Genomic DNA, 112,492 nt, shown 5'->3' on the forward strand with positions numbered 1-112,492 from the left:
TTTATTTTGAAGACATACAATAAAGCTGGATCAAGGGAATCATTTAGAAGAGAGGCAATAAATCCTTTTGTTGAATATGGGATAATTGAAAAAAATCCAGATAATCCGTATTTATCTAAAAATAGTCCAGCTACTCATTATGCTATTTCCTACCTTACATTGAACACAATCAAAAAATATAAAACAGCAGAATGGAGTGTCGCACTAGAGAACTTTATTCGTTATAATGATAGTTATAGTAAAATAAAAGAATCTCCTTCTATCTTAATTAAAACTCTTCAAATTAATAGCTATAAATCAATTGTTAATGACACAATTGAGTTAGGTAGGTTCAATGTTTTTATTGGTATTAATGGTTGTGGAAAAACGAATATTTTAGAAGCATTAGCGACGGTAGGAGCAGAACGTGGTAGTGATCTAAATTTTGATGGACTTTATAGTAGAGGAGTACGTATTGCTAGGCCTGATTTAATTCTTAGCTCATTTTTTGATAGCAAGCAAAAAAGTAGTATTGATGTTAATTTATCTTTTGAAAGTAATGGCATTCACGATGAGTATAGATGTTCTCTATCTCCAACAAATCTAAATGATATTTATACCAAATGGATAAACTTGGCTGAAGAAGAACTTTATCCAGAAGTGATGCTTAACTATTTCACTAGAATTACAAAAGATTATCCTGGTATTTCTGGTGATGAATTACTCAACAAAGCAAATGAAATTATCGAAAAAAATGGATTACGTAAAAGCTATAATTTTGATAATTTACTTTCAGATTTTGCTATTTTTGATTTAAACACAAAATCTTTAAGAGGAATAACTCAATCTGAGAGTAAAAAAACGCCAGTAGGAATTAATGGAGAGGGACTTGATTTACTAATAGCTAATTTTAGTAAATCTGAACTTGAACAATTAAAAAAATGCTTTACATTCTTCGATTGGTTAAAAGAAATTATTACTGATAAAGAAGATAAATACAAATTGCTTGGACTTAAACCCGGGAGAAGTTTGTCGACATTATACTTTAAAGATAAGTATATGCAAGGAAAAAATAATATGTTTTCGGCGGAAAATTCAAATGAAGGAATTCTCCATGTTTTATTTTATTTGGCATTATTTATTAGTAATAGAACTCCGAAGCTATTTGCTATTGATAATATTGAAACGGCTTTAAACCCAAGATTATGTCAAGTGTTAATTTCTGAATTAACTAAATTATCAGAGAATAATGGAAAACAAGTTCTTATAACTACACACAATCCAGCAATTTTAGATGGGCTTAATTTGTTTGATGATAATCAAAGATTGTTTGAGGTTTATCGAGATGGCGAAGGTAAAACAAAAACGAGAAGAATAAAGTTCAAACAAGATTTGAGTGATAAAAAATTCAAATTATCAGAAATGTGGCTAAAAGGCCTACTTGGAGCTGTTCCTAAAAATTTTTAGAATGAGAATAGGAGTAATATCAGAAGGACATGCAGATAGAGCAGTCATTTCAAATATATTGATGGGCTTAACAGACATAGAAGCAAGTGATATAATAGCTTTACGACCTATTTACAATTACGATGAAACAGACAAAGCAGCTCTGCAGCCAGAAAACTTTAGTAGTTGGTCAATAATAAAAGAAGAATGTGAGTCTAAAGAGTTGATTGAGGGGTTTTTAGCTTTCGAAGATCAATCTTTCGTAGCAATTCACATTGATTCTGCGGAAGCATCCGAATATGGAATAAATAGGCCAAGTATAAAAAAATCAGACATATATTGCATGCAACTAAGAGAACTCATCATTAATAAGATTGGTGAGTGGTTCAATGATGAACAATTACATAATCAAATACTTCATGCAATAGCAGTTGAGGAAATAGATGCTTGGGTAATGACAATTTACGATGCTAATAAATCTTGTTCTTCAGCCTCCCCCAAAGAGAAATTAAGTAGACTCTTACGAAAGAGAGGAATAAAATCTACTTCTAATTACGATAATTACCTAGCGTTAAGCAAACCATTTTCAAAGGCTAAGCAACTTCGAAAGGGAAATTTTTTGTCATATAATTGCAGCCTAAAAGCATTTAGTGAAGAAATTGTAAATAAAGTATTACCAAAATTAATTTAATAAAGTATGAAACGTCAGCCAACACCGCAGCATCTAACTTGGTTTTTAGATATATATAGAAATAACCAACTTGAACTAAATCCTCCATATCAAAGAAAAAGTGTTTGGACATTAAAAGATAGAAAATTTTTCCTTGATACAATCTTTAGAAACTATCCAGCACCTCCGATTTTTGTTCATCGAGAAATTGATGAAAAAGGGTTTACAACATTTAATATTGTTGATGGCAAACAACGTCTTGAAACGATATTAGCTTTTGCAGAAAACAAAATATCAATAAGTTCAGATTTTGGTGATGCAAACCTGAATGGTAAAAAATTTAAAGATCTCTCTATAGATTACAAAAGAAAGTTTTGGGATTATGTTTTGGTTGTTGATTATATAGAAAATATTGAAGGAACTAATATTGATGAGGTATTTGATAGAGTAAATAGAAATTCAAAAAATTTACAACCACAAGAATTAAGGCATGCAAGATTTGATGGTTGGTTTATTAATGAATCAGAAAGCGAAAGCGATGATGTTTTTTGGTGGAATATCAAAGTTAGTACTAAAGCAAAAGATAAAAGGATGAGAAATGTTCAGTTTATCTCAGAGCTATTATTAGTTTTATTACAAAACGGGATAGTTGGATTTAGTCAAGATTACCTCGATGAAATGTATGCGAAGTATGATTCTATAGAAGAGACATTTGAAAAATCTGATATTGATGCTTATATGATTAATAAAGCTAAAATAAAAAGTATTATTCTAGAAATGAATACAGTTAATGATTGCATAGATATTTATGGAAAGACAGCATACAATTTATATAGTTTGTGGGCATTAATTGTTTTAAATATTGAAAAGATTACTGATGTAACAAAATTTGCAAATGCATATAAAGAATTTATGGATGGTGTTCAGGTAATGATTAATACACAAGTTAATGAAGAAGTTTCTTCTAAAACTGAAAATTACAATACGAATCATTACACATATTATATTAATTCAAAAGGAGCTACAACTGATCTTCCGCAGAGGAAAGCTCGTTTAGTATCCTTAGAATCTATTGTTTAATGAAAATAGTACAATCTATAGAAGCTATCTACGAAGAGCAAAAAATTTTAAACCAATTGCTTAAAAATCGTGTAGATGATATTTTTACCAGGATAAAAGAAAGTTCATGGCATTACTTTAGTAGACTAAAACAATTGGAGAGTTTTGCTCTTAAATTAGAAACTGGGCGGTTTAATGATCCACAAAAATTAGAAGATTTTTTTGCCTGTACCATAGTTGTTGAAAATCTAGATCAGATTAAGAGAGTTACTTCGTTAATTCAGCGAAACTTTAATGTAATCTCTAAGCGACCCCAAAGTTCTAAACTAACACATAAGGAATCTTCATCATTTCAATTTGATGATCTTCGAATCTATGTCTCGCTTACTCAAGAAGAGTTTCTCCCTGAAGAACCGATTGCTAAGATTACATTTGAAATACAGGTAAAGACATTTTTGCAGCACGCATGGTCTTTAGCGACTCATGACTTAATTTACAAATCTGATGAAATTAATTGGCCAAAAGAAAGAATTGCATATCAAATAAAAGCTATGTTAGAGCAAGCAGAAGTGACAATAAGTGGGGTGAACGGTTTAATTAATGTTCCAGAAGTTTTAAAAGACAACTATGAAACAACGCAACAAAAAAAGATATTAAAGTTTTACAAAGAATATTTTGATTTAGATGATCTTCCTAAAGATATCGTTCGGTTATGTAAAAATACTAATGAGTTTATAGGAGCGCTTAATATTAACGTTGTTCATTTGAGAGAAATCTTGAAAGAAGAAAATAAATTAAAAAGGGGTGTATATCAAAAAAATTTATCTCCATTTTTATTAGTTGTACAGTCTGTTATAAACCAAAGACCCAGCTTAATTCAAACTTTTCTGAATGAAGATACTTCACAGAAGTTTAAAATAATCTTACCAAAAGAATTAGAAATACATACACTTTCAATAAAGAACGAGGTAAATATTGTTAAATTTTAATTATCTATTAGAGATATTTACTTCCTAGTAAAAGCTTCCAAAAACCAAATTTTCTCTATATTTGTACAAAGCACAACAAACCACTATGGAAAAGCTAAGAAGTCTAAGAAAGCAGCGAGGGTACACTCAGGAATACATGTCAAACATCTTATCAACGGATGTTTCCAATTATTGCCGAAAGGAGAATGGGGATGTCAAAATATTTGAGGACGAGTGGGAGAAGTTGGCTAAGGCTTTGGATGTTCCAGTTGAAGAAATTAAGGAAGAAAGGGGAGCATTAATTCAAAATAATGATAACAATAGTGCTACTTTTAATGACCATGCAGGTAACTTTCAATCCACAAATTATACTTACTGTAATATTCCAGATTATATACTGGAAAACCAACAAGATTACATCAACCTTCTGAAAGAACAGATCGAAGCTTTAAAAGAAGAAAATAAAAGATTAAAATCAGGGAAATAAATCTGTTCAAAAAAAACAGATCATCAATATACTATACTGCTTCTAACGGGGTAGTATTTTTTTGTGATAAAATGTTGCTTTTTTGATTTTTTTACGTGTTTCTACGTAACTCACCATTTGGTTATTTATACTATAGCATCTCCGGCTTTTTCTTCGTTATTTTGAGCTGTTCGCAGAACTGAAAGCCTTATGATTAAAGTTAAAAACTAAAACATTTACCATGAAAACCATTACCCTCACATTACCTTTATCTCCGGATTATCACAATGAGTCCGCAGATCTTCAGAAAACCGGATATACCATATCCTTTGAGATACAAAACGGAACGCATACCGTAGATACGCATCCAATACCAGTTGGAAAACTTTTATATCTTAACAATACCAACCTGATGGCGCAGCTTTCTTTTACCTACAACTACGAGGAAGAAAACCAAGTAATCACCATCAGCGGCCCGGAATATGTGGCAGAAGATTCTGTCTGCCTAACCACCTACCCGGAAGGAACCATGGAATATGCTTACCAAAGAGGATCAGAAACAAAAATCAGTACTCAAAAAGCACTGTATAATCCCAACTGGAATTACAATACACCCATGACCCCTAACTTGGATCAGCTTTTCGCGAATACCGTGAAAGAGGCCAATCAGGCTTTGATCGATGCTTTTCTGAAGGAAGATCTTACGGTTCAGGTGAAGACGCCGCCACCCGCACTCAGTCCCGAAGAGAATGATGATCTTCAATTGCTCTATAAGAATGGCTTGTTTGCCGGCTTTTATAACCCTGAAGAGCATTATGGAAATGAATTCGTAAAAAGATCTATTTATTCCGTCTGGGGTGGGGAAGTAACCTTCAACAAAAATGAGAATTTTGCCAATGTCATCGGCAGTACCAACGATCCTAAGATCGCCAGTAAAACATGGCTCAGATTGTGGAGCGATCAGTACGGAAATCCTACGAATTGTACTTCCCTTAATTACAGTCCGGTTACCTGTAACACAAACTTGGTTGGAGGTCATGTAATCCTGGGAAAAACCGCAAAAGCAGAGCCCAAAGGCTCTAACTCTGTTTACATCATGCCGATTTGCAATGCCCATAATAACAATAACAATGTTTATATGGCCGCGATTATGTATCAGAAAGGGGTTTGGCTGAAGAATTATTTGAATTAGGAGTTTACATCCCTGTTGGCGTAAGAATTTTGATTGTGTTCAAATAAAGTAGGCTAACAAGTTATAAATAGATCCGAGAAATTTTATTTTCTCGGATCTTTCATTGTATTTTCATTTAAATTTGTAATGTATACTGGGAAATGAGTGTGAGGGCTATATTATTTCCAAGAAGTGGTGGACTTCCGAATTTATTGATGTGATACAAGGTAAAATTAAAGCTATTCATTTAATGAAAAAGTTCATCACAGAAATTAAATGAAGTAGTAAAAAGAGGCTAGAATCTCTGACACGGATGTTAATTTTGCAAGTGAATTTATAAAAAGATATTAAGGATGCATACTTTTATTTGTTATTTAATAGGCAAAAAAGAAGATATCAGCATAACTAGAATGTTAAGCAATATTTTTAAATTAAATGAAGAATTTGTAGGAGATTTATTAGATGACGGAGATTTTAAAATACGATTTGAAAACAGGATATTAGATAATACTTCTGAATTTTGTACTGAGTTGAATGTTTATACTAAAGATGAAATTATAATTTCCGCTAATATTTTTTTATTTGGTATTGAAGTTTCGGAATATTTGGATGAGGAAGTTATCGTAGGTTTTAACGGAGGCGATCCCTATCAATGGATACTTATAAAAGATAATCTGTTTTTCCTGATTGATGAAGAAATAAGTGATGAAAATTATGGTATTAATGTACATAAATCTACTAAAATTGAAATATCTTATGATCATGCAATAGATATCAGTAAATAAAATATACTGTCAACTTGGAAGATATAATTGAAGGAGGTCTAACTGCTCCATGCTCGTACAAGCATCTTGCTCGTGTCCAAACAAAGTAGGGTAGCAACTTATAAATAGATCCGGGAAATTGAAGTTTCCCGGATCTTTCATTATATTTTCGGTTAAATTTGTAATGTATACTGGGAAACGAGTGTGAGGCTAGCACCAACAGAGATGATGAAATGGGAGCCTTAAGAAGAAAAATATATAAATAGAATTGTAATGGAAGAATTTTTTTTAAAAAACAGGAAGCAAAGTATTCATGGTATCTGTTTCCAGAAGAATGACAAAATAACTAATATTATATACATACCTGTTGATTATGTGATCGATGGAATGAAGTTTATTAATTCTGATAGAATTGAAAATGTAACAGGTGAAAAAAAAGAATTTAAGGTTAAGGTCATAAAATTTAAATCTAAAAATTACTTTGATGACTTAAGCAAAACAGCATTTAGAGATTGTGACAATTTTCAAAAATTATTTACAGTTATTCAGTCTATGGATTTACTGTGTGAATTATCCCTTAGTAAAGAGGATGTTGTTTATATAGGTAAAGTTATAAACGTATATGATGATTCAATTGATATTGATTTTTATGATACTGAATGTAAATTGTACGATAATGCTTGTGTTATGTATGATGATATTACCAGTATTAGTGTTTTTACAGATTATTTAGACACTCTCTCTGAGGTTATGAAAGAAGATTTCTTCACCAGCAGGGATTAGACGGAAAGGAAGGTCTGTTTCTGCAAGCTGATAATAATACCCTCCGCTAACGCTTGTGCCAGCGGAGGGAAGAACTACCTCAATTAAATTAAAATTATGAAGACATTTCTATACATTATAATTATATCTATAATGTTCTCTTGTGAAAAATCAGATTGTAACAGCTATAAACCAGCATTTTATCCTGATGAATATTATTTAATAGCTAAAGAAATAAATATTGATGAAGTATGGATAAAAATTGAAGGTTCTGCTCCTGTAACAAATGAAAAAGAGAGTATTATGGTGCACAATAATTGGATTGTAAATTCTAATGAGGTAGAAAGAGGAGATACAATTGTAAAGAAAAAAGGAGAATTAGCACTTTATATTCATAAAAAAAATGCTATTATTATGCATGACTGGTATTGTAATGGAAGTCCCTACAAGTAAATTATTCTTTAGTGGTGCAGAGGCAGGTGGCCTTATGGGTGCTGAGTTTGGGGCGACTGTTGGACAAGGAAGTGTAGATGCTTATTATATGGCATAAATATGAAAAAACTAGAAATTTTTTGGAATATTATCCATTATTTCGATTACAGATTTGAATTAAAAGTTCAAACTTTACTCAGAGGAGGAAGTACTTACAGCAAACCTACATCTAATCCGGAAGTACAAAAACAAAGGGATTTAGAAAAAGAATTGTTTGAAAAAGTATTTAAAAATCCGCGTTATGGTTTTAGCAGTATGATGGCAGGGAATTTTATATTTGGTTTAGCTGCAATTATTGGATGTGGAATTTATATTATTTTAATCGGAATATCTAACTATTATCAAATAGTATTAAATGAAATCATAATTTTGATAGTATGTATTCTACCTTTCGCAGCCTTTACTTATTATTATATATTCCATAAAGATAAATATTTGACCTATTTTAAAGAGTTTGATAATAAGCCAAAGGATTGGAAGGAGAAATGGAAATGGATAAGCCTTTTAACAATAGTGGCAATTATCTTGTTTTTGGTACTAAGCTTTATGTTTATGGATTATTTATCAAATATTAATCATTAGTAAACAATAATTCTTAATAAGCACATTGTTATGAGTATTTTGTCGTGTAGTAGCAAAGTGGCTGGCAATTAATAATACAGCCCCAGCTGGCGCATTCTATGACAAAAAGCAAATAAGAAGATTAAAATTTAAGATGCAAACTTATAAGTATTTACGAACGGAGTATTGCGATTTATTACAGCAAGTGCTCGGCTTATAATTTACACTTACATTATATAATCAGTAGGAGTTAAAATTTTAAAATGAAAAGACCAAAATCCGATAAATAAATCTCTCCCTGTTCAAAAAAACAACAAACAAAACACGCCCGATCCTGCTTGAATAAAGCAGGATCGTTTTTTTAGAGTTATTTCCAATAAACCGCTGTATCGCATAACCTCTAACCACCCACCAATCAGGGATATATTTAATTTTATTATAATTTCCTTAAACTCAAATTTTGTCTTGTTTTAATAAGTTTAATTCCAGTAATTTGCACGCTATTAATAATAAGACTAAATAATAATAATGAAATTGAAATTACTTATTTTGTTTGCCTTCATTTCTTCAATGGCGATGGCACAGGAGAAAGCGGGAAACAATGGCTCTGTTACAGGTACTGTAACAACAGCTGACGGAAACACTGGACAAGGCGTTGACGTAAAAGTAAAGGAACTGAATATAACCACTACTGCAGGAGCAGACGGAAGTTTTGAATTGAAAAATCTTCCACCGGGAAAATACACCATACAGGTTGCCAAAGGAAAATCTGATGGATATTCCCAGGAAATAGAGATCACTCCCGAAAACGAAAATGTACTTTTAAATATAAAGCTGGATTATTCTTCCCAAAAACTGGAAGAGGTGATCGTAAGTTCCGGAGGAAACCGTTTTGCTAAAAAAGAAAGTGATGACGTTTCCAAAATGCCTTTAAAAAACATGGAAAATCCACAGGTGTATTCCATTGTAAGCAAGGAGCTGATGAAAGAGCAGAATATTACAGATTATAACAGTGCTTTCAAAAATATTCCCGGAGCAGGTATTGCGGAAGTAAGAAACCAGGGAAGAACAACCAATATGTCCCGCGGATTTCCAACGCCACAGTTGGTGAGAAATGGAGTAGGCAGTTTTACCTATAACACGATCGATCCGGCGAACCTGGAGCGTATCGAAGTGATCAAAGGACCTTCAGCGACTTTATTTGGAAGTACGATTTCTTCATTTGGAGGTTTGTTCAACAGAGTAACGAAAAAACCTTTCGATACTTTTAAAGGGGAGATCTCTTATTCAGCAGGAAGCTGGGATTTGAACCGTTTTACAGCAGATATCAATACCCCGCTGAACCCGGAAAAAACAATGTTATTGAGATTCAATACGGCTTTTCATAGCGAAAACAGTTTCCAGGATGCAGGATTCAACAGAAGCTTTTTATTAGCACCAAGTTTTTCTTATGCTGTTAATGACAGACTGACTTTCTTATTGGATGTAGAATTCGGTGTATTGAAAGGAACTTCCCCAACAAGATTAGCCCCTTACATCAGCAAAGATCCAACGAAACCGGCACTGGCAACAAGCATAGAGGATATGAATATTCCTTATAGCCGTTCTTTTGCCAATAATACGGTAAACTATAACGGACAGCAATATAATATTTTTGCGCAGATGAAGTATAAAATATCGGATACCTGGAACTCACAAACGATCGTTTCCCGTACCAGATCTTCTTCTGAAGGATATGTGGTATCATTATCGGCTTTATCAGACACGACTCTAAGACAGTCGGTAACGAAGCAGGATTACCCTTATTACGGAACGGATATTCAACAGAATTTTATTGGAGATTTTAAAATTGGAGAGCATAGAAACAGAGTGGTTGCAGGTGTGGATTTTTACAGCCTGAAAGCCTATCGTAATGATGCAACAGTAAATATGCCGCCTATCGATTACAGAAACCCGGGAGCGGCTTACAATAATTTTACGATCTCAAAGATAGAGCCATTATTTGATAATGTAACCTTCAATAACTTTACATCGAACAACGAACAGACGTACAGCGCGTATGTGTCTGATGTTTTTAATGTGACGGATAAATTCATCGCAATGGCAGGAGTAAGGCTAGACCGGTATTTCAATAAAGGGTCATATTACCCGGAGAAAGATCTGACGGTTGGGGATTATAATCAGACGGCATTTTCTCCGAGATTCGGTTTGTTGTACCAGTTAATTGACAAGAAATTATCGCTGTTTACCAATTATATGAACGGCTTCAACAACGTAGGAGGTTCTGATTTTAATGGAAATCCTTTTAAACCAAGCCAGGCCAACCAATGGGAAGGTGGGGTGAAACTGGATCTTAATAAGATCAGTGCCACCGTGAGTTACTACAACATCCGAGTAACGAATATGACCCGTCCTGACCTGGATCATACGGAAGGCAGTTTCCTGATTCAGGATGGAACACAGATCAGCAAAGGTTTCGAAGCTGAATTGATCGCCAATCCGGTTCCAGGATTAAATATTGTGGCCGGATTCAGCTATAACGATAGTAAATATGCGAAAGCAAGTGCAGATGTAGATGGTTTAAGACCTTCCACAGCAAGTTCTCCAACGATGGCGAACCTTTGGGCGAGTTACCGTTTTATCAATGGACCGTTGAGCGGTTTAGGTGTTGGGATCGGTGGAATTTACGGAAGCAAATATTATCAGACGAATACCCATACCTTTACCTTCAGTATTCCGGAATACACGGTATTGGATGCTTCAGTTTTTTATGACAGACCTAAATTCAGAATCGGTTTTAAAATCGATAACTTAACCAACGAAAAATATTGGTCGTACCGTCTGGCAGCTCAGAATCCGACCAGAGTGACAGGAAGTTTTACATTTAAATTTTAATAATCAGGGATCCGGTGGCGAACAAGAAATTTAAAAAAGCAATACGACAGATTCATTTGTGGCTGGGTTTAGTGACCGGGATTATCGTCTTTGTGATTTGTATCACCGGATCCCTGTATGTTTTTGAAGAGGAGATACGGGATTCAATGGGTAAAGAATTTCTGCATGTCGAACCCGAATCAAAACCTTTTATAGGGCTTGAAAAGATCATCCTGAATTTCCAGGAGATCGCCCCGAAAGAGAAGATCAATTCGATCAGAATAAGCGAAAATGAACCTGGTGCAACTGTTCAGATCCTGAACAAAAAGAAACAGGTCTTTTATTTTAATCCATATACCGGAGATTTGGTTGGCAAACAAGGCAGTGATTGGCTCAATGTGGTTTATGATCTGCATACTTCCCTGATGCTGGGCGAAACGGGTAAAATGATTCAGGGCTGGAGCGTCGTGATCTTTTTATGCATGCTGGTAACCGGCTTAATCCTTTGGTATCCTGCAAAAGTAAAACAGGCGAAACAAAGTTTAACGATCAAATGGGAAGCTTCTGTAAAACGGAAAATTTATGATCTGCATAATGTATTGGGATTCTATGCCTCGATCTTTCTGATCATTATCGCGCTTACAGGAACTTATTTTGCTTTTTCAGGGGTTAAAACGGCTGTAGAGTTTGTATCCAACTCCAAATTAAGTAAGGGAGATCATTCAATGAAGATGACTATTGATCCGAAAGCTAATTTAGCAGTAAGATATAATGCGATCTATAAAACACTTACTGAAACTTACCCGGGTGCTATTTCAATGACTTATTCAATTAGGAAAAAAGATGAAATGCGTGTGCGGATGATCTATCCTTACCAATGGTCGGCCCGTAAACAAAATACTTTCTTTTTTAACCAGAAAACAGGAGAACTCTTACGTGGCAAGCTATACAAAAACAATAATGCAGCAGATACGGTGGAAGCGGCTAATTACGATCTTCATACAGGAAAATTTTTCGGAATTATAGGAAAGGTCTTATGGCTTTTGGCATCATTGATCGGAGCATCTTTACCTGTCACCGGTTTTATCATGTGGTGGAACAAAAGAAAAGCGAAAAAGAAAAAACCGAGAAAGCATCATCACCAGCATAGAATTTTGAAGAAACTGGAGGTAAAACAATAGATAACTTACGCTTTGGGATTTAAAAAAATCACTCTATTTTATAATATCATATCTCAAAAGATTATTCGTCTTTTTTAGGGCATTTTTGTTATTCTGCTCCATAATCCTATAAAATTCTGAGCTTGATACTTCTTTACCTTCCATATAAAAAGTCATCTTTTTACCATTATCCTGATGAGCTTCATCATTCATTTGTACAGAAGGTTTCTCATAAAAATTTTTAATAGCTTTTTTTAAATCATTTTCATTAATCGATAATAGATCTGACTGGAAATAATAGGGTATTTCATTGATGTTGAATTGAGGCAATGATTTTATTTCAATCAGACTAAATGAAATACCTTTGTTTTCATCTTCCGCTTTTATGATCAGACCAGGCAAACCCTGAAGCAGGTAAGGGCCATCCTGCACCGGAATATCAGTGGTAAACCATACCGTCCATTTTCTTTTGTATAAGGTAGTGGTTGCTTTTTGAGCAGAGTATCCCAAAATATTCTTTTTCTCATGAAAAATCTTCCAGTCCAATTTCTTTTGTAAACTTACTTTATAATCAATAAGGCAGTTTGTGTAGAAATTGATGTCAAAGCCAGGATAATTTTTTATAACGACATCCAAAAAATTGATGTTCTGATAAGGGAAATCACCCATTGGGGTTTCTTTATTTTTTATTAAAGAATCCAGTTTTAAAACTTCAGCAGCATAAAACTTAGATCCTTGTTGCCCTATATCCAGATTTAAAAATTCTTTTTCTTTAATTTCCAGATGGGTTGAATCCTTTGCTAAAAAATATTCATACACAAAACGTTTATTTTGAGCGTTAATAATTGATGAAACAAATAAGAAAAGGAAGATGAGTTTATACATTTCTTAAAATTAAAGGTCAGTTATACTTGAGTTAATATATTGTTTTTTAATATAATAAATGTAAAAATAGTAAAATTTAAAGTTTAATCTGGATATTGTGATATAATTTATTAACGCTGATCAATAAAGGCTTATATCTGTATTTTAACGTATGCCAAAGGGTTTAATGAAAGTTAATATATTATTTAAACTTGTTAATGTTTTGTTAAAAGGTAGTGCGTGTTTTTTGTGGAATTTTGCCAGGATAAAAAAAGATAAAATGAAGTTCCTGAAAAATCCCGTAATTATTCTTATTTCTCTTCTTAGCTGCAATGCTTTTGCTCAAAAGAATACACCCCAGAAAAAAGTAGTTTTTATCATTGTAGATGGTATCGCTGAAGATATGCTGAACAAAGCTGATATTCCCAATCTTAACAGGATTAAAAAAGATGGTGCATTACTGAAAGCTTATGTAGGTGGAGAAAAAGGGAGCTATAGCGAAACGCCAACCATTTCTGCAGTAGGATATAACAGCTTGCTGACAGGAACATGGGTAAACAAGCATAATGTGTTTGATAACGATATTAAAGATCCTAATTACAGTTACCCAACGATTTTCAGACTTTTCAAGGATCAGTTTCCCAATAAAAAGACGGCTGTATTTTCAACTTGGGAAGACAACCGTACAAAGCTGATTGGTGAAAACCTTGATGCTACAAGGAAAATAAAAATGGATTTTTCCTACGATGGAATGGAAAAGGACACCCTGCATTTTCCACATGATAAGCAAAGTGGATACATCCGTAAGATCGATAGTCTGGTAGCCGGAAAAGCAGCCAGTTATATCAAAGAAAATGCACCGGATCTATCATGGGTTTATTTAGAATTTACAGATGATATGGGACATCGTCATGGTGATGGTGATATTTTATATAAAGCGATTTCTTATGAAGACCGTTTGATCGGAAAAATATATGATGCCGTAAAAGAGCGTGAAGCAAAATACGGAGAAGATTGGTTATTTGTTGTGACTACCGATCATGGAAGATCAGCAAATAACGGAAAAGGACATGGTGGACAAAGTGATAGAGAACGTAACACATGGATAGCGATCAATAAACCGGGTATCAATGCCTATGCTAAAAATAACCGTGTTGCCATTACAGATATCCTTCCTACCATGACTGATTTTCTCAGCATAAAGGTACCTGAAAATGTTCAGCAGGAAATTGATGGGATTGATCTGATTAAAAACAGAACGGCCTATCAGTTAAAAGCTTCTTTATCACCTGATAAAACCCTGGAACTTACCTGGAAAACAACAGGCCCTTCTAAAGAACTTGCCGAAGTATATATTACCGATGCCAATAAGGTAAAAACCGGAGGGAAGGATCTCTACCAGTTATTGGGGCAGGTTAACCTAGGCAGTGGCAAGTTTACTTCTCAATTAAAAATTAATACTTCCAATATCTATAAGATCGTTCTGAAAACCAAAGAAGGTTTTCTGAATACCTGGATCACAACCAAATAAATAAGGAATCTACTTATGAAATTACACCTTTTAATCGGCCTGGGTTTAGTCACAGGCTTAGAAGTTTATGGTCAAAATGTACAGAAGATAGATGCTGCTGATACGATAGCGACCCACGAAAAAAAGATCGATGAAGTTGTTATTACAGCTTTAGGAATCAAGAAAGAAAAGAAAACATTAGGGTATGCAGTACAGGAGGTGAAAGGCGAAGTTTTCGAAAAAGCAAAAGAATCGAACTTTGTCAACTCACTCTCAGGACGTGTTGCAGGACTAACGATTAAGAACAGTACCGATCTTTTTCAGGATCCGGGAATTAATTTAAGAGGGTCTAAACCACTTATCGTTATCGATGGAATCCCAGACAGGACGGCTGACGTATGGAGAATCAATGCCGATGACATTGATAATATCAGTGTGTTGAAAGGACCTACTGCTTCCGCATTATATGGATCTGTGGGTAAAGATGGAGCGATTATGATTACGACCAAGAAGGGGAAAAAAGGAAGAATGAGTATCTCCTTTAATAACTCTACGATGTTTCAAAGCTCTTTTATCCGTATTCCAAAGGTTCAGACCGTTTACGGTGGCGGAAATAACGGGAAATATGCTTACATAGATGGAAGCGGCTCTGGAAGCGAAGGAGGTGGATGGATCTGGGGGCCAAAATTAGATCAGAAGGATCCTTCCACACCCAGCGGATATTATGAAACCCCACAATACAACAGTCCGATTGATCCGACAACCGGAAAACCAATACCACTACCATGGATCTCCCGCGGAAAGAATAATATTAAAAATTTCTTCGATACCGGAATTATTCAGTCCAATAACATCAGTGTGGACTGGGGAAATGACAAAGCAACTTTCAGGCTTTCCCTTTCCAATATTTACCAGAAAGGTATTGTTCCGAATACAGATCTGAAAACAACATCGATAAGTTTGGCAGGTTCTGTAAACCCTATTGAAGGCCTTACGATCAATTCTTCCTTAACCTACAATAGAGAATATACTTCCAATTTCCCGGAAGTAGGCTATGGGCCGACCAACTATCTTTATAATCTGGTATTATGGACGGGTGCTGATGTAGATGTAAGAGATTTAAGAAATTATTGGGTAGCAGGAAAAGAAGGTTATCAGCAAAGACATTACAATGTGTCTTATTATAATAACCCCTACTTTCAGGCTTATGAATACCAAAGACCTTATTATAAGGACAATGTAATGGGGAATGTAAACATGGAATATCAGATTATTCCGAAATTATCTGCCAAAGCCCGTGTCGGAACCAATGTATATGCTTTGAACCGTGAGTATAAGGAGCCTAAAAGTTATATTGGATATGGTAATAAATCATTAGGAAACTATACCCAGATAAATGGGAATTATCTTGATATCACCTCCGAGCTAGGTCTTAAATACCAGAATAGGTTTTCTGAAAACTTTATGCTGACAGGAGAGGGCTATGTATCCAATTATTACAGAGAGCTTAAGAAAAGTGAAATACGTACCGATGGTTTGGTAAATCCAGGCTGGTATAACCTTTTTAACAGTGTAGGGCCTTTATTTGCTCCAAAGGAGGGAAACAGAAAAGAATATGAACTGATCAATAGTGTGTATGGTTATGTAGATATGGAGATTTACAAAGCGTTCTTCCTGAATATGACTGCACGTTATGACAAAGTATCCACGCTTCCGGATGGAAATAATGCCTATTTCTATCCATCTGTTTCCGGATCAGTAATGCTGAATCAGCTGGTCACTCTTCCTGAATGGGTAAGTTTTGCTAAACTGAGAGGATCTTTAGCACAGGTTTCCAACGGTAAAATATCCGATGATACCTATGGCTATATTTCTGCATTTACAAAAAATGATATCAGTTGGAATGGGCAGTCAACATTTTCTTTTGGAAATACCCTCATCAACGCGAATATAAAACCTGAAACCTCAAACTCATGGGAGATAGGGACTAATATCGCGGTGTTGAAAAATAGGATCAATTTAGATGTGGCTTACTATCAAACCCGCGATTATAATAATCTGACCAATATTCCTTTGTCAGAAAGTGCAGGTTATGATTATTTTAAAACAAATGGAAATGTTTTCCAAAGAAAAGGAGTGGAGATTACCGTAAATGCGGATATTGTTAAGAAATCAGATTTTAGATGGAGTACTCAGCTGAATTTGAGTCATTACCGTAGATATCTAAAAGAAGCCTATGGAGGAAATGGATATACGACGATTTATAATCCTGCTAATGGCAGGGAGAATTTCATCAGAGAAGGTCAGAGGGCGGATCAATTAACTGCAGTACCTTATGAAACCTCACCTGATGGGCAACTGGTTCTGAAAAACGGATATCCTGTGAATTCTACAGCGCCTTTCGAATCCAATATGGGGTATTCTGATCCGGATTGGACCTATGGATTCTCTCATAACTTTGGGTATAAAAATTTCTCACTCTCATTACTGTTTGATGGAAGAATTGGTGGAACAATGTATTCTACAACCAACCAGAAAATGTGGTGGGGTGGTATTGATCCGGGAACAGTGAATCAGTACAGGGATGATGCTAATGCAGGAAATAATACCTATATTGCACCAGGAGTAAGAGTGGTTAGCGGCTCTATTACATACGATCAGAATGGGAATATAAAATCTGATACCCGTGTTTTCGCTCAAAATGATGTTGCAGTGAATTACAATGCTTATATGCAAAGTACGAGCAACGCTTTTGAAAGCAATTACCATTATTACAAACAAACTTTTATTAAATTAAGAGAGGTTACCCTTACCTACAATTTCGAAAAATCTTTTGCAGAAAAACTGAATGTCTCTTCAGCGAGTATTTCTCTGATCGGAAGAAACCTCTGGTTGGCTTCAAAGATTAAAAATGTGGATCCCGATTCCGGGGTAGACCAACTTCAGACTCCGGCGACCAGAAGTTTTGGGGTAAATCTTAATGTAAAATTCTAATTATAAAAACAAAAGAAATGAAAGCAGCTAGAATATACATATTCCTATTAATATCAGCAGCAAGCGTAATAAGTTGCAGCAAGACTGAAGATTTTCAGGATGATCCCAATCGTCAAACAAGTGTGGATGCAGAAAATATCCTTCCCGGAATTGAAGTAAGTACCTTTAGTAATATTAAGGCTGAAGCTGCCCTGGCATCCAGACAGCTCACCTACATCAATGGAGTGAATGCTCAACAGTATTACAACTGGCAGAGAGGATCTTTTGATGCTTATGACAATATTAAGCAGGTGGAAAAGATGATAGAGCAAGCGAATAAAAAAGGGGGGAAGGAGTATGTAGCATTGGCTCGTTTTTTCAAGGCTTATTATTTTATCTCATTATCTGAAACTTTTGGTGATATTCCTTATAATGAAGCAATAAAAATGGATAATTTTTATCCAAAATATGATGATCAGAAAAGCATTTATAAAAATGTTCTTGCTGAACTGGCTTTGGCTAATACGGAGCTTGCTAATATGAGTACAGTGATAAGAGGCGATATTATCTATAATGGAGATTTGTTTAAGTGGAGAAAACTGATCAATTCCTACCGATTGAGAATTTTAATGGATTTGTCCAAAAAGACAAATGATACAGATCTGAATGTGAAACAGACATTTGCTGATATTGTAAATAATCCTGCACAAAATCCAATTATGGAAACGAGTGAAGAAAGTGGGCAATTATCCTTCTATAATCTTGTCAATAACCGGTATCCATTTTTTAACAGTAATGATTTGAAAACAGCTTATTATATGGAACAGAGTTTTGTAGATAAGCTTAAAACTTCTAAAGATCCAAGGTTATTTAAAATGGCTGAAAAGAAAACGAGCACGGTAGGAACCACACCGACAGATCCTTTTAGTTTCTATGATGGATTGTACGGCAGTGGAGATTTAGGGCAAAATTCTATAAAAGCTTCTAATGGGTTGGCATCAAGGATTAATCCAAGATATTTTGATGATCCAATCAACGAACCTACATTACTAATGGGGTATTCAGAACTGCAGTTTGTTTTAGCCGAAGCGGTTGTACGTGGATGGATCAGCGGAAATGCAAATACCTATTATCTGAAAGCAATCAATGCTTCTATGAGCTTTTATAAAGTAAGTCCAACTGATGTTAGTGCCTATTTAGCACAACCCTCCATCAATCTGCAGCCTGGAACAGAGATCGAACAAATCATGGATCAAAAGCATACGGCATTGTTCTTTAATACGGGCTGGAGAATATTTTATGATCAGAGAAGGACGGGATTTCCTAAGTTCAATACAGATGGACCGGGTATTTTGAATAATGGAAAAATTCCTAAAAGATGGATGTACCCTGCATCAGAAAATAGCACGAACAATGCAAATCTTAACAGTGCCATTACCAAGCAATATCCGGGTGGTGATGATATTAATGAAACCATGTGGCTGATTAAATAAAAGATAAATAAACTTAATGTTTTATTTAAATAGATCTCGATACATTTTCCTCCATTTCATTACGAAAAACACTCGATCTGACGGTAGAAGAATGTTTGTATTGTGAGGAGAAAATGAACAACGTCACTTCGAGTAGATTTTGAAAAAATCGTATCGAGAAGTATTTACTTTTGAAATAGTAAGATTATAAAAATTTGATTTCAAACAGAACTTCTTTAAAGTTTAAAGCTTAATTAAAACTGATCACAAATAAAACTCCTGTCTCAATGAGGCAGGAGTTTTTTATCGTGGCATATAAAGAGATCAGTTTCATTTTATTCATGAAGTATCAATATGGCTTTGATGGATTTATTTAATACCTCATTTACAGTACTGCTTGCAAATAAGCGGTAAATGATATTATGATTTCGTTTTACCAGGCAGAGGATATCGGTTTCATTTTGCTCTATAAAATCTATAATTCCGCTTGATGTTTTACCGTCATCCTCAACATAGTTAAAGTTAATTTCTACCGAAGGAAGCTGTTCTTTTAATTTTTTTTCACCATTTTTTATGGATTTAGGATCCATATCCTTTTCGGAAATATGAAGGATCTCCAGCTTCTTTGGCTTGGTTGCCTTCAGTATCTGGTTGAGTGCTTTAACATCCCTTACTGATAATCTGGTTGTTTTATAATCCGTAGCCAGGGTGACCACCGGAACAGATGGTAAAGTACTTTCTAAAGGCACAATTAATGTTGGAATACGCATTTTTGTAACCGCCATGCTGGCATTGCTACCCACAATTCCTTTAATACCAGTAGCTCCTGTAACTCCCATTACCAGGAATGATACAGAATTATATTCGACATATTTGGTGATGACCTTACGCAAAAAGCCTACATCACATATGGTTTTAACCTGCACATCTTTATAGTCTTCATTTTGTTTGAACGTTTCGGCCCATTCTTTTAAGGCAGATCTTTTTTTAGCGTAATAATCTTCAATGAAAATAGCATTGTATGTGCTGTTATTGATGCCTTCTGTTGGATGTATAGCATGAATAACCGCAATTTCCATCTGCAGGATTTTAGCAAGAGACAATGCGTATACCATCGCATTGCTGGCACTGTTTGAAAAATCTGAGGCAACAAGTATTTGTTTCATTTTTTTTCGGTTTTAATAAAGTGAATTAATCAAAATTTGTGATCTTATATAAACAGATGGAAGAATAGAAATAACAATAAAGATAATAAAATAGAAACAGGTAAGGTAAGTACCCAGGCAAGACCGATACTTTTTAATGTACCTGCATTCAGGTTGCTTTTACCGCCTGATGCAACCATGGAACCTGCTATACCACTTGATAATACATGGGTCGTACTTACCGGTAACCCCAAAAGTGTGCTCATACCAATAGTGGATGCTGCCACAATTTCACTTGAAGCGCCCTGGGCATAATTTAAATGTTCATTTCCTATTTTTTCTCCGATGGTTACTGCAATCCTTTTCCAGCCTATCATTGTACCTAATCCCAATGAAACAGAAATTGCAATAATAACCCAGATGGGAGCGAATTCGGTTAGTTTTTTAAGTTCAGATGCCTGATGGTTAAGGGCTGTTCTATTACTTTCATTAATGACGAGGACTTTATTTTCATTAAGTGCTTTAATTGATTCTACCAGTGCTTCTACTTGTTTTCTGAATTTATAAGTCCCTTCCTTATCTTTTTCACTTTTAAATTTAAGATGTGTTTTTACAGCATTAATATCAGTATTGAGCTTGGTGAATTCTGTACTATTTTTCGTATTGTCTGCAGCAATTGTTTGCAAAATCCTTTCCGTTTGGTTTAGCGTAGTGATAATTTTATCGTTAGGAATACTGTGGTCGATTGCAAATTTGGCGGGTAGAAAAGCAATCAGTATCAGCATAAACAGACCAACGCCCTTTTGACCGTCGTTACTGCCATGAAAAAAGCTCACCAAAGTACAGGTGGTTATCAGAATGGCTCTGATTAATAAAGGAGGTCTGTCATTTTCGCCCTCAGGGATATGAAAAAGAGCTTTGTATCTGACTACATGTTTTAAAAACAGCATCAGTAAAATGGCTAAACCAAATCCAACAATAGGGGAAAGAATAAGTGATAAACCGATTTCTTCAGCTTTATGCCAGTTTACGCCATTACCCCCATAATACCATGTAAAGCCTAAGCCGGCACCGATCAAAGCACCAATAAGAGTATGTGAACTTGAACAAGGAATACCTAAATACCAGGTTCCTAAGTTCCAAATGATAGCCGCTAGCAACACGGCAAGTACAAGACTTGCTCCAACAGCTGTTGGCAAGGTCATTAAGGTATCCATTGGGACCAGTTTCAATATTCCCATGGCTACAGCAATTCCACCTGTAAAAACACCTAAGAAATTCCATAATCCCGACCATGGAATGGCAATAACAGGTTTAAGTGCTTTCGTATAAATAACGGTGGCTACTGCATTGGCTGTATCATGGAATCCATTTACGAACTCAAATGCTACCACGGCAAGCATACAAAGTGCAAAAACGATGACAAGACCTGTAGTTAAATCTGATTCCCCTAAGAAAGGGATGAGTTTATTTAAAAGCATAATGTGCGTTTTCTTGTTTAAATTGAGTTAAGTTGATCGTTTGGGATAGGTCGTCAGAACTTTTAATAGATATACTATGCACTACACCAACTATCAGCGGTATCGCAATCGAGCTCTAAGAGCATCATCTTTAAGATCATTGGTAATATTTTTAAAATTTGTGAAACGATTATCTGAATCAGAAGGAAGGATAATCTCAGGAAATTGTGTGTTTTGAAATTGAATTTGTAGATACTCCCTGGTTTTACGATCGTGTAGATTGTAATTTAATGGAGTATTGTTGTTTTGCGCTGCAGAGATAACAGATAGAGCCAGCATTAATAGCAACAGATCTTTTTTCATTTCTGTAAAAGTAGAATGTCTATATTATTCTAATGTCAATAAATGATTAACCTTCTGTTACATATTTTTGAAAAGAGAATCTATTTCGCTTAGTAAATCGTTTTATTTAGAAATAAAAAAGACCCGGGAAGGCTCCCAGGTCTAAAAGAATATTAAAATAATGAGTTGTGACAGATTTAAATGGGAAGGCTCAAATCATTTTGCCTTCAGGAGAATACTTAGCTGAATTTTTTAATGGCTTCCGGTGTTACTGGAGTGAAAAAGTTGATTAAATTTCCATCAGGATCACAGAATAGGAGCGACCGGTTACCCCAGGGCATGGTAGTCGGAGTCTGAATAATGTTATCTGTCATATTTTTAATCCTTTCATATTCGTCATCAACATTGGCAACAAGAAATTCTATAATGCTGCTTTTACTACCAGTTGATTCTGTCATATTTTCACTAAACATCTTCATAGTGCGGGTGCTTCCGATAGCCAGAGTAATTGAATCTGTTGAGAGTTCAGCAAAATCTTCTGTAAACCATTGAGCCGTTAATCCGATTGCCATTTCATAAAATTGAACAGATTGTTTGATGTCTTTTGTAATAATTCTTAATGAGGTTAACTTCATAATGTTTTAAATATTTAAACAAAAGTAAGGCAGGGTTATGACACCAGCGTGTCAGGAGGTTTGGACTTTTTTATAAAAGCTTTTATCTAAATAAAATGTTTAAAGACAAGTTTCTTAATAAAGTATTGGATTTAGAGAATTCTTCAACTTTTTAGAAAGGCTGATTCTCAGGTAGATGATATTTTGTACATTGTCAATTAATTAAACATGAGTAAAATACATAGCTTATGAAGACAAAATATATCTTCTGTAGTTTCATCCTTTTACTGTTACTGAGTTGTGGCAAAAAGGAAACGATATATAAGGGACAATATCAAAATCAGCCGGTTACAGTGAATATGAAGTCAACCCCAAACTTCAGCTCAAATACAGTTGATTATTATGTTCAACTTGGTGACTTAGAGCCGGTAACTATTAATGCCCATACAATAGATCTTTATGGCAGGCCTTACAGCTATTCTATTTTTAAGGATATTCCTTATTTTATGATTGAACCAGATACCATTACCTACAAAAACAGAACCGGAAATAATGACATAAAAACAACCATGCTCTATATAGATCCCAAAGAGCATGACGTGAAAAGCTTTACTGCCTATGCCGGTTTTTTTTCTAAAGAATGGCCTCAGATACAAGAAAAATTACGTAAACTTCCCAATATTTACTTTGATATAAATCTTATAGGCGTTGCATATACCCAAAATAAAGACCTTATACAGTATTTTGAAGGAGAGAAAAATGGTAAACCTTATTTCTTTGATATCACTCCGGATGGTGTTATCTCATTTCATGAAGGAACGCCTGAGAAAAATGACTTCAATCTCCAAGGAAGTGGTTTGGCAGAAAAAGTAGAAATGCCAGGCAATGTGATCAATATGATTGATACTACCTTTTATAATCGATCCACATTACGACAGTTTAAAGACAGCTATGGTAAGAACATGGAAGATTATTTTACAATCAAAACAAAGCAATAGTCTTTCCTTTTCTTACTAAAGATTAAATAGAAATATTTCGATATTCATTCGCTGAATTTTCAATCTTAAAATTAGATGTATTTTTATACATTCGCAATCTAATGGTACTGCCTGGGTAAAAGGTTTCATTAGTAAAACCATGAAATACAGATATAATGATCAGTACAAAACTTTTTCAGTATGATAATTTCCCCAATATCAATGGGGATAGAATATCACTAAGACAGATTTTAGACAAAGATATTCCTGAGCTTGTTGAAATATCTTTCTATGATGCTATTCAGGCAGAGACTGTTGAGCAAGCAGCAGAAATGCAGTCTAAAATTAACACAGATTATATCAATGGAAACTCAATTCATTGGGCTATCGTAGATCATGCGACCGATAAGATTGTTGGAACCTGCGGCTATTACAGGGGTTTTAATAAAGGAGAAGGAGAATTAGGCTGTGTTTTATTACCCCAATATAAAGGGAAAGGGTATATGACGGATGCCATGTTATTGGCCATTGATTTTGGTCTTCATCAGATCGGGCTCAAACGTATCTGGGCTGCCACAAGTCAACAAAACACAAAAGCAATACAGCTTCTGGAAAGACTGGGATTTAAGAAAATTGCGGATCTGGATGATAATGAAATCGAATTTGAGTTAAGTCAAAAGAGTTGATAATAAACTAATTATTAAGTGACCATGTTATGAAAGAGGATGCTTTAATAAAAAATATTTCCAAATATGTAACCCTGACACCGGAAGAGATTTTAATTTTTAAAAGTTTCTGGACTGAAAAGACTTTGGAAAAAGGAGACTATCTTTTGAGAAACGGAGATGTTTGCCGATATGATAATTACGTGGTTTCAGGATTATTAAAAGCATTTTATATCAATTCTGAAAACGGGAACGAGGAAATTCTCTATTTCTCAATCGATGACTGGTGGGCTACCGATCTGGACAGTTTTTCCAGACAAAAGGCTTCTATTTACAATATACAGGCACTTGAGAAAACCATTCTTTTACAGATCAATCATCACTCTTTTCAAAAGCTTTTAGTAAAAATACCACAGTTGGAGCGGTATTTTCGGCTTATATTGGAAGGATATCTTGTGGCATTGCAAAAAAGAATTATTTACAATAATATATATGATGCCGAACACAGGTATTTTGATTTTCTAGAAACCTATCCGAATATCGCTTCAAAAGTACCTCAATATTTAATTGCTTCCTATTTAGGGATCTCTGCAGAATTTATCAGCAGACTGCGAAAAAAAAATAAATCATCTTGAACTAGATCAATTTTTCTACATTTTATAATTGGGAATTTTGCTTCATAATAATTACGAAGCAATGAAAAAAGTATTGATCATTAACGCAAGCGTTAGAAATGAAAGGTCCTACAGCCGAAAACTTTCACAACTTTTTGTTGATAACTGGAAATCGAAATATCCACTGGATATATTTAGTTACCGGGAAGTGGGAACTGATATAATTCCGGGGATTGATGAGTCCTGGATTGCGGGAGCATTTATAAAGCCCGCAGATAGAAGTGAAGCCAGTGAAAGAGCATTAAGTCTAAGTAATGAGCTGGTGAATGAATTGAAAGAACATGATATCTATGTTATTGCTACACCCATGTATAATTGGTCGATACCAAGTGGGTTGAAGGCATATATAGATCAGATTATGAGATTCAATAAAACCTGGAAATTCAGATCCGGAGTTCCTGATGGTGATTATGTAGGTCTACTTGAAAACAAAAAGATGTTTATATTGTCAAGCAGAGGCGATACCGGTTATTGCGAAAATGAGAAAAATGGGCACATGAATTTTCAGACTACCTATTTGAAATTTATTTTCGGTATTATGGGAATAGAAGATATGACCATCTTTTCGTTGGATAACGAAGAATTTGGTGGTGAGATATTTGAAAAATCTAAAAATGAAATCTTTGAAACGATAAGTTCAATAGAATAAAATCAGGCTTAATACATCACCCTAAAAACCACAGTTCAAAGCTGCTTCCTTCCTCCAGTGCCTGATAATTGAGGTATCCGCCATGCGCTTCCATAATACTTTTAGTAAGGGTAAGCCCAATTCCTGAACCGTTATCTCTTGTAGTGAAGAATGGAAGGAAGATCTTGTCTTTGATCTCGGTCGTAACCCCTAAACCATTGTCGGTTACACTCACTATAATACGATTGTTATGAGATCGAACGGTTGTTTTGATTATTTTATGTTCTTTGTCAGAAACAGCAAAAATAGCGTTAAGGTAAAGGTTAATAAGACTTCGTTCTATCATTTTCTCATCTGCTGAAACGATAAAATCTTCTATTTCCAAAACAGGCAGAATATGTTGTTTTTCAAATTCACGTTTCAGAAAACTAACGGCAGACTCAATCACTTTTTTCAAAGAAACACGGGCCAGGACAGGTTTAGGTAATTCTGCAACCTGTCGGTAATTATCTACAAAGCTTAAAAGTTGTCTTGATTTAGAATTAATGATCATCAGGCTTTCTCTCATTTCCTGCTGATCTTCTTGATCTACAGTCTCCTGATTGCTGATATATTCCAGATTCTGGATCAGGCTGTTAACAGGAGTCAGGGTATTCAGAAGTTCATGAGAAATAACCTTCATCAGATTATTCCAGGCCATCTTTTCTTTTTGTTCAATGATTTTTTGAACAGATTCCAGAGTAATAACATAAAATCGATGTTGCGTATTTCTTACCTGTTTGGTTCTGAGAGAAAAGGACTGTTTCGAATTTCCCCGAATAGAAATATCAAAAAATTCCTGAGAACTGTTATATCCGGTATCTTCAATAATTTTATAGAACTCCGGAACTTTTGAGGCATAGAAATTCCAGCTGTTATATTTAGGGATTTGTAGAATATCAAGAAAAGCGTCATTTACATAAAAGACATCCCAATCTTTACTATTTTCTGAAAGGATCATAAGACCCGTTTCCATCTGATCCAGAATACTTTCATAGAGGAGTTTGTAGGAGGATAAAGAAAATTGCTCCTCTTTGCTTTGGTAATATAATCGTATGCTGCTGTCCAGAAGTTCTGTTCCGTCTTCTTTGGGAAATAGTGAAAAATCTTTTCTTCTGATCGATGAGATGATTTTTTCGGTTTTTGAAATCTGTGTTGTTAATGAGGAATTAATTAAAACTACGAAAACGATCATTATGCCACCAAAAAAAATAGCGCTAAACCATTTCTCTTCCAAAAAGAAATGATAACATACGATTCCACTTAGTATAGCAAGGAAGTTATAAATTAACCATAGGTAATTGTATTTACTCATAATTTACCAATATTTTAATAATAAAAAATAACAATTTTGTACTTGCCTTTTTTTATTTCACGATTAAGGCCCGACATCTGATATCTGGTATCCGCTTCTATCATATTCCAAATTTCTCCATTCTCCTGTAAAGAGCAGCCCGGGAGAGTCCCAGATCTTCTGCGGCTAAAGAAATATTTCCGGTATGCTTTTTTAAAGCTTTTTTAATCAGGATCTCTTCCATTTCTTCAATATTGAGATTGGTGATTGTATTTTCATTTTCTTCGGGCTGAGGCATTAATAGCTGAAGATTGATATCTGTTGAAAGAATAACACTTCTCTCAATGGAATGATCCAATTCCCGGATATTTCCCGGCCATGGATAATTTTTTAGGATAAGCAGTAAATCATCATTAAGTTCCAGATTAGGTTTATGATATTTCTGCTTATAACGATCCAGAAAATACTCTGCCAAAAGGGCAATATCTTCCTGTCTTTCCCTTAAAGCCGGAATCTGAATTTCTACCGTATTGATTCTATAATACAGATCCTGACGAAAACGGTTTTCAGCAACTGCTTTTTTCAAATTTTCATTGGTTGCAAAAATAAAACGCACATCCAACAAACGTTCTTTAGATTCTCCTAATCTCGATAATTTTCTATTCTGTATCAGACTTAGTAGCTTCGTTTGAAGTTGGAGGGGAAGATTTCCAATCTCATCAAGAAAAACGGTTCCATTTTGAGCATTCTCGATTTTTCCCGCGTAATCCTGATAGGCATCTGTAAATGCACCTTTTTTATAACCAAATAATTCTGATTCAAAAAGACTTTCCGAAATACTCCCTAAATCAATATGAACAAATGGTTGATTTTTTCTATCAGACTGCTCATGTATGGATTCTGCCAGTACATATTTTCCGGTTCCGTTTTCTCCCAAAAGAAGGATGTTAGCATCTGTAGGAGCTACTTTTCTGATCTGCTCAAGAACTTCCTGCATTTTCAGGGAATGACTTTCCAGTTGATACTGGTTGTTTTTTTGACTCACATTTTCCCATTGGCTAAGCTTTTTATTTTTTCTGGAAATATCTACAGCAAGATTAACAGAAGCGTATAACTTCTCATTATTCCAGGGTTTTAGAATGAAATCCGAAGCTCCATTTTTTAAAGCTTCTACAGCCAGTTCTACTTCGCCATATGCAGTCATCAAAATAATAGGAAGATGAGGTTCAAGTGTTTTGATTTCGTTCATCCAATATAGGCCATCTTGTCCATTCTCAAAACCTTTTCTGAAGTTCATATCCAATACAACAGCATCGATCTGATTTTCGATAATGAATTTCATGATCTGAGCAGGCTTACTGAGACAGCTTACTTCTGAAAAAAACTTTTTAAGCCAGACCCTTGCAGAGAACAGAATATCTTCATCATCATCTACAATTAAAATATGAGCTTCTTTTTTACGCATGTTATTTTTTATTGAATGTATTAAAGCTAGTTCTTTATTATTAAAAATCTTCGGTTAAGTGTTCATTTTCGCACAAGAAGTGTCCGATAATGAACAGTTAATGCCCTGTTATCAAAAGTATTATTTCAGATTTTCAGGGACTTATAGGTTTATATTTTTCTGGCACTTCTGTTGTGTAATCTATTGTAATAAAAAGAGTTATCTTTATTATGGATACGAAAATAGTAAAAAAGAAATCGAAATTAAAATTTGTTTTAGGTGGATTGGGAGCAGTAGTTATATTATCGTTGTCGGGAATGTATTTTAACCAACAGAAAAAAACCTATAATGTGGCTTCAGAAGATATTCAGACGGATAAGGTTACCCAGGGTAAGTTTGAAGATATGCTGATGGTTACCGCACAGACACAGTCTCTTAATTCCTCTCTGGTAAATGTTCTGGAAGGAGGTGCTGTTAAAGAAATTTTTGCTGAAGATGGGCAGATGCTTACGAAAGGGCAGCCTATTGCAAGGGTGTATAATCCCAATACGGAATTCAACTATATGAATCAGGAAACTGGGGTTATGCAGCAGATCAGTCAGATGAGGACAACGCTCCTGGAACTGAAAAATCAGGAACTGGCTCAGGATAAAGAAGTACTGCAGGCACAGAATGACTACAATACGGCACTTCAAAATTTTAATCTTCAGAAGCGTCTTTATGATGCTGAGATTGGAAAAAAAACAGATTATGACATCAGTATGCAGAATCTTAATTACCAGAAACAACGAAAATCAATTGTAGAAAACGGATCTTCCAGTGAGAAAAAGTCCCGAAGCTCTCAGATGTCAGCGATTAACACTTCGATCGGGCAAATGGATAAAAGTCTCCAGATCTTGCGCTCTAACAAGAATAATTTCCTGATTATGGCTCCAGCTTCCGGAAGGCTCTCGTCCTTTACGATTACAGAGGGAGAGAACCTGACCAGCGGTCAGAGTATCGGAAAGATTGACCAGATGGACGGTTATAAGCTGGTCGCGAAGGTAGATGAGTATTACATCAATAAACTCCAGAATGGGATCAAAGGAATCCTTGATAATGACAGCCAGCCTTATGAAGTAGTGATCACAAAAATTCTTCCAGAAGTAAAAGACGGACAATTTTCTGCTGAGCTTAATTTTACCAATAAGAAGCCTGCAAATCTGAAAATAGGGATGACTTTTGGAGTAAAACTAAAACTTTCGGCAGATACGCAAAGTACCATGATTCCTAAGGGAAATTTTTCCAAAGACACGAACGGAAAATGGGTATTTGTTGTAAAAGGAAATAAAGCTGAAAAAAGAAATATCAGTCTGGGAAGAGAGAATCCATTATATTATGAGGTGAAATCGGGACTGAAGGCTGGGGAAACAGTTATTGTATCCGATTATTCTGATCTTAAAAAATATGAGATCCTCAACATTAAAAATTAAAAATATGAATACTTTTAATTTCATAGAAGTGTATGATTAATAAAAGTATTCCTTTAACATAATAAAATTTCACTGATGAGCCTTAAACAGCGCGTAGTCAGTATCATAAATACTAAAATTAAAAAAATAATTAAAATGATCAATATTCATAATCTTTCAAAAATTTATCAATCAGAAGATGTACAAACTCATGCATTAAATAAAGTGAGTCTTAGCATTAAGGAAGGAGAATTTTTAGCTATAATGGGACCTTCAGGTTGTGGTAAATCAACATTTCTAAATATCCTTGGGCTTTTGGATTCTGCTTCAGCAGGTTCTTACCAATTTTCAGAAGTGGAAATGGTAGGACTTAATGAAAAAAGAAAATCAGATGTTCGTAAAAGAAATATAGGTTTTATTTTCCAGAATTTTAATCTGATAGATGAATTAACGGTCTATGAAAATATCGAACTTCCTTTGATCTATAACGGAATTTCACCTTCAGAAAGAAAGAGGAGGGTAGAAGAAATTATGGAGAAAATTAACATCAGCCACCGTGCAAAACATTATCCACAGCAGCTTTCGGGAGGTCAGCAGCAAAGAGCAGCTGTAGCAAGAGCTTTGGTAACAAAACCTAAACTGATCCTTGCTGATGAGCCAACAGGAAACCTGGATAGTTCAAATGGAAATGAAGTGATGAACCTTCTGGCAGAACTTCACAGAGAAGGTTCTACAATTGTGATGGTAACGCACTCTTCATATGACGCGGGGTATGCTTCCAGAATTATCAATATGAAAGACGGAGAAATTTTTAATGAGGAACATGCTTCCCAGAGAAAAGATGTATTTGCAAAAGCAGATGCTGCAGAATTTGAATAAATCAGGAGATTTTCCGGCTTGTATTACTCAGATCATACCAAAATGATCAATAACATTCATTATTAATAACATACAATTATGCTTAAGAACTGGCTCAAAATTGCTTTGGTCAATTATAAAAAAAACGCATTATCCACGATCATCAATATATTTGGACTCACCGTAGGTCTTACAGGATTTATGATGATCCTGATGCATTGGAATGATGAGGAATCTTATGAAAAATGGAATCCTAAAAAAGATCAGGTTTATGCTTTTCAGCTTTATACCAAAAAAGATAATGCTTATGGAAGTACTATATCTTATCCAATGGCATTTAGTGCTTCAAAAAAAATCCCAGAAGTTCAGGATTATTTGCTTTTCAGCAGCCCAACAGGCTATAAGATGAAGACAAAATACCGGACAGCTTATCAGCAAGACGGACTTTTATCATCAGAAAGCTTCTTTAATTTCTTCCCGTTTAAAATAATTTCAGGAGAACCTAAAGATGCTTTAAAAACAGAAACATCTATTGCTATTTCTAAGCAAACGGCAATAAAATTATTTGGAAGGACCAATGTTACCGGAGAATCAATAAAAATTGAAAATAAGGAGTACATCGTTACGGCGGTTTATGAAATTCCAGAAGGAAACAGCCAGGTAAAACCGGAATTTATTATCAATCCCGTAGAGCAGTTGAGAAATGACAGGGAGCATTGGAGTGACTTCAAGTACGGATCTTTCTTTATGCTAAAAAAAGGAACAGATCCTGCTGTTTTTGAGCAGAAATTCAATAGAGATATTATTGAAATGAGGGCGGCTATTGAAGCTAAGGCTTCTGGTATAAGTGTACAGGAGTTTTTGGAGAAGTATGGCCCAAACAATGGTTTTCTGACTCCTTTAGATGAAATTAGACTCCATGCAAAAGCATCATGGTTTGGAGTTGGAGATTTCAAAACGATACTCATTCTATTTTTCCTATCAGTGATGATCGTGGTTTTATCTGCCATCAATTTTATTAATTTAAAAACGGCAGAAGCTTCACAGAGAGGAAAAGAAGTAGGCGTAAGAAAGGCGATCGGAGGGACAAGGTTTTCTCTGATGATGCAGTTCCTTTTAGAGACCTTTATGATATGTATACTGTCGTATTTTCTTTCGTTGGCACTAACGGAACTTTTACTTCCCAATTTCAATAAGTTCTTTGATAAAGAAGTAAAACTGAATGATTGGCATATCTTCATCTATTCATTGGGAATGGTACTTGTAGTCACTTTAATATCCGGACTCATTCCTGCCTTCTATCTTTCAAGCTTCAAAGCCATTGAAACCCTTAAAGGAAACTTTTCACGAAGCAAACATGGGATCTGGTTGAGAAATGGAATTCTTACCCTCCAATTAATGATTTCTTCATTTTTTATTATCGGTGGCCTGATTGTAAACAGCCAGGTAAAACATATGATGAATAAAGATTTAGGTTTTAATGGAAAACAGATCATGCTCATTACCTTCAACGAAAATAATCCTAAACCATGGTTAAAATATGAACGTCTTAAAACTCAACTTTCAAAGATAAATGGAGTAGAAGCAGTTTCTTATGGTGAAGCTGTTGCAGGAAGCAATCGGAGAAGCAGTTCAAATATGGATTGTATGAACCAGACGATTAATTCAGATTACAGTTCAATGGATTATAATTATCTCGAATTTATGGGTATAAAACTATTGAAGGGACGGTGGCTGAATCCTGAACTTGCCTCCGATACGATCAACAATATGATTGTAAATGAAGCGTTCGTAAGAAAATTTGGCTGGAAGGACGATCAGATACTTCAGGGTAGCTTCACTCCGGGATTTGATGACAGTAAAAAATACAGAGTTGTAGGAATTGTCAAAGATTTTAATTTCAGAAATCTAAAACTTAAAGTAGAGCCGATCGCGTTTTTCCATTATAAAGAAACCGATCGCAAAAGATTTGATGTGTATAATATTCAGGTGAAAATTAAACCTGATGATATCGAAGGGACAGTTAATGGGATTAAAAAATACTGGGAAAATTCTGTAGAGCCGGGGTATCCTTTTGAGTATTATTTTGTCAGCCAGCGTTTTGCCAGAACTTTTGTGCAATACGAGAAACAGAAAACCACATTTTCTATTCTTAATGCGATGGTATTGATGGTTGCTTTATTAGGACTTTTCGCACTTTCTTCCTTAATGATTGAGCAAAAACTGAAAGAAGTAGCGATCAGAAAAACATTGGGAGCATCAGACCGTATTTTGGTTTTTGGATTAACGAAACAATTCCTTTGGATCGCAGTCATAGCGGTATTTATGAGTATTCCGATCTGCTATTACCTGATGAATGAATGGTTGAAAGATTTTGCTTACAGGATTGATATGCCGGTCTGGCCATTTATTGTGAGTTTCTGTGTCCTGTTGGCATTAACGTTTGCTGTTGTAAGTATCAAAGCTTATAAAGCAACAAAAGTGAATTTAGTGAAATATCTGAAATATGAATAATTAAGTTCCTCATTAAAAATTGCTTTTAAAATATATTTAAATCAGAACGTACTCATGAAAAATTTCATTTTCATATTTTTTATCAGTCTTTATCCCGGACAGCAGTCCTGGAATCTGCAACAATGCCTGGACTATGCCTCTGCAAATCATCCATTGATCAAGCAGGCGACTGTTGCGGTTAAGAAAAACGAAAGACTGATCAGCGCATCACAAGGGATGTTGCTTCCTTCTATAGGAGCAGGCGTTAATCATACATACAGCTTTGGTTCTTCAATTAACCAATCGAGCAATCAAAGAGGAAAGCTAAATACTCAATATGATGAGTTTAATGTAAAAGCGGATTGGGAACTTTTTAATTGGAAAAATTTTCTTACTATTTCTCTGTCCAGGCTTAATAAAGAAACCAGTAACTACAAGCTTAAACAAGCTCAGAACGACGTAAAGCTTAATGTTATTCAGATGTTTTTTGCTTATCAGAACAGCAGAAGCTGGCTTGAAGTTTTGGAAACTCAGATCTCAGGAATTGAAGATCAGATCAAGCGTACTGAAAAGGAAGTAGAGATAGGGAACAGGCCTAAAAGTGATGTATATGACATCAAAGCCAATTTAGGAACTCTTCAAGAACAATGGGTGTCTGCAAAAAACCAACGTGATCTGTCCAAAATTAATCTTCTCAATGCGATGGCTGTTACTAAGGATTCAATCGATTTTGTGATGAATGATGATGGGGTCTTTTCTGAAGCCGAATTTCAGGATCCGGATTTTACAAAAAAGTTATTGGAGAAAAATCCTGCCTATCAATCGGTAATGGCAGAGATCGATGCTCAGAAAAAGAGAGCAGACGTTGCAAGAGCAGATTATTTACCTACGATCAATGGCAGATACAGCTGGTCCAGCTTTTATAATAAAGTTTTAGGAAAAGATGATGCTTCTGCAATAGGATTCTCAGATCAGTTTGCACAAAACAAAAATCAGTCTTTATCTTTTGGACTCAATATCCCGATTTTCAATAAATTACAGGTGAAGAACAATGTGGAAATAGCCAAACTGAATGTGATCAATTCCAATTACGACAAGGAATTGGTTGTCAATAATCTTACACAGAGTATTAACTCTATTAAGGCTCAGTTTCTGAATGCCCAGGAGAAATATCATCTTCTGGATCTAAATTTTGAAAATCAAAAACTGTCTTTCCAGAAGTCTGAAGAAAAATATAAGGAAGGATTAATGGATGCCTATACCTTTTTCGTGGTGCGGAATGGATGGCTTCAGGCCAATTATAATCTGATAAGCAGCAAGAATGATGTTATCCAACAAACTGAGCTGTTAAAAGTATTGGAATCCGGTTTATAGATTTGAAAAACGAATTTCAGTATTAAAAAAAATAACCCTATTTAACATTCATTATATTGAAGAGGCTATTTCGGAATTTCCGAAATAGCCTTTTTTATCTGATATTATTAATTGGGTTGCTGGATAACAAAATCTCTTTTGCTAAGCGTATGCGCTGAAAAATATCCTAAAGCACCATTATTAATATTGCTTGGTGGATTGGCAGGGGTAACACCAGCACCACCGTCATCCATAATTTGAAGCAAAGCACTATAATAAGTAAATACATTATTGTCTATGGATTGCATTTCAACATGAATGGTATCTCCAACTACTACGAGAACATCATCAGGATCATCGCCGTCATCATTAGGCAGGAATAATGGCCTTTGGTTGGGTAATCCGTTATTTACATTATCTGAAAATACATTAAAGGTCTTCTTTGGTTTGTTGTTGACCGTAAAAGTAAAAAGATAGCGGTTTCCTAACGCTATAGGATCCGTAAAAATAGGTAAAAGGGTAAAAGTCGTTGTACCTCCGAAAACAAAAGAATCTTGTTTCAGACCTTCAAAATCTACGGCTGCAGGCATGGTACTCTGAGCAGTATATTGTTTTCCTTCGGCCTGTATTTTCAGACTATAGGTTCTACCGCTTACCCCGGTAAAAGCGTTCGTCTGGTATTTTCCGTCACCTATATACTGTAAGGTTTCTGTTTGGCCTGTATTATCACTTACAATAACCTCAGCATTGGTCACTGCGGGATATTGATTATTTTGTGTGAAACTAACGGATTTTGTTATTCTCACAATATAAGGTCCAGGTTGATCAGTAATATTTCCTTCAATGACAATGTTTCCACTTTTGTCAGCAAGATCAAGGTCGATCTCTTTTTCACAAGAGTTTAGTAAAAACAGGGATAATATGATAAAAAATGTATTCTTCATGATTTAAAATTTGAAATTATAAGTGATGTTTGGTACCCAACGGAATAATGAGGTCTGCATGGCACGGGTTGTTCCCGGATTATTTGGATTATCTTCAAAAGTAATGGTGTAAGCATTCTCACGACCATAAATATTATAAATACCAAAGGACCATGAACCACGGAAACGTTTGTTAGAGTTAGAACTTGGCTCATATGTAGCACTTAAATCCATTCTGTGATAAGCCGGCATTCTATCCGCATTTCTACTGCTGTATTGAAAAACAGTTTCTCCGTTCAGCTCATATTTTCCTGTAGGGAAAGTAACAGCATTTCCTGTACTATAAACAAATAATCCTGAGAAAGACCATTTTGGATTCAGTTGATAGGTGGCAACGATAGATAAATCATGGGTTTTATCCATTCTCGCATTATACCACTCATTATCATTGATTCCATTTATTTTTCTTTCAGTTTTAGATAAAGTATAGGAGATCCAACCTGTTAGTTTTCCGCTTTTCTTTTTTGCGATCAATTCTAAACCATAAGCTCTTCCTTTTCCAAACAGTAATTCACTTTCTACATCAGCTGCAGTATCAAAGGTGATTTGTGCACCATTTTTAAAGTCGATCTGATTTTGCATTGATTTGTAATAGATCTCAGCATTCAATTCGTAATTGTTATTATTGAAATTTCTGCTGTATCCTACGCTCACCTGATCTGCAATTTCAGGTTTTACTGTATAGCTGCTTCCAATCCACTGATCAGTAGGGTTTCCACTGCTGCTGTTGCTTAAAAGGTGCAGGTTTTGGGTATTGCGGGAATATCCTCCCTTTACACTACTGACTTCATTGATACGGTAATTGGCAGTAATACGTGGTTCAAGGTTGACATAGGTCTTTCCAAATTTCCCTTTTTCCAGAAATCGACTGTCTGTAAGAACTCCATTTTCGTATGAATTAAAAGTATCACCTCCTAAAACACTGAATCCGGAAAGTCTCAAACCATAATTAACGGTTAGTTTTTCTGTTGCTTTAAAATCATCATTGATATATACCGCATTTTCCCATGAGTATCTTGGATTTCTTGGAAAACTGCTTACACTGGTACCTGAAGCGCTGCTCGGGGTAAGCGTATGATAAATCGATTGGAGACCAAAACGAACAGAATGTTTATTTCCTGCAAACCACGTAAAATCCTGTTTAAGATTCCAGTCCTGGATCTCAGAATTTAAACCAAATTTATTATCATTACTTTCCAGACTGATTTTATAGTTATAATCGCTGTAAATAAAGGATGTGTTGGAGAATAACTTACTGCTGATAATGCTATTCCAACGCAATGTCGCTGTTGTATTTCCCCAGTCTGTTGCGAAGGTTTTACCTACTCCCAGTACATCTCTTCCAAAATATCCGGATAGATAAAGACGGTTACTTTCGTTGATCTGATAATTCGCTTTTAAATTAAGATCATAGAAATACAATTTACTGTCTTTATAATCATCACTTCCCTTAAGAAATAAGTCAGCATAGGTTCTTCTTCCTGAAACAATAAATGAAGATTTTTCTTTTTGAATAGGTCCTTCTACACTCAGCCTGCTGCTGATTAATCCTATTCCGCCGTTGACATTATAATCCTTATTATTCCCATCCTTCATCTTCACATCCATTACTGAAGAAAGACGGCCACCATATTGCGCCGGACTGTTTCCCTTAATAATACTTGCATCTTTTAAAGCATCACTATTGAATGTACTAAAAAAACCAAGTAAGTGTGAGGCATTATAAACCGGTGCCTCATCCAATAAGATCAGATTCTGATCGGTTGCTCCACCTCTTACACTGAATCCACTGCTTCCTTCACCATTGCTTTTAATACCCGGCAATAACTGAATGGTCTTCATTACATCTTTTTCTCCAAATAAAACCGGCAGTTTTTCGATATTTTTAATACTTAATGTTTCAGTACCCATCTGGGCAGTTGAAAGATTCTTATCTTTTTTTACACCTGTAATAATAACTTCATCAATCTTTGCTGTTCTTTCTACCTCTTCCTCCTGACTGAGAGGGAGGTCCAGCTTGATATTCTGATCAACTTTTATAGTTTGTTCAAAATCTTTGTAGCCGGGATAAGAAATAATCATGGTATAATTTCCTTCTGGCAGGGATAAAGAATAGAAGCCATATTCATTGGCTACAACATTAATCGAAGGGTCTTCAGCTACTTTTACAGCAACTCCGATCATGAGTTCCCCGTTTTTCTGGTCTTTTATAGTCCCACTAACGGAAAATTTTTGTTGCGCTATAGCCACAGTGCTGAAACAGAGCGCAGCAGAGGCAGCAGCAATTTTAAAAAAAGATGTTTGCATTCAGTTTATTTTTTAAAGTAGTAGAGTTTTTTAAATAGTAGTAGGATTTATTTGGTGTTTGTTACATGGGGAAAGAAGAGAAGTTCAATTTTACCGAGAAACCAGTATGAAGATCTACTGAGAAACCAGTATAAAGAAAAAATTGATTACAATTTTACAGGTTTTAGTGAATGGTTTTTAGGTTAAAATAGTTTCTTTGAAAATCTGCAATGCGAAAATAGATATTTTAGTTTTTAAAATGCACTCAGGTATATTATTTTTCAAACAAATGTGATTTTTCCCCTTTGGCTGTAGCCTAATGAGAGGTCATTTACGAAATTCGCTTCATCTTGTTGCAGAGATTTAATAGTTGGTTATCAAGGTCTATAACTGAGAAATCATAAAAATATTTGATCAATGATCAAAAAAAATAATAATTTTAACACCTGTGCTAATTTTTAAACACTAAAACAATAAACATGAAAAAAGTAACAGGTATTGGTGGCATATTTTTCAAATGCAAAGATCCTAAACAAATGCAAGAGTGGTATAAAACCCATCTTGGCTTAGACACAAATGACTATGGTGCGACTTTTGAATGGCGAGAGGCTGAGGATCCTAGCAAAGAAGGAGCTACACAATGGAGTCCTTTTGCTGAGAATACAAAATATTTTGAACCCTCCACAAAAGAATTTATGATCAATTACAGAGTGGCAGATCTTGAAGCTCTCGTTGAAGAGCTTAAGAAAGAAGGAGTAACGATTGTAGATGAAGTAGCAACCTATGACTATGGAAAATTTGTTCACATTATCGATGTGGAAGGAAATAAGATTGAGTTGTGGGAGCCAAAATAAGTTGAGTTCGAAATATAACAGGAAATCAACAAAATTTCAAACCCATTATTGAAGATTAAAGTATCCCTTACTGGATTAGTAGGGGATATTTTTATAAAAATACGTTTGATGATTTCAGTGAAACTTTAGTGTGTTACTCTTATTTAGAGTCTTTTAGCAGCAGAATACCCCAGAAAAAATGATCTGGTGGCAATGAATCCCAATAATTGTAGGCGTGTCCGGAATCTGATTTGTAATGAAGCGTATATTGTCCACGGGGTAAAATAATTTCCTCGCAGACCTTTTGATTTTTAAATGCACCGCCTGCTGATGTGGAAGGTTTTCCCTGCATGCGCCAGACAGTTTGACCGGCATTGTTATCTATCCATCCATAATCGCACCAGGAACTGCCGTCTCCTGAACAATTTTCACCTACAGCGTACACTTTTATAGAAGTAGCATGTAAGAGTTTGAAAGTGCGGTTTATATCCTTATTAATTCCAACATTTCTAATATCGGCGATAATCTTACCATTGGGGATATGATTTTCCTTGGCATCATATTTTTTTTGATAAACATTATAAAGTTGTTGTGCTTTTAAAGTATCTCCTTTTTTCAATGCCATTGTAGCATTAGTAATTAATTCTTTGTTTTCCAGATCATTTTCCGCCTTTTCATTGTTATTAATAAAACAGAGATAAAGCAACTGACCTACAGGAGACATTAGCAGATCACCGTCGCCCAGTGGAAAAGGCTGACTAAGCTGATCCATATTACACATAACGATTAAGGTCAGATGTATTGAAGGTATCTTTACAAAAAGTGCAGATTCTCCTGTTGATTGTCCGTAATGCCAGTAATAGTCTACGCCTTTATAGGATTGTACAAACCATCCCAGTCCATAAGGAGTAGCAATTCCGTTATTGGTTTTATGGGCTGTATAAACTTCCTTTTGTGAAGCAGCTGAGATAAATTGGTTGTGATCAATCGCATCTGAATACTTTAAAATATCACTTACACTGGTAGCTAAACCACCAAAGGCACCGAATTCATTTAGATATTCACTGTGGATAGCATGGCCCGAATTATCCACTTCGTAAGGCTTAGCCAGGCGGTTGAATGTTGTGTCAAAGAAAGGCAATACACTGGGATTTAGTTTGCTGTAGTCATAAAATTGATCTAAGGCTATTGCAGGAGCTGAAGATGTCATTTTTAAAGGGATGATGATCCTTTCCATGAGCAGACTGTAAAATGGTTTACCAGATGCTTTTTCAATGACCTTTCCCAAAAGTCCGTAGCGATAGCCGTTATATTGAAAATAGGTTCCCGGAATACCCTCGGAAGTATGTGTTAATAGATGTCTTACAGTAATTTTGGAATTACCTAAATCGATACCATATTGAGTGACAGGATCGTCAAGGTTTAGTTTATGCTGTTCCACTAATTCCATAAGTAATGTAGAAGTGAACGTTTTGGTAACTGATGCTACACGGAAAGAAGTTTGAGGAGTAGCAGGAATATTTCGTTCAATATCTGCATATCCATAACCTCGTTCCAGTAGAATGGCATTTCCCTGTTGTACTGCTGCAGCCATTCCTGGGATCTTTAACTGTATACGAATAGAATCTAGCTTAGCACTGAATAGCTCAGCACTTGTTTGTTTTTGTGCGCAGATAGTTTTAACAGCAGCGATCGATAATAAAAAGACTGCATATTTTATAAACTTGTTATTAAAGTATTGATAATGGATTGATTGGGTCACTTTTTCCATTTTTTCCAGAATAAAACTAATCAGATTCTTTTGGTCGTGCAAGTGTAAATTTCATTTTGTTGACTGATACGGGTGAGATTCTTTTCCAACCGTTCTTTGCGTGAAATAAAATTAATTTATCAAGTATGAAAAAATGCAGATAAAGCAGAAAAGAATCTAAAAATTAGATTCTTTTCTTATGCTTTAACTTAAAGTCATTTCATTTGTCATGTATGCAGAAATCTCTGCCTATTAAGTAATACTTCCTCCGTTTCCCGATGATCGGGATCATCTACACAACAGTCTACAGGACATACCGCCTTACATTGTGGCTCATCGTGAAACCCTTTGCATTCTGTACATTTTCCGGCAACGATGTAATAAACGTCGTCAGAAACAGCTTCATTAAAGGCACTGGCATCTACTTCTGTACCATCAGGAAAAACGGTTTTTCCGGAAAGTTTTGTTTTATCCTGCCATCGCCAGTCAATGGCACCCTCATAAATAGCGGAATTAGGACATTCAGGTTCGCAAGCTCCGCAGTTAATGCATGCGTCTGTTATTGTTATTGCCATTTCATCAATACTTTAGATTCTATGATCAGTAAATAATCTAGCATGATTCGTGCCGATGATTAATTTTATCCGTCTTAATCTGCATTATTATATATTATCTTTTCTATCCTGTTGGTGGTAGCGATATGAATCAGCCTATCGAGCTTATCTGCATACATGGAAGAAATTTTATTGTCCTGATCAAATAAAGAGGTTCTGATCATTGGAACACTAAAAGGTAATGGCCACGCCCGTAATGATTTTGCAATAGCATCCATTGTATTGATCCCCTGCATAGCCTGTAGCCCATCGGCCCAACAAACTAAACCAACCGTTTTATCTGTAAGGTATGGCTGATCCCTGTCAGCAGTTACTTCAAGCCAGTCCAGACAGTTTTTCATAACTCCCGGAATACTTCCGTGATAAAGAGGTGCCAACCAGAAATGGATATCAGCATCAAGAAATAATTGAGTCATGCGTTCTACTGCTAACGGTGTTTTGGTAAGTGTGATATCATAAAGAGGAATACCAGAATCTGCAAGAGCAAAAGTTTCATGGGTAACACCCAGTAGATCAAGTTTCTCAGTAAAGTATTTTGAAATGAGCCCGGAAGTTGATTTTGGCCTTCTTTCCAGGGCACCGTTAAATATAATTGCTTTCATTTTGTTTTAATTTTTAAATATAACTTTTGGCAGGCCTATTTCACCATACATGAGGCTTTTAACAAAAGGTTTCAGTAGTCGGGTTGCTAATAAATAAAGTGCGGGATCGGTATCTGATCTTGCCTTAATAACTACTTTTTGATCCTTATATTGTCTGAGATCAGCATTGATAAGTTTATCTTTCCAAAGATCTAAAAGAACTTTTTCCACGCTATTTAGATCAGTATAAATAGTATTGGGATATAGTTTATCCATTATTAACATAAAAGCCCATGGTGGAATGATAGCCTCCGTAGAACAGATTAAAGCTACGGCTTTTCCGGCATATACAGAGTAATCTATTGCGGATATTGATTCTTTAAATTCTTTCTCTTTGACAATCATTCCCATGAAAAGATGTTCTTTGAGATCGAGTTCAGCAATATCTACTGAAGGTTTGTAATCCCAAAGGTCAAATGATATAATTCCTGAGGTTTCTGCCTTATTGATTAAAATTTTCTGATCCATAATTAAATGTCAAAACTTTTTAATAGCTATTTGATTTTTGAAAGAGCTTCTTCATATTTTTTTTCTACCGATGACCAGTCCAGAACTGACCAGAAAGAATCCAGATAGTCTGCTCTTTTGTTTTGATAAGCCAAATAGTATGCATGTTCCCAGACATCTATTCCAAGAATAGGGAAGCCTCTGTTCGCCGATTGAAGATCCATCATAGGGTTATCCTGATTAGGAGTTGAACTAATAGCAAGTGAGCCACTGAATTTAACATACATCCAAACCCATCCGGATCCAAACTGACCAAGCCCGGATTTTTTCATTTCTGCTTTAAGATTTTCCAGATTGCCAAAAGCCGTGGTAATAGCTTCACCTAATTTTCCTTCTGGATTTAATTTCGGTTGTGGGGATAAGGTTTCCCAAAATAAAGAGTGATTGTAATGTCCACCACCATTATTTCTGATGGCAGGGCTGTATTCACTTATTCTTTGTAATAGAGAATCCAAATCAGAATCTGTTTCCCCAGCCTGTTCAAGGGCAGCATTAAGATTATCAACATATGCTTTATGATGCTTCTGATGATGAATGGTCATCGTTTCTTTATCTATAAATGGTTCCAATGCATCGTAAGCATAAGAAAGCTCTGGTAATGTAAATGAGTTCATTATTTTGATTTTTTGATTAACGTGTTTCAAAGGTAATAATATATTTTAATTAAACAACCAAAAAGTTGGTTAATTGCTTAAATGAAATAACTCTCAATACACTGATAATTATAATATTAAGTGATATTATAGTTAATTATAGAAAATGACTATATTTGTTGTAGGAAATAAAACAACTTATATATTGTCAAATGAATAAGCCAGCAACAGATCGTATCCTGATGTTTTTAAAGATGAGAGGCGAAGCAACTTCACTTCTTATCTCTAAAGAATTGTCTATAACAAAGGAAGGAGCGAGAAAGCATTTATTAAACCTTGCCCAGGAAGGATTGATTAAATCCGTTGCCAAAAGCGAAGGGGTAGGTCGTCCTTCTACATATTATGTGCTTACTGAAAAAGGATTAGCACAATTTCCTGATACACACGCAGATGTTACGGTACAGCTTCTTCGATCTGTAAAAAATCTTTTGGGTGAGAATGCTTTGGATTTGTTGATCAATGATCGGGAAAAGAATACATATCAGCGTTATGAAAAAGCATTGATTAAAGCTTCATCACTAGAACAACGTCTGGATATTCTGGCAAAGATCCGTAATGATGAAGGATATATGGCTGAGTGGAAAAAGGAAGGGCATGACTATTTTTTGATTGAAAATCATTGTCCTATCTGTGCTGCTGCTAGCGAGTGCCAGGGATTCTGTCGTGCAGAATTGTCTAATTTCCAGAATTTAATAGGTTCCCAATATAAAGTAGAACGGATAAAACATATTCTTTCAGGTGCGCAGCGTTGTGTATATAAGATCAGTGGATAATATATACTTTTAATCTCTTTCCGGAATTTGAAATAGGAATTGTATAAGTGAAACTTTCTAAATATGTAAATTGCATCAACCATACTCATGTAAAATTCATATGAATAAAAATATTTTAAGCCTTCCGTACTTTAAATGGGTTTTTATCATTTCGCTTATTGTAAATTATGGGTGCTCTAAAACGCCTAAAAAGCAAACTTTAAATGAAAGTAAAAGAAATTTAAATCCTACTTTAAAGCCTCAAAAAGAGAATCCCATAATTGATATTAAAAAAGAACCTGCTGATTTTTTACCAAATGGGTACGTGATCTTTGAAAAATCCTATGGTGATTTAAATAAAGACGGAGTAGATGATTGTATTCTCATCATCAAAAAGACGGATCAAAGTAAAATTATTACAGATGAATACCGCGGAAAACTGGATCGCAACCGTAGGGGTATTATTATTCTCTTTAAGAAAAATGAAGGCTATGAATTGGCTTCAAAAAATTATGATTGTTTTTCATCGGAAAATGAAGATGGCGGAGTGTATTATGCTCCTGAACTATCTGTCTCTGCTGAAAAAGGAAATCTATATATTCATTATGCCCATGGACGATACGGATATTGGAGCTATACATTCAGATATAAAAATCCAGATTTTGAATTAATAGGCTACGATGAAAGCTCAAATACAGGTCCTGTGATTAACAGTGAAACCAGTATTAATTTTTTAACGGGAAAAAAACTTATTAAGGTCAATGTAAATGAAGGCGCTGAAAGTGGTGAAGAAAAATTTGAAAATACCTGGTCAAAACTTCAGTCATTAAAGAATTTTAATCTTTCAGAAATTAAAGATTTTGATGAGCTTGATTTCTCGGAATATTAGCAGATATTTATTTATTGTCAGATTTTACTACTCATTTCCTGAACTTCTTCTGCAGAAAAGCCATAGATCTGAGGTGTTTTTACATCAAGTAAATTAAGATAAATATAAAGTTCTCCTCTATGATGGATCTCATGTTCTATCATGGCACGAAGCCATTTCCATATGGTGATCTCATTATTTGCCGGAGTTAAACATTTTCGGTTGAGATCCTCATCAGAAAGGCTGCTAATAATTTCGATGGTTTGTCTGTGCATTTCATTAAAGTAGCTGATAATATTGTCATAGCCATCTGCCAATTCTTTTCCGCAACCCTGATAAGCACTTTTTCTTCCCAAAATAGTTTCCCCATACATAGACCTTTCAATAGCCGCAATATGCCTGATCTGATCACCGACGGTAAACTTTCCGGGTTTATATGAGAAATCCAGATGTTCAGGTCTGATAACCTCAATTAATCGATTGGTTCTTGCCCTAACTTTTTCATAATAATCAATAAATGATTGTGCGGATCTTATTTCCATTGTATTAATTTTTGTTTTATAGCACACGAAAAGAAATTATAATTGAGCCGAAAACTTTTTGTGAATATAAGAAAATATACTTTCTGTTAAGGCTAACAACTCTTGTAAGCGATCTGGAATATATTAAAATGATCATTTAACTAATTTTTTTTGCGCAGCTGGCGGTTGCACTATTTAATTATAAATAATTTTTTTTAAAATTTTAATTGCAACATTGTTGCGGTTTGTGTTTTTTTTATTATTATTGCAATTGAATTGCATTAATTTAAATTGATCTTACTGAAATGAAGAAATAAATCATTGATTAGTAAGAAATGCAGAATACTAAACAAATAAAGTTGTAGGATTGTGTTTGTATTTTCAGATAGCCTTTAATTTAAAAAACATACTTAACATTTTATCAATTATGAAAAAACAATTACTAGTAATTGGCGTTCTGTTCGCTGTTTTGGTCAGTGCCCAAGCCAATGATGATCTAAAAAGAGCATTTGAAAAACAAAACATACAGAACAACGAGAAGTTTGATTCTTATGCTGCAAAACACTACGGCTCGGCTAAGGCACCTGAGGTTCAAAAAGAAATTGAAGAGCAAAGAAGCAACTTAGCGGGTTTCCTACCGAATGGTAAGCCTTATTTCTATAAGAATCAGGATATAAGACAAGTACAGAATTCCAATGCTGATGCTTTAAATACGGTGGGCGGCGTAACTGGATTGACCAATGCTTATAAAGGAGAAAATATTAAGTTCACTATTTTTGATGGCGGAAGAGTATATGCCGGACATCCTGCATTTGATAATGCAGTTGGCAGAATTTCCAATAAAGAAGCAGCGACTCAAATTTATAGTGAACACTCAACGGGAGTGGCAGGTTTTATAGGAAGTAGGGCATTAAACATTTCAGGAAATTTAAATGGCGTACCGGTTACAGGTAATATTCAGGGAGTTGCTGTGAATTCAACGATAGATTCTTATCGGTTTGCCCAAACGATCTTACCGGGAAATACCACAGCAAGTAATGTATTTCAGAAGATTTTATTAGCACAGCCAAAAATTTCTAATCATTCATATGGGATCAATGCAGGCTGGGATATAAAAACTGCAGATGACGGCAGTTATTTCTGGTTATGGAATGGTGCTTTTGACAGTCCGGGTACTTCTTATGATACACAGGGAACTTACTTATCAAATGATCAGAATTATGATCAGATTGTATATAATAATCCTTCCTACATTATTATAAAATCTGCAGGAAACTATTTCGGAGACGGTCCTGATCGCCCGGGAACAACTACGTTTCCCAGATATTATGAAGATAATAATGGAAATTTAGTTCAATTTGCTTCTACAGATACTCTGCCAGCAACAAATTGTGCTCAGGGTTTTGATTGTATAGGGCAGGGCTCATTAGCGAAAAATATAATTGTTGTGGGTGCCACAGATGTGATCTCAACTAATAATTTCAAATATTCAGCAGCAGCTGATGTTGTACATTCTGATTACAGCAGTGCCGGACCAAGGGATGATGGTGGGATAAAACCAGATATTGCAACTACCGGGACTAATGTGTTTTCCGCTTCTACTGCAGAGAATACAACAGGTAGTGTAAAGTATGATTATGGCAGTGGAACCTCATATTCAGCACCGGTTGTAACGGGAGTTATTGGTTTGTGGACACAGATTTATAAAGATCTTTTTTCTAATCAATTGTTAAATGCTGCCAGTGCCAAAACATTAATGGTTCATTCGGCTTCTGAAGCAGGAAACGTTGGCCCTGATCCATGGTTTGGATGGGGTTATATCAATGCCAGAAAAGGAGCTGAATTATTGGTCGGAAAAGCTAATAACACTGTTATTTTTAATAATGAAACATTAAATAATGGTGTTGCCAATACTAAAATTATTAAAGCATCAGGATCGGAACCTCTTAAAGTGACTATCTCATGGATCGATCCCGCATATAACGTTCCAGCTAACTTAACCTGGGGACAGGTCTACAATAATAGAAGCTCCAGATTGGTCAATGATCTGGATTTAAGAATTATAGATACCACTACCAATACGGTATACACTCCCTGGAAACTTAATGCAAACAGTCCAATGACTCCGGCTACTAAAGGAGATAATACAGTAGATAATGTAGAGCAAGTAGTGATTGATGCTCCGGTTGCAGGCAGAAATTACAGAGTGGAAATTACCAATAAAGGCAATTTAGTTAATAATGCCGGCGCTGGTGCTCCTCAGGATTATTCTATTATAGCCACCGGTTTTAGTCAGGAAGTTCTTGCAACCAGTGAGAAAGGAAAAGAGGAAAGCAATATTGTAATTGCACCTACGATTACCAAAGATATCGTTAAAGTATTGAAAGCCCCGAGAAATTCAATGTTCAATATTTATGATCTTTCCGGGAAGAAGATACAAAGTGGAATAATTAATAATGATGAAGTAAGTGTAGATCTGTCTTCAAGTGTAAAAGGTATTTATATCATTGAAGTAAAAACAAATAAAGAAACAATCTCTAAAAAGATTATTAAAGAATAAACCGTAATTCTCTATTCTACTATTTTTTATGTGTGCAAAGACATTATTATGCTAAATAATAGTTTTTAATTCTATGAAGTAGCTATTAGATGACCTTGCTTATTTACGATAACCTGCAGTATTATGTTGCAGGTTATTTATTTGGTATTTATATGTAATACATTTGTTGTTAGTATTGTCTTATTACAAACTACCCAGAATGAAAACTTACTTTTTGCTTATTATTTCTATGCTTTCACCCTTCTTTTATGGTCAGAGCACGACAGCAGCTGTTGATGCTATTATTAAAAGAGAAATGACTGAGCGAAAAATTCCGGGATTACAGATCGCCGTTGTGCAAAACGGAAAAATTATTTTAAAAAAATCGTATGGTACAGCGTATGTACAGGATCATATTCCTGTTACAGATACAACCATTTTTCCTATTAACTCGTGTACAAAAGTGTTTACAGCTACAGCTATCATGCAGTTGATGGAGGAAGGGAAAGTAGATTTATCAGCTCCTGTTTCGAAATATCTGGATGACCTTCCAGAAACATGGAAAAAAGTGACAGTTGAGCAAATGATGACTCATATTTCGGGATTTCCCGATTTGCTAAGACTGTTTGATCCCAATACAGGTAACGCATCGAAAACTGAAAAAGAAATATGGGAGGAGCTAAAGACGGTTCCTATGATTTTTAAAACCGGAGACCAGTTCAGTTATAACCAAACGAATTATTATTTGTTAGGGAAGATCATTGAAAAATTTAGTGGAGAACCTTTTGATCAGTTTTTTAAAAATCGACAGTTTCAACAGGTTGGTATGACTAATACTTTATTTGGAGATTCAAGAGATGTTATTCCTCATTTTGCACCCACTTACCGGTATAGAAGCCTAAACGAAACCCAGGGAAAATGGGTGAATGATTACTTTATATTTCCGGATTTCAGCAGAACAGGTTCGGGAGTCAACAGTACCGCTGAAGATATGGCAAAATGGATTATTGCTTTGGAAAGTGGTAAACTCCTGAAAACCCGTGAAGCATTAAACAGAATGTGGTCACCTATAAAAATGAATGATGGAAGCCCCACAGCCTGGGCTCCAGGATGGGGTATCGCGAAATTCCGGACCAAACACAAAGCAGTAGGGATGTCAGGAGGTAGTAGGTCTGCATTTCTGGTTTATCCTGATGATCATTTAGCGGTCATTGTTCTTACTAATCTGGGAGGAAGTTCTCCTGAAGATTTTCTTGAAGAGCTTGCAGCCGTTTATAATCCAGACATTATAAAAGCCGATCCCGTTACTTTTCTCAGAATGAATTTAAAAAAGATTGGTTTTGATAAAGCCATAGAATTAGTTGATTCCGAAAAGAAAATAAATCCTGATTTTAAGCCACAGGAATTTGAGCTTAATGAATGGGGCTACAGAATGATGTCAAGAAATGAGCTCAAAAATGCGTCTGAAATTTTTAAGTTAAATGTCTACCTATTTCCGAAAAGCTGGAATGCTTATGACAGCTATGGAGAAGTATTACTAAAGTTAGGGAATAAAGATCAGGCAGTTAAAATGTATCAAAGATCAATGGATATGAATCCTGACAATGAAAATGGGAAAAATGTTCTGAAGAAGTTAAGTGAAGAAAGATCTAAATCTATTTCTAAATAATAATTTTAAAGAAACTCTAAGAATAAAAATTAGGCATCATTTCCATAAGAACCAGTAATGAAATTAGCTTTTTAGAGGATTCGTAATTCGGATTTAGCTGTTCCCTTATTTCATTTAAAGCCTTACTTAAATTGTTACTGACCGTTTTATTACTTAAATTAAGTGCTTCTGCGGTTTCAACAACAGACATATTCTTTCGGATACGTAAGTCGTATACCTTCTGCTCAGTCGGGGTAAGGTGAGAAATTACTTCGTCTATCATTGTAAAGAGTTCGGCAATATCATTATCTTCAAGTATCTCTGCATACTCAGAATCGGTTATTTCAGATAAAAAATCTTCTGACTCATCCACATATACTTCCTGTATTTTTTTAATACTTGCGTAATAATCAAGAATACGGTAGTGTATAAAACGGAATAAATAACCTTTAGCACTTTCATCTTCATCGGTCTGTACGAATTCAGGATTTTCAAGAATTCTGATCCATAGGTTTTGCAATAGCTCTTCCGTAGCTTCTCTATCCTTCGTACGCATAAAGATCATCGTATAGAAACTATCCCAATATCGTTCATACAATATTACAAAAGCAGGGCGGTCGCCTGATTTTATTTTCTTTAATAAAATATCGTCTGTAGGTTTCATAATTTCTAGTACAAATTTACCTAAACTAATATTAATGTTTTATGAATTATCCAGCCTGTAAGGTTAAATATTTCTGAAAAAAAATCACGTTTTCCACCTTTAATGTGTAGGATTGTTCATAAATGTATTGTTTTTGTTGAAAAAATAACGCCAATGTTAATGATATATTAAATGGCGTTTGGGAAGTTTTTCTTTTTGCCCAGTATTATAAGTGAGGGTATTTACGAAACTAATACAACAGAAAAACTAATACAACAAAATTATAAAGTGAAGAAATTGAACTACAGCAAGGCCGAGGCATTTGTTTTTAAATTATGGGGCAGGGAAGTATCCGGCGATAAGATCTCAGAGAAAGAATCAGAAGTCTTGGAATTGTGGAAGAATGAAACTATAAAAGATCTGGATAAAAAACATGTTCAGGAATCCAAAATAAGAGTACTCTCAGGTTTGGAATCCTACTTTGCAAGTCCGGTGAGAAATAATGTGTTTTATCTGAGAAAGAATTTTTATAGTGCCGCTGCTGTATTTCTTATCCTATTTGGTCTTACGGGTTTCTTTACTTATCAATTTTTCATTAAACCTGATGTATATGTCGCTGTAGATGCTAACCGTACTATAAAACTGGAAGACGGATCTACAGTAATGCTTTTGCCTGGTGCAAAACTTACCGTTGAAAAATCTTTTCCAGCTAAAACAAGGATAGTGGATTTACAAGGGGATGCCATATTTAAAGTAGCTAAATCCAAAATCCATCCATTTATAGTTCGTGCAGATGGTTTCAGTACAAGAGTAATGGGTACGGTATTCAAGGTAATGCAGAGAGGAGGACAAAAAACAGTGGAATTGTATGAAGGTAAAGTTGCTGTTTCTTCACCAGGAACTGCTGTTTCTTACCTTACCCCTAATCAGAGATGGACAAACTTTGGAGCTCCACATACGGCCGCGGTAATTACTGAGAAAACTGATATAAAATCTGGAAAAAAGACTTCAGTATTACTGACGCTGACCTTCAATGATGTCACGTTCAGGAGTATCATGGAGGTTTTATATAAAAACTATGGAATCAGTATCAAATACCCGGAAGAAATAGCTGAAAAGAAAATTACAGCAGATCTTACAGGAAGCAGCTGGGATGAAAATGTAGAAGCACTCGCATTTATAACGGGGCTTGAGGTGCATAAAGAAAATAATACCACTTATATATTAAAAAAATAGTAACAGGATTATTAGATGGAGTTTACGAACAGAATTATGAGTCAGTCAGTAATAAAAAGTGGTGTTAAAAATATGAGAAACTTGAAATGCAGTCTTACAGTAGCGGTGATCTTCTTTGCCACAACAATAGACGCGCAGGAGCTAACAATGAAAGTGTCTTTTTCTGCTCCGGCAGGAAGACCTTTGATCAGCACATTAGAAGAATTAGCAGATAAAGCAAGGATGCGTTTGGTCTACTCAAAATCAGATATAAAAGATCTTAAAGTGGGAGAGGTAAAGTGTGATAACATTCCTGTAACCGACTGTCTGAAGAATATTACAGATAATCTTCCGGTAGCGGTGCGCCAAAGAGGAGAACTGATCTCAATACGATATCAGGGATCTAATAGGTCTGTGTCTTCTGTACAAGGAAATGGAAAACTTACCGGAAAGATCGTAGATGAGGTGGGAAATCCAGTTGTAGATGCAGAGGTAAATGTAGCAGGTAAAACAACAGTAACAGATAACAACGGAGATTTTAATTTCAGTATTCCTTCAGGGATTTATACACTGACCGTTAAAGCATCTGGTTACAGCTCTTTAAGAGTGGAGAAATTAAAGATAGGTAATGAGGAAACGAATATGGTTTCTTTCGCCATGAAACATATTTCTTCAGATAAAGAAACCAGTATTAAAGAAGTCGTGATTACCGGAACACGTAAAGCAGATACCCAGGCAGGGCTTTTGGCACAGCAAAAGAAGGCTGCCCAAATGAGTGATGGAATTTCGGCTGAACAAATTTCCAAAACACCGGATAGCGATGTTGGGGGAACCCTAAAAAGAGTAACTGGGATTACCACGATAGATAATAAATATGTGGTCGTTCGATCAATGGGAGAGCGATGGAATACCGCTGCAATGGACGGGATTAATCTACCAAGTACAGAAGCTTATAATCAGAACTTTTCTTTTGATATTATCCCTACTGCAATGGTAGAAAGCGTTGTAGTAAGTAAAACAGCAACGCCGGATATGAATGCCAGTTTTGCCGGTGGATATGTGGAAGTAAGGACGAAAGATATTCCGAATGAAAATTTTACGACGGTGAATGTAGGTTCTTCTTACAATGATGTCACGACATTTAAAGAATTCATTTCCAAAAAACGGGGGAAATACGATTACTGGGGTTATGATGACGGAACAAGAGATTTTCCTAAAGGCTTAGTAGCAACTGACTGGAATAACCCTTTATTTTTTGAACAATCCAAGCAGTTTACCAATGATAATTTTACGAATTACGCTACCAAAGCTAATCTGAACTCTAATATGCAGATTGCTTTAGGGAGAAACTTTAAACTGAAAAATAATAATAAATGGGGTTTTGCTGCTGCCATTACAACAAGAAACGAACAGAATAAACTGGATATTGATCACACTGGAAGAGGAGGGTGGATGGATAATGCTACTCCGGTTAACAACTGGCAAGAGCTGGGAGTTGCTCCGGTACGTTTTGCAAATTTTAAAAATAAAGGAGCTTCTTACACTTATAACTCTACGATTGGAGGAATGCTGAACTTCGGTCTACAGCTTGGAAAAAACAGAATCTCCTTCCGTAACTCTTATACCCATATTTATGATCAAACCTTGACAAGAATTACAGGATGGAATGAATATGTGGGTGGAAATGGAGATGCAACAGATTCTTACAACTATTTTTATTATGGTTTAAATCCTAATAATACAGATCCGAAACTTCTGGATAAGCCAATTACGGAAACAACTGACTATCCAGTTTATCAGACTTTGTTGCAGAACAAGCTGGAAGGTAATCATAAAATAGGAAATAAAGAAATCAGCTGGTTTGCAGCAAGAACTGGTGTGACTTCCGATACAAAAGACTATACCCAGTATCGCACAAACTATAATTTCATAGGAAATGAGATTTTGAGTTACAATCAGATTTACAATTCTCAGGATAATTTTGCAAGAGGTTATATTGCCAATAAAGAAACAGATTACAATTATGGTGCTGCATTAAAATGGAGTATGGATTCTGAAAATTTTAAAAATGATGTTAAAATAGGGTATGCCGGAGCTATAAAGAATAATACAAATCAGCAGCAAAAATTTTTCCTGAGAGTAGATGAAAACCGTGATGTTCCGAACAGTGAAAAAAACAGTCTGATCATGTATGGATCTCTTGCTGGTTGGTTTGATGGTTCACATTATAATTCAGGTGGTATTGGATGGCAGACGAAAGCACTTTATAAAAATGATAAATATGAAGGGAAAGTTACGCAACATGCACCTTTCATTATGTTCGATAACCGTTGGAATAAACTGAGACTGGTTTGGGGAATGCGAGCTGAGTATTTCAAATATGATCTTATTTCCCAGCAACAGGATCCTAACGACCCTAAAAGTGTTATAAAAGAGCCTATTAAAGAAAAAGCATGGCAATGGATGCCATCAGGAAACTTCACCTACAGCCCTTTAAACAGCATGAATGTAAGACTGGCTTATAACAGATCTGTCATCCGTCCCCAGTTTAATGAAAGAACAGGATTACCTTATTTTGATCCGATTGCAAACGGTCTTATCTATAATACAGAAATGACATCATCGGTAATCAATAATTATGACTTCAAGTTTGAATGGTTCCCTGGATTAGGAGAGATTATTTCTGCGGGACTTTATTATAAAGATATTGACAGGCCAATAGAACGGGAAGGATATATTTCTGCAGAAGGAAACCTGTTTCTTTATAATGGAAATTCTAAAAATGCCAAATTAAAAGGATTTGAGGTGGAAGTAAGAAAGAGCCTTGGCTTTATCAGAGAAAATACTTTCCTGAAAGACCTTTTTATCAGTGGAAACTTTACATATAATGATACTAAGGTAGTTGCTTTTAAAGACAGATATAAAACGCAGGACACAGATGCAACCTATGAGGTAAGCCGTCCGCTGTATGGGCAGACTCCTTATGCTTACAACCTGGGATTATTATACAACGGAGATCGTCTGGGACTGAGCTTTTTATACAATGCAAAAGGGGATCAGTATATTACTGTAGGGTACGCTTATATTGGAGAAGAGATACAACGGCCTTATGCAGTAGCGGATGCTCAGATTTCATATAAACTTTTAAAGGATAAGAATCTGGAGCTCAAATTTAATGTAAGAAACCTATTCAACAGAGTAAGGGAATACTACAATAATTTCAATTCATATTCAGTGTCTAAGGGTGGTGGAAGCTCTTTTGATACACAAAGAGAATCATTGGGACTTTTACCCGGAGCTACAGATAAATATGATAAAGATATTGATAGAATATTGTTCAGGGCTTACAATGGAAGAACATTTGGGTTATCTGTAAGCTATAGCTTTTAGATAAGAGAAAATAGAAAATTTAGCTTTTGGCAAAAGCATTATAATATAAGATCTTATAAATGGTAAATGTTACAGGTTTCCGTATCCTGAGATCTGAGCGAATAAAAACTGATGATGCGCACTTCAGTAAACATTCAGACGAAAATGGGAAATTACTGTATCCCCGGACAGTAGTTAAATCTAAGGGGAGCTTTATATAACTGCACCTCAGTTATGTAAGGTTCTAAAAACAAAGTGTAACCAAATCGCGGAGATATTTAAAGGTGAGTATCCCGTAAAACAGGAATCATCCGGACCAAAAAAATAATAACCGGATCCATATTTCTAAATTTTACAACAATGAGAAAATTAACTTTAATCGCTGTAACAGCTTTATCCCTAACAGCTTGTCGTGAGAATGATTCTATGTCAGATTCTTCTAAATTTGAAATGCAATCTGCTTCTGCAGAGTACATCACAGCTTCTGCACTTCCTGTTACGGCAGTAAGTGGTGCGATTACTACTAATACTACTTGGAGTGGTGTTGTTGAAATCGATGGTATTGTAACTGTTAAAGATGGAGCAACTTTGACTATCCAGCCAGGTACTTTCATCAAAGCAAAACCTAATACTACAAATACACCAACAGGAGTTTTGGTTATTGCTAAAACGGGTAAGATAAACGCTACTGGAACTGCTTCTCAGCCTATTATTTTTACAAGTTATAAACTTTTGGATGGAAAAGAAGCAACTAAAGCTTCTCCAGGTGATTTCGGTGGAGTTATTATGTTAGGTGATGCCCCTACCAATAAACCAACAACTACTGTTATTGAAGGATTATCAGGTGTTGATTACCAATATGGTGGAACAACAGCAGGTCATAACGGAGGAACTCTTAAATATGTACGTATTGAATTTGGAGGATTTGACCTTTTTGCTCCTAACTCAGGAAATGAGATCAACGGATTAACTTTAGGTGGAGTTGGTAATGGTACTACATTAGACCACATCCAGGTTTCTTATGGTAAAGATGATTCATTCGAATTCTTCGGAGGTACAGTAAATGCATCTAACCTGGTATCTTTTGCTCCGGATGATGACAACTTCGATTTCGATTTCGGATATTCAGGAACTATTACTTGTGCATTAGCATTAGCTGATTACAACTCTACACATAGCCAAAGTGGTGGTGTTTCTGATACAAACGGTATCGAATTGGATAACGACGGGACAGGTTCTTCAGCTTCTCCTTTTACAAATCCAACGGTTAAAAATCTTACTATCGTAGGTGCTAAGAGTCCTTTAAATGGAGCATTGTATGAAAATGCTATCCACGTAAGAAGAAACGGTAAATTAACTTTAGATAACGTTGCGGTTACAGGTTATCCTGTAGGAGTATTGTTAGAAACTGTAGGTGGAGCAGCTGTGAATCTTGCAGATCTTAACTTTACATCAGTACAGGCACACGGATATACTTTCGCTACAGCTTCTAAAATAGGATCTACTACTGCAGCGCTTACTATTCCTGGAGTTACTACTTCTACAACTAACCCTGCTAACGCTTGGGGAATGACTCAGCCATTCTTTAACGACGCTCCGGCATGGAATGTTACTCCTAGAAATTGTGGAGATTTCAAAGGAACATGGACAAAATATAATTTTTCAATTGTACAATAATTGATCAATATGGGGTGGCAGAACCTGCCATCCCATTTTTTATTTCATCTTTAAAATTTGTAATATGAAAAAAATAATTTTATTATCTGTTTTGGTTTTATCAAAATTAGTGTCAGCACAATATCCGGTGTGGACCAATTCTTTTAATTCCACAAGTGATATGCAAGGCTGGTCTTTTCACGATTTGAATGGAAATGGAAATGGATGGATCCAAGGACCAAACATTTATTATAACGGTACATCGTTAGCTTATGGTTCAGCAGGTTCTCTTCGTTATTCAATAAGTAACGTTCCTTCAGGATTTGTAACGGGATTTGCTACAGAAAATGACTGGGCTATTTCTCCTGCAATCGATCTTACTGCAGCTTCAGGAACTATTACCTTAGCAGCTTATATTGGTAGACAGCAGACCGCACATGATTTGGTTAGCAGATATCTGTATATTTATGAAAGTACAGCTCAAAAACCGGTACCAGAATTGTCAGATTTTCAGGCATTGGCAGTAGATGCTGGCGGAAATCAATTAGGAAGTCCTTATTATATAAGTGCAGGAGGAAGTAATCCTTTTCCTGCTGATTTAACTCAGTTTGTAGAAAGTCTTGTAGACCTTTCAGCATTTGCCGGGAAAAAGATCTATATTGGATTATGGTCAAACAGATTGACAGATGATGATACTAACGTTCAAAATATCAACATCAACGAAATGGCAATCTATTCATCATTTCTAAATACACAGGATGTAAAAAAAGTAAAAAATACAACTTCAATTATGCAGAATCCTGTAACAACATCGTTGATGTTAAAACTTAATCCTGCATTAAAAGAAAATGCTATTACGGTAAATATCATCAATATGGCCGGACAATCAGTTCTTACAACTCAATACAATAGAGAGATTAATGTTGCAGGTTTATCTTCAGGAAATTATATTGCTGTAGTATCAGATGGAATCCTTTCTGAGAAAGTGAAGTTTATCAAAAAATAGTTTTTTAGATGCAGGTGTACTCCTTGTTTCAATTTTTTATAGATGTAAAATAATAACCATGTCAGCAACTATCATTATAGGATTTATAGTACAACCTGCTTAATATACAATTTATAAGTATTGCCCTCAGTCTGGCTTTGGGCAATATTTCTAAATTTAGTTTTATATAATAATATCATTAAAAATGAAAAAAATAATCGCCCTTGCTATTCTTACAGGTTTGTTATCATGCACCGATGAGGTGATGCAGCCTTATGATAAATCGCAGAGACCTGCAGAAATTAATATCAAGGGATTTTCAAAACCGGATGTAATACAGCTAAGGCTTAATGGTAAGCCAATAAGCATTAATGGAAATACATCTTATACCAATAATATAGAAACCAAGCTAAGCTTTGTCGTAGATGAAGGAGAAACGGATCATATCGAAATCTATAACAATGAAAACGGAAAGCGCATAGCCAACTATAATATCAACTTTAATAATACAGATCAATATAAGAACTTAAATTTCTTTAACCTTCCGGGAATTTATCTTCAGACCTATGCTGTGAAACCTCAGGTAAATCTTGGAAAAGTAGGCTTTGAACTGCTCTTTCATAATCTGGGAGAATATTCACACTCTTCATTAGAAGGAGTAAAAGGAGTATTAAAGAAAGAGAATGGTGATGTATTGGCAGAGTTTGAAAATATTGAAAAAAATAATTTCTCACCATTGAAGATGTATAGCTTTTTCAGTGTTACAGCTCCCGTTTATTTAGAGTTGTATAAACCAGGAACAACTGATCCTTATTTTGGATCACAACTGATTAAGGTGAAAATAAAACAAGATATCGGAGCCAATATGATCGTACTGCAGGAGAAGCTGGAAAATGGAGTTGTTGTGGTGGTTGGTGATATCGATATCGTAGACTATTTATAAAAAATTCCATTAGATAACTATTATGGGTAGATTTTTAAAGTTTTATATGCTGACGTTATTGCTTTTAAGCACAATAGCTGTCAATTCCTGCAGATCTGAAGAAGAAGCTATCCCGGATTTTCCTGATGGAAGTGTGGAATCCGTTAATGTTTGGGTACAGGATAATATGAAACGTTATTATTACTGGGCAGATCAGATGCCTTCAAAACCGGACTATCATCTTCCGGTAAAGAAATTTTTTGCAAGTCTTCTATCACAAAACGATCGTTTTTCAAGCATTGTAAATACTGAGGATTCTTCAACCTATTTACGGACAGTCCGAAACATGTATGGTTTTGATTATGCCGTAATTCAGCTTGCCAATGGACAAATAACTGCTGTAATAAAGCTTGTGTTGCAAGATTCTCCTGCTCAGAATGCTGGTTTACAACGTGGAATGATCATAAAAAAGATCAACGGAAGTCTGATCACTGCATCCAATGCCGAAAGCCTTCTTAATTCTATTCCAGATAATACAACCCTCGATCTTACAGTAGGAGACTGGGAAGCCGGAAATGTGATCAATGAAAAAAATATTATAGTATACTATGGCTTTTCTCTTGATCAACCCATTGTATCAAGAATTTTTGATCAAAATGGCAAAAAAACCGGATACTTATATATATATGATTTTCCAGATGGAATGTCTCAGAGTCTTAATCAGAAATTTGCAGAATTCAAAGCTGCTGGAGTAAAAGATCTTGTTGTAGATCTTAGATATAACTATGGTGGATCAGTAGCTTCGGCTGCAGCATTATGCTCAATGATCCCTTCAGGAATAACTGCTAACTCACCATTCATAACCTATAAAGGGAATAAAAATGGTGGTGAAGTGAAAAAAACATTTGCAGAACAGGTAGCTTATGATCCTACTGCACTTAGTTTTTCGGCACTTCATACTAATTCATTGGGGTTAAGCAGAGTATTTATTCTTACCTCCAGAAATACAGCGTCAGCATCTGAGATAGTGATCAATAATCTTAAGCCTTATGTGCAGGTAATACAGGTAGGAGATACCACTTTAGGCAAAGATATGGCGGGGTTTGCAGTAACAGATGACAGTAAATCTCAGAAGATTACTTGGCAGATCCATCCTGTTATCTACAAAGTGTACAATGCAAATGGAGAAGGAGAATACAGTGGTGGAATTTCCCCTCAGATTCCCATTAATGAATATACCTCACTTCCTCTGATTCAGCTTGGAGAGTCAGAGGAGATTTTGCTTCATGCTGTACTAAATAAAATATATTCCAAATCTGTTAACCACGAGAATTCAAATAATAACGTGAAAATAATTACAGAAAGTGAGAAGCCTTTTTCAATAGTTAAACCCTAAGTAGGATCTATTGAATTAAAAAAAAGAAAAAGAAAAAACCAAATCAAACATATATTATATTTTTTTTTAAAATTGAATTCACTATGCAGGGAATAGAGCCAAAAATACATCAGGAAGTGATCAAGAGAATTAATGATCTAGAACAATTGCTAAAGCAAACACCTGAACCGGAAAGAACATATACAGATGAGATTTTTATGATGAATACAGAGCTATCAGCACTGTATGATGAATATCTTACGATAAAAAAGAGATTGGAAACTTGTATTAAACTGTACAGGTTAAGACATATTGAAATCCGAAAACAGCTTACCCAGAATATCAGGAAGCTGAGACGTGAGACAGTTAATCAAAATAGGTAAACATTTTTACCGCCATTTAGTTTTACTGATTAGTAATTTTAAAAATGAATAAATAAAATCAATATCGACATATAAAGCAAAACACAATTCCATATATATTTATACTAAAAATTATGTTTTTAGTATTTTTTTTGTTGTATCCTATATTTACGGAATATTGTTCAGAAAATAAACTATTTTTTGGGATTTTGTGAGTACTTTTGAAAACTTAAGGAAGTATGAACTCTTATTAGATTATTTTACGTTTTATGATCTTAATTGTCGATGATAACGAAAACAATATTTACTCGTTAAAGAAATTATTAGAGTCCAAAGATTTTCAGGTGGACACGGCTAATTCCGGGGAAGAAGCATTGGGAAAAGCTTTGAAAAATGATTATGCCCTGATTATTCTGGATGTGCAGATGCCTGGGATGGATGGATTTGAAGTTGCGGAAATATTTGCAGGATACAGCAAGACCAAAGAAATTCCTATTATATTTCTGTCGGCCGTAAATACCGAAAAAAGATTCATTACACGCGGTTACGCTTCTGGTGGAATGGATTACGTTACCAAGCCGGTAGATCCGGAAATTCTTTTACTTAAGGTTAAAACATTTTACAACTTGCAGGAACAGAATCTTGCAATGAAAAAAACACAGCAGAGTTTAGAGCTGGAAGTGAAAGGAAGAAGGGAATCTCAGGTCAGCATGAAGTCTAAAATTGATCATTTTCATCTGATGCTGGAAGGCTTACCGCAAATTGCCTTTACTTTAAATGAAGAAGGAATTGTAGATTTTGTGAATGGCAGATGGTATCAGTATTCTGCTTCTGATGAAGACTTTCCGGAAACATATCCTGAAGATACAGATATTAAAGAAGAGTTTGAAAAATCTAGAAAAAAAGGAAAATCTTTTGAATTGGAGACCCGGATAAAAAATATTGAATCCGGAAATTACAGGTATCACCTGTTAAGAATATCGCCGGTATATGAAGGAGATACCGTTAAAAACTGGGTAGGAACATTCACCGATATTGATGATCAGAAAAAGGTAGAAAATGAGAAAGATGAATTTCTCAGTATTGCCAGCCATGAGCTGAAAACTCCCTTAACCAGTATTAAAGCTTATGTGCAGCTATTGGAGCGTAAGCTAAAGCTTGATAAAGATAGTGCAGAGGCAGGTTATGTAATGAAAGTACAGGATCAGATCGAAAAGCTGAACAGCCTCATCAGTGACCTTCTTGACGTTTCCAAAATAGAGAATGGTAAACTGAAGATCAATAGAAAACCTTCTAATTTGGAAAAGGTACTTGATAGTGCTATCGAAACCATACTTCAGACGCATGACGAAAATAAAGTGAAAATTCAGCGTCATGGAGAAATATCAGATATTCTCATTCCTTTTGATGAGATCCGTATAGAACAGGTGCTGATCAATTTCCTGACGAATGCCATTAAATATTCACCTCAAAATAATCAGGTTATTGTAACTACTTTTGTAGATGAACAAGAAGTAAAAGTAAGTGTTACAGACTTTGGTATCGGTATTCCTGATTTTAAGCAGAAAGCTGTATTTCAGAAATTTTATCGTGTTGAAGAATCATCATTACAATTTCAGGGAATGGGAATAGGTTTATATATCTGTTCAGAAATTATCAAGCAACATAATGGAACTATCGGATTATCGAGTATCATTAATGAAGGTTCTACATTTTATTTCACTTTACCTTTAAACTAATTTTTTATGCCGAAAAAAATTATAAGAAATCTGCAATTTGGAGTAGGAATGTCTTTGCTGATTTTAATAGCAAGCTCAGTAGCATCATATTGGAGTATTCAAAAGCAGATGGATAATCGTGAAAGTTTATCCAAAACCCGACGATCTATAACTGCAGTAAAAGATGTATTAATTGCTCTTTTAGATGCAGAAACAGCAAACAGGGGATACCAGTTAACAGGGAAACAAAATTTTTTAGAACCTTATAATAGAAGTATTGCCGAATATCCTAAAGCAATTGCCAATGCAAAATCTTTAGATGTTACAGATAAAGCACAACTCAAACGTTTAGAGGATTTAGAAGAAAATGCAAGTAGTAACATTAAGAATCTGGGGCTTTATGTTGAAAATAGACGTCATGGAGTAGAAATGACACAGGAGCAGCTTATTTTGAGTAAATCCTATATGGACAAATGCCGGAAGATCGTCCGTGATTTTGTACGATATGAAGAAATCCAGCTCGAGATAAAAAATAAGGATCTTAATCGATCATCCAATACAACCGTTATTTTTATCCTGTTTTCGGCGATTGCAGCCATAGTAGTTACGGTTTATCTCTATGTTAAATTGCGAAATGATCTGACCCGCAGAGATATATTGGAAAAAGAACTGAAAGCAAAAGACCTTGAAATCAGCAAACGGGTAAGTGCTATCCGACAGATTGCAAATAGAGTGGCAAACGGTGATTATAGCCAAAAGGCAGTTGATAATGCACAGGATGATCTTGGTGATTTAGTGGATTCACTTAATAATATGACTGATTCACTGAAAAAGTCTTTTGAAAAGATCAATAGAAGTGATTGGCATCAAAAAGGTTTAGCACTACTAAACGAATCACTAGTAGGGATTAAATCAATTAAAGAAGTTACTACCAACTCTTTGAACCATCTCATTGAATATGGAGAGGGTACAAATGGAGCTATATATTTAATTGATGAAGGAAAATTACAACTAAATACAGCAGTAGGTTTAGAGGAAAACATGAAAAAATCCTTCGAACCGGGAGAGGGAATGATTGGACAGGTTTTTCTTCAGAAAAAAACAAAGGTTTACAAAGATCTTAATGAAAATGATTTTGCTGTAACTTTTGCAAGCAGCAAAGTAAAAACTAATGGAATTGTGCTTGTACCAATTACATTGGACAGACAGAGTATTGGTGTACTGGAAATAAATTCAACGACTAATTTTGATCAGGATAAAATCAATTATTTTGTAGATAGCTGTCGGAATATTGCTACTGCCATTAGTGCGGCAAAAGGCCGCGAAATGGAACAGCGATTATTAGAAGAAACCCAGACCCAGTCAGAGGAATTACAGGTACAACATGCCGAACTTGAAAACCTGAATACTGAACTCGAAGCGCAAACTCAAAAACTACAGGCTTCAGAAGAAGAATTAAAAGTACAGCAGGAAGAATTAATGCAAACTAATGCTGAACTGGAAGAAAGGTCAAAACTCCTGGAAGAAAAAAATCATCTGATTGCCGAGCGTAATATCGAAATTCAGAAAAAAGCAGAGGAACTGGCTTTAAGTACCCAATATAAATCTGAATTCCTGGCAAATATGTCGCACGAACTGCGTACACCTTTAAATTCTATCCTTCTTCTTTCCAGGTTAATGGCGGAAAATCCTGAAGAAAACCTGAATGAAGATCAGGTAGAATCAGCAAAGGTAATTCAGAGTTCTGGAGGAAGTCTATTGACACTAATAGACGAAATTTTAGATCTTGCTAAAATTGAATCAGGTAAGATGGTCTTAGAATATGATGATGTAGCCATAGATGAGGTCGTAAAAGATCTACGAAATCTTTTCAATCCGGTAGTACTTGAAAAAGGAGTTCAATTTGATATCCATATAGAAGATGGTCTTGAAAAAACTATCGAAACCGACCGGTTAAGATTAGATCAGGTATTACGAAACTTGCTGTCAAATGCATTTAAATTTACCACAGAAGGTAATGTAGCATTGCATATTAAAAAAGATCCTACCAATAAGAACTTCATTATTTTCAGCGTTAAAGATACTGGAATTGGTATTCCTGAAGATAAGCAAAGAATTATTTTTGAAGCATTCCAACAAGCTGACGGATCTACTCAGCGGAAGTTTGGAGGAACAGGTCTGGGCTTATCTATAAGCCGTGAAATTGCTAAGTTATTTGGTGGGGAACTATCATTAAAAAGCAAAGTGGACGAAGGAAGTGAGTTCAGCTTAATCATTCCTATGAACACGGGTTCAGAAATATTACCGATGCCTTCTGATCTGGAATTAGTAGAAATTATACAGGAAGATGTAGAGGAGATCAAAAATATTATCGGTTATGATGAACATGAGTCTGAAATAGCAGCATCAGTTAGCGTTTTGGAAATACCCGAAGATGTAGCAGACGATCGGGATACCATTACCGATGGTGATAAAGTAATTTTGATCATTGAAGATGACACCAATTTTGCTAAAGCATTACTGAAATATGCCCATATGCAAAATTATAAAGGAGTAGTTGTAGTAAGAGGAGATCATGGATTATCTGCAGCACTGCAATATCATCCGTTAGCGATCTTACTGGATATTCAGTTGCCTGTAAAAGATGGATGGCAGGTAATGGATGAACTAAAATCAAATCCTAAAACAAAACCTATTCCGGTACACATGATGTCTTCATTGCATGTGAAAAAACAGGAAAGTCTGATGAAAGGAGCTATTGATTTCATCAATAAACCAGTTGCTTTAGAGCAGATGACTGATGTTTTCAGAAAAATTGAAGAAGCTCTCCGGAAGTCACCTCAAAAAGTTCTGATTGTTGAGGAAAGCGCCAAACATGCCAGTGCATTATCTTATTTCTTGAGTAATTTTAATATTTCATTATCAATAAAAGATAATGTAGAAGACAGTGTAAAAGCCTTAACTGAAGATCAGGTGGACTGTGTTATTTTAAACATCGGACCAACCAGAGGTAATGGCTATAAAATTATTGAATCGATCAAAAGTTATGATGGATTAGAGCATTTGCCGATTATTATTTTTACTGAAAATAATTTATCCTCATCAGAAGAGCTTAAAATCAGACAATATGCAGATTCAATTGTTGTGAAAACAGCACATTCCTATCAACGGATATTAGATGAAGTAGGTTTGTTTTTACATTTGGTCGAAGAAAAGAAAAGTTCGGAAGAAACACCTAGAAATAAGACATTAGGATCACTAACCGAAGTTTTAAGTGGTAAAAAAATTCTGATCACCGATGATGATGTCCGGAATATATTTTCATTAACGAAAACTTTGGAAAAATACAAAGTAGAAGTAATTTTGGCGATGGATGGAAAGCAGGCATTGGAGCAGATTAAAGTACATCCCGATATTGATGCCATTTTAATGGATATGATGATGCCAGAAATGGATGGCTACGAAACGATACAGGAAATAAGAAAAAAACCGATGTTTACCAGATTGCCAATTATTGCAGTAACAGCAAAATCAATGATCGGAGATCGTGAAAAATGTATCACCGCAGGGGCTTCAGATTATATATCAAAGCCTGTAGATGTTGATCAGTTATTGTCATTGTTGCGCGTTTGGTTGTATGAAAGTTAAACACAAGAGTTCTGATGAATAAGAAAATTTTGATTGTGGATGATGATCCACGAAATATATTTGCACTTAAATTAACACTGAAAGCCCGTGGTTATCAGATGGAAAGCTGTACTATGGCGGAGGAAGCCATTCAGCTTTTACAGAAGGATGATCAGATTTCTGTGGTGTTGATGGATATGATGATGCCCGAGATGGATGGTTATGAGGCCATTAAAATTATTCGTAATACACCATCTATTAGTAAGATACCTATCATTGCAGTTACGGCGCAGGCTATGCAGGAAGATCGGCAGAAATGTCTGGATGTAGGTGCACAGGATTATGTGAAAAAACCTATTGATGTAGATTTATTATTAACAGCTATAGAAAAACTATCCTAAATGCTAGAACCGAGTATTGTAAAAGATGAAGAGGTAGAATGTCTTATAAAAGATGTTTATGAGCTATACGGATATGATTTTTCGCTATACAGTAGAGCTTCCTTCAAACGTAGAGTGAATAGGATCTGTCTGATCGATAAATTTACCAGTTTTGCAGAACTTCGGTATACCGTTCTCAATGATCCCGATTATCTCAAGCATTTTATTGAAGAAATTACAGTGAATGTTACAGAGATGTTTCGTGATCCCTATTTTTTTAAAGCATTAAGGGAAAAGATACTGCCACAACTGGGAACCTATCCTTTGATCAGAATTTGGGTAGCTGGATGTTCAACAGGCGAGGAAGCATATTCCATGGCTATATTACTTAAAGAGGCCAATCTCTATCAAAAATCACTGATCTACGCAACAGATATTAATCCTTCCGTACTAGAAACAGCAAGAGCAGGCGTTTTTCCATTACAACAGATGAAATTATATTCTGAAAATTATATTCTCTCCGGAGGAAAAAAAGATTTTTCTGATTATTACACGGCGAATTATGATGGAGCAAGATTTGATAAGAGTCTGCAGCAGAAATTAATTCTGTCAACCCATAATCTGGTGTCCGACAGTTCCTTTAATAGCTTTCAGTTGATTATATGCCGTAATGTATTGATTTACTTTGATAAAGAATTGCAGGAACGTGTATTTCATCTTTTTGATGATAGTTTGGAAAATCTGGGCTATCTGGCCTTAGGTTCTAAGGAAACATTGAGATTCTCTAATTTAGGTAAGTCTTATCATCAGGCGGATGATCAGAAGATCTGGAAGAAAGTAGATTATAATTAAAACAGAAAGATGAGTGTAAATATTGAATTGGTTGTCATAGGAGGTTCTGCGGGAAGCTTGGAGGTTATTTTAGATATGATCAAAAAGCTTGACCAGAAGATCAGCTTTACTATACTATTGGTTGTTCATCGTAAAGTGCAATCCACAAGTATATTACCAACCTTGTTACAGCAGTTTTCCTCCATTGAAGTATCTGAAATAGAAGATAAAGAAGAAATACTAAATAACCATATTTATATTGTTCCCGCCGACTACCATCTGTTGTTTGAAAATAAGCAATTGGTGTCACTCGACAGTTCTGAGAAAATGAACTATTCCCGTCCGTCGATAGATGTGACATTTAAATCTGCAGCAGAGATGTATGGGAAAAGTCTTGTTGGTATACTGCTCTCAGGTGCCAATGCGGATGGTGTAGAAGGCTTACAATACATCAAGAAAAACGGTGGTGAAGTCTGGATTCAGGATCCTGATACAGCCGAGGTGAACTATATGCCAAAACATGCTGTAGATGGAGTCGCCTATGATCTGATCATTACTCCACAGGATCTGGCAGCACATATTAATCAATTGAATACTTTAAATAAGCTTTAAAATTAAAACTAACCATATATGAACAAGAAGAAAATTTTGATTTTTGACGATGATAAAACGATTTTAGACGTAGCTACCATCATTTTTGAAGAAAGTGGTTACGAAGTTGGAATTTCTGAAACATCACATGACATTATTGACAAAGTTTCACAATTTCAACCTGATGTAATTTTAATGGATAACTGGATTCCCAATATTGGTGGAGTAGAGGCAACAAAACTGCTTAAGAGTCATGAAGAATTCAAAAAGATTCCTGTGATCTATATTACAGCCAATAATGATATTAATTCATTAGCCGAAAGTGCTCAGGCAGATGATTATATTGCAAAACCATTCAATTTGGATGATTTGGAAGAAAAAGTAGCAAAATACATGAAAGATTAAAGTTATCATTAAGTAACTTTGAAATTTAATATACAAAGGGTCTTCAGTATGAAGATCCTTTTTCTTTTATTCTTTATTAAAAAAATAATTAAAAATAAATATAGCTGACTATATAGTTGTATATATTTTTATATATTTGATCATCAGAAATTTTATTTTTAATGAATAATGATTTTATAAAAGAGCTTGGTTATAAAGCACTTGATTCCCGTTTTAAGAGGATAAGTGAAAAGATGGCTTATAGTGTAAAAAAGCTTTATAAAGACCTCGATTATGATATTGAGCCCAACTGGTATCTCGTTTTTATGATACTGAGAGATAAGGGTGAACTGTCTCTTATTGATATTGCTGAAAGCCTGGGCTATTCACATCCGTCTATTGTCATCACCGTAAAAAAAATGAACAGCAATGGATACCTGATTGTAAAAAAAGATCAATCAGACAAACGAAAACAGATCGTATCACTTTCTCCCAAAGCAATCCAGTTAATGCCTGAGTTTGAAATTCTTTGGAACAGCTGCGAAGCAGCAATCTTAAATGTAATGCAAGAAGATCTAAGCATTTTAAATTATTTGGATGACATAGAATCAGCACTGGAGGAAACTTCGTTTTATTATCGATTTAAACAGGAATATAAAAACCATTTAAAATAATCCTCATGAAAAAATATTTAATACTCCTTCTTACCATGTTTTGTCTATTTTCTTACGCCAAAGAGACAAAAATTACAATTAGGGCAAAAGCAAAAGATGCAAAATTTATAGGAAGCTCTTTAGGTGGAGCCTATGTAATTATCAGAAATAAGATCAATAATACGATTCTGGCTGAAGGAAAAACAAGTGGAAGCACCGGGAATACTGATTTGATCATGAAGGCTCCAAAACATAGAGAAAGCTCTATTGCAGATGATACTACAGGCAAGTTTCTGGCGACTCTACATATTGATGAACCGACGTTTGTGAGCATTGAAGTATTTTCACCTTTTAATCATAAGCAAGCACAAGCTAAAGTCAGTACAGAAATCTGGGTAATTCCCGGTAAAGATATTCTAGGTGATGGAATTATTCTGGAAATACCAGGCTTTATTATTGATATTTTAAAACCCCGGACCCATCAGTATATTGCCTTAAATTCTATTAGTGGAAAACCATTTCAAATTCAGGCTAATATTGTAATGATGTGTGGCTGTGTGATCGATAAAGGCGGAGTCTGGGACTCCGATAAATTTGAAACAAAGGCTATTATTAATAAAGATGGAAAACTAATTAGTGAAACCAGTTTATCATTAATTTCTACCAATCTTTTTGAAGGCAGCGTATCAATCTCTTCACCCGGGAATTATGAAATATTTGTTTATGCTTTTGATCCGAAAACTGGAAATACCGGAGTGGATAAAATAAATTATGTGATTTACTAATATAATTTTTTCATAATTAATATATAGTTGTAGTATAGTTTTTGGATTCATTTTTTTATTGAAAGGTCTAAAATTGACAGATAAAATTAAAATATTATTATCCTGATTTTTCACTTTTCTGATGCAAATTACCTTTGAAATTCATACTTTTATACACGTATACAAGAGTCTGATAGATGATGAATTTTAATCGTTGGAGTTTTACAGAATATTTGAAAATACTTGAACATTTTTCCTTGTCAGAGTGGATTGGGTTTAGTTTGGCAGTCAATATCGCTCTTTACTTATTTTCAATAGGATTATATATCTTTATTGAAAAGACCTGTCGTAAAAATAAACTGCAGCATTTCAGTCATCCCATAGTACGTTCTGATTTTTATTTAAGCATTCTTACAATTGTTTGCAATAGCTTTGTAATGCTGTTAGGCGTTTTCTTATGGAAAAATAACTGGATCGAACTCGATGACAATTTTTCAGCAGTTTCAATTTTTTTACAAGTTGTAGCTTTAGTCCTCCTCATGGATTTTTGTATGTATCTGTTTCATTATGCAGCTCACATACCATTTGTGTACAAGAGGCTTCATGGTAAACACCACGAACATGTGAACACTAATTTTTTAAGTCTTTTCGTATTGCATCCGGCAGAGACTATAGGTTTTGGATTAATGATATTGGCATTATTAATAGGCTATGATTTCTCTGTGATTTCAATAACTCTTTATCTTTTTATCAACCTTATCTGGGGAACCATCGGGCATTTAAATAAAGAATTTTTTCCTGCAAGATTCAATACATATTTTGTAGGAACGACCCAGTTTCATAATCAGCATCATCTGGATGAAACTAAAAATTTCGGTTTCTATACCTCTATTTGGGATAAATTGTTTGGTACTTATAAAATGTAGACGTTTTTTAATGCAACTTTTTAAAGCTTTGTAAGGTATCGATAACCCCTTCAAATTTTTCGTCTTTAAAAATACCAGATTCGTACACCCTTTCAAAAGTCCCTGCAATTCCAGAAGCTACCATATTCGGTAAGTTTTCATTTTTTAACATTTCAGTAAGCCCTTTCATTTCATCAATTCTCCTGAAAATATGTTGTGGATAGGTGGGCGTTGTTTTTACAAGATCCTGATAGGTACCAGGAAGAAACTCCTTTAGACTCTCATTTAGTTCATCAAGAATACCAAAATGAGCTGCTGCAGTCATTGTTTCAAAGAATAAAGCATTCATTCCCTTATTCACCATGGAAAACAATAATTTGTAGGCAGATGCTGCCTCCGTTTTATCACCTGCATCTTTTACTTTAAAAAATTCCGAAAATTGATCAATAAATAAATTTCTGTACATGCCACTTACGATCAATGTAGCATTATCAGGAATGTCTTTTGAGGCTCCCATCACCGCTCCGTTTATAAATCTGATGTTTATAGAAGAAAACAAATTTTCAATGGATAAGGCAATTTCAGGAGTATTGGAATTCAGGTCTATGTAAATCGGATGGTTATTGGTGTTTTTTAAGCAGGAAACCGTATTTTTTGCAAGCTCCAGACTTGCTTCAGGACTGCTTAAAGAAAGAATAATATCTGTCTGCTCAACTACACTTTGCAATGAACCTCTGTCAATAATCCCGGAATCCTTTATGTTTTGTAAAGTTTTCTGTGACCTGCCTTCTCCGGCAGTAATCACATTATAGTTATTTCGGATCAATTCTTTCGCAATTTGAGTTCCCATATCTCCGGGAAATAAAAGGGCAATAACTGGTTGTGCTGACATTCTTATTTATTTTTAAGTTGAAGAAGTAATTAAATGGCTTCAATTATTCTATTGCAAATCTCCTTAAAATTTTTAGATCTGTAAAACACATTATTTCGATGGATTCAATTGCTAAAACCGATTAATAATTAAAATCAATGTAGGAATGATCAGTCTTCCTATATTGATTTTAATTGAATTATTGTTACGCTTATCTTTTTTCTATAACCGGAATATTGGTGATTACTTTCCATTTATCGTTTTCCAGTACACAAACGATGGTGGATTTAAATCTGACAATATCACTTTCCAAAGTTAATTTAGCAATGGCAATATTTCCTTTTTGTTCAACAGATTCAAAAGAAATGGTTCTCGGTCTTCCCCCAAATGTTTTGTTTCTGATATGATCAATGTATTCTTTTTTAGAAATAATAAAAATCCCTTTCTGATCAAAGAATCCATCCTGGATATTTTGATAGTCTTTGTGAAGGATTTCCTCCATAAGCACGATATCACTGTTATCGCCAGCTTTGATAAAGCTTTCAATGGCTTGTTGTATATCTTTCATGTTCTTAATAATTTAAATGTTGGTTTATTTGTTTTCTCTGCTGTTCAATTTTCACTCCGGCATCATCTGGATTTATCATTCCATCCATTGGAAAATAGGTGATCTCCATAATTCCAAGCTGATTAAAAATACTGGTTAGTTGGATTTCAATAGGATTTTGTTTCTGTATGATGGGTTGAAGGATACCCATTGTAGAAATAATAAATGCTCTTTTGTTCAGGAGTAATCCTTTTATACCATTATTATCATAGGTAAATGTTTTTTTTGTCCGGACAACCAGATCGAAATAAGCCTTTAATGAAGAAGGGATTCCATAATTATACATAGGACAGGTGATAAGGATCTCATCACTGATATATAATTCCTCAATCAACTGATCCGATAGTTTAAGATGTTCAGAATAAAGGGTTTCATCAAAAAATCCATTTATGGTTTCCTGTGTTAAATGGGGCGTAGGTTCTAAGGTCACATCCCTTTCGATGATCTTTCCATTCGGGTGTTTTATTTTCCATTGCTGAACAAAATAGTCACCCATTGAACGGGAATAAGAATCGTTCATCCGGAGGCTGCTGTCAATACGAAGAAGTGTAGTCATGTTTGCTTTTTTATTAAAGACAAACAGCTCTTCTAAAACGTGACGATTATACCAATTTTTTTAATTTTTCAGGATCAACGATAGAGTAGATTTCCCGAATCATGCCTTCATGGTCAATATCTAAAATGTGACAATTGTAGATCTGATTTTCCCGCCAAAAGCAAATAGCGTGCTGATGATTGAAAATATGAAAAGTATAGGGTTTTTGATTAAGAAATTGCTGTTGTACATAGGCAAGTAGAGTAGCAGTGGCTGATTTTCCAACTTCAACAGCTTTTATAACACGAACCCGCTGCCCACCATCTGCAGAAAGCTTGATGTCATTTAATAATAGCTCTTCAAGCATAGAAATACTTCCTTCGCTTAATGCCCTTTGATATTGGGAAAGCGTTTCATTAGGAATGGATGAGTTGATGTGATCCGGTATATACTGTACATTTTGAAGCTGTTTACCAGCTCTACTCAGTATTTTTCTTGAATTTTCTACAGAAATATCAAGAACTTCGGCAATCTCCTGATGCGAATAATCAAAACCTTCCTTTAAAATATATACGGCACGCTCTTTTCCAGACAGGCGTTCTAAAAGTACGAGCAACGTATAACGAGCTGTTTGTTCTTTTATAAGTTTAGTTTCTGCATTTTCAAGGGATAAAGGTTCAGGTAGCCATTCACCATACACCATTTTTTTGGTGTGCCTGTTTTTAAAGTTAATGGCATGATTGATCGTACTTTTGATTAAAAAGTTCTTTTCATTCCGTATATCGGTTTTATCCAGTGAAATATATTTTTCCAGCACATCTTGCACAAGATCCTGAGCATCCTCGTAAGAACCTGTAATATTATAAGCGTACGTTAAAAGTTGACGGTAATTTTCCTGCATGCTATTTCTTTTTAAGACCCAAAAGAGAGTGAAAACGTGACATCCCATAAATAAAGATGATCAAAAAGAGTAAAAGTAGTACTTTTATATTTTTGTAACTATAAACGATGCAGGATCCATTAAGAATACATATTGAAAAAGTTATTCCTCTTAGTGATGAAGAGTTTGCATTAGTATCCTCTTATTTCACAAGAAAAAAGTATAAAAAACATCAGTTTTTAATACAGGAGGGAGAGAAAGTTATGTATAATTATTTCGTATTAAAAGGGCTTTTAAAACTGGTCTATACCGACGATACCGACAAAAGTCATATTGTTGGGTTTGCAATGGAAGATTGGTGGGAAAGTGATTTTCAGGCTTTTTATACACAAACTAAATCAACAATGTCTCTGGAGTGTGTTGAAGACACTGAAGTTTTATGCCTAAGTCTGAATGACTACAGAAAACTGTGTAATGAACTTCCAAAGATGGAACGTTTCTTTCTTGAAAAAGCCTATTTCGGTTTTATAGCAGCGCAGCAGCGTATTATCTCTACAATGACTTCCAATACTAAAGAAAGGTATGATAAATTGCTTGAAAAATATCCAGCATTGGTTCAGCGCGTTCCAAAGTCTCTTTTAGCTTCTTATCTGGGTGTTTCCAGAGAAACATTAAGTCGCTTTTCTTCTTAAAATGTGATCTTCCTCACTCTATAATCGTGATGAAGGTCAAGGGATGATCCTGGGTATAAATTGCAATTTTGTCCTATTAATTTTATACAGTTAAAACAATGGAAAAAAGAACAATCAATCCCTGGAATTGGCAAAAAGAACGCAGCTACTCGCAGGCTGTAGAAGTAAAAAATGTTGAAAGTACATTATACTGTTCCGGTCAGGCGGCTATTGATCCGGATGGAACATCAAGTAATAAGGATATGAAATCTCAGCTTCAGCAGGCCATTGCGAATCTGGAAGAAGTAATCACTACTGCCGGATACGAATGTAGAAATATTGTAAGGTTAAATATATATACTACATCAACTAAAGAACTATGGCCCCATTTTCCTATTCTTCAGGAATGGATAGGCAGGCATAAGATTGAGCAGGCTGTTACCATGCTGGAAGTGACCGGATTATTTGAAACATTAACGGTTGAACTGGAAGCAACTGCTGTAAAATAATTTCAAAAAGTATTTTGAAATAAAACCTTCAAATCAAAGATTTGAAGGTTTTTTATGCCAGTAATTTCTAAAAACACTAAAGAATCCTTTTGCATATGGAAGCCAGGAGATCAGGCTTCCGGTTATTGAAGAAAATTATTATGATATAAAAACAGAAAAATAGTTTTAGAAGTTTAGTATAAAACGCCCATACTTTCCGCTGCGAAGCCTGAAAGCTCTTCTATTTTTCCTTCTTTTATTTTTTTTACCCATTGGTGGTCATTCAATAAGGCACGTCCTACCGCAACTAAATCGAAATCTTCTCTTTCTAATCTGCGTACCAATTCTGTAAGATCAGACTTTTCTGAACTTTCACCTGCAAAAGCAGACATGAAATCTCCTTTAAGACCCACAGAACCTACAGTGATGGTCGGTTGTCCGGTTATTTTCTTTGCCCACCCTGCAAAATTAAGATCTGAACCTTCGAACTCAGGCTCCCAGAAACGACGTTGTGAACAATGAAAAATATCTACACCTGCTTCTTTCAGAGGAAGTAACCAATCTTCCATCTCAGCAGGAGTTGTTGCCAACCTACTTTTATAATCCTGTTGTTTCCATTGGGAAAGTCGAATGATGATCGTAAAATCTTCCCCTACGGCAGCTCTTATCGCTTTGATAACATCTGTTGCAAAACGGGTTCTTTCTTTTACTGTTTTACCTCCGTATTCATCAGTTCTGGTATTAGTAACCTCCCAAAAGAACTGATCGATAAGGTAACCGTGGGCTCCGTGTATTTCAAGACAGTCAAATCCAAGGTCTTTTGCTGACTTAGCAGAAGCTGCAAATTGTTTTATAGTGTCCTGAATATCCTCTAAAGACATGGTGGAAGCTTTCTCCATTGGAACTTCAGGGTATTCTTCTGATGCTCTGGTGTCACCAACATGCCATATTTGTGGTCCCATTTTACCCCCGTTATGATGAACCTGATCGATTACGTTTTTCCAGCCTTCTAATGCCTGGGTTCCATAGAAGTCAGGGATATTCTGCATATTTTTTGAAGCCGGTCGGTTAATTACTGTTCCTTCGGAAAGAATAAGTCCTACCTCTGAAGCAGCTCTTCGTGCATAATAGTCGGCTATTTTTTGTGTTGGTACTCCATTATCTGATTGTGCTCTGGTCATAGGAGCCATTACAATTCTGTTTTTCAGTTGTAGATTTTTATAATTAAATGGACTAAATAACGCGTCTGTACTCATTTTTTATTAATTTTATTATGATGTCAATTCTTTTGTTACACAAAGTAACTAATAATAATTCGTTTTTGTGCCTGGATAAGAAAAAATTGTGGTAACTTTGACGTAACAAACAATAGTAACTTCTTAGTAACTTATGAGACACAATAAAATGACCCAAGGCAGTTGCCCTCTAGGGAAAGCCATGTCAGCATTGGGAAGTAAATGGAAACCGATCATTGTGATGGTCATTAAAGACCGTGTATTGCGTTTCGGACAGATCGCTACCCGTATCCATGTTATTTCAAGAAAAGTTTTGACGGATCAGTTGAGAGAAATGGAAGAAGATGGGTTATTAATTAGACAAGAATTTAAAGAATTACCTCCGAGAGTTGAGTATTCCCTGACAAAAAAAGGGCTTGCTCTTCTACCAATCTTACATCTACTGGAAGACTGGGAGACAAAATACGACGCGAAGGAAGTTTTTGTGGATGCAGCTGTATAAGATAAGTATAGTTTATGATCGATCTTTAAATCGGTCGTTAGCATTCCTGGCTATCTGCTAATCAGGGATTAAGGAATATTTCTAAAAGTTAAATGTAAAAATGGCTATGACATGCATAGCAGATTAAGGAGAAAAATGAGAGAATATTTTTCGCGAGATACTTTTTTTTACATTTAATCGTTATATTTAACGAATTAATTCTTAAATCAAAAATGAATTAAAGCATCATAACTTTTAAATGACTAGTAAAATCATCGGTGTAGGAAACTACATTCCCCCAGAAACCATTACCAATTTATTCTTTGATAAACACAATTTTATAAACAAAAGCGGCGAGTCATTAAAAGAGAGTAATGCCATTATTGCCAGTAAGCTAAAAGACATTACAGGTATTGAAGAGAGAAGATATGCAAGTAATGATCAGGTTACTTCTGATTTAGGTTTTATTGCTGCACAGGCAGCCATTAAGAATTCCGGAATTGATCCTGAAACATTAGATTATATCATATTTGCCCATAATTTTGGTGATGTACGTTTTGGAACGGTCCAATCAGATGCAGTTCCGAGTCTTGCCTCAAGGGTAAAACATCTTTTAAAAATAAAAAATAATTTTTGCGTAGCATACGATGTATTGTTTGGGTGCCCCGGATGGATAGAAGGAGTGATTCAGGCCAATGCATTTATAAAATCTGGTATTGCTAAAAGATGCCTGGTTATTGGTGCAGAAACACTTTCAAGAGTCGTGGATATTCATGATAGAGACAGCATGATATATGCTGATGGGGCAGGAGCTGCGATACTGGAAGTTACCAATGATGATATGGGTGTAAAATCCCATGTTTCAGCATCTTTTACATTGAACGAGAAGGATTATTTATACTTCGGAAAATCATATAATAATGAAAAATGTCCGGATACAAAATATATCAAAATGGAGGGACGGAAAATTTACGAATTTGCTCTTTCCAATGTACCTCTTGCTATGAAAAAGTGCTTAGATGAGAGTGGTTATAGTGTCAGTCAACTCGACAAAATCATTATACATCAGGCTAATGAAAAAATGGATGAAGCCATAGTAAAAAGGTTCTATCAGTTATATGACACACCAATGCCGGAACACATCATGCCTATGGTTATTCAAAAACTAGGAAATAGTAGTGTAGCTACAATTCCATCTCTATTAACCATGATTTTACAGGATGAGCTGGATGCTCATGAAATCAACGATGGAGATGTGGTATTATTTGCATCTGTGGGAGCTGGCATGAATGTAAATGCATTTGTATATAAATTTTAAAATAGAGAATAAAATTTCAGAGAGGATCAATATCTTTCAATTTCTAAGATCTTGATTAAGAAATCAATCCAACAACGGGAAATTTAATTTTACTATTTTTATGCATAGACTGACAAAATTATTTTGTCAGAAATAAAAAAACTCTTTATATTTGCACCACTGAAAACGACGGTGTAATCGGAGTTTAAGGAGAGATGGCAGAGTGGTCGATTGCGATAGTCTTGAAAACTATTGACTGTAACAGGTCCGGGGGTTCGAATCCCTCTCTCTCCGCTAAGAGGGTCTTCTACAAGAAGATCCTTTTTTTTTTCGTATATTAATAATCCTTTCTCTTTCATTTTCAGGTGGTTATATGATAGGGTGCCTAACATTGTAGGTGTTCGATAGATGCCCTTTTCATAATAAAGGTTGCTGTCGAACACCAGGTCAACAAATTCCCGCTTTTGAAGGGTATTGGCATGTGAGTAGATATAGCGCAGATCTGTTAATAACTCTAATTTATCTTCCAGAATACTAAATGCACGACTTTGATCTTTGCCAAGTCTTTCTATTGCCCTTCTTAGATTCATTATGTCTTTATTGTATGTTGAATACCAACGATCATAAGTATCTTTATTAATTTCATTCTTTATCCATTTTTCTTCAACCGTATATAATCTTGATTCGATTTCATCTAACTCCTTTTTCTTTTCACCGATCTTTTTACGGTTAATTTCCATTTCCTTATCAATATTCAGTTTGCTTTCTGTTTTGATTTTTTTTACCCTTAAAGGGCTTAAGCTCATTAACTCACAAACGGACAGAAATTGATCGTGGGCTTTTATCGCACTGATATTATTATGTTTGGAGTGTTTGCATTTGTAATAGTAGAAGTATTTTCCAGATTTGCCTCTTGATGGGGCACCAGATAAAGGATGTCCACAATGGCATTTTAAAATTCCGCGGAGTGGAATTTCATCATCTAAGATTGTTCTTAGTTTTTCAGGTCTTTTCATTTTTTCCTGAACCATTTTCCATGTGGATATATCAATAATAGGCTCATGGTTGCCCTGAAAAAGTCCACCTTCATGTTCTTTAAACGCGGTAACTTTCAGCAGTCCTGCATATATAGGGTTTTTAAGGACCCGCTCAACAGCCATACTTCCTTTTGTAGTAAAACCGAGTTGCTGAGCTTGTTCTTTTATTAAATACAGAGGTGTATTTCTGATGTAAGAATCATAAATAAATTGAATAATCTTAGCTTCTGTTTCTTCAATAACCAATTTTCTGTCTTTTCTCTCCCCTTGCTTTCTATACCCAAAAGGAGCATTTTTAAAAACAAATCTTCCTTCCTTGGCCTTAGCGGTATAGATTCCACCCTTTACTTTAATGCTTCTATTGATATTATCTTCTTCGGCTAGCAATAATTGCAAACCGGCTCTAAAGAAGCTTCCGGGAGTTTCATAATCAAACGTAATTCCCTCAGTAACACTTACAACCTGGATGTTGTACTTTTGTTGAAGAAGCTTGACCATACTCATGGCCTCTCCGGCATCACGGCTAAAACGATCAAGTTGGTCTAGAAGCAAATAATCTACTGTTCGATGGTGTTTGGTTATGAACTCCTTTAATTTAATAAAATCAGGGCGGTCAAATGTTTTGGCGCTTTTTCCCCGATCAATAAAAGTATCAACAAGTTCAACATTATTGTTTTTCAGCCATTGATCAGTATAGAGTTCCTGCCTTTCTATGGAACCATTACTCTGTCCCATTTGGCTGAACCTTAAATATCTTATTGCACGTTTCATAATATTCCTTTAAAGTTGATGATACAATAATTTCTATAATCAATCTTTCGAATGCATCCTCTTTTTCCTGTTCTCTCTTAGTCTGTAATTCTTTAATATTTTTATCTATCTCAGGAGTCGTTGATTCATTTTTATTAGTTCCCATTTCTTTCTATTGCTTAGATTACCCCTTACTCCGTTTTTCAGGTTTGGTCTAAATCTAGAGGAGAAATGAAACACCTTATGTAGATAGGAAACATCTTTCGTAGTTAGGCATTTATTGACTCACCACTGCATATTGTCTTCTTATGACGGTTGAATTTACAATGATTTTAAAATAACTATTGCTTTCTAAAAAAACGCAAATTGTAAAAATAAATTACAAGTTGCCATAAAAATATTAAAAAAACTTTAATTGAAAATTTAATAATTGAGGGTTGGATTGATTCTTTTTATCATATAAATAATTTTCACAATCAACCAGTAAAAAGGCAGCCAAGATATAGCGGCCAATCCCTTTCTTTTTCCTGCCAAAAGACTACGGCATAAACGGTTTCCTCCCTAAAGGTGCCTTCCATTTATTCCGTTTCCTTTCGGCTTACTGCATTGCCCGCTTACATTATCTGCTTTCTTTTTTCCGGTTTTTCTTTTGAAAATACTTAACGAAGCCTGACAAAGGCTTTAATAAAAGCAGAGGCGGAAGATTGAGAAGAGATCTAATTTGAAATTCGAAAAAAGTAAGTGCGGGAAATGAAAGTCTCTGCCGTATTCAGAGCAAAAAAGATGAAATTTAATGTTGTCAATGAAATTAAATTAAGTTATTACAGAAAAGGAAATTCTGAAAGGCTAATCACCAACTCAAAGGATGCTGTTGATGTATTTCGGGAGCATTTTGATAGTGATGAAATTGACTATCGAGAGTCATTTTACACACTGTATTTAAATCAGGCCAATAAAGTCTTAGGCATTAAGAGAATTTCGGAGTGTGGGATCACTTCGGCGATCGTAGATGTAAGGCTTATTATGCAGGCCGCTCTATTGTGTAATGCATCATCCATTATTCTCGCACATAACCATCCCTCCGGAAATCTAAAGCCTTCAGCTGAGGATGTGAAAATAACTCAGAATATAAAAGCAGCTTCAAAATTTCTAAACATACAATTGCTTGATCATTGTATTTTAACCTCTACTGAGTATACATCGTTTTCCGATGAAGGAATGCTATAGGTACTTGTAAGACATAATAAAAAGAACGGCGATGTTTAATTGCCGTTCTTAGTCTATATGTATCGGGCGAAAAGAGCACTTCTTCTTTACAATCAGAAGTGCCTTTTCGCAGTAGTTAAATTGCCTTTTTTAGTATGAATTCACTGATCAATGACTTCAGGCAATTGATCTAATCATGGTAATTTTCTGATTATTATCTTCATCTTAGTTTAAGCTTTCGATAATTGCGGCATTAATCAAATCAGTATTTTTAACGTGAATTTTCTGATGACGGATGGCGTCTTTTTCGACGACTTCGATTTCCAACACCTGACCTTTCAATAAAGTAAATTGATTGAGAAGATAGACAGCTTGTTCCTTTGTCTGATATCTGACTGTTTTGTCCGGCAGGAATGTTCGGAGTGGCACCAATAGTTTATCCTGTATAACCGTACGCTTCAGTTTCTTTTTATCGGTTATCTTAAAGTTGATAAAATCAATGCTATAGTTGATATTACTGAGGTTCTTAATCAACAGGATAAAATAAAATTTTCCTTCATGTACATACAACGATTTTAAACTAAGCTGAATTCCGGAACTTTTTGCCTTGATATGTTTAATGTTTTGTTTAGGGCTTTTGTGGAGCATCTTCATAATAAGTTCGGTATCTGATGACCTCTCTCCTCCAAGTTCTTCAAATTGTGCATGAGTAGAATGTTTTTTTTCTACAGTTTGTTGCAGTTTCAGGAGATCATAGTTCAGTATGTAGGGATATGAACTGTACGACACATCAAAGTTGTAGAATTTTCCATCCTGGGTAATAACGGAAAAGTTTGTTTCTTTTTCAAAGTCCCTTACGGCAGATTTTATTCTAAGTACATTTTCTATATCTTGAGCTTTATTGGCAATAAGATGTTCACTTCCTAAATCGACATATCGTATGGGCGAAGGAAACAGCAAATGGGTTGTTTTATCATAGGTAACTTCCATTTTGTAAGGCTCCAATCTTGTTTTATACAGTGAAGGAGTTTCAGTAGTTTCCTGGGCTTTTATTATACATGTAAAAAACAAAATGAGCACTGCTGAAAGCCATTTATCAATTATTGTTTTCATTGCTTTATATTTTCAATTAACTATTTTTTGAAATTAAGAATACCTGATGTCCGGCTTTTACGGTGACCTTAGGTGATTTTACCCTTTTCCGGAAATATCCTGACACTCCCTGAACCAGTCCTTTTGTAAGATCAGCGGCAATTTGTTGTCCTGCAGACTGGGTCATCATAATATTAGTTCCTGATGATTGACTCATATTAGCGAGCATATCGGTAATCGCGTTTTGTTCAGGAGAATAAGGGATATATAATCCTGATTGTCCATCATTATCATGAATGGTGATATCAACAGGTTGTATAGATCCGTCATATTCTATAGCAGATATTTTTAACTCTAGTCTGGCACCCTGGAATTTCCCCGTAGCTTTTAATAATGTTCCCGATGGAATTCTGGAATTTCCAATCATCATAGGCTCAAGAAGTCTTAGGGATAATATACTTTCAGGTGTCATTACTTGGGTTTCATGAATTACTGCACGGATGCTGTTTTTCCTTTCAAAACCTTGTGGATTTACATTTTGGATCCCTGTAAACCGGTTATGATCAGGACCGGCCAAAAGCATACTGTCAGAAGGGTAGCGGTATAAACCGGAAACAATATCATTACAGATAGGCTTTATTGAAGCTATCTCAGCCTTATTATGATCTGTTTCTTTTTTTTGAATCTCATTATTATCCGGATCTTCATTTTTGGGTAAAGGCAGATATTTTGCTGCCATCTGATAAGATTTTTCCATTAGTTCAAGCTGATCGTTAATTCCTGAACTGACTGGAATCAGATCTTTTTGCATCGATCCATGCTTAAGTCTGCTGATCTCTTGCTTAAGTTGATCAATTTCCTGATTGTCTCTCTTGTAAAAAGAGCCTAACGTCTGCTGTGCAGTCTGGTAGCTATTAAATGCATTACGGCCTGTAACCATATTAATTTTGGAGTTTTCAGCTACATCGGGGTGGAGGGTTTGGTTCTTCAAGTCAGTGGAATGATCCGGATCATTCCAATAATCAGATAAACTGGTTAAGGCTTTTCTTTTTTCTTCATTTTTTTGCTCCAACAGATCCTGTTCATAAGCTTTCTGTTTGTCAGGCTGAAGTTGATCATTGGCCGCCTGAGGAACCGCCGTATTAAAACCCGAATTCCCGGTGATGGCCAGGTTTTTATTGGGCTTAAAGATCAAATATAAACACCCGGCGCAGACAATCCCCATTAAGAGATAGATAAGAGGCTTCTTTAATTTTTCAAATTGCTGTGTTACGCCCTCTTGATCATCTGGATCTGGTGAGTTTCCTTCTGTTATTCTGATAGTGGTTTTACTTAAATCTTTCATGGTGGGAATTTTTTTCTTGAATGGGTGTCTTTTGATTCTTAATGTGGTTTTCTGTCTGGAGACTTCTTATATGTTCCACTGGAATGGTACTATTGCGACCTGCCAGGTTCAACCCGATATGCAGTATGGAAAAAATACTTAGCAATAGGTACATTGCAAAAATGATTTTTATTATTCGCCGGTGCCTATAATCAGGTAACGTCTTCCACTGTTGTTCCATCTCCCTGGCATAGCAGTCTATCGCTTTTCTGAATTCTTTCATATTCGTTGATTTACCGTTCAACAGTTTCGATATCCTTATTCTCAATAACACTGAATTTCTCAATGGTAAATCCCTGCGGGTTATTATCTGATCTCACTGAATTGACAAGTGAGCAGCTGGTGATCAAACTTCTTATGGTCAGATTGCTTGAGCGTATAATGAACTGCCTGGCGTAGGTTTTCACTGGATACGGATAGGTGTTGAAATCAGCGATCACGCTGTCCACCTCAATCCTTTGTTGGATGTTTCCTGAAATAATTCTATTGTAGTATCCTTTTTCAGAAAGGTCTTTATAGTAATTAAATGCGGATTGGTCTGCCAGATTGAAAGCCCTTTTGACATTGCTTTCAATGGCATTTTTGTCAGGTGCAATGGTAAAGAATAGCTCATGGAAACGTCTTGTATGCTCTCTTGCCTCTACAGGCCGGTTGATAGACATATCCTGAGATAAGGCCAGCATTAAGGATTTTCCATTATCCAATACGTAGATTTTTTTTCTCTGCTCTTCAGCAAATCTATAAGAACGGTATATGGCAAATAGCGCAACACTCAGGCAAAACACCGTAAAGACAAAAGTAAATAACCTGATCTGCTTAAAGCTGTTTTCAATATTTCTTAAGGTCTTAAATTCCATTGTAATTTGATTTTATTATTTAAGTAATTTTCCCGATATATTGCCTGTTGCTGATCCTGCAGCAGCGCCTGCAATATTTCCTGATTTCTGGGCAGTCTGGTTGACATTGCGCATAAAGTTGCCTGCGCCTCCTGCCTGGATGACCCAGCCTGTAACGGTTGGAACCGTAAAGTAGCCGATGATTCCGATGATCATATAAATGATGTATACGGTATTGGACGTATCAGGAATGAAATCAGGATCCGAGAGCATCTCAATATCCCGCTCCAGGATAAGGGATTGAATCTTGGCAAGTATCGTACTGAACATGTCTGCAACCGGAAGCCAGAGGTAAACGCTTACATATCGGGTCAGCCACTGGGTGAGGGTAGTCTGAAAACCATCCCACACAGAAATCGAAAAGGCTATTGGTCCCAGGATGGATAGTACAATGAGAAAAAATGTCCTTATGGTATCAATAACCAATGCTGCTGCCTGAAACAATATCTCCAGGAATTCACGGAATCCGTCCCTGATATCTTTTTTAATGGCAAACATTTCCCTTTCGATGTACATACCTGACATGGTAACCAAATCTGAAGGGGACCAGCCAAGCTCTTCCAGTTTTTTGTCAAACTCTTCATCAGAGATCAGATAGGCCATTTCCGGATTTCTGAGCATGGACTCTCTTTCCAGCAGGTCTTTTTTTTGCTGCATTTCATTGAGATCAAGAACCTGGCCTTCAAGCATGGAATGACTGCCTTGTACGATAGGACTTAAAACAGCATTGATGCTTCCCAGGACAATCGTTGAAAAAAACATAATACAGATTCCGATGGCAAAAGGGCGTAACATGGGAAACAGATCAATAGGTTCGGCGCGGCTCAGTGCCTGCCAGACCTTAAGTGAAACGTAAAATAAGGCTCCCAGCCCGGCAACTCCCTTGGCCACTGCTGCCATATCAGCACAGAAGGGCATCATCTCTTCATAAACAGATCGGAGTACTTCGTGTAAGTTATTGGGTTCCATACTACCAGTATTTTTGATTGGATGTTCCGTAGAGGCTCAAAACCCTTTGTGTATTGTTGTGTTTCTTAGCTCTTAAATAGCTTACCGAAATATTTTTATTCGTATAGTATCTTACCAGATTATAATACTCCTTAACCTCTTTGTATACCCTGTCAATGACATCCATACGTTCCTTGTCATTAAGTGATAAACCGGTTGAGAACACGATTTGCCTGAGCTCTTTAAGCAGTTCGGTGCTTTCGGTAAGCAGTGCCGAATATCCATTGGCTATTGCGGTCAGTTCCTGGGTGTTAAAGTTGGGGTCATTAAGCATTTTGCCAAAATTATTGACGTAGATTTCCGATACATCGCCTACCAGCAAAACCGTTTGCTGGACTTTGCGGGCATCCTTAACCAGGTTGTTGACTGCTTTTAGCTTGTCATAATATTCTTTACCCTGTTCATAGACTTTTTTAACTTCATTAAAGTTTTTGATTACATTGGAGACCGTCGATGAAGTCTGTACAATTTCATTGGCGGAATTCAGGATTCCGGAGGCAAGATTGGTGGGATCTGTAACCACAAATTGAGCTTTAACGAATGTTGTTGCAGCAATTACTGCTGCTAGTAATGTTGTAATGATTGGATTTTTCATTGTTGTACATTTTAAGTGATTGGGTTGTCTTTATTTGTTCTGATTCTTTTAAGGGATATTCTTTTAATAGCATGTTCAATATTTCCGGCGAGTTCGGATGCCAGGTTCATGACCTCCATTTTTTCAGATTCTTCCGTAGTGTAAGCAAGGTATTCTTCTGTGGAAACCTCAGTTGCGTAAACGGCAGAATGAGTTCCTCCCAATCCAATCCAGACTTCTTTATAAAGCCTCTTAGGATCGTTATTCATATTGATTGAAAGGACCTGGGCTTTTTCTTTATCCGTTAGTCCGAGCATAGCCTGGATATCATCGAACTTGTTCATATATTTTCGCTGGTCAAGTAAGATCTTACAATCGGAATTATTAATAATACTTTCCTTAACAATGGGGGATTGGATGATATCATCAACTTCCTGAGTGACTACAATGGCTTCTCCAAAGAATTTTCTTACGGTTTTGAATAGGTATTTGATGTATTCTGCCATGCCTTCCTTAGCAATAGCTTTCCATGCCTCTTCAATCAGTATTAGTTTTCTGATTCCTTTAAGTCTTCGCATCTTATTGATGAAAACCTCCATGATGATAATGGTTACAATAGGGAAAAGGATCTTATGGTCTTTGATTGCATCAATCTCAAAGACAATAAAGCGCTTGGATAACAGGTCAAGCTGCCTGTCTGAATTGAGAAGGTAATCGTATTCGCCACCCTGGTAATAAGGCTCTAAAACATTAAGGAAATTAGCAATATCAAAATCTTTTTCCCTGACATTCTTCTGTTCAAGGATGCTCTGGTAATCTTCTTTTATATACTTGTAAAAGCCGTTAAATGAGGGGATCTGCTTGCTGTTTTTTATTTGATCGATATAACCGCTTACGGCATTGGATAAAGCAACTTCTTCAGAACGGGAAGGCGGTTCATCATCTCTTTTCCATAAGGTGAGGATCAGGGTTTTGATGCTTTCTTTCTTTTCAATATCAAATATTCCGTCATCGGTATAAAAAGGATTAAAGGCAATGGGATGATCTTCCGTATACGTAAAATATACCCCGTCTTCTCCTTTTGTTTTACTTTTAATCAACTCACTCAGACCCTGGTAAGAATTTCCGGTATCAACCAGCAGGACATGAGCGCCCTGTTCATAATACTGCCTTACCATATGGTTGGTGAAAAATGATTTTCCGCTTCCGGAAGGCCCCAGGATGAATTTATTTCGGTTCGTGATAATTCCCCGCTTCATGGGAAGATCAGAAATATCCAAATGGATGGGTTTACCGGTAAGCCGGTCAGCCATCTTGATTCCGAAAGGAGAGGGAGAATTTTGGTAATTGGTTTCCTGAGTGAAAAAACAAAGAGCCGGCTCAATGAAGGTATAAAAGCTTTCTTCGCTTGGAAAATCACCTGCGTTTCCAGGAATTCCGGCCCAATATAGAGTTGCCGCATCCGTTGTATTATGGCGCGGCTTACACTCCATTAAGGCTAACGCACTTCCTGTATCGTTTTTAAGTTGTTTGAGTTCACGGGTATCATCAGACCACACCATCACATTGAAATGTGCCCGGATCGACCGCAGTCCAAAAGAATGGGCTTCATTGAGATATTTTTCTATCCATTCCTTGTTGATCTGATTGGCTCTGCTGTATCTTGCCAGTGAATGCATATTTCTGGCTGACTTTTCGAATTTTCCCAGATTATAGTCGCTGTTGTCAATGAACAGATACTGATTATAGATATGATTGCAGCTTAGTAAAAGTCCGACCGGAGAGGCAAACGATAATAAACAGTCACTACGGTCCGTACTTAACTTTTCATACCGGGCATGTGATGACACTGCTGCCGGCAGATCATCCGTATCAGATAAGGTATGAATACTGATCCGGTTGTTACCGATACGAACCTCTTCAGCTCCAAGCTGCAGATCCTGAAGGGGTATGCTGGATTCTCGGGATAGGGTAAGATATTGTTCCAGGAGCCCGGACTCATTTTCAGTACCTGTAATCTCGTCTGCCGACATTTTCTTCAGATAAATGTAACCACTGTCATTCATAATCCTTTCGAACTGATCAACAGCTTCCATAAATCTACCGACAACCTCACTATCCCTGATTTCTTTCGGGATGATTTTGCCTTTGCACAGCGATGAAAAGTTGCTTTGAGTTCTCATCCGCTCTTTAGTGGTTTTGGTGAGAAATAGATAGCAGTAATGATTCAGGAATGGTCTTTCATTAAAATGACGTTCAAAAGATTTTGATAAAAAACTTTGGTCTTCCAATGATAAATCAGGCGTGTAATTTTCTTTAATATACCAATCCTGTTTATGAACCACCGTATAATCGGGAAGGGTCTTTACCGCTTTAAACCATGTGGAATGAATGGCTTCATATTCTGGTGATGCGATGGTAAAGAGTTCCGGTAACCTCACCTTAAAGCAGACTGTGATATCGGCATCCTTAGATATAATGCAGTTATCTTCTACAGCAAGCAGTGGGAATTTACTCTCCAGGGTCGCTGCTTTGGAGCTGTTTCTCATATGAATGTTTTTTAGGGGTTGCTTTTAAATATCTGAGTATGGGTTTGCGGCTGAGTATGTACCTGGGATGCTTTTTCTTTGCACCCAGTTTCATGAGTCCGTGCTCACCGTATTTTCTATTCAGAGAGAAAGTCTTCCAGATCAGAATACCACTACATGAGCTCCCTGTAAATAAACAGATATAAGTATTAATGCCTGTCATATACAGTAACATCACCAATAGCAGTATTCCCAACAATCCACCTGCAAAAATAAACAGGTACTGTGCCTTCAGGCCTTTGAATTCGACCGATCTTCCAATTCCTTTGTTGATGAGATAAGTATTCATAATCAAAATTCTTAAAGGAAGAATGAACGCAGGATGGTCGCTGCTACAATAAGGAATATACAAGCTCCAAACCAGCTGGCGGCAGTTTTTGAGGTATCCGGGTCACCACTGCTGAACTTATTGTAGACCTTAACACCTCCGATAAGTCCCACCACGGCTCCAATAGCATAGATAAGCTTGGTCGCCGGGTCAAAATAGGAAGTGACCATCTGGGTAGCTTCCGTGATGCCGGCGCTGCCATTTCCCTGGGCTTGCAAAAACCCATTAATCAGCACAGCTACCGATAGCAGTAAAATCTTTTTTCTTTGTTTTTCCATAATTGAAATATGTTTAATTGATTGTAATGAGCCGGCTCATTGCTGGCTTCATGACAAAATTGTGGTGAAAATCGATCAGTATTGGTGAATTGGCTGTACGTACATTGGTTTGGCAGTAATTGTCTTTATAAGAATAGCGTATAAGAAAAGCAGCCAACTCAGTTAAGGTTGGCGCAGTTCCTATTTAAAATTGAATGATCAGATGCCTAGTCCCCCAAAATTAGTTTCTAAAAATGGGCAGGCAGCTTGTATGTTCTGTAGGTATAGTTTTTGTATTTCTATATTAAACGAACAAGATTATTCTGTATGAAGTCAAGATTTATTCTATTTTGGCAAAAATATGCTCCATACATTGAGTTATTATGGATTATACTTCTACTTATCGGGAATACCTTTATGAAATATTCCATGACCTTTAAAAGCATTGCGGTAGGTGGTTGGATTGTCTGTGTGATAATGTACATCCTTACGGAAAAAAACTATCGGACGGTCCGGTTCTGGCTCTTTTTGATATTAGGCCTGATCCTTGCGATTAATCAGACTCTTCAATTGATTAATATGGCAAATTGAAATAGGAGATTAGTGGAATTTCTATTTTTCCGGATGTATTTTATCCAAATAACCCAGACATGTCGCCTCGTAATAATCTAAATATCCTTTAAATAATTTTCGGCATCAATAATTTAAATATATCTTATTCTATTGGTAATTGTGTGTCTGTTAGATAAAAAGCCCCTCCGAAGAAGGGCTTAAAAAACACAAATAATGTAAAGAAAAATTACATTGTAATTAAAGATACTGAAAATCCTATAAATAAACCTTTATGATTCTGGTCATAAAAAAACTTAAAATGAAAAACTTAAATTTGAATTGAGAACCTAACTAATAATTTTTCATCATTTTTACATCGTAGTGCTTCCCTTTTTTGGGAAGCTTTTATTTGAGACACTTTTTTAAGCATCGTAGATTTTACAGCTCTTGGAGTCTTTCAATCAAGAAGGGCTTCTTTCTATGGTGGGCAATTTGAATATCATTATTCAAATTTAATCATCAGATAAACTCTTCAATATCGAAATTTTCAAAATCTTCTTTCCGTAAAATGGAAAAACTGCTTTTGTCTTCAACTGTAAAACTATTATCCAATAGTTCTGCTATTTTATGAGCGGTATCTTCCATTGAATTTTCCAGTAGGTTGAATAGTGCGGTTCCATGTATCTTTTGAAGGATAGCAGAGGTTGCTTCCTTTTGAGACGGTGCCAGGCTATCTCTATCGAGGTCTCTCTCCACGCTGCATAGTTCTTCAAAAGTGACACCTTGGGCAAGACTGTTACCATCACTGATTATCCTGTGCTTTTTCCATTCTTCTTCCTCTTCCTCAAAATCAGGTTGGATACTTAAAATATTTTTCTGTTCTTCCTTTGGATTTTCGGTACCTTTTGATACCAAACGTTTTTTCGTTGACTTGGATTGTCCCATAATTTCAGGGGGATGTGGGACTGTTTTTTCCATATTTCTTTGTGTAACCCTTTTATTGATGTATATCTTGTCCTGTATGAGCAATACGATAATAACCATCAGGCACATCATTATTATAATTTCCACGACTTAAAGAATAGGTTTGTATTTATTGTTGAAACTAATGGTAATCTGGTCCCCAAATTCATGAAAATGATATTCAAGCAAATTATCCAAGTACGCATAGATAGTGAGCTTATCTTCACCTATGACCTGTACGATACGGGATAGTTTTTCATGAAAATCAGGTCTGATATAAACCGTTTTACCATCACGGGCGTTTGTATCGGGCTTTTTGAAAAAGAGAGTTTCATAATCGGGTACGGGTATTTTTTTTGTTTTATCCTTTTCTTTTCCGCTAGGTTTTTGATTGGGAAGGTCTGCATCATCCATATGGTCTTGGATTGGTTCCAAAGGAATTGGTAGTCTGTCAATTTTCACCCCCTCAACCATAAGGTTCATCATTAATTCTTCATCAATATCAGGTTGGGCTTTTTTTGTTTTATCTTTATCCATACAGCTATAATTGAATGATTTCTAAAAACTCCTCTATGAAAATATCCAGTTGGCACGCCCTCATTAGCCGTTCATCTGGAGGGAGTAAAGTAGAACGGAAGACATTTTTGCTGTCTAATTCACTTTCTTTACGGAATTTGCTGCTTTTCTTGACCTGGCTTTTCATCAGATTTAATCCCAATTGTCCGATAAGCTTATTGTAAACCTCGTACAGAGCTGTATTCTCTCTGCCATCTACCTGGTTCCAGAACAGGTTAACGGATTTTATTGAAGTTTCTCCTTTTTCCATAATTACATTTTGCAGGAGTTGGGTAAATATAAGGGTGCTCTCCATGACCATGCGGTCTGCGGTTATAGGTGTGAAAATGTGATGCATCCCTGCCAACGTTCTGAGGATACCCGGAGTATTCACAGTTCCCGGGAGATCAAAAAATAATACATCGATAGGTATATTTGATTCGCTTATCCATTTGTGGGCGGCTTCAAGTAAATATTCCGCTTTGTGTTGCATGATAGGATAGGCTTTTTTGCCGATGGCAGTAAATTGTTTATAGGCCATTCTTTTCAGGTTCTCATTTTCCATGACCATTGCCAGATCACGGGATTTCATTTTCATAAGGCTGTGCTGAGGAAAATCCGCATCGAATACAGCGACATTATATCTCATACGGTAATGCATGATGCTTGCCACCAAAGAGGTAAATGTGCTTTTACCCACACCGCCTTTTTGAGAGGAAAAGGCGATAAATACTGGTTTGTGTTTTGAGTCCATATTATAAATATTTGTAATTGTACTTTCTTGTATTGTATCAGTTTGTCTGTATCTATTTAGCTGCATATTCACTACGAGATATAGAAGTCTAATTATAGGTGGACTTCTGTACTTAGCCAGATATAAGAGTGTTTTTTTATATACCTGTGCCCGGTAGTGGGTAAATGGATAAGCAGCTATTTCTATAAACATATATTGATAATTATATTTTTCTGCTTAATACCCTGAATAGGTATCTCATTACATGTATATCCAACTTTATCCCTATATATTGTTATAAGTGCAAAGAAATGTACTTACTTATTTGCAGTACATAACGATGGAATACATTGGCGTTTAATAGGATGTATTTGGGACTCTTACGTATTGGGTTTTACCATCAACAGGCCTTTACTTTGCAAGAGATCACAAGTGCCTGATGTAATAGAAATGACGATGAAGCATCTGGTAATTTACTTTACAGGCCAGATATATTTTTTACAGTAATAGTAAATCATTAAGGCAGCATGATTTTTTGTGTTCATCAGAACACGGCAAGTTGTGTTTTGAGTACCTCATAACTGTTTTGGGTGCCTCAAAACAACTTGCCCTTGCAGGGAGCTTAAAACTTGCTCCGAAGTCGAAGTTTTATGAATAATTAAATAGGGGCAGACATGGAGAATAAAAACAATAATTATAAGAAGAAAGGTGGTCGAAAGCCAAAAATGAATCCAAGTATTCATCGTCATGTTTTCAGGCTTACTGATCAAGAAAATGATAGGCTGATATCGCTTTTTGAAATGTCGGGAATGACCAATAAAGCAAAGTTTATTGTCTCGGTGCTGTTTTCTAACGAAATAAAAACGGTCAGCATTGATAAAGGCTCTGTAGATTTCTATATGCGGTTAACATCCCTTTATACACAATTCCGTTCAGTGGGAGTGAATTATAATCAAATTGTGAAATTGTTGTATAGTCATTTTTCTGAGAAGAAAGCGGCGGCATTTCTTTTTAAGTTGGAAAGGCAGACCGCAGAAATGGCATTATTATGTCAAAAAATAATTGAGATAACCCAGGAATTTAACCGACATCATTTGAAAAAATAAGAAGGAAATGATAGCAAAAATTGGCAGGGGAAGTAATTTATATGGAGCCTTGGCATATAATGTGGCTAAAATTGAGAAGGGTAAAGGAGAAATTCTGTTGACAAATAAGGTAATTGAAACGCCAAGTGGCAGGTATACTGTTTCGCAATTGACCAAATCGTTTGAGCCTTATCTTGTTGCAAACCGGAATACCGAAAAGCATACGTTACACATATCCCTCAATCCTAATCCGAAAGATGAGGTTGATGATGAATGCTTCATAGAGATGGTTCAAGACTATATGCGGGAAATGAACTATGAAAAACAGCCCTTTGTTGTATTTAAACATACTGATATTGATCGCACCCATATTCATATCGTATCAGTTTGCGTGGATGAAGATGGGAGAAAAATTTCAGATAGGTTCGAAAAAAAAAGGTCAATGAATATATGCAGGGAATTGGAAAAGAAATATGGTTTGTTATCTGCAACAGAAAAGGATTCCCTGAAAAATGAAATGATTTTTAATCCTGTGGATTACCGGACTGGAAATATTAAAAGACAGATTGCCTCTGTTGTAAAACGTTTGCCGGAATATTACCAATTTAAAACATGGGGGGAATATAATGCGCTGCTTTCCCTGTTTCTTATTACGGTTGAAAAAGTAGAGGGTGAAATGAATGGCGAGATAAAGCGTGGTCTATTATATTTTCCGCTGAATCAGCATGGTGAAAGGGTAGGGAATCCTTTTAAAGCATCTCTACTGGGTAAAAATGCAGGTCTTGATACTTTGGAGATTTATTTTATAAAATGTAAAGAATTGTCAACAAATGCTAAGGCTATAGAGGATATCAAAACGGTTATTGATCATGCTGTAAGGTCTGTGGATAATGAAAGGGATTTTAAAAAGCTTGTAGCCAGTCAAGGCATCAGTACTGTAGTTCGCAGGAATGAGACAGGACGCATATACGGGATCACTTTTATTGATCATCATTCAAGAATAGTCTGGAACGGCTCAGGCCTAGGGAAATATTTTTCTGCGAACTCTTTTAATGAGCGATGGATAGACCGAATCCAACCTGATAAAAAACTAAAATCATGGGTGAACTCTTTAACGGATAAGGATTTTATAACCCCAGAAGGCCCAAATTCTTTGTTTGCCTTTTTAAGTGCCGGACAAATCCCTGATCCGTATGATGACCATCTGCTTGAAGGAATAGGAGGGCTATTGGCTTTCGAAAATGAAGAAGACCATCAGGAAGAGGACTTTGCCCATCGAATGAAAAACAAAAGGAAACGGAAGCGATAGAAGGCAATAGATATTTTAGCTGTTCCCCTTTATCCTTCTTTGTCCAGTATGGCCTTTACTTTGTTTTGCAGTTCTTTTTTATCGGGTAAATAAAGCTGGTATTTAGAAACAAAGATCTTGTTTGAAATTCCACCGGTAGCATATTCTACAAGTACCTCGTCTTTTTCTGCGGAGAGGATGATACCGATGGGTTCATTATCATCTTCGACGTTTTCCTCTGATTTGAAGTAATTCAGGTAAAGGTTCATCTGACCGATATCGTTATGCTCCACCTGCTTTATCTTTAAATCAATCAATACAAAGCATTTTAGAATACGATGGTAAAAAACAAGGTCAATATAGAAATGTCTATTTCTCAGTGATATTTTATATTGTCTTCCCACAAAGGCAAAACCTTTGCCCAGCTCCAGAAGGAACATTTGCAGGTTATCGATGATTTTCTGCTCCAAAGCCTTTTCTGTTACCTGATGGCTTTGAGGTAATTGAAGGAAATCAAGAATGTAAGGGTCTTTTATAGCCTCTGTGGAATGGGTAATGAGATGTCCTTTTTCTGCAAGCTGTAATACCCCTTTTTTATCTTTGCTCAAGGCAAGGCGTTCAAACAGGGAAGAATTAATCTGCCGGTCAAGCTCCCTGTAGCCCCAGTTTTCCAATACGGTTTGTTTTTCGTAAAACTTTCTTGCCGTATCATCTGAAACGCCGAGTAAAGTGACCATATGGGTCCAGCTTAATTTGGCAGGCACTGCCTGCCATTTTTGATACGTAAGGTAAAACCGGCGCATATCAAGGATATTCCGCCTGCCAAATCCTTTGCCATAACGCTTTTTAAGGTCTTTGGAAAGTGTTGATAATAGATTACTTCCGTATTCAGCTCTTTCTTGTCCATGTTGCTCAAATTCGACAATATGCCTGCCAATTTCCCAATTGGCTTTCACAAGTTCAGTATTGACTGCTCTGACTGCATTTTGCCTGGCTATCTCGATAGTTGATCCTATATTGTCAAGGAGCTCGGTGTATTTTGATTGGATGGGTGTCATCGTACTTTTCTTAAACAAACAAATTTAAACATTCTCAGTGAAGCTTATGGATTGCCAGTGATTAAATATAGGATGGATACGCTGCCAAATACAGTCATAAAAAGCCGGTAGCTGCCACTTTTTAAAAATGCCTGTGACAGCATCTAAATTGAAGACAGAACATTAAAATATGATCAAATGCAAGGAGAAGATGACTTAAGAGGCCTGGCTAAGATCATGGCATTGATGCGAGCTGTAAGTATTCTGATCGTGCTTATGCACCTATATTGGTATTGTTATGCATTTTTTCTGGAAAGGGGGTGGACTTTGGAAATAATCAATAAGATACTGCGCAATTTCAATAGGACCGCAGGATTATTTTACCATCCGATGCATACCAAAGTACTTGTCCTCGTGTTGCTTGCATTGAGCTGCCTGGGTACCAAAGGGGTGAAAACGGAGAAGATCACCTGGTATAGAATCAACGTAGCACTGGGAATCGGGTTTATCCTGTTTTTCCTAAATACTGCTTTGTTAGGCTTATCAACTCTGATCGGAGAATACCTTTATATACTTGCCTTTTTTTTGGGATACATTTGCTTGATGATGGCCGGTACATGGATGAGCCGTTTATTGAAAAATAACCTTATGGATGATGTTTTCAATAATGAAAATGAAAGTTTTATGCAGGAAACCAAACTGATGCAAAACGAGTACTCCATCAATCTTTCTACAAAGTTTTATTACAAAGGGAAATGGAACAAAGGCTGGATCAATATTGTAAACCCGTTCAGGGCGACCATTGTACTGGGAACACCAGGATCAGGCAAATCATACGCAATAGTGAACAACTATATTAAGCAGCAAATTGAAAAAGGCTTTTCAATGTATATCTATGATTTTAAATTCGATGACCTCTCCACCATAGCTTATAACCATTTATTGAAGAACCAGCATAAATACAAGATAAAACCACAATTTTATGTCATCAATTTTGATGATCCCAGAAAAAGCCACCGATGTAATCCTCTCAATCCGGACTTTATGACCGACATTTCGGATGCCTATGAAGCTGCTTATACCATCATGCTCAACCTTAACCGCAGCTGGATACAAAAACAGGGCGACTTTTTTGTAGAATCACCCATTATTCTTTTAGCAGCCATCATTTGGTTCTTGAAGATCTATGAGAATGGAAAGTACTGTACATTTCCCCATGCCATTGAATTGCTCAATAAAAAGTACTCCCAGGTTTTCACCATTCTGACATCTTATCCTGATTTGGAAAATTATCTTTCCCCCTTCATGGATGCATGGCAGGGGGGAGCGCAGGATCAGCTCCAGGGACAGATTGCATCTGCTAAGATCCCTTTGTCAAGGATGATTTCTCCCAGTTTATACTGGGTCATGACGGGGGATGATTTTTCATTGGATATTAATAATCCCAAAGAACCTAAAATACTGTGTGTAGGAAACAATCCGGACAGGCAGAATATCTATTCGGCGGCATTGGGCTTATACAATTCCCGTATTGTAAAGCTGATCAATAAAAAAGGGCAGCTGAAAAGCTCTGTGATCATAGACGAGCTGCCCACTATTTATTTCAGAGGATTGGATAACCTTATTGCTACGGCAAGGAGTAATAAGGTAGCAGTATGTTTAGGGTTTCAGGATTTTTCACAATTGACCCGGGATTATGGAGATAAGGAAAGCAAGGTGATCCAAAATACGGTGGGTAATATCTTTAGTGGCCAGGTAGTGGGAGAGACTGCTAAAGGCCTATCGGAAAGATTTGGTAAAGTATTGCAGAAAAGACAAAGTATGACTGTTAACAGAAATGACAAATCGACCTCGATTTCTACTCAGCTGGATAGTCTGATACCGGCTTCCAAGATATCTGCACTAACTCAGGGGATGTTTGTAGGGGCTGTTTCTGATAATTTTGATCAACGTATCGGACAGAAGATTTTTCATGCTGAAATTGTGGTTGATAGTGAAAAAGTTACTGCTGAAACTAAAAACTATCAGAAAATACCTGAGATCATGTCTTTTAAAAATGAAATGGGAGAGGATATGATGACGCAGGAAATTCAGGGCAATTATATGCAGGTTAAGAATGATATTGTTCAGATTATTGAAACTGAGATGGAGCGTATAAAGAATGATCCGGATTTACGGTATTTACTGCAGCATGAATAATCGGTAACAATAAGAATGAGGCTGATCATGGATCGCCTCATTCCTTTAAATGATTATTGAAATACGGAATATTTGCCAGGATTATTTCTTATTGTTCTCAAATTCAAAAGAAATCGTATGATCTTCATTTAATACCAGATGGGCATCAAATTTCTTTCCTGATTTGCTTTTCATTCCTTTTATCAAATAGGTTTTTCCCTTTGCAAATAAGCTTTCAATATCATTTGGATCCATTGAAATTCCGCAAATATTGCGAAGCATCAGCCATCTGCAAGCGCCACCCGTACATTGGATGATTTTGTCCAGAATGGTTAATGGATGGGATTGGCATTTAGGACAGATTATCGGTGGTAAGTTCATCTGCCTGAGCTTTACTTGAAGCAATTCTTGGATAATAGATGCTGCGTAAGCCTCAATTTCTTTTTGAAAACTGATGGCATCTGTTTCGTTGTTTTCTATTTTTTGCATGGTCAGCTCCCATTTAGCCATCATTGCTGCATCTGCAATTTTTTTGTCTTTAACGAGTTCATAGATCTGCAATCCTTTTTCAGTGGGAATCAGTGACTTATTTTCCCGTTTAATGTAATCCAGGTTACATAATGTTTCAATAATGCCAGCTCTTGTTGCAGGAGTGCCGATCCCAATATTCTGTGAGATTTTCTTTTCTTCATCATCTTCGGCTCGTTTTCCTGCTGTTTCCATAGCGGAAAGAAGCGTGGCTTCCGTGTAAAGTTCAGGTGGCTTGGCTTTTTCCTCCAGGATAGCAGTCACCTTGATCTTAAGTTCATCACCTTCTTTTAAAGATGGAAGATCCTCTATTGTCCTTGTTTCGTCGGAAAACTGGCCTTTGATCAAGCGCCAGCCCGTATTCAGGATCTTACAGCCTTTGGCTATAAAATCGTAATGCAAAGCCTGTAATGAAACTTCGGTAATCTGCCTGATGCATGCCTCAGAAACAGATTCTAATAATCGAAAGGCAATCATTTCATATACAGCATTCTGCTCTGAAGATAATGCCGAAGGGATCTTTTCAGTAATAAGAAGTCCCGGATGATCAGTAAACATTGCATGACGGACAATATGTTTATTAAAATGCCCCCATTTCATTGTGCGGATAATCTGCCCGAAATGATCCTTACTCTCTAATAGCCTGATGAGGTTGGGGATCTCAGTCCACATATCTTCAGGAATATATTTGTTCTTTGTTTTAGGATATGTGATGAACTTCTTTTCATATAGATTTTGTGCTATATTCAGGGTCTCTTCAGCTGAAAGATTCAGTTTTTGATTGGCTTCTTTTTGCAAACCTGTCAGGTCAAATAATAAAGGGGGATGTTCCGTTATATTTTTATGAGTAATGGATGCAACACTTAGGGTATTGCCATTTCTCTCAATGGATCTCAAAAGGTCTTCTGCCTGTTTTTTATTATTCAGCGTGGTTTGTGAACGGCTTTTAAATTCAATGAAATCTTTGGTGTGCAGAAGTTCTATCTGCCAGTATTTCTGTACCGAGAAACCCTTGTTTTCAAAGTAACGCTTGCATACCATAGCCAGTACGGGAGTCTGTACTCTTCCCGGCAAATAAATATTTTTATGTGTGACTGTGTGTAATGCTTGCGTGGAATTGATGTCTATGAGCCGGTCTGCGTAGTGATTGCATTGAGATGCTTTATATAATCCGTGAAAATCTTTTCCGGGCTTCAGGTTTTCAAAGCCCTGTTTAATCGATTTTTCAGTAAGGGAACTGATCCAAAGCCTTTCAAAGGGTTTTGTACATTTCAGGTATTGGTAGACGGACCTGAAAATAAGTTCCCCCTTTCTGTCTGCATGGGTAGCCACGATAATGCCCTCACACTGATTAAAAAGCTGCTGAATTATGCTCAGTTGTTTTAATGCGGCTATACCCAGAGCAAGGCTGTTCTCTTTCTTAATCTTGCCGGTAGCCCGTAAATATGGCTCCGGAAGTACAGGAAGAGAATTTGTTTCAAATCCTGAAATATCTTCATCATGTGGCATTCCCAGATCTATCCAATGTTCAAAAGCCCAGGTCACACAGTAGGTATTGCCTTCCAGATAGCCTTCTTTTTTTTGAAACGGGCCCAATACGCTGGCTATTTCCAGTGCAGCACTCGGCTTTTCTGCAATGATGACTTTCATAGCTTATATTTTACGTGATCTTGGCTTAGCGGGTGTTTTAGGCTTTTGCTGTTTCTCTTGTTGTTTTTTGTCTTTAGGTGTCTGCTGAGCAGATTGTAAGGGCTCCTTGATGTTTTTAGTGGCCTCATTGGTTTTACCCTCGGAGTTGATGGCCACCTGGGTCGCATGGGCTTCAGTAGGTTTTGCCTGTTCTCCGAGATTGTTAGGGTTTTTGAAAGAAAAATCAATCTTACCTGTGTCTCTATTGAATGTGATGTAGCCTTGGTATTTCTGATCTTTTTTATCAATCAGACCATCAATGTAAATAGTTTGACCGGCTTTGAATTGATCATACTGTTCGTCATTCAGTTCCTTTCCCCTGAATGTTCTGGGGATTTCGGCAGATTGGTCTGCGATTGCATGATTGCCATGAGATTGTTGGTTGCTCATCCCTCTGTCAAATAAGAATTCTACATATTTCTTATCAGCATTAAATTGGACCGATGCATTGAATAGCTCGCCCTTTTTGGAAAGCATTCCCTCTATATAAAGGGGGTTACCCTCCATGAGCGTTTGTTTCTGTACTGCATCCAGTGGTACTCCTTTTATCTCATCAGGAATTTTGATATTTTCAGCCCGGTAGGCAATAAGCTCATTGGTGAGCCGGTCTCTGCTTATGACAGAAGGGATGATCTCATCGGTTTTAGGATTGACAAGATCAACAATCCTGCCCATGTTTCCTGTTTCCATAAGGTTTTTCTTGTCTTCTTGGGTAAACTCATGTCCGAGAAACGGATAATTGAAGCTAGGTTCTTTTCTGATACTATGAAGGTTAATAACAACATCTCCGGTGTCATTGGTCTGCAATGAAAGACGGACGTCCATTTTGCTTACAGCAGTTCCCAAATTCATTGTAATGGGGACAAGACCATTAGTTTTAAATCCCCGTAATAGGGGATCTAGTGCATTTAGTTTCTCTAATTTTTCCTGGTTTAAACCGAATTTTGACATGGTATTCCAGTCAATCTGATCAGTGGAATATAAGTATTCCTTTTCTGAAGATGGGGTAGTTGCACTCATCGTTTTTATATTTTGATTGGTTGTTTTGAATGTACTGTTAAGTTTATCCAGATTTTGTATGTGAAAACTCTTAGCATCTTTAGAAGAAACATCGAACATAATAAATGACGTAGGATCCTTAAGTTGACTGAAAAAATTGAAAAAGAAATTGGAAAAAAAATCCCCTTGTTTGTCAATTTTTATAAAAGAGTTGTTATTTTTTCTTGAGTTGGGAATTAAATCTATATCCCCTGGGTTTTCTAATTCTTTCATGATGTTAAATATGTATCTAACATCGAATTTAGCAGTCTTTGTTACAATTTCGTTACAGAAGGTATTTGATGGAAGGTATTGGCTTTTTTTGACTACTATTTTGGTATTTTTTTCTTTGAATGGAATGGGAGTAAGGGTAGAGGATAAAAAAATATCTCAATTTGCAGGTTAATTTCTCTCGATGTGATCATTTAGTAAGATCATCTCATTATAACAATTAATTATTGAAATGACGATCCAAATAAAATGAAAGCAGTTATGGTGCATGAATTTGGAGGCCTTTGCAAATTGAAGAATTAACAGTTAGAGAATGAAAAAAGGTGATGCCAATGGAAAATAAGAAGTTGCTTGCTAATTAATGGTTATGGTTGAGGTACTAAAGGCTGACTTTCTATAAAGGAAAAACATTTTTATAAATTATAAGTATACACATTATAAGGTAATATCCTTTTAGCGAAATTTTTTGATATTAGGCATCCTATTAAAATAGGAAAGAACAAAATGTAACCATTGGGAGCAAGATTACAGACTAGAAAAAGTGCTGTAAAGGGATGCCGATAAAGTAGCAGCAGCTCCGACTAAAACAAAATTGAGGTAAATTAAAGAAGTTCCCAAAAAGGTATTACAGAAAAGTGCAAATGTAAACCCAAGAAAAGCACCGGCAACAATACTTGGTGCAAAGACACCACCATCTCCCCCTGCGCCAAGGGTTAATGAAGAAGCCAAGGGTTTTAAGAGAATTAGAAAAAGAAGGAAAATAAAGGAGAAACTTTGAGGATGATTAAGAATTTCCGAGAGCGAATGATAACTGTCTCCATATAAAAAAGGAAAACAAAATATCATACCTCCTACGATTAGAGCTCCAAGATTTACCCTGTAAAAGTTATTGGAAATACCTGAAAAAAAGTCTTTAATTTTAATCACTAAAAATGTAAAATACACAGATAAAATACCTCCTAACAAGCTTAACAGTATAAAAAAAGGTAGGGCATTCCATTTCCATCCGGTAATCTCGAAAGGAAGTAATGGTTCACTCTTTACAAAATGCAAAAAAACTCCCGAAATTACAGCTGATGCAGTGCAACTTATAAAAAGAGTTTTATTAAATTTCCTTGCAATTACTTCCATCGCAAAAAGCCAGCCTGCAATCGGGCTTCCAAACAAGATGGCCACTCCTGCTACAACTCCTGCGCAAATAAGTTCTAGTTTATAAATGTTAGCGGAAAATTGTTTTTCATACACTGCATTTCCAAGGGTTGCCGTTGCAACGACAGTGGAGACCTCAATTCCAGTGGAACCACCAAAGATGACTGTCAGAAATCCATTAAAATAATGTGATGGAATTTTAAAAAGTGGTAAATGGTCTTTTCTTTGATCAACGGTTTTATAAATTTCGGTGATTCCTTTATTTTTTCTGTTTAGGAAAAGATATTTTCTTAAAAAATATATAGCTGTAATTCCAATTGTCGGAAGAAAAATAAATAATATAGAATTCTCTCTTTCTACAAAATAGAATATGAGTTTTTGAAAACGTTCAGTTATGAATTTTAACGAATATCCCAGAAAAGATGCGCAGATGCTTATTAAGACTGAAACTAAAACTAACCTGAAATAATGATGTCTTTGTATTTTTTTCCTTTTCATTACCTGTATGAATTCAATTTTTACAAAATTAAGTGTTGGAGAAGTGCAGTCAAAAAAATAGTACATGATATTCTATCTGACTAGGTCAAATCTTCTAAATATTTTTTAATCAAGGGGTAGCAATACTTTTTATTTTTCGCAGCATAAATCAACACGATGGTGTCCTTATTTTTATGATATTCTAGAAAATTGTTTCTGTGATTTCTTTCTTAAGTTCTGGTCCTCCAGAATATGACAGCTATCTGGGGGTAGGATACTTCATAAATCTAGATATCTTACAAAAACCTCGTCAGGAAGGCTATCCTGACAAGATTTTAAAAAAAATAAACTAATAATAAACTAATTCAAAGACGAAAGTTCGTTACTATATAAAAAGCTGCCCAGGCTACAAAAACCAAAGCGATTACCCAAACCCAAATTGGGATCGTTCTGGGATTTTCACTTCCTTTGATAATGAAGCTCTGGTTTCTTCCTGTATCATAGGCATTGAGCATTAATGGTAAAGTCCCATTCACCGTTTCATTATCGGAAAGTCCTTCTATATGAATAATGGGACCATTACGAACTGTAAAACGGATGATCTTTAATCCTTCTTTCTGATCAAATTTGCTTACAATTTTTAGAGTATGTTCTCCATCTGTTAATTTTGTGGTATCAAGGTTAAAAACGACAGGAGTCTGAAGTTCGGCAATTGGATTCGCTTCCTCATCCATAAATAAAAAGACAATGGCATTGTGTTTTGACATTCTTCGAAGTTTTAAAAATCCAATATTGTATTTTTGATATGTTTTCTGTTCTTTTCCCCCGGTTTAATAAGGAATCTGAAAGAATAAAGCAAAGTAATAAGTGTTATTACAGTAATACCTACGACAATACACCAGTCCCAGTTTGACTCCGGACCAGTTCCATGAGTAAAATCCTGTGTAATTTTGGGTTGCTGAAGTTTACAGGCATCACAGGCACGAACATATCCTGCCCAAAATAAAAAAACAGGTATTCCAAATTTTATCTTTTTCATATTATTTTATTTTATCCATGATTGCTTTTACTTCCTCAGCCGTTACTTTCTTACCGGTATTTCCCCAGCTTGTCCGTTCGTGATTGATTAGAGCAGCCACGTCTTCCGGAGAAAATCCCGCGTTATCGCCAACTGCAGGCATTGTTGCAAATTCCGGACGCGGATCGTATCCCTTCATAATAATGGTGACGTATAATTCCAAATTATCACCTAAAACAACGGGACTTCCCTTTAAAGGTGGAAAAGCTCCAGGCAGACCTTCTCCATTGGCCTGATGACAGGTTGCACAATTTGCCGTAAACAACGAACTTCCGTCAGGAAGGTTATCTCCGCTGGCTTTACCTTCCGTTTTTTTCTCTATTTTATATAAAAATTCTCTTGCAGGAAGACTTTTAGGAAGTTCAGTTTGTTTTAAGCTCAATAAATAAGCAACTAAATCCTGAGCATCTTTTGAAGGAATAATTTTCCCTTTAATTCCGGCTTTAAATTTCTCCAGAACATTTACTTCCACGTCTCCGGTATCAAGTCTTTCTTTTATCATAAACAACCATTTATAAGAGGGCATTATGGATTCAGGAACAACTGATCTTGGATTGAACAGATGTGAATATTGCCATTCTTTACTTGGCTGCCTGGTTCCAATACTCGTAAGATCGGGTCCGGTCCTTTCAGTTCCCATTAAGGTGGCGGTATTCTGAAAAAGATTTAACCTTTTATTTCGTACATAATCGATAGCCAAACTTGGCCTGCTTCCAAAAACCTGATCCATATCAACATTTCTTACCTGTTGTGTATGGCAGGCCACACATCCTTCACGGATATAGATTTCTTTTCCATGACTTTCCTCTTCTGAAAGGGCTTTGCTTCCCGGCAATGGTTGGTATGCTTTCTGATTGTTAAGTGCTGGTAAAATGCAGATAATCAAGGTTAGGAAAAGGAAAAACACCAATGCCGATGAAAACAATTTTTTATGGTCGCTGAAAAAATCCATTATGATCTTGCTTGTTTTGTGTGAAGGATTTCTAAAAGCTCTATAGGTGATTGAGGAAGTTTTATTTCCTTTCTCGGTTTTATCATTCTGTAAAAGTTATAGGCATAGACTATATGTGAAATCCACATCATTGTTCCGCCAATTGCTCTCCAAAGCCAAAAAGGAAACATCTTTATAACTCCTTCAATAAAAGGTTTTTTTTCCATCCAAAACATTCCTTTTTCCGTAGAGCCTATCATTAAAGAGACCGTATAGACCAGTACTCCGATCAAAGCCATCCAGAAATGTAATCCTACGGTAATGCTTGGGGGATCATAGGAGGTAAGCCGCGGAACTAAGGTATAGGTGAAAGACCATAACATAAAGGTGATGATTCCATACATTGTCAAATGTGAATGAGCTACAGTAAAATCGGTAAAATGCCATAATAAATTGGTTGCCCTAAAAGCCTCTGCTGTTCCTTGCATGGAGCCTGTAAAATAGAAAATGATGGAAACCACGTAAAATGGAAGTACATAACTAAGTTTAAGGCGATGCCATGAGCCCCGGATGGTCATCATAAAATTGACGCTTCCTGCTGCAACCGGAATTACCATTCCGACGCTGGCAACAATAGCGATGGTCTGCATCCACCATGGAATAGCACTGAAGATAAAATGATGAGTCCCAATCAACGTATAAAATAAAATCTGCGTCCAAAACGCAAGTATACTCAGACTGTATGAATACACCGGACTGTTAAGTTCTTGGGGTAGGAAATAATACATGAGCCCCAGGTTGAAGAACATAAACCACATCCCAACTCCCTGATGCATAAAATATCCCTGGGTAATTGTTTCACCTAGACCATCCTGCCAGAAAGGAAGATAAGCGACCACTAAAATAACAACCACAAACATCATGGCAGAAACGACATACCAGTTAGAAACATAAATTTCTTCCGTTTTCCTGAATGCTATAGTACTAATATGATTGTAAATACTAATTATAATTCCTACAGCAAAAAGTATCATAACCGGCCAAATGTATTCTCTGTATTCCCCACCACTGTTATTGATCCCTGCCATTAAACAGAGACTACCTAGAAATACTGCGGAATTCATTAATATCAAGGTAAGGTATCCTATTTTGAGATTGAAGATTTTAGTATTTCCAACTCTGGGAACAACATAATAGGAAAATCCCATCATGGCCATCGATGCCCAGCCCCAGAAAACCATATTGGTATGTACTGGCCTCAGACGTCCAAAACTCAGCCAACTGACATGGTCAGCATCGGGGGCCACGAATTTAATTCCCAGATATTCACCAACGGTAGTTCCCATAAAAAGCCAAAATACACTACATCCTAAAAACCATAATATTAATTTTTTTTCTGCTTCTGGAATTTCAATATTTCTTCCTTCTTCTCTTTTGGTCTGGAGAAAACGGATATCATGTATTTCATTTGCCTGATCTACTAATCCCCGTGGATCTTTTACAATCTTATTAGACGAGAGTTCATTTCCTGAAAGTTGAAATTCAAGTTCCTGTTTTCGTTCTTCCAATGCTGAAATTTCTCCAGGTTGAAGGTGGCTCAGCTTCTCGTAGATTTTTTTAAGCTCATTCTTTTTTAAAGTATCAGAAATCATCCTGTTAACCCTTATTAAAATAAGGATCAGTGCAAAAATTACAGGTAATGAAAATAGAATAATTGTGATTTGTAACCCAGGCTCATTGAGAAGTTTGTCCATCGTATGAATTTTAAAGAGATCAGCTTTTTTATCTCTCTTAAAGTTACACTGAAGTCCAATTTTTCAATTATGATCTCGATCACAAACGATTGTTTTATTTAATAGTAGATTTGCCGTTTTTTTATTTTAAGCAGATTGTTCTTCTCCATTAATTTAATGGTCCGAATAACAGTTTCTACCCTTAAACCGGTAAGATTGGCCATTTGCTGACGTGTTAAGGGAATCAGATATCCATCCTCCGAATTTTCTTTTATATGATTGCTGTTCTTAAAATAATCCATTAAAACTGTGAGTCTTATATTAGGGTCTTTAGAAAATAGATGCTGGGACATGATCATTTTATAATATAGCCTCTTTGAAAGATTTTTGTTAATTTCTACTGCATATTCCGGATGGTCATTCAATAATTTAAAGAATTTTTGAACGGAAAGTTTTATAATCACAGTATTGGTTAAAGTAATAGCATTTGAAGGATATCGTTCGTTTACAAAAAGCAAAACCTCACCAAAACATTGGGGCGCTTCAAAGATATTCTGGATAAACTCTTTGCCATCTTCACTGTAGTTGTTAAGCTTGATTTTTCCTGATATTATCTGAAAGTAGTTCTGACACACTGTATTTTCTTCATATACAAAATCTCCACTGTCATATTGTTCTATCTTGCCATTATATTTTTTTAAAAGTTCTTCAGGAATCATCCTTAAAGATAAAGAATCCTATGGAATTTTGTCATTAGAAATCCTCTTAAATCTAATATTTCTCTGCCAATCAGATAAAATAATCATTACTTACTCCTTCAGCATAGGTTTATGGCAGCGAGATACCGGATGCTGAATCTGTTATTGGGGGGTAGTATTGATATTGTTTTCTTCATGTTATTTATTTTGAGCACAAGGCAAATTGGAAATTTTAACGCTTTTTCATATGAATTAGTTAAGAGCGGCATTCTCCAGGTGTATAATCCATTACATACTTTTGTGTTTTTGAAATAAATTTCCAAACTCTTGGATTACACTTACTTTAAAAATAATCACACTTATCTAAGAAATGTGAACACTTACTAGTTTATTATAACGATTTTTTTTAAAAAAAATGATCTTTGAAAAAAATGATTTAACTAAAGTTTCAAAAAAGTTGGATTAATTATTTTCAAAAGATCAATGGGCAAAAAAAGTGATTATATAATTTTATTAAACCAATAAAAAATATTAAAAAATGAAAACAAAACTTATTGCAATTGTATCAAGCATGGCGTTAGCCATCACATCTTTAATAGGCTGTACTAACAGCGATAGTAATGCTGGATTGGAAAATCAGCAACCAAGTGCTATGTCGGGTAAAACTTGTAAGACGGTTGATTTTACTGCTGCTGATCTTGGAGAATTACACAATCAATATGTTATTAGCCTGTATAATGGTGTTGATTTTTCTAATCCTATTGTTGCAAGGAGCAAAATCTTGAATAATTTCCAGAATATGGGAATAGATACATCTGTATTCAATATGTCGGAAGACGAATTTAAAAGCAAAGTTTTAAGTGTTAATGAACAGCTTTCTACTTATAAATATGATTTAAGACAATGGAGTAATAATCCTATCTCACAAAAAGAATCATATCCGTATATAGTTAGGATTCTGAATGAAACAGATAATATAAATAATTTAGATGCTTTTAATGACAAGTTAAGCTTAATAGAGCAGGAAGCTCAAGCAAATTTGAGTTGTGATGATTTAGACGTTGTCTTAGGCACGGTAAAAGTAGCTAAAAGCTCTGCAAAACTTTGGGCCCCTACTACATTAGGAGGTGATGGATTTTTTGATAGTACATTTGGACAGGATCCGCCGATGCAAATAATGAGTTGGAGAGGGGCATTAATCGGGGATGTAAGTGGTTCCGCCCAATATTTTACAGCAATTGGTGTTGCCGGAGCTGCAGGTTTAGGAGTGCCTGGTGCTAATGCAGTTATATTAGGAGGATGGGGCATTGCTGCAGCATTAGCTTCTGGTTGTGGAGCTTTAGGTTTCTAAAAGATTGAAATTTCCAGACAGTAAATCAAAAGAGATTTTTACTATTATAAAAAATCAGCAATACATACAAACCCACGTACAATTTTGTACGTGGGTTTTTTGTTCAATAAGTATGCTCATATTAACAGGTATTAGTGGTTAGCTATCACCATTCTTGCATCTGTTATGAATAATCTAATTTAAATTCAAAGAATTTATTCTTAAATTTTTGTAATAACTATAGAGATAGCTTTAAATAATTATCCGATGTATTTTTGTTTCACTATTTGATGATTCTATATTTTTTAGAGAATAATTTTACTTTCAAATATATATTCTATCCAGTTATAGAAAATATTACCCAGTTTAATTTCGTTATGGTATTTTCTGTGGATGGATTTTTACTAAAACCGGGTACAGAAACCGATGGAGAGTACTTGCTTGATAATCAGAATTTGTTGCAGATACTTACGATTAGTTCAAGATCACTTCAGAGATACAGGTCTTCCAGGAGGCTTCCACAGGTGGTCAATTTAATCCGAAATTACATGGTCACTTTGATTTGAAAATGGGTGGTCAATATCACTGGAATTTACAACAGTATTGACTGATTTAGAAATTGGTAATTTCTCAGTTTGCTTAATTTTTTCCTCACTACAGTTAAATAGAACATTTACAATTATAAAAGAATATATTTTTTCATAATTAAACTATTGCAAAAGTTAGTAAGTAATTTATTTTCGATGTAGAAATAAATTTAACCTCTATACCTACTAATGAAATTTTTTAATTAAAAACATTATTTGGATGAATGAAAATTAAGATAAAATATTGTCGTCAAGTTGCAAATTCAATAATTGATCACTACATCACTCCAAAACCATTCTCAATGGCATCCTAAAAGTAGAACGAACGTAATCACCATCCATTTTACCTGGAATCCATTTCATTTTAATCGATTTAACTGCAGCTATGAGCGAAGAATTAAATTGTGTATTTTTTCCTTTAGCTTTTAGATCAGTCAATGTTCCATCTTTTTCAATAGTAAAATTCAGCTCACTTGATACTACCCCTTTAGCTTCGATTTTAGAAAAATCCAAATTCTCAATAAACTTCTTCCTGAATGCGTTAATTCCTCCTGGAAACTCCGGCGCTTGTTCTACCTCAGTGTAAACTTTGTTGTTATCAGTTTTTGATTTTTTTGTATTTTGGGGATATATTTGAACTCCAGTTGTTGGCAGTTCCTGAGCATAGGAAATGATTGATAAAAGCAATCCTATAAGTGTTATTTTTATTTTCATTCAAATAATTTTACAAAGTAATTAATCGTCTTGTGAGACCTTATTTTAGCGGTTTGCAGCTTGGCGAAGTGGCGGAATAGAAGTGCAAATGTTCAGTTTTACACAAAAGTTCAAACGAAGAACTACCGTTGAATTTAGCACTGAACCGCCATTTTGTTAAACTGCTGTTGTGTATTTGCCCGTCTTTTTTGTTGTCATATTAGTGTTAATAGATAACCGATTAATGAACCTCCCAAAACTACAAAAGCACTATTCAATTTCTTGTATCCAAATGCAATAGCAATACTTAAAACAGCAATCAAAATTGTCCGCCAGTCAGTGACCATATCTTTTCCCATTTCAAAACAAACTGCTACAATTATTGCGACTGATGCAACATTTACAGCGTCCAAAAATACTGAAAACAGTTTAGAGTTTCGCATTTTCTTTACGATTGGGTTGAGCAATGCAACAAAAACAAACGACGGCAGAAATATAGCGATTGTCGAAACGATTGCACCTGCCAATCCGTTGATTTGATAACCAATAAAAGTAACTGAAGAAAAAACGGGTCCAGGTGTAAATTGCCCCACTGCAATGGCATCAATTAATTGTTGTCTTGTCAAAAGTCCGGTTGCAACTAACTCAGTATCGAGAAATGCAAATAAAACATAACCGCTTCCATATAGTATGGCACCAATTTTTAGGAAAATCCAAAACAAGTTGGCGTTGCTTGCAGAAAGTATAGTCGTGTTCGTCATTTGCAGTAATGTTAATGGCAGAAAACTGTTGAGATTATTATTTTTTCTGTTTCTTAAGTATGCCAAAAACAATGCAAATAAACCTGCTCCAAACATCAAATAAATTTCATTGATGTTGAACAATGAACCCAACAAAACCAATATTCCGATAATGATGAGTTTAGTCGATTTTAACGATTTTTTTGCCAATGGAAAAATAGCTCCTAAAATAATAGCAATGATGGCTGGCTTTATGCCATAGATAAATGGTTGTACTTCTGGAACTTGTCCGTATTGTTTGTAGAGATAAGCAAAAACGCCTGTTATAAAAACGGCTGGTAAAATGAAACACAGACCTGCAACAATCAAACCCTTCCAACCGCCCTTTTCGTGTCCGATATGAATGGCCATTTCGGTGCTATTCGGTCCAGGAATTAAATTGGTCGCTCCTATCAAGTCTAAAAAATGCTGTTCGGTCAGCCATTTTCTTTTGGTAACCACTTCGTCTTGCATCATAGCAATGTGTGCAGCAGGTCCACCAAAACCAATAATCCCAAGTTTCAGGAAAAGTTTGGCTATTTCTTTTAAGTTCGCTTTATGCTTCATCTTTTCTCAAAATTTTGTCAGACGACCAAAATTCACTGCCTTTAATTAACAAAAACACACTTCCCAAAAGCATTGCCCAATCGGTTCTGCTTCCGTGCATCGTTTCCCAAAAACCTTTTTCGGTTAAAACTTCTGATTTGGTTGTTGCAATGGCTACCAACATTATTATAATCAATGGAATACTTGCCAATCTTGTAAAAAGTGCGACAAGAATAAGTAGTCCACAAACAATTTCAAAACCGCCAACAAAACTCCCTAAAAATTCTGGCGAAGGCAAGCCGATTTTTTCAAATCGTCCTGTTCCAAGTTGGTCGGCAAATAAAAATTTCTGAATTCCCTCCGAAAGAAATACAGCTCCAACCATTAATCGAATTATGATTGTCGTTTTTGAGTTGTCAGTTTTTAATATGCGGTTTTTCATTTTTTGTTTGTAGGTTTATTGTTTCATACTATTGATTATAGGCTGACGCACAACTTTCAAATTTACGCACTGCGTCAATCTGATTTAGATAATCGTAAAGTTATCTGTGATACTAATATAAAATTATATTTTGATGATTTGATTATTAAGTGCTTACACATCATTTTCATCTAAATTTTTCTTTGAAATGACAAACCTTTGTTTAAAAGATTAGAATCCATACAGTTAAAAATAAACTATATTTCCTAGCTTAAAATAACCCTTAGAAATATTTAGCAGATTGCCAATGAAACTTATTTTTTAAATATCGTTTTTTGAGACTCTAATGTATAAAAAAATTTACTCGAACTATTAGTTAGATGTAGTAAATGTCAAATGCAGCTTTCCGATCTACTCATACGCCAAATTATAGTCTATCTTTTTAATATCACCTGTAGTTGGATCAATTTTAAATTCTCAATATCTGAGGTTGCGACTGAAGATTAATCTGTAATAAGGTTTATTGGAATTGTCATATGTTTTGATTACACCTACTCCCGCTTCAGCATATAATCTTTGCCATCGTAAAAGCCAGCTAAAGCTTTTTGTTTCTCAGTTATAGAATGTTTCATCCAACTAATTTCATATTCTAAATCTTTAGAATCGAACTCCTTACTTGGAGAACCGTGACTTGTTGATTTTTTTTGAAAATTTAAAAAATATTAATTATTCATTATATAATTTTATTCTAAATATACCACACATTTAGAAGTTAAAATTAAAAAAAATTGCGTATTTAAAGTTAATTTTCTACTTTTATTGAATTATTAATCACCAAAATAATAACAATGAAAAAATCATTTATTATGGGAAGCCTAATTTTGGCTTTTTTGGCATCTTGCAACAATGAGCAACTTGCCATCGTTTCTTACGAAGCTGGAAAATCTCCAGATGTGGTAAACTTCGAAAAGGCCATAAAGAGCCTTGGGAATTCTGAAAACAAAGAAACCCCAGAAGAAAAAATGCAAAGAGGAAATTCTTCTGAGTTGAACAACAGGAGAAAAGACCTCCTTATTCCATCTGCTTTGGGGCTTATAAAATCTACAGGAGCAACAGAGAGTAAGATTAGAAAAGAAACACAGGGAGACCGAGACAAAATATTAGTCTGGGCTGTGAAAATATATAATCAAAAAATTAACAATATCAATAATAACCTTAAAAACCAATAATTATGAAAAAGATAGCATTATTTATATTAGGGCTTGCTTTTGGCTCTTCTTTATTTGCGCAGAATAGGACTGGAAATCTTCATATTGTTAATTATCATTCGTATGGATTAGATCTATATTATACACTGAACACTGTAGATATTAATAATTGTGACAGTTACAAAAGTAATGCTCCTGCAGCACATATAGCACAAGGAAATGAGGTGGTTTGTGTGAAGTATAGTGATATGATGACTAATAACTCACATTTTCCGTACCCAAATACCATTGATGGATGGACAAATGTTACTAATAATTCGATTTATACCCCAGTAAATGAATATGATGTTCAAGTTGTGGATACAGTTTGGGATCGTATAGACTTTGAACTAAATGATTCAAGCAATTATAATGCAACATCTCCTTTAACTGGTTCTGTCGGTTTTGTATCTTCATGCGTATCAAGTAATGCCTCTGTTGTCACGGGATCTGGTACTTTAAATGGTAATAATTATGATTTTAAAGGTGAGGCTTTCACCATGGGTGGTGATTATTGGGTTTTCGTAAAATAGAATACATGCAAAGTGTAAAATATTTGCTTTTGTTTGCGGCAGTACTCTGTACTGCCCAAACTTTAACTACCAAAGGGATTGGGGCACGAATTTAGGAGGGGTAAACGGAACGATGGGCAGATTGTTTGAAGTTAATACAATTATAGTTTTAGATGGGACTTATAAAAGGTGCTCTTTTTTATACCGAAAAATTCATACGCTTCCTTATTTTTACTCCGTTCTTTTGCATATTTTAATACTTGAACTTTTTTTAGATAGTTTAAATAATCTGTTATTTCTTTTGTCTTTTCCATATTCGTAACACTATATTAGTTTTCTACTAAATTAGTCTACAAAGGGCTGACGTATTCACAATGGAGAAAATATGTGTAAATGAAGTTAATATCACTAATGATAGTAATTATCTTACATTAAAGGGATTTAAGGAAAAGGGATTTAACGCTAAAAATAAAGACAACTATATTATTGCAATAGATCCAACAACACAAATACTTTTTGTAGGAATAGCGGTAATTTTAAAAACAGACAATAGGTACAAAAAGTGATGAAATCAATAATAATTTTTATATTCATAATTTTCTTTTCAAATAACTTGGTCTTTTCGCTGTATGTCTTCAAAATAAAA

At 35.6% G+C, this 112,492-nt stretch carries 101 protein-coding genes, 1 tRNA gene and 2 pseudogenes; 58 read left to right on the forward strand and 46 right to left on the reverse strand.

All coding sequences use genetic code 11. The features are described 5' to 3' along the window. The 12 genes from J7E44_RS22390 to J7E44_RS22445 form a co-directional block, all read left to right on the forward strand. On the forward strand, window positions 1-1,446 hold a 1,446-nt coding region (locus J7E44_RS22390), incomplete at its 5' end, for an AAA family ATPase (RefSeq protein ID WP_214834047.1). 1 nt (window position 1,447) lies between these two features. Continuing rightward, window positions 1,448-2,116, forward strand: a complete 669-nt coding sequence (locus J7E44_RS22395) for a hypothetical protein (RefSeq protein ID WP_214834050.1) — start codon at window positions 1,448-1,450, stop codon at window positions 2,114-2,116. Window positions 2,117-2,122: 6 nt separating this feature from the next. After that, on the forward strand, window positions 2,123-3,175 hold the full coding sequence (locus tag J7E44_RS22400) for a DUF262 domain-containing protein (protein ID WP_214834053.1): 1,053 nt from the start codon (window positions 2,123-2,125) through the stop codon (window positions 3,173-3,175). Beyond that, window positions 3,175-4,143: a RelA/SpoT-related domain-containing protein gene (locus J7E44_RS22405; protein WP_214834056.1), complete on the forward strand. Its 969-nt coding sequence runs from the start codon at window positions 3,175-3,177 to the stop codon at window positions 4,141-4,143. The genes J7E44_RS22400 and J7E44_RS22405 overlap by 1 nt, the downstream gene beginning before the upstream one ends. Window positions 4,144-4,228: 85 nt before the next feature. Next, on the forward strand, window positions 4,229-4,609 hold the full coding sequence (locus J7E44_RS22410) for a helix-turn-helix domain-containing protein (protein WP_214834059.1): 381 nt from the start codon (window positions 4,229-4,231) through the stop codon (window positions 4,607-4,609). A gap of 220 nt (window positions 4,610-4,829) precedes the next feature. Next, window positions 4,830-5,780 (forward strand): hypothetical protein, encoded by a 951-nt coding sequence (locus J7E44_RS22415; RefSeq protein ID WP_214834062.1) that lies wholly within the window; start codon window positions 4,830-4,832, stop codon window positions 5,778-5,780. 332 nt (window positions 5,781-6,112) lie between these two features. Beyond that, window positions 6,113-6,544 (forward strand): hypothetical protein, encoded by a 432-nt coding sequence (locus J7E44_RS22420; RefSeq protein WP_214834065.1) that lies wholly within the window; start codon window positions 6,113-6,115, stop codon window positions 6,542-6,544. A gap of 252 nt (window positions 6,545-6,796) precedes the next feature. Further along, complete coding sequence (locus J7E44_RS22425) at window positions 6,797-7,306, forward strand: hypothetical protein (RefSeq protein WP_214834068.1); 510 nt, start codon at window positions 6,797-6,799, stop codon at window positions 7,304-7,306. A 96-nt stretch (window positions 7,307-7,402) separates the two neighbouring features. Then, window positions 7,403-7,738 (forward strand): hypothetical protein, encoded by a 336-nt coding sequence (locus tag J7E44_RS22430; RefSeq protein WP_214834071.1) that lies wholly within the window; start codon window positions 7,403-7,405, stop codon window positions 7,736-7,738. Window positions 7,739-7,837: 99 nt separating this feature from the next. Beyond that, window positions 7,838-8,359: a hypothetical protein gene (locus J7E44_RS22435; RefSeq protein ID WP_214834074.1), complete on the forward strand. Its 522-nt coding sequence runs from the start codon at window positions 7,838-7,840 to the stop codon at window positions 8,357-8,359. A gap of 507 nt (window positions 8,360-8,866) precedes the next feature. Next, window positions 8,867-11,233 carry a TonB-dependent receptor gene (locus tag J7E44_RS22440; protein ID WP_214834076.1) on the forward strand — a complete coding sequence of 789 codons (2,367 nt, stop codon included), beginning with the start codon at window positions 8,867-8,869 and terminating at the stop codon, window positions 11,231-11,233. A 14-nt stretch (window positions 11,234-11,247) separates the two neighbouring features. After that, window positions 11,248-12,393 (forward strand): PepSY-associated TM helix domain-containing protein, encoded by a 1,146-nt coding sequence (locus tag J7E44_RS22445; RefSeq protein ID WP_353050517.1) that lies wholly within the window; start codon window positions 11,248-11,250, stop codon window positions 12,391-12,393. Between the two features lie 33 nt (window positions 12,394-12,426). Here J7E44_RS22445 and J7E44_RS22450 read toward each other — a convergent pair whose 3' ends face one another. After that, a complete protein-coding gene (locus J7E44_RS22450; RefSeq protein ID WP_214834079.1) occupies window positions 12,427-13,257 on the reverse strand; it encodes a GLPGLI family protein in 831 nt (276 codons plus the stop codon). Window positions 13,258-13,516: 259 nt separating this feature from the next. Here J7E44_RS22450 and J7E44_RS22455 point away from each other — a divergent pair, with 259 nt between their 5' ends. From J7E44_RS22455 to J7E44_RS22465, 3 genes are read left to right on the forward strand one after another with little or no spacing between them, the layout of a single operon-like run. Next, window positions 13,517-14,767 (forward strand): alkaline phosphatase family protein, encoded by a 1,251-nt coding sequence (locus tag J7E44_RS22455; protein ID WP_214834082.1) that lies wholly within the window; start codon window positions 13,517-13,519, stop codon window positions 14,765-14,767. A gap of 15 nt (window positions 14,768-14,782) precedes the next feature. Then, a complete protein-coding gene (locus tag J7E44_RS22460) occupies window positions 14,783-17,740 on the forward strand; it encodes a SusC/RagA family TonB-linked outer membrane protein (protein ID WP_214834085.1) in 2,958 nt (985 codons plus the stop codon). A gap of 17 nt (window positions 17,741-17,757) precedes the next feature. After that, window positions 17,758-19,212 carry a SusD/RagB family nutrient-binding outer membrane lipoprotein gene (locus J7E44_RS22465; protein ID WP_214834089.1) on the forward strand — a complete coding sequence of 485 codons (1,455 nt, stop codon included), beginning with the start codon at window positions 17,758-17,760 and terminating at the stop codon, window positions 19,210-19,212. Between the two features lie 314 nt (window positions 19,213-19,526). On the opposite strand, the gene J7E44_RS22470 is transcribed toward J7E44_RS22465, so the two are convergent. The 4 genes from J7E44_RS22470 to J7E44_RS22485 form a co-directional block, all read right to left on the reverse strand. Beyond that, window positions 19,527-20,357, reverse strand: coding sequence for a universal stress protein (locus J7E44_RS22470; RefSeq protein WP_214834092.1), 831 nt, complete (start codon window positions 20,355-20,357; stop codon window positions 19,527-19,529). Between the two features lie 44 nt (window positions 20,358-20,401). Further along, window positions 20,402-21,817, reverse strand: a complete 1,416-nt coding sequence (locus J7E44_RS22475; protein ID WP_214834097.1) for an inorganic phosphate transporter — start codon at window positions 21,815-21,817, stop codon at window positions 20,402-20,404. A gap of 93 nt (window positions 21,818-21,910) precedes the next feature. Continuing rightward, entirely contained in the window at window positions 21,911-22,159 is a 249-nt protein-coding gene (locus tag J7E44_RS22480) for a hypothetical protein (RefSeq protein WP_214834100.1), read from the reverse strand. A gap of 218 nt (window positions 22,160-22,377) precedes the next feature. Beyond that, window positions 22,378-22,773, reverse strand: a complete 396-nt coding sequence (locus tag J7E44_RS22485; protein ID WP_214834103.1) for a VOC family protein — start codon at window positions 22,771-22,773, stop codon at window positions 22,378-22,380. Between the two features lie 227 nt (window positions 22,774-23,000). Here J7E44_RS22485 and J7E44_RS22490 point away from each other — a divergent pair, with 227 nt between their 5' ends. The 4 genes from J7E44_RS22490 (at window position 23,001) to J7E44_RS22505 (ending at window position 25,717) form a co-directional block, all read left to right on the forward strand. Further along, complete coding sequence (locus J7E44_RS22490) at window positions 23,001-23,750, forward strand: hypothetical protein (RefSeq protein ID WP_214834106.1); 750 nt, start codon at window positions 23,001-23,003, stop codon at window positions 23,748-23,750. Between the two features lie 155 nt (window positions 23,751-23,905). Then, window positions 23,906-24,415: a GNAT family N-acetyltransferase gene (locus J7E44_RS22495; protein ID WP_214834109.1), complete on the forward strand. Its 510-nt coding sequence runs from the start codon at window positions 23,906-23,908 to the stop codon at window positions 24,413-24,415. Window positions 24,416-24,444: 29 nt separating this feature from the next. Further along, window positions 24,445-25,029 carry a Crp/Fnr family transcriptional regulator gene (locus J7E44_RS22500; RefSeq protein ID WP_214834112.1) on the forward strand — a complete coding sequence of 195 codons (585 nt, stop codon included), beginning with the start codon at window positions 24,445-24,447 and terminating at the stop codon, window positions 25,027-25,029. Between the two features lie 61 nt (window positions 25,030-25,090). Continuing rightward, the gene (locus tag J7E44_RS22505) at window positions 25,091-25,717 is read left to right on the forward strand and encodes an FMN-dependent NADH-azoreductase (RefSeq protein WP_214834115.1); all 627 of its coding nucleotides are present in this window, start codon (window positions 25,091-25,093) and stop codon (window positions 25,715-25,717) included. Between the two features lie 16 nt (window positions 25,718-25,733). Here the strand turns inward: J7E44_RS22505 and J7E44_RS22510 are convergent, their stop codons facing one another. Then, window positions 25,734-27,050, reverse strand: coding sequence for a sensor histidine kinase (locus J7E44_RS22510; protein ID WP_214834118.1), 1,317 nt, complete (start codon window positions 27,048-27,050; stop codon window positions 25,734-25,736). A 100-nt stretch (window positions 27,051-27,150) separates the two neighbouring features. Next, window positions 27,151-28,494, reverse strand: a complete 1,344-nt coding sequence (locus J7E44_RS22515; RefSeq protein ID WP_214834122.1) for a sigma-54-dependent transcriptional regulator — start codon at window positions 28,492-28,494, stop codon at window positions 27,151-27,153. A gap of 209 nt (window positions 28,495-28,703) precedes the next feature. Between J7E44_RS22515 and J7E44_RS22520 the strand changes: the two genes are divergently transcribed. The 4 genes from J7E44_RS22520 to J7E44_RS22535 all read left to right on the forward strand — a co-directional run bounded on the left by J7E44_RS22520 (window position 28,704) and on the right by J7E44_RS22535 (window position 34,649). Then, window positions 28,704-29,945 carry an efflux RND transporter periplasmic adaptor subunit gene (locus tag J7E44_RS22520; protein WP_214834125.1) on the forward strand — a complete coding sequence of 414 codons (1,242 nt, stop codon included), beginning with the start codon at window positions 28,704-28,706 and terminating at the stop codon, window positions 29,943-29,945. A 135-nt stretch (window positions 29,946-30,080) separates the two neighbouring features. Beyond that, window positions 30,081-30,803 carry an ABC transporter ATP-binding protein gene (locus J7E44_RS22525; protein WP_214834127.1) on the forward strand — a complete coding sequence of 241 codons (723 nt, stop codon included), beginning with the start codon at window positions 30,081-30,083 and terminating at the stop codon, window positions 30,801-30,803. Between the two features lie 78 nt (window positions 30,804-30,881). Next, on the forward strand, window positions 30,882-33,296 hold the full coding sequence (locus J7E44_RS22530) for an ABC transporter permease (protein WP_214834129.1): 2,415 nt from the start codon (window positions 30,882-30,884) through the stop codon (window positions 33,294-33,296). A 54-nt stretch (window positions 33,297-33,350) separates the two neighbouring features. Next, a complete protein-coding gene (locus tag J7E44_RS22535) occupies window positions 33,351-34,649 on the forward strand; it encodes a TolC family protein (RefSeq protein ID WP_214834132.1) in 1,299 nt (432 codons plus the stop codon). Between the two features lie 107 nt (window positions 34,650-34,756). On the opposite strand, the gene J7E44_RS22540 is transcribed toward J7E44_RS22535, so the two are convergent. After that, a complete protein-coding gene (locus J7E44_RS22540; RefSeq protein ID WP_214834135.1) occupies window positions 34,757-35,572 on the reverse strand; it encodes a DUF4249 domain-containing protein in 816 nt (271 codons plus the stop codon). Window positions 35,573-35,575: 3 nt separating this feature from the next. After that, the gene (locus tag J7E44_RS22545; protein WP_214834138.1) at window positions 35,576-37,918 is read right to left on the reverse strand and encodes a TonB-dependent receptor; all 2,343 of its coding nucleotides are present in this window, start codon (window positions 37,916-37,918) and stop codon (window positions 35,576-35,578) included. Between the two features lie 458 nt (window positions 37,919-38,376). Here J7E44_RS22545 and J7E44_RS22550 point away from each other — a divergent pair, with 458 nt between their 5' ends. Beyond that, on the forward strand, window positions 38,377-38,751 hold the full coding sequence (locus J7E44_RS22550) for a VOC family protein (RefSeq protein ID WP_214834140.1): 375 nt from the start codon (window positions 38,377-38,379) through the stop codon (window positions 38,749-38,751). Window positions 38,752-38,890: 139 nt separating this feature from the next. On the opposite strand, the gene J7E44_RS22555 is transcribed toward J7E44_RS22550, so the two are convergent. The 5 genes from J7E44_RS22555 to J7E44_RS22575 form a co-directional block, all read right to left on the reverse strand. Continuing rightward, the gene (locus J7E44_RS22555; protein ID WP_214834143.1) at window positions 38,891-40,501 is read right to left on the reverse strand and encodes a serine hydrolase domain-containing protein; all 1,611 of its coding nucleotides are present in this window, start codon (window positions 40,499-40,501) and stop codon (window positions 38,891-38,893) included. Between the two features lie 206 nt (window positions 40,502-40,707). After that, on the reverse strand, window positions 40,708-41,055 hold the full coding sequence (locus J7E44_RS22560) for a 4Fe-4S dicluster domain-containing protein (protein ID WP_214834146.1): 348 nt from the start codon (window positions 41,053-41,055) through the stop codon (window positions 40,708-40,710). A 74-nt stretch (window positions 41,056-41,129) separates the two neighbouring features. After that, on the reverse strand, window positions 41,130-41,696 hold the full coding sequence (locus tag J7E44_RS22565) for an NADPH-dependent FMN reductase (RefSeq protein WP_214834149.1): 567 nt from the start codon (window positions 41,694-41,696) through the stop codon (window positions 41,130-41,132). A 6-nt stretch (window positions 41,697-41,702) separates the two neighbouring features. Continuing rightward, entirely contained in the window at window positions 41,703-42,203 is a 501-nt protein-coding gene (locus J7E44_RS22570; protein WP_214834151.1) for a DUF2480 family protein, read from the reverse strand. A 26-nt stretch (window positions 42,204-42,229) separates the two neighbouring features. After that, complete coding sequence (locus tag J7E44_RS22575; protein WP_214834154.1) at window positions 42,230-42,856, reverse strand: superoxide dismutase; 627 nt, start codon at window positions 42,854-42,856, stop codon at window positions 42,230-42,232. A gap of 191 nt (window positions 42,857-43,047) precedes the next feature. On the opposite strand from J7E44_RS22575, the gene J7E44_RS22580 reads away from it, so the two are divergent. Together J7E44_RS22580 and J7E44_RS22585 are read left to right on the forward strand one after the other, a co-directional pair. Beyond that, window positions 43,048-43,668, forward strand: coding sequence for a helix-turn-helix transcriptional regulator (locus J7E44_RS22580; RefSeq protein WP_214834157.1), 621 nt, complete (start codon window positions 43,048-43,050; stop codon window positions 43,666-43,668). 100 nt (window positions 43,669-43,768) lie between these two features. Next, entirely contained in the window at window positions 43,769-44,536 is a 768-nt protein-coding gene (locus J7E44_RS22585) for a hypothetical protein (RefSeq protein ID WP_214834160.1), read from the forward strand. Window positions 44,537-44,553: 17 nt separating this feature from the next. On the opposite strand, the gene J7E44_RS22590 is transcribed toward J7E44_RS22585, so the two are convergent. Beyond that, complete coding sequence (locus J7E44_RS22590) at window positions 44,554-45,057, reverse strand: DinB family protein (RefSeq protein WP_214834163.1); 504 nt, start codon at window positions 45,055-45,057, stop codon at window positions 44,554-44,556. 406 nt (window positions 45,058-45,463) lie between these two features. Here J7E44_RS22590 and J7E44_RS22595 point away from each other — a divergent pair, with 406 nt between their 5' ends. Continuing rightward, on the forward strand, window positions 45,464-47,596 hold the full coding sequence (locus tag J7E44_RS22595; RefSeq protein WP_214834166.1) for a S8 family peptidase: 2,133 nt from the start codon (window positions 45,464-45,466) through the stop codon (window positions 47,594-47,596). 199 nt (window positions 47,597-47,795) lie between these two features. Continuing rightward, window positions 47,796-49,244 carry a serine hydrolase gene (locus J7E44_RS22600; RefSeq protein WP_214834169.1) on the forward strand — a complete coding sequence of 483 codons (1,449 nt, stop codon included), beginning with the start codon at window positions 47,796-47,798 and terminating at the stop codon, window positions 49,242-49,244. A 16-nt stretch (window positions 49,245-49,260) separates the two neighbouring features. Here the strand turns inward: J7E44_RS22600 and J7E44_RS22605 are convergent, their stop codons facing one another. Continuing rightward, complete coding sequence (locus J7E44_RS22605) at window positions 49,261-49,887, reverse strand: RNA polymerase sigma factor (RefSeq protein ID WP_214834172.1); 627 nt, start codon at window positions 49,885-49,887, stop codon at window positions 49,261-49,263. 267 nt (window positions 49,888-50,154) lie between these two features. On the opposite strand from J7E44_RS22605, the gene J7E44_RS22610 reads away from it, so the two are divergent. The 16 genes from J7E44_RS22610 to J7E44_RS22685 all read left to right on the forward strand — a co-directional run bounded on the left by J7E44_RS22610 (window position 50,155) and on the right by J7E44_RS22685 (window position 69,624). Next, window positions 50,155-51,102, forward strand: coding sequence for a FecR family protein (locus tag J7E44_RS22610; protein WP_353050518.1), 948 nt, complete (start codon window positions 50,155-50,157; stop codon window positions 51,100-51,102). Between the two features lie 72 nt (window positions 51,103-51,174). Further along, window positions 51,175-54,471 (forward strand): TonB-dependent receptor, encoded by a 3,297-nt coding sequence (locus tag J7E44_RS22615; RefSeq protein ID WP_214834175.1) that lies wholly within the window; start codon window positions 51,175-51,177, stop codon window positions 54,469-54,471. Between the two features lie 339 nt (window positions 54,472-54,810). Then, on the forward strand, window positions 54,811-56,127 hold the full coding sequence (locus J7E44_RS22620; RefSeq protein ID WP_214834177.1) for a beta-helix domain-containing protein: 1,317 nt from the start codon (window positions 54,811-54,813) through the stop codon (window positions 56,125-56,127). 64 nt (window positions 56,128-56,191) lie between these two features. Continuing rightward, window positions 56,192-57,112: a T9SS-dependent choice-of-anchor J family protein gene (locus tag J7E44_RS22625; RefSeq protein ID WP_214834180.1), complete on the forward strand. Its 921-nt coding sequence runs from the start codon at window positions 56,192-56,194 to the stop codon at window positions 57,110-57,112. Between the two features lie 184 nt (window positions 57,113-57,296). Further along, complete coding sequence (locus J7E44_RS22630; RefSeq protein WP_214834183.1) at window positions 57,297-58,034, forward strand: hypothetical protein; 738 nt, start codon at window positions 57,297-57,299, stop codon at window positions 58,032-58,034. Between the two features lie 22 nt (window positions 58,035-58,056). Then, window positions 58,057-59,409, forward strand: coding sequence for a S41 family peptidase (locus J7E44_RS22635; RefSeq protein ID WP_251040660.1), 1,353 nt, complete (start codon window positions 58,057-58,059; stop codon window positions 59,407-59,409). A gap of 83 nt (window positions 59,410-59,492) precedes the next feature. Continuing rightward, on the forward strand, window positions 59,493-59,771 hold the full coding sequence (locus tag J7E44_RS22640) for a hypothetical protein (protein ID WP_214834185.1): 279 nt from the start codon (window positions 59,493-59,495) through the stop codon (window positions 59,769-59,771). Window positions 59,772-60,019: 248 nt separating this feature from the next. After that, on the forward strand, window positions 60,020-61,489 hold the full coding sequence (locus tag J7E44_RS22645; protein ID WP_214834188.1) for a hybrid sensor histidine kinase/response regulator: 1,470 nt from the start codon (window positions 60,020-60,022) through the stop codon (window positions 61,487-61,489). 6 nt (window positions 61,490-61,495) lie between these two features. Further along, complete coding sequence (locus J7E44_RS22650; protein WP_214834191.1) at window positions 61,496-65,116, forward strand: response regulator; 3,621 nt, start codon at window positions 61,496-61,498, stop codon at window positions 65,114-65,116. A 14-nt stretch (window positions 65,117-65,130) separates the two neighbouring features. After that, window positions 65,131-65,496: a response regulator gene (locus J7E44_RS22655; RefSeq protein ID WP_214834194.1), complete on the forward strand. Its 366-nt coding sequence runs from the start codon at window positions 65,131-65,133 to the stop codon at window positions 65,494-65,496. Next, on the forward strand, window positions 65,497-66,327 hold the full coding sequence (locus J7E44_RS22660) for a CheR family methyltransferase (RefSeq protein WP_214834197.1): 831 nt from the start codon (window positions 65,497-65,499) through the stop codon (window positions 66,325-66,327). 9 nt (window positions 66,328-66,336) lie between these two features. Next, window positions 66,337-66,918 (forward strand): chemotaxis protein CheB, encoded by a 582-nt coding sequence (locus J7E44_RS22665; protein ID WP_214834200.1) that lies wholly within the window; start codon window positions 66,337-66,339, stop codon window positions 66,916-66,918. Between the two features lie 18 nt (window positions 66,919-66,936). After that, window positions 66,937-67,302 (forward strand): response regulator, encoded by a 366-nt coding sequence (locus tag J7E44_RS22670; protein ID WP_214834203.1) that lies wholly within the window; start codon window positions 66,937-66,939, stop codon window positions 67,300-67,302. Window positions 67,303-67,463: 161 nt separating this feature from the next. Continuing rightward, entirely contained in the window at window positions 67,464-67,955 is a 492-nt protein-coding gene (locus J7E44_RS22675; RefSeq protein WP_214834206.1) for a MarR family winged helix-turn-helix transcriptional regulator, read from the forward strand. 5 nt (window positions 67,956-67,960) lie between these two features. Further along, window positions 67,961-68,719 (forward strand): hypothetical protein, encoded by a 759-nt coding sequence (locus J7E44_RS22680; protein ID WP_214834209.1) that lies wholly within the window; start codon window positions 67,961-67,963, stop codon window positions 68,717-68,719. Between the two features lie 176 nt (window positions 68,720-68,895). Then, complete coding sequence (locus tag J7E44_RS22685) at window positions 68,896-69,624, forward strand: sterol desaturase family protein (RefSeq protein ID WP_251040661.1); 729 nt, start codon at window positions 68,896-68,898, stop codon at window positions 69,622-69,624. Between the two features lie 7 nt (window positions 69,625-69,631). Here the strand turns inward: J7E44_RS22685 and J7E44_RS22690 are convergent, their stop codons facing one another. The 4 genes from J7E44_RS22690 to J7E44_RS22705 all read right to left on the reverse strand — a co-directional run bounded on the left by J7E44_RS22690 (window position 69,632) and on the right by J7E44_RS22705 (window position 72,517). Then, window positions 69,632-70,495 carry an NAD(P)-dependent oxidoreductase gene (locus tag J7E44_RS22690; protein WP_214834212.1) on the reverse strand — a complete coding sequence of 288 codons (864 nt, stop codon included), beginning with the start codon at window positions 70,493-70,495 and terminating at the stop codon, window positions 69,632-69,634. A 190-nt stretch (window positions 70,496-70,685) separates the two neighbouring features. Continuing rightward, the gene (locus J7E44_RS22695; protein WP_214834215.1) at window positions 70,686-71,042 is read right to left on the reverse strand and encodes a nuclear transport factor 2 family protein; all 357 of its coding nucleotides are present in this window, start codon (window positions 71,040-71,042) and stop codon (window positions 70,686-70,688) included. A gap of 4 nt (window positions 71,043-71,046) precedes the next feature. Further along, window positions 71,047-71,637, reverse strand: coding sequence for an FMN-dependent NADH-azoreductase (locus J7E44_RS22700; RefSeq protein WP_214834217.1), 591 nt, complete (start codon window positions 71,635-71,637; stop codon window positions 71,047-71,049). A gap of 46 nt (window positions 71,638-71,683) precedes the next feature. After that, entirely contained in the window at window positions 71,684-72,517 is an 834-nt protein-coding gene (locus J7E44_RS22705; RefSeq protein ID WP_214834219.1) for a sigma-70 family RNA polymerase sigma factor, read from the reverse strand. Window positions 72,518-72,624: 107 nt separating this feature from the next. Between J7E44_RS22705 and J7E44_RS22710 the strand changes: the two genes are divergently transcribed. Together J7E44_RS22710 and J7E44_RS22715 are read left to right on the forward strand one after the other, a co-directional pair. Beyond that, window positions 72,625-73,188 carry a Crp/Fnr family transcriptional regulator gene (locus tag J7E44_RS22710; protein ID WP_214834221.1) on the forward strand — a complete coding sequence of 188 codons (564 nt, stop codon included), beginning with the start codon at window positions 72,625-72,627 and terminating at the stop codon, window positions 73,186-73,188. 98 nt (window positions 73,189-73,286) lie between these two features. After that, the gene (locus tag J7E44_RS22715; protein ID WP_214834224.1) at window positions 73,287-73,676 is read left to right on the forward strand and encodes a RidA family protein; all 390 of its coding nucleotides are present in this window, start codon (window positions 73,287-73,289) and stop codon (window positions 73,674-73,676) included. 173 nt (window positions 73,677-73,849) lie between these two features. Here J7E44_RS22715 and J7E44_RS22720 read toward each other — a convergent pair whose 3' ends face one another. Beyond that, a complete protein-coding gene (locus J7E44_RS22720) occupies window positions 73,850-74,911 on the reverse strand; it encodes an NADH:flavin oxidoreductase (protein ID WP_214834227.1) in 1,062 nt (353 codons plus the stop codon). Window positions 74,912-75,044: 133 nt separating this feature from the next. Here J7E44_RS22720 and J7E44_RS22725 point away from each other — a divergent pair, with 133 nt between their 5' ends. The 3 genes from J7E44_RS22725 (at window position 75,045) to J7E44_RS22735 (ending at window position 76,962) form a co-directional block, all read left to right on the forward strand. Beyond that, the gene (locus J7E44_RS22725) at window positions 75,045-75,392 is read left to right on the forward strand and encodes a winged helix-turn-helix transcriptional regulator (protein WP_214834230.1); all 348 of its coding nucleotides are present in this window, start codon (window positions 75,045-75,047) and stop codon (window positions 75,390-75,392) included. A gap of 238 nt (window positions 75,393-75,630) precedes the next feature. Further along, window positions 75,631-76,689, forward strand: coding sequence for a 3-oxoacyl-ACP synthase III family protein (locus tag J7E44_RS22730; protein ID WP_214834233.1), 1,059 nt, complete (start codon window positions 75,631-75,633; stop codon window positions 76,687-76,689). 188 nt (window positions 76,690-76,877) lie between these two features. Further along, window positions 76,878-76,962: transfer RNA gene (locus J7E44_RS22735), tRNA-Ser, on the forward strand. A 725-nt stretch (window positions 76,963-77,687) separates the two neighbouring features. Here J7E44_RS22735 and J7E44_RS24335 read toward each other — a convergent pair. Further along, window positions 77,688-78,476: pseudogene (locus J7E44_RS24335) on the reverse strand (recombinase family protein); the annotation flags it as partial. Continuing rightward, complete coding sequence (locus J7E44_RS22745; RefSeq protein WP_214834236.1) at window positions 78,427-78,621, reverse strand: hypothetical protein; 195 nt, start codon at window positions 78,619-78,621, stop codon at window positions 78,427-78,429. The gene J7E44_RS22745 and the pseudogene J7E44_RS24335, both read right to left, overlap by 50 nt. 584 nt (window positions 78,622-79,205) lie before the next feature. Between J7E44_RS22745 and J7E44_RS22750 the strand changes: the two genes are divergently transcribed. Then, window positions 79,206-79,682, forward strand: coding sequence for a JAB domain-containing protein (locus J7E44_RS22750; protein WP_251040662.1), 477 nt, complete (start codon window positions 79,206-79,208; stop codon window positions 79,680-79,682). 204 nt (window positions 79,683-79,886) lie between these two features. Here the strand turns inward: J7E44_RS22750 and traN are convergent, their stop codons facing one another. From traN to J7E44_RS22805, 11 genes are all read right to left on the reverse strand, one after another. Further along, the gene (gene traN / locus J7E44_RS22755) at window positions 79,887-80,774 is read right to left on the reverse strand and encodes a conjugative transposon protein TraN (RefSeq protein ID WP_214834239.1); all 888 of its coding nucleotides are present in this window, start codon (window positions 80,772-80,774) and stop codon (window positions 79,887-79,889) included. A 16-nt stretch (window positions 80,775-80,790) separates the two neighbouring features. Beyond that, window positions 80,791-82,098, reverse strand: coding sequence for a conjugative transposon protein TraM (traM, locus tag J7E44_RS22760; RefSeq protein WP_214834242.1), 1,308 nt, complete (start codon window positions 82,096-82,098; stop codon window positions 80,791-80,793). Window positions 82,099-82,370: 272 nt separating this feature from the next. Beyond that, the gene (gene traK, locus J7E44_RS22765; RefSeq protein ID WP_214834245.1) at window positions 82,371-82,994 is read right to left on the reverse strand and encodes a conjugative transposon protein TraK; all 624 of its coding nucleotides are present in this window, start codon (window positions 82,992-82,994) and stop codon (window positions 82,371-82,373) included. A 15-nt stretch (window positions 82,995-83,009) separates the two neighbouring features. After that, entirely contained in the window at window positions 83,010-84,002 is a 993-nt protein-coding gene (gene traJ, locus J7E44_RS22770) for a conjugative transposon protein TraJ (RefSeq protein WP_214834248.1), read from the reverse strand. 1 nt (window position 84,003) lies between these two features. Beyond that, window positions 84,004-84,636, reverse strand: coding sequence for a DUF4141 domain-containing protein (locus tag J7E44_RS22775; RefSeq protein WP_214834251.1), 633 nt, complete (start codon window positions 84,634-84,636; stop codon window positions 84,004-84,006). Window positions 84,637-84,647: 11 nt separating this feature from the next. Next, the gene (locus J7E44_RS22780; RefSeq protein ID WP_214834253.1) at window positions 84,648-87,164 is read right to left on the reverse strand and encodes a TraG family conjugative transposon ATPase; all 2,517 of its coding nucleotides are present in this window, start codon (window positions 87,162-87,164) and stop codon (window positions 84,648-84,650) included. After that, complete coding sequence (locus J7E44_RS22785) at window positions 87,127-87,492, reverse strand: DUF4133 domain-containing protein (protein WP_214834256.1); 366 nt, start codon at window positions 87,490-87,492, stop codon at window positions 87,127-87,129. The genes J7E44_RS22780 and J7E44_RS22785 overlap by 38 nt, the downstream gene beginning before the upstream one ends. An 11-nt stretch (window positions 87,493-87,503) precedes the next feature. Next, window positions 87,504-87,809 carry a DUF4134 domain-containing protein gene (locus J7E44_RS22790; RefSeq protein ID WP_214834259.1) on the reverse strand — a complete coding sequence of 102 codons (306 nt, stop codon included), beginning with the start codon at window positions 87,807-87,809 and terminating at the stop codon, window positions 87,504-87,506. A 1,050-nt stretch (window positions 87,810-88,859) separates the two neighbouring features. Further along, on the reverse strand, window positions 88,860-89,318 hold the full coding sequence (locus J7E44_RS22795) for a conjugal transfer protein TraD (protein WP_251040663.1): 459 nt from the start codon (window positions 89,316-89,318) through the stop codon (window positions 88,860-88,862). A gap of 96 nt (window positions 89,319-89,414) precedes the next feature. Continuing rightward, window positions 89,415-89,840, reverse strand: a complete 426-nt coding sequence (locus J7E44_RS22800; protein WP_214834264.1) for a DUF3408 domain-containing protein — start codon at window positions 89,838-89,840, stop codon at window positions 89,415-89,417. Between the two features lie 4 nt (window positions 89,841-89,844). Continuing rightward, window positions 89,845-90,612: a ParA family protein gene (locus J7E44_RS22805; RefSeq protein ID WP_214834336.1), complete on the reverse strand. Its 768-nt coding sequence runs from the start codon at window positions 90,610-90,612 to the stop codon at window positions 89,845-89,847. Between the two features lie 653 nt (window positions 90,613-91,265). Here J7E44_RS22805 and mobA point away from each other — a divergent pair. Together mobA and mobB are read left to right on the forward strand one after the other, a co-directional pair. Further along, window positions 91,266-91,697: a conjugal transfer protein MobA gene (gene mobA / locus J7E44_RS22810; protein ID WP_214834266.1), complete on the forward strand. Its 432-nt coding sequence runs from the start codon at window positions 91,266-91,268 to the stop codon at window positions 91,695-91,697. 7 nt (window positions 91,698-91,704) lie between these two features. Next, a complete protein-coding gene (gene mobB / locus J7E44_RS22815; RefSeq protein ID WP_214834269.1) occupies window positions 91,705-92,985 on the forward strand; it encodes a conjugal transfer protein MobB in 1,281 nt (426 codons plus the stop codon). Between the two features lie 29 nt (window positions 92,986-93,014). Here the strand turns inward: mobB and J7E44_RS22820 are convergent, their stop codons facing one another. Next, complete coding sequence (locus J7E44_RS22820) at window positions 93,015-94,022, reverse strand: PDDEXK nuclease domain-containing protein (RefSeq protein ID WP_214834272.1); 1,008 nt, start codon at window positions 94,020-94,022, stop codon at window positions 93,015-93,017. Window positions 94,023-94,199: 177 nt separating this feature from the next. On the opposite strand from J7E44_RS22820, the gene mobC reads away from it, so the two are divergent. After that, a complete protein-coding gene (gene mobC / locus J7E44_RS22825; RefSeq protein WP_214834275.1) occupies window positions 94,200-96,200 on the forward strand; it encodes a conjugal transfer protein MobC in 2,001 nt (666 codons plus the stop codon). A gap of 81 nt (window positions 96,201-96,281) precedes the next feature. Here mobC and J7E44_RS22830 read toward each other — a convergent pair whose 3' ends face one another. The 8 genes from J7E44_RS22830 to J7E44_RS22865 all read right to left on the reverse strand — a co-directional run bounded on the left by J7E44_RS22830 (window position 96,282) and on the right by J7E44_RS22865 (window position 105,752). Continuing rightward, entirely contained in the window at window positions 96,282-98,357 is a 2,076-nt protein-coding gene (locus J7E44_RS22830) for a type IA DNA topoisomerase (RefSeq protein ID WP_214834278.1), read from the reverse strand. Between the two features lie 3 nt (window positions 98,358-98,360). After that, on the reverse strand, window positions 98,361-99,668 hold the full coding sequence (locus J7E44_RS22835) for a DUF3945 domain-containing protein (RefSeq protein WP_214834282.1): 1,308 nt from the start codon (window positions 99,666-99,668) through the stop codon (window positions 98,361-98,363). A 522-nt stretch (window positions 99,669-100,190) separates the two neighbouring features. Continuing rightward, complete coding sequence (locus J7E44_RS22840; protein WP_353050519.1) at window positions 100,191-101,312, reverse strand: chloride channel protein; 1,122 nt, start codon at window positions 101,310-101,312, stop codon at window positions 100,191-100,193. A 344-nt stretch (window positions 101,313-101,656) separates the two neighbouring features. Further along, complete coding sequence (locus J7E44_RS22845; protein ID WP_214834285.1) at window positions 101,657-102,058, reverse strand: cytochrome C; 402 nt, start codon at window positions 102,056-102,058, stop codon at window positions 101,657-101,659. An 11-nt stretch (window positions 102,059-102,069) separates the two neighbouring features. Next, window positions 102,070-102,330 carry a hypothetical protein gene (locus tag J7E44_RS22850; RefSeq protein ID WP_214834287.1) on the reverse strand — a complete coding sequence of 87 codons (261 nt, stop codon included), beginning with the start codon at window positions 102,328-102,330 and terminating at the stop codon, window positions 102,070-102,072. A 1-nt stretch (window position 102,331) separates the two neighbouring features. Further along, window positions 102,332-103,321 (reverse strand): cytochrome c, encoded by a 990-nt coding sequence (locus tag J7E44_RS22855; protein WP_214834290.1) that lies wholly within the window; start codon window positions 103,319-103,321, stop codon window positions 102,332-102,334. After that, window positions 103,321-105,054, reverse strand: a complete 1,734-nt coding sequence (locus J7E44_RS22860) for a cbb3-type cytochrome c oxidase subunit I (protein ID WP_214834293.1) — start codon at window positions 105,052-105,054, stop codon at window positions 103,321-103,323. The genes J7E44_RS22855 and J7E44_RS22860 overlap by 1 nt, the downstream gene beginning before the upstream one ends. A gap of 98 nt (window positions 105,055-105,152) precedes the next feature. Continuing rightward, entirely contained in the window at window positions 105,153-105,752 is a 600-nt protein-coding gene (locus J7E44_RS22865) for a Crp/Fnr family transcriptional regulator (RefSeq protein WP_214834296.1), read from the reverse strand. A 517-nt stretch (window positions 105,753-106,269) separates the two neighbouring features. On the opposite strand from J7E44_RS22865, the gene J7E44_RS22870 reads away from it, so the two are divergent. After that, window positions 106,270-107,082, forward strand: coding sequence for a hypothetical protein (locus J7E44_RS22870; RefSeq protein WP_214834299.1), 813 nt, complete (start codon window positions 106,270-106,272; stop codon window positions 107,080-107,082). Window positions 107,083-107,486: 404 nt separating this feature from the next. Next, window positions 107,487-107,582, forward strand: a pseudogene (locus J7E44_RS24025) (helix-turn-helix domain-containing protein); the annotation flags it as partial. A 348-nt stretch (window positions 107,583-107,930) separates the two neighbouring features. On the opposite strand, the gene J7E44_RS22875 reads toward J7E44_RS24025, so the two are convergent. The 3 genes from J7E44_RS22875 to J7E44_RS22885 all read right to left on the reverse strand — a co-directional run bounded on the left by J7E44_RS22875 (window position 107,931) and on the right by J7E44_RS22885 (window position 110,108). Then, on the reverse strand, window positions 107,931-108,362 hold the full coding sequence (locus tag J7E44_RS22875) for an energy transducer TonB (protein WP_214834301.1): 432 nt from the start codon (window positions 108,360-108,362) through the stop codon (window positions 107,931-107,933). A 194-nt stretch (window positions 108,363-108,556) separates the two neighbouring features. Further along, on the reverse strand, window positions 108,557-109,687 hold the full coding sequence (gene chrA, locus J7E44_RS22880; protein ID WP_214834304.1) for a chromate efflux transporter: 1,131 nt from the start codon (window positions 109,685-109,687) through the stop codon (window positions 108,557-108,559). Then, entirely contained in the window at window positions 109,677-110,108 is a 432-nt protein-coding gene (locus J7E44_RS22885; RefSeq protein ID WP_214834307.1) for a DoxX family protein, read from the reverse strand. Before J7E44_RS22885 ends, chrA begins: the two co-directional genes overlap by 11 nt. 827 nt (window positions 110,109-110,935) lie before the next feature. On the opposite strand from J7E44_RS22885, the gene J7E44_RS22890 reads away from it, so the two are divergent. From J7E44_RS22890 to J7E44_RS22900, 3 genes are all read left to right on the forward strand, one after another. After that, window positions 110,936-111,316: a hypothetical protein gene (locus J7E44_RS22890; RefSeq protein ID WP_214834310.1), complete on the forward strand. Its 381-nt coding sequence runs from the start codon at window positions 110,936-110,938 to the stop codon at window positions 111,314-111,316. Between the two features lie 2 nt (window positions 111,317-111,318). Continuing rightward, window positions 111,319-111,867 carry a hypothetical protein gene (locus J7E44_RS22895; protein WP_214834313.1) on the forward strand — a complete coding sequence of 183 codons (549 nt, stop codon included), beginning with the start codon at window positions 111,319-111,321 and terminating at the stop codon, window positions 111,865-111,867. A gap of 353 nt (window positions 111,868-112,220) precedes the next feature. Beyond that, window positions 112,221-112,412: a hypothetical protein gene (locus J7E44_RS22900; RefSeq protein ID WP_214834316.1), complete on the forward strand. Its 192-nt coding sequence runs from the start codon at window positions 112,221-112,223 to the stop codon at window positions 112,410-112,412. The last annotated feature ends 80 nt before the right edge of the window (window positions 112,413-112,492 follow it).

The sequence above is a fragment of the Chryseobacterium sp. ISL-6 genome (genome assembly GCF_018613715.1).
Taxonomy (GTDB): Bacteria; Bacteroidota; Bacteroidia; order Flavobacteriales; family Weeksellaceae; genus Chryseobacterium; species Chryseobacterium paludis.

What these genes read in the sequence shown, in the direction of transcription:
- J7E44_RS22395 (WP_214834050.1), top strand. Translation starts at nt 1,448, where the DNA reads ATGAGAATAGGAGTAATATCAGAAGGACATGCAGATAGAGCAGTCATT.
- J7E44_RS22400 (WP_214834053.1), top strand. Translation starts at nt 2,123, where the DNA reads ATGAAACGTCAGCCAACACCGCAGCATCTAACTTGGTTTTTAGATATA.
- J7E44_RS22405 (WP_214834056.1), top strand. Translation starts at nt 3,175, where the DNA reads ATGAAAATAGTACAATCTATAGAAGCTATCTACGAAGAGCAAAAAATT.
- J7E44_RS22410 (WP_214834059.1), top strand. Translation starts at nt 4,229, where the DNA reads ATGGAAAAGCTAAGAAGTCTAAGAAAGCAGCGAGGGTACACTCAGGAA.
- J7E44_RS22415 (WP_214834062.1), top strand. Translation starts at nt 4,830, where the DNA reads ATGAAAACCATTACCCTCACATTACCTTTATCTCCGGATTATCACAAT.
- J7E44_RS22420 (WP_214834065.1), top strand. Translation starts at nt 6,113, where the DNA reads ATGCATACTTTTATTTGTTATTTAATAGGCAAAAAAGAAGATATCAGC.
- J7E44_RS22425 (WP_214834068.1), top strand. Translation starts at nt 6,797, where the DNA reads ATGGAAGAATTTTTTTTAAAAAACAGGAAGCAAAGTATTCATGGTATC.
- J7E44_RS22430 (WP_214834071.1), top strand. Translation starts at nt 7,403, where the DNA reads ATGAAGACATTTCTATACATTATAATTATATCTATAATGTTCTCTTGT.
- J7E44_RS22435 (WP_214834074.1), top strand. Translation starts at nt 7,838, where the DNA reads ATGAAAAAACTAGAAATTTTTTGGAATATTATCCATTATTTCGATTAC.
- J7E44_RS22440 (WP_214834076.1), top strand. Translation starts at nt 8,867, where the DNA reads ATGAAATTGAAATTACTTATTTTGTTTGCCTTCATTTCTTCAATGGCG.
- J7E44_RS22450 (WP_214834079.1), bottom strand. Translation starts at nt 13,257, where the DNA reads ATGTATAAACTCATCTTCCTTTTCTTATTTGTTTCATCAATTATTAAC.
- J7E44_RS22455 (WP_214834082.1), top strand. Translation starts at nt 13,517, where the DNA reads ATGAAGTTCCTGAAAAATCCCGTAATTATTCTTATTTCTCTTCTTAGC.
- J7E44_RS22460 (WP_214834085.1), top strand. Translation starts at nt 14,783, where the DNA reads ATGAAATTACACCTTTTAATCGGCCTGGGTTTAGTCACAGGCTTAGAA.
- J7E44_RS22465 (WP_214834089.1), top strand. Translation starts at nt 17,758, where the DNA reads ATGAAAGCAGCTAGAATATACATATTCCTATTAATATCAGCAGCAAGC.
- J7E44_RS22470 (WP_214834092.1), bottom strand. Translation starts at nt 20,357, where the DNA reads ATGAAACAAATACTTGTTGCCTCAGATTTTTCAAACAGTGCCAGCAAT.
- J7E44_RS22475 (WP_214834097.1), bottom strand. Translation starts at nt 21,817, where the DNA reads ATGCTTTTAAATAAACTCATCCCTTTCTTAGGGGAATCAGATTTAACT.
- J7E44_RS22480 (WP_214834100.1), bottom strand. Translation starts at nt 22,159, where the DNA reads ATGAAAAAAGATCTGTTGCTATTAATGCTGGCTCTATCTGTTATCTCT.
- J7E44_RS22485 (WP_214834103.1), bottom strand. Translation starts at nt 22,773, where the DNA reads ATGAAGTTAACCTCATTAAGAATTATTACAAAAGACATCAAACAATCT.
- J7E44_RS22490 (WP_214834106.1), top strand. Translation starts at nt 23,001, where the DNA reads ATGAAGACAAAATATATCTTCTGTAGTTTCATCCTTTTACTGTTACTG.
- J7E44_RS22495 (WP_214834109.1), top strand. Translation starts at nt 23,906, where the DNA reads ATGATCAGTACAAAACTTTTTCAGTATGATAATTTCCCCAATATCAAT.
- J7E44_RS22500 (WP_214834112.1), top strand. Translation starts at nt 24,445, where the DNA reads ATGAAAGAGGATGCTTTAATAAAAAATATTTCCAAATATGTAACCCTG.
- J7E44_RS22505 (WP_214834115.1), top strand. Translation starts at nt 25,091, where the DNA reads ATGAAAAAAGTATTGATCATTAACGCAAGCGTTAGAAATGAAAGGTCC.
- J7E44_RS22510 (WP_214834118.1), bottom strand. Translation starts at nt 27,050, where the DNA reads ATGAGTAAATACAATTACCTATGGTTAATTTATAACTTCCTTGCTATA.
- J7E44_RS22515 (WP_214834122.1), bottom strand. Translation starts at nt 28,494, where the DNA reads ATGCGTAAAAAAGAAGCTCATATTTTAATTGTAGATGATGATGAAGAT.
- J7E44_RS22520 (WP_214834125.1), top strand. Translation starts at nt 28,704, where the DNA reads ATGGATACGAAAATAGTAAAAAAGAAATCGAAATTAAAATTTGTTTTA.
- J7E44_RS22525 (WP_214834127.1), top strand. Translation starts at nt 30,081, where the DNA reads ATGATCAATATTCATAATCTTTCAAAAATTTATCAATCAGAAGATGTA.
- J7E44_RS22530 (WP_214834129.1), top strand. Translation starts at nt 30,882, where the DNA reads ATGCTTAAGAACTGGCTCAAAATTGCTTTGGTCAATTATAAAAAAAAC.
- J7E44_RS22535 (WP_214834132.1), top strand. Translation starts at nt 33,351, where the DNA reads ATGAAAAATTTCATTTTCATATTTTTTATCAGTCTTTATCCCGGACAG.
- J7E44_RS22540 (WP_214834135.1), bottom strand. Translation starts at nt 35,572, where the DNA reads ATGAAGAATACATTTTTTATCATATTATCCCTGTTTTTACTAAACTCT.
- J7E44_RS22545 (WP_214834138.1), bottom strand. Translation starts at nt 37,918, where the DNA reads ATGCAAACATCTTTTTTTAAAATTGCTGCTGCCTCTGCTGCGCTCTGT.
- J7E44_RS22550 (WP_214834140.1), top strand. Translation starts at nt 38,377, where the DNA reads ATGAAAAAAGTAACAGGTATTGGTGGCATATTTTTCAAATGCAAAGAT.
- J7E44_RS22555 (WP_214834143.1), bottom strand. Translation starts at nt 40,501, where the DNA reads ATGGAAAAAGTGACCCAATCAATCCATTATCAATACTTTAATAACAAG.
- J7E44_RS22560 (WP_214834146.1), bottom strand. Translation starts at nt 41,055, where the DNA reads ATGGCAATAACAATAACAGACGCATGCATTAACTGCGGAGCTTGCGAA.
- J7E44_RS22565 (WP_214834149.1), bottom strand. Translation starts at nt 41,696, where the DNA reads ATGAAAGCAATTATATTTAACGGTGCCCTGGAAAGAAGGCCAAAATCA.
- J7E44_RS22570 (WP_214834151.1), bottom strand. Translation starts at nt 42,203, where the DNA reads ATGGATCAGAAAATTTTAATCAATAAGGCAGAAACCTCAGGAATTATA.
- J7E44_RS22575 (WP_214834154.1), bottom strand. Translation starts at nt 42,856, where the DNA reads ATGAACTCATTTACATTACCAGAGCTTTCTTATGCTTACGATGCATTG.
- J7E44_RS22580 (WP_214834157.1), top strand. Translation starts at nt 43,048, where the DNA reads ATGAATAAGCCAGCAACAGATCGTATCCTGATGTTTTTAAAGATGAGA.
- J7E44_RS22585 (WP_214834160.1), top strand. Translation starts at nt 43,769, where the DNA reads ATGAATAAAAATATTTTAAGCCTTCCGTACTTTAAATGGGTTTTTATC.
- J7E44_RS22590 (WP_214834163.1), bottom strand. Translation starts at nt 45,057, where the DNA reads ATGGAAATAAGATCCGCACAATCATTTATTGATTATTATGAAAAAGTT.
- J7E44_RS22595 (WP_214834166.1), top strand. Translation starts at nt 45,464, where the DNA reads ATGAAAAAACAATTACTAGTAATTGGCGTTCTGTTCGCTGTTTTGGTC.
- J7E44_RS22600 (WP_214834169.1), top strand. Translation starts at nt 47,796, where the DNA reads ATGAAAACTTACTTTTTGCTTATTATTTCTATGCTTTCACCCTTCTTT.
- J7E44_RS22605 (WP_214834172.1), bottom strand. Translation starts at nt 49,887, where the DNA reads ATGAAACCTACAGACGATATTTTATTAAAGAAAATAAAATCAGGCGAC.
- J7E44_RS22615 (WP_214834175.1), top strand. Translation starts at nt 51,175, where the DNA reads ATGAGAAACTTGAAATGCAGTCTTACAGTAGCGGTGATCTTCTTTGCC.
- J7E44_RS22620 (WP_214834177.1), top strand. Translation starts at nt 54,811, where the DNA reads ATGAGAAAATTAACTTTAATCGCTGTAACAGCTTTATCCCTAACAGCT.
- J7E44_RS22625 (WP_214834180.1), top strand. Translation starts at nt 56,192, where the DNA reads ATGAAAAAAATAATTTTATTATCTGTTTTGGTTTTATCAAAATTAGTG.
- J7E44_RS22630 (WP_214834183.1), top strand. Translation starts at nt 57,297, where the DNA reads ATGAAAAAAATAATCGCCCTTGCTATTCTTACAGGTTTGTTATCATGC.
- J7E44_RS22635 (WP_251040660.1), top strand. Translation starts at nt 58,057, where the DNA reads ATGGGTAGATTTTTAAAGTTTTATATGCTGACGTTATTGCTTTTAAGC.
- J7E44_RS22640 (WP_214834185.1), top strand. Translation starts at nt 59,493, where the DNA reads ATGCAGGGAATAGAGCCAAAAATACATCAGGAAGTGATCAAGAGAATT.
- J7E44_RS22645 (WP_214834188.1), top strand. Translation starts at nt 60,020, where the DNA reads ATGATCTTAATTGTCGATGATAACGAAAACAATATTTACTCGTTAAAG.
- J7E44_RS22650 (WP_214834191.1), top strand. Translation starts at nt 61,496, where the DNA reads ATGCCGAAAAAAATTATAAGAAATCTGCAATTTGGAGTAGGAATGTCT.
- J7E44_RS22655 (WP_214834194.1), top strand. Translation starts at nt 65,131, where the DNA reads ATGAATAAGAAAATTTTGATTGTGGATGATGATCCACGAAATATATTT.
- J7E44_RS22660 (WP_214834197.1), top strand. Translation starts at nt 65,497, where the DNA reads ATGCTAGAACCGAGTATTGTAAAAGATGAAGAGGTAGAATGTCTTATA.
- J7E44_RS22665 (WP_214834200.1), top strand. Translation starts at nt 66,337, where the DNA reads ATGAGTGTAAATATTGAATTGGTTGTCATAGGAGGTTCTGCGGGAAGC.
- J7E44_RS22670 (WP_214834203.1), top strand. Translation starts at nt 66,937, where the DNA reads ATGAACAAGAAGAAAATTTTGATTTTTGACGATGATAAAACGATTTTA.
- J7E44_RS22675 (WP_214834206.1), top strand. Translation starts at nt 67,464, where the DNA reads ATGAATAATGATTTTATAAAAGAGCTTGGTTATAAAGCACTTGATTCC.
- J7E44_RS22680 (WP_214834209.1), top strand. Translation starts at nt 67,961, where the DNA reads ATGAAAAAATATTTAATACTCCTTCTTACCATGTTTTGTCTATTTTCT.
- J7E44_RS22685 (WP_251040661.1), top strand. Translation starts at nt 68,896, where the DNA reads ATGATGAATTTTAATCGTTGGAGTTTTACAGAATATTTGAAAATACTT.
- J7E44_RS22690 (WP_214834212.1), bottom strand. Translation starts at nt 70,495, where the DNA reads ATGTCAGCACAACCAGTTATTGCCCTTTTATTTCCCGGAGATATGGGA.
- J7E44_RS22695 (WP_214834215.1), bottom strand. Translation starts at nt 71,042, where the DNA reads ATGAAAGATATACAACAAGCCATTGAAAGCTTTATCAAAGCTGGCGAT.
- J7E44_RS22700 (WP_214834217.1), bottom strand. Translation starts at nt 71,637, where the DNA reads ATGACTACACTTCTTCGTATTGACAGCAGCCTCCGGATGAACGATTCT.
- J7E44_RS22705 (WP_214834219.1), bottom strand. Translation starts at nt 72,517, where the DNA reads ATGCAGGAAAATTACCGTCAACTTTTAACGTACGCTTATAATATTACA.
- J7E44_RS22710 (WP_214834221.1), top strand. Translation starts at nt 72,625, where the DNA reads ATGCAGGATCCATTAAGAATACATATTGAAAAAGTTATTCCTCTTAGT.
- J7E44_RS22715 (WP_214834224.1), top strand. Translation starts at nt 73,287, where the DNA reads ATGGAAAAAAGAACAATCAATCCCTGGAATTGGCAAAAAGAACGCAGC.
- J7E44_RS22720 (WP_214834227.1), bottom strand. Translation starts at nt 74,911, where the DNA reads ATGAGTACAGACGCGTTATTTAGTCCATTTAATTATAAAAATCTACAA.
- J7E44_RS22725 (WP_214834230.1), top strand. Translation starts at nt 75,045, where the DNA reads ATGAGACACAATAAAATGACCCAAGGCAGTTGCCCTCTAGGGAAAGCC.
- J7E44_RS22730 (WP_214834233.1), top strand. Translation starts at nt 75,631, where the DNA reads ATGACTAGTAAAATCATCGGTGTAGGAAACTACATTCCCCCAGAAACC.
- J7E44_RS22745 (WP_214834236.1), bottom strand. Translation starts at nt 78,621, where the DNA reads ATGGGAACTAATAAAAATGAATCAACGACTCCTGAGATAGATAAAAAT.
- J7E44_RS22750 (WP_251040662.1), top strand. Translation starts at nt 79,206, where the DNA reads ATGAAAGTCTCTGCCGTATTCAGAGCAAAAAAGATGAAATTTAATGTT.
- traN (WP_214834239.1), bottom strand. Translation starts at nt 80,774, where the DNA reads ATGAAAACAATAATTGATAAATGGCTTTCAGCAGTGCTCATTTTGTTT.
- traM (WP_214834242.1), bottom strand. Translation starts at nt 82,098, where the DNA reads ATGAAAGATTTAAGTAAAACCACTATCAGAATAACAGAAGGAAACTCA.
- traK (WP_214834245.1), bottom strand. Translation starts at nt 82,994, where the DNA reads ATGGAATTTAAGACCTTAAGAAATATTGAAAACAGCTTTAAGCAGATC.
- traJ (WP_214834248.1), bottom strand. Translation starts at nt 84,002, where the DNA reads ATGGAACCCAATAACTTACACGAAGTACTCCGATCTGTTTATGAAGAG.
- J7E44_RS22775 (WP_214834251.1), bottom strand. Translation starts at nt 84,636, where the DNA reads ATGAAAAATCCAATCATTACAACATTACTAGCAGCAGTAATTGCTGCA.
- J7E44_RS22780 (WP_214834253.1), bottom strand. Translation starts at nt 87,164, where the DNA reads ATGAGAAACAGCTCCAAAGCAGCGACCCTGGAGAGTAAATTCCCACTG.
- J7E44_RS22785 (WP_214834256.1), bottom strand. Translation starts at nt 87,492, where the DNA reads ATGAATACTTATCTCATCAACAAAGGAATTGGAAGATCGGTCGAATTC.
- J7E44_RS22790 (WP_214834259.1), bottom strand. Translation starts at nt 87,809, where the DNA reads ATGGAAAAACAAAGAAAAAAGATTTTACTGCTATCGGTAGCTGTGCTG.
- J7E44_RS22795 (WP_251040663.1), bottom strand. Translation starts at nt 89,318, where the DNA reads ATGGAAAAAACAGTCCCACATCCCCCTGAAATTATGGGACAATCCAAG.
- J7E44_RS22800 (WP_214834264.1), bottom strand. Translation starts at nt 89,840, where the DNA reads ATGGATAAAGATAAAACAAAAAAAGCCCAACCTGATATTGATGAAGAA.
- J7E44_RS22805 (WP_214834336.1), bottom strand. Translation starts at nt 90,612, where the DNA reads ATGGACTCAAAACACAAACCAGTATTTATCGCCTTTTCCTCTCAAAAA.
- mobA (WP_214834266.1), top strand. Translation starts at nt 91,266, where the DNA reads ATGGAGAATAAAAACAATAATTATAAGAAGAAAGGTGGTCGAAAGCCA.
- mobB (WP_214834269.1), top strand. Translation starts at nt 91,705, where the DNA reads ATGATAGCAAAAATTGGCAGGGGAAGTAATTTATATGGAGCCTTGGCA.
- J7E44_RS22820 (WP_214834272.1), bottom strand. Translation starts at nt 94,022, where the DNA reads ATGACACCCATCCAATCAAAATACACCGAGCTCCTTGACAATATAGGA.
- mobC (WP_214834275.1), top strand. Translation starts at nt 94,200, where the DNA reads ATGCAAGGAGAAGATGACTTAAGAGGCCTGGCTAAGATCATGGCATTG.
- J7E44_RS22830 (WP_214834278.1), bottom strand. Translation starts at nt 98,357, where the DNA reads ATGAAAGTCATCATTGCAGAAAAGCCGAGTGCTGCACTGGAAATAGCC.
- J7E44_RS22835 (WP_214834282.1), bottom strand. Translation starts at nt 99,668, where the DNA reads ATGAAAGAATTAGAAAACCCAGGGGATATAGATTTAATTCCCAACTCA.
- J7E44_RS22840 (WP_353050519.1), bottom strand. Translation starts at nt 101,312, where the DNA reads ATGAAAAGGAAAAAAATACAAAGACATCATTATTTCAGGTTAGTTTTA.
- J7E44_RS22845 (WP_214834285.1), bottom strand. Translation starts at nt 102,058, where the DNA reads ATGTCAAAACACAATGCCATTGTCTTTTTATTTATGGATGAGGAAGCG.
- J7E44_RS22850 (WP_214834287.1), bottom strand. Translation starts at nt 102,330, where the DNA reads ATGAAAAAGATAAAATTTGGAATACCTGTTTTTTTATTTTGGGCAGGA.
- J7E44_RS22855 (WP_214834290.1), bottom strand. Translation starts at nt 103,321, where the DNA reads ATGGATTTTTTCAGCGACCATAAAAAATTGTTTTCATCGGCATTGGTG.
- J7E44_RS22860 (WP_214834293.1), bottom strand. Translation starts at nt 105,054, where the DNA reads ATGGACAAACTTCTCAATGAGCCTGGGTTACAAATCACAATTATTCTA.
- J7E44_RS22865 (WP_214834296.1), bottom strand. Translation starts at nt 105,752, where the DNA reads ATGATTCCTGAAGAACTTTTAAAAAAATATAATGGCAAGATAGAACAA.
- J7E44_RS22870 (WP_214834299.1), top strand. Translation starts at nt 106,270, where the DNA reads ATGAAAACAAAACTTATTGCAATTGTATCAAGCATGGCGTTAGCCATC.
- J7E44_RS22875 (WP_214834301.1), bottom strand. Translation starts at nt 108,362, where the DNA reads ATGAAAATAAAAATAACACTTATAGGATTGCTTTTATCAATCATTTCC.
- chrA (WP_214834304.1), bottom strand. Translation starts at nt 109,687, where the DNA reads ATGAAGCATAAAGCGAACTTAAAAGAAATAGCCAAACTTTTCCTGAAA.
- J7E44_RS22885 (WP_214834307.1), bottom strand. Translation starts at nt 110,108, where the DNA reads ATGAAAAACCGCATATTAAAAACTGACAACTCAAAAACGACAATCATA.
- J7E44_RS22890 (WP_214834310.1), top strand. Translation starts at nt 110,936, where the DNA reads ATGAAAAAATCATTTATTATGGGAAGCCTAATTTTGGCTTTTTTGGCA.
- J7E44_RS22895 (WP_214834313.1), top strand. Translation starts at nt 111,319, where the DNA reads ATGAAAAAGATAGCATTATTTATATTAGGGCTTGCTTTTGGCTCTTCT.
- J7E44_RS22900 (WP_214834316.1), top strand. Translation starts at nt 112,221, where the DNA reads ATGGAGAAAATATGTGTAAATGAAGTTAATATCACTAATGATAGTAAT.